The 115,343-nt window shown below is 41.9% G+C and carries 113 protein-coding genes, 3 tRNA genes and 4 pseudogenes (1 of these 120 running past the window's edge); 42 read left to right on the top strand and 78 right to left on the bottom strand.

The window, feature by feature from the left end:
- From rpoB to rbr, 3 genes are all read right to left on the bottom strand, one after another.
- On the bottom strand, nt 1-1,835 hold the 5' portion of the coding sequence (rpoB, locus tag KQI66_RS10855) for a DNA-directed RNA polymerase subunit beta (protein ID WP_216429405.1). Its footprint begins 2,026 nt before the window's first position; the window shows 1,835 of its 3,861 coding nt (coding positions 1-1,835); the start codon lies at nt 1,833-1,835; the stop codon falls past the left edge of the window.
- A 476-nt stretch (nt 1,836-2,311) separates the two neighbouring features.
- Entirely contained in the window at nt 2,312-3,181 is an 870-nt protein-coding gene (locus tag KQI66_RS10850; RefSeq protein ID WP_216429403.1) for a fumarylacetoacetate hydrolase family protein, read from the bottom strand.
- A gap of 59 nt (nt 3,182-3,240) precedes the next feature.
- Nucleotides 3,241-3,840: a rubrerythrin gene (gene rbr / locus KQI66_RS10845; protein WP_216429526.1), complete on the bottom strand. Its 600-nt coding sequence runs from the start codon at nt 3,838-3,840 to the stop codon at nt 3,241-3,243.
- A gap of 270 nt (nt 3,841-4,110) precedes the next feature.
- On the opposite strand from rbr, the gene KQI66_RS10840 reads away from it, so the two are divergent.
- Together KQI66_RS10840 and KQI66_RS10835 are read left to right on the top strand one after the other, a co-directional pair.
- The gene (locus tag KQI66_RS10840) at nt 4,111-4,329 is read left to right on the top strand and encodes a nucleotidyltransferase family protein (protein ID WP_334300590.1); all 219 of its coding nucleotides are present in this window, start codon (nt 4,111-4,113) and stop codon (nt 4,327-4,329) included.
- Complete coding sequence (locus KQI66_RS10835) at nt 4,316-4,720, top strand: HI0074 family nucleotidyltransferase substrate-binding subunit (protein WP_216429401.1); 405 nt, start codon at nt 4,316-4,318, stop codon at nt 4,718-4,720. The genes KQI66_RS10840 and KQI66_RS10835 overlap by 14 nt, the downstream gene beginning before the upstream one ends.
- Nucleotides 4,721-4,785: 65 nt before the next feature.
- Here the strand turns inward: KQI66_RS10835 and rpsR are convergent, their stop codons facing one another.
- The 7 genes from rpsR to KQI66_RS10800 all read right to left on the bottom strand — a co-directional run bounded on the left by rpsR (nt 4,786) and on the right by KQI66_RS10800 (nt 10,266).
- Entirely contained in the window at nt 4,786-5,016 is a 231-nt protein-coding gene (gene rpsR, locus KQI66_RS10830; protein ID WP_216429399.1) for a 30S ribosomal protein S18, read from the bottom strand.
- A 27-nt stretch (nt 5,017-5,043) separates the two neighbouring features.
- Entirely contained in the window at nt 5,044-5,490 is a 447-nt protein-coding gene (locus tag KQI66_RS10825) for a single-stranded DNA-binding protein (protein ID WP_216429397.1), read from the bottom strand.
- A gap of 32 nt (nt 5,491-5,522) precedes the next feature.
- Nucleotides 5,523-5,810 carry a 30S ribosomal protein S6 gene (rpsF, locus tag KQI66_RS10820; protein WP_216429395.1) on the bottom strand — a complete coding sequence of 96 codons (288 nt, stop codon included), beginning with the start codon at nt 5,808-5,810 and terminating at the stop codon, nt 5,523-5,525.
- 114 nt (nt 5,811-5,924) lie between these two features.
- Nucleotides 5,925-6,413: a dihydrofolate reductase gene (locus KQI66_RS10815; RefSeq protein ID WP_216429394.1), complete on the bottom strand. Its 489-nt coding sequence runs from the start codon at nt 6,411-6,413 to the stop codon at nt 5,925-5,927.
- Between the two features lie 6 nt (nt 6,414-6,419).
- On the bottom strand, nt 6,420-7,577 hold the full coding sequence (wecB, locus tag KQI66_RS10810) for a non-hydrolyzing UDP-N-acetylglucosamine 2-epimerase (RefSeq protein WP_216429392.1): 1,158 nt from the start codon (nt 7,575-7,577) through the stop codon (nt 6,420-6,422).
- Nucleotides 7,578-7,705: 128 nt separating this feature from the next.
- On the bottom strand, nt 7,706-8,872 hold the full coding sequence (locus KQI66_RS10805; protein ID WP_216429390.1) for an isocitrate/isopropylmalate family dehydrogenase: 1,167 nt from the start codon (nt 8,870-8,872) through the stop codon (nt 7,706-7,708).
- A 5-nt stretch (nt 8,873-8,877) separates the two neighbouring features.
- Entirely contained in the window at nt 8,878-10,266 is a 1,389-nt protein-coding gene (locus KQI66_RS10800) for a 2-isopropylmalate synthase (protein ID WP_216429388.1), read from the bottom strand.
- A gap of 268 nt (nt 10,267-10,534) precedes the next feature.
- Between KQI66_RS10800 and KQI66_RS10795 the strand changes: the two genes are divergently transcribed.
- Complete coding sequence (locus KQI66_RS10795; protein ID WP_216429386.1) at nt 10,535-10,750, top strand: hypothetical protein; 216 nt, start codon at nt 10,535-10,537, stop codon at nt 10,748-10,750.
- 409 nt (nt 10,751-11,159) lie between these two features.
- Here the strand turns inward: KQI66_RS10795 and KQI66_RS10790 are convergent, their stop codons facing one another.
- Complete coding sequence (locus KQI66_RS10790; protein ID WP_216429385.1) at nt 11,160-11,657, bottom strand: hypothetical protein; 498 nt, start codon at nt 11,655-11,657, stop codon at nt 11,160-11,162.
- Nucleotides 11,658-12,253: 596 nt separating this feature from the next.
- Nucleotides 12,254-12,451, bottom strand: coding sequence for a chorion class high-cysteine HCB protein 13 (locus KQI66_RS10785; RefSeq protein WP_216429383.1), 198 nt, complete (start codon nt 12,449-12,451; stop codon nt 12,254-12,256).
- Between the two features lie 158 nt (nt 12,452-12,609).
- Between KQI66_RS10785 and KQI66_RS10780 the strand changes: the two genes are divergently transcribed.
- Nucleotides 12,610-13,449 (top strand): S8 family peptidase, encoded by an 840-nt coding sequence (locus KQI66_RS10780; protein WP_216429380.1) that lies wholly within the window; start codon nt 12,610-12,612, stop codon nt 13,447-13,449.
- Between the two features lie 115 nt (nt 13,450-13,564).
- Entirely contained in the window at nt 13,565-15,115 is a 1,551-nt protein-coding gene (locus KQI66_RS10775; protein WP_216429378.1) for an ABC-F family ATP-binding cassette domain-containing protein, read from the top strand.
- Nucleotides 15,116-15,163: 48 nt separating this feature from the next.
- On the opposite strand, the gene dnaJ is transcribed toward KQI66_RS10775, so the two are convergent.
- The 10 genes from dnaJ to lepA form a co-directional block, all read right to left on the bottom strand.
- Nucleotides 15,164-16,306: a molecular chaperone DnaJ gene (gene dnaJ / locus KQI66_RS10770; RefSeq protein ID WP_216429376.1), complete on the bottom strand. Its 1,143-nt coding sequence runs from the start codon at nt 16,304-16,306 to the stop codon at nt 15,164-15,166.
- A 99-nt stretch (nt 16,307-16,405) separates the two neighbouring features.
- Nucleotides 16,406-18,250 (bottom strand): molecular chaperone DnaK, encoded by a 1,845-nt coding sequence (gene dnaK, locus KQI66_RS10765; RefSeq protein ID WP_216429374.1) that lies wholly within the window; start codon nt 18,248-18,250, stop codon nt 16,406-16,408.
- A 52-nt stretch (nt 18,251-18,302) separates the two neighbouring features.
- Nucleotides 18,303-18,929, bottom strand: a complete 627-nt coding sequence (grpE, locus tag KQI66_RS10760; RefSeq protein WP_216429371.1) for a nucleotide exchange factor GrpE — start codon at nt 18,927-18,929, stop codon at nt 18,303-18,305.
- Entirely contained in the window at nt 18,922-19,995 is a 1,074-nt protein-coding gene (gene hrcA / locus KQI66_RS10755; RefSeq protein ID WP_216429370.1) for a heat-inducible transcriptional repressor HrcA, read from the bottom strand. The genes grpE and hrcA overlap by 8 nt, the downstream gene beginning before the upstream one ends.
- A 123-nt stretch (nt 19,996-20,118) precedes the next feature.
- A complete protein-coding gene (gene hemW / locus KQI66_RS10750) occupies nt 20,119-21,261 on the bottom strand; it encodes a radical SAM family heme chaperone HemW (protein ID WP_216429368.1) in 1,143 nt (380 codons plus the stop codon).
- Nucleotides 21,262-21,264: 3 nt separating this feature from the next.
- A complete protein-coding gene (locus KQI66_RS10745; RefSeq protein WP_216429366.1) occupies nt 21,265-21,894 on the bottom strand; it encodes a hypothetical protein in 630 nt (209 codons plus the stop codon).
- Nucleotides 21,891-22,610: a permease prefix domain 1-containing protein gene (locus KQI66_RS10740; protein WP_216429364.1), complete on the bottom strand. Its 720-nt coding sequence runs from the start codon at nt 22,608-22,610 to the stop codon at nt 21,891-21,893. The genes KQI66_RS10745 and KQI66_RS10740 overlap by 4 nt, the downstream gene beginning before the upstream one ends.
- Nucleotides 22,597-22,941: a PadR family transcriptional regulator gene (locus KQI66_RS10735; protein ID WP_216429362.1), complete on the bottom strand. Its 345-nt coding sequence runs from the start codon at nt 22,939-22,941 to the stop codon at nt 22,597-22,599. The genes KQI66_RS10740 and KQI66_RS10735 overlap by 14 nt, the downstream gene beginning before the upstream one ends.
- Before the next feature lie 106 nt (nt 22,942-23,047).
- On the bottom strand, nt 23,048-23,809 hold the full coding sequence (locus KQI66_RS10730; RefSeq protein ID WP_216429360.1) for a Fic family protein: 762 nt from the start codon (nt 23,807-23,809) through the stop codon (nt 23,048-23,050).
- Nucleotides 23,810-24,093: 284 nt separating this feature from the next.
- The gene (gene lepA / locus KQI66_RS10725; RefSeq protein WP_216429358.1) at nt 24,094-25,908 is read right to left on the bottom strand and encodes a translation elongation factor 4; all 1,815 of its coding nucleotides are present in this window, start codon (nt 25,906-25,908) and stop codon (nt 24,094-24,096) included.
- 390 nt (nt 25,909-26,298) lie between these two features.
- Here lepA and KQI66_RS10720 point away from each other — a divergent pair, with 390 nt between their 5' ends.
- From KQI66_RS10720 to KQI66_RS10695, 6 genes are all read left to right on the top strand, one after another.
- The gene (locus KQI66_RS10720; protein ID WP_216429353.1) at nt 26,299-27,603 is read left to right on the top strand and encodes a thymidine phosphorylase; all 1,305 of its coding nucleotides are present in this window, start codon (nt 26,299-26,301) and stop codon (nt 27,601-27,603) included.
- 19 nt (nt 27,604-27,622) lie between these two features.
- Nucleotides 27,623-28,804 (top strand): phosphopentomutase, encoded by a 1,182-nt coding sequence (locus KQI66_RS10715; protein WP_216429352.1) that lies wholly within the window; start codon nt 27,623-27,625, stop codon nt 28,802-28,804.
- Nucleotides 28,801-29,505, top strand: a complete 705-nt coding sequence (locus KQI66_RS10710) for a 2-phosphosulfolactate phosphatase (RefSeq protein WP_216429351.1) — start codon at nt 28,801-28,803, stop codon at nt 29,503-29,505. Before KQI66_RS10715 ends, KQI66_RS10710 begins: the two co-directional genes overlap by 4 nt.
- Before the next feature lie 208 nt (nt 29,506-29,713).
- Complete coding sequence (locus KQI66_RS10705) at nt 29,714-31,039, top strand: sodium-dependent transporter (RefSeq protein ID WP_216429523.1); 1,326 nt, start codon at nt 29,714-29,716, stop codon at nt 31,037-31,039.
- Nucleotides 31,040-31,498: 459 nt separating this feature from the next.
- Entirely contained in the window at nt 31,499-31,969 is a 471-nt protein-coding gene (locus KQI66_RS10700; RefSeq protein WP_216429350.1) for a hypothetical protein, read from the top strand.
- A 412-nt stretch (nt 31,970-32,381) separates the two neighbouring features.
- Nucleotides 32,382-32,831, top strand: a complete 450-nt coding sequence (locus tag KQI66_RS10695; RefSeq protein ID WP_216429349.1) for a helix-turn-helix domain-containing protein — start codon at nt 32,382-32,384, stop codon at nt 32,829-32,831.
- Nucleotides 32,832-32,976: 145 nt separating this feature from the next.
- Here KQI66_RS10695 and KQI66_RS10690 read toward each other — a convergent pair whose 3' ends face one another.
- From KQI66_RS10690 to KQI66_RS10630, 13 genes are all read right to left on the bottom strand, one after another.
- Complete coding sequence (locus KQI66_RS10690) at nt 32,977-34,584, bottom strand: hypothetical protein (protein ID WP_253287753.1); 1,608 nt, start codon at nt 34,582-34,584, stop codon at nt 32,977-32,979.
- Nucleotides 34,585-34,606: 22 nt separating this feature from the next.
- Nucleotides 34,607-35,635, bottom strand: a complete 1,029-nt coding sequence (locus KQI66_RS10685) for a hypothetical protein (RefSeq protein ID WP_216429347.1) — start codon at nt 35,633-35,635, stop codon at nt 34,607-34,609.
- Nucleotides 35,636-35,673: 38 nt separating this feature from the next.
- Nucleotides 35,674-36,030, bottom strand: a complete 357-nt coding sequence (locus KQI66_RS10680) for an MmcQ/YjbR family DNA-binding protein (RefSeq protein ID WP_330655127.1) — start codon at nt 36,028-36,030, stop codon at nt 35,674-35,676.
- Between the two features lie 45 nt (nt 36,031-36,075).
- The gene (gene brxL, locus KQI66_RS10675) at nt 36,076-38,202 is read right to left on the bottom strand and encodes a protease Lon-related BREX system protein BrxL (RefSeq protein WP_216429345.1); all 2,127 of its coding nucleotides are present in this window, start codon (nt 38,200-38,202) and stop codon (nt 36,076-36,078) included.
- Between the two features lie 126 nt (nt 38,203-38,328).
- Nucleotides 38,329-40,926: a BREX-1 system phosphatase PglZ type A gene (pglZ, locus tag KQI66_RS10670; protein ID WP_216429343.1), complete on the bottom strand. Its 2,598-nt coding sequence runs from the start codon at nt 40,924-40,926 to the stop codon at nt 38,329-38,331.
- A 133-nt stretch (nt 40,927-41,059) separates the two neighbouring features.
- Nucleotides 41,060-42,061 (bottom strand): hypothetical protein, encoded by a 1,002-nt coding sequence (locus KQI66_RS10665; RefSeq protein ID WP_216429342.1) that lies wholly within the window; start codon nt 42,059-42,061, stop codon nt 41,060-41,062.
- A gap of 13 nt (nt 42,062-42,074) precedes the next feature.
- Nucleotides 42,075-42,401 (bottom strand): DUF4357 domain-containing protein, encoded by a 327-nt coding sequence (locus KQI66_RS10660; protein ID WP_216429340.1) that lies wholly within the window; start codon nt 42,399-42,401, stop codon nt 42,075-42,077.
- A 16-nt stretch (nt 42,402-42,417) separates the two neighbouring features.
- Nucleotides 42,418-45,906, bottom strand: coding sequence for a BREX-1 system adenine-specific DNA-methyltransferase PglX (pglX, locus tag KQI66_RS10655; RefSeq protein ID WP_216429337.1), 3,489 nt, complete (start codon nt 45,904-45,906; stop codon nt 42,418-42,420).
- Between the two features lie 11 nt (nt 45,907-45,917).
- Nucleotides 45,918-49,466, bottom strand: coding sequence for a BREX system P-loop protein BrxC (gene brxC, locus KQI66_RS10650; RefSeq protein WP_216429335.1), 3,549 nt, complete (start codon nt 49,464-49,466; stop codon nt 45,918-45,920).
- A gap of 13 nt (nt 49,467-49,479) precedes the next feature.
- On the bottom strand, nt 49,480-50,037 hold the full coding sequence (locus tag KQI66_RS10645) for a DUF1788 domain-containing protein (RefSeq protein ID WP_216429333.1): 558 nt from the start codon (nt 50,035-50,037) through the stop codon (nt 49,480-49,482).
- Nucleotides 50,038-50,047: 10 nt separating this feature from the next.
- Nucleotides 50,048-50,653, bottom strand: a complete 606-nt coding sequence (locus KQI66_RS10640; RefSeq protein ID WP_216429331.1) for a DUF1819 family protein — start codon at nt 50,651-50,653, stop codon at nt 50,048-50,050.
- A gap of 14 nt (nt 50,654-50,667) precedes the next feature.
- Nucleotides 50,668-50,886: a helix-turn-helix domain-containing protein gene (locus KQI66_RS10635; protein WP_008791971.1), complete on the bottom strand. Its 219-nt coding sequence runs from the start codon at nt 50,884-50,886 to the stop codon at nt 50,668-50,670.
- A 15-nt stretch (nt 50,887-50,901) separates the two neighbouring features.
- Complete coding sequence (locus tag KQI66_RS10630) at nt 50,902-51,057, bottom strand: hypothetical protein (RefSeq protein WP_216429329.1); 156 nt, start codon at nt 51,055-51,057, stop codon at nt 50,902-50,904.
- 31 nt (nt 51,058-51,088) lie between these two features.
- Here KQI66_RS10630 and KQI66_RS10625 point away from each other — a divergent pair, with 31 nt between their 5' ends.
- Entirely contained in the window at nt 51,089-51,295 is a 207-nt protein-coding gene (locus KQI66_RS10625) for a hypothetical protein (protein WP_216429328.1), read from the top strand.
- A 137-nt stretch (nt 51,296-51,432) separates the two neighbouring features.
- Here the strand turns inward: KQI66_RS10625 and KQI66_RS11650 are convergent, their stop codons facing one another.
- From KQI66_RS11650 to KQI66_RS10610, 4 genes are all read right to left on the bottom strand, one after another.
- Nucleotides 51,433-52,068: a hypothetical protein gene (locus KQI66_RS11650; protein WP_330655124.1), complete on the bottom strand. Its 636-nt coding sequence runs from the start codon at nt 52,066-52,068 to the stop codon at nt 51,433-51,435.
- The gene (locus KQI66_RS11645; protein ID WP_330655123.1) at nt 52,031-52,723 is read right to left on the bottom strand and encodes a relaxase/mobilization nuclease domain-containing protein; all 693 of its coding nucleotides are present in this window, start codon (nt 52,721-52,723) and stop codon (nt 52,031-52,033) included. Before KQI66_RS11645 ends, KQI66_RS11650 begins: the two co-directional genes overlap by 38 nt.
- Nucleotides 52,724-52,786: 63 nt before the next feature.
- Entirely contained in the window at nt 52,787-53,071 is a 285-nt protein-coding gene (locus tag KQI66_RS10615; protein ID WP_216429326.1) for a hypothetical protein, read from the bottom strand.
- Between the two features lie 149 nt (nt 53,072-53,220).
- Nucleotides 53,221-53,616, bottom strand: a complete 396-nt coding sequence (locus KQI66_RS10610) for a hypothetical protein (protein ID WP_216429324.1) — start codon at nt 53,614-53,616, stop codon at nt 53,221-53,223.
- Between the two features lie 307 nt (nt 53,617-53,923).
- Here KQI66_RS10610 and KQI66_RS10605 point away from each other — a divergent pair, with 307 nt between their 5' ends.
- Nucleotides 53,924-54,160 (top strand): DUF6061 family protein, encoded by a 237-nt coding sequence (locus tag KQI66_RS10605; RefSeq protein ID WP_002578301.1) that lies wholly within the window; start codon nt 53,924-53,926, stop codon nt 54,158-54,160.
- A gap of 133 nt (nt 54,161-54,293) precedes the next feature.
- Here the strand turns inward: KQI66_RS10605 and KQI66_RS10600 are convergent, their stop codons facing one another.
- The 6 genes from KQI66_RS10600 to KQI66_RS10575 all read right to left on the bottom strand — a co-directional run bounded on the left by KQI66_RS10600 (nt 54,294) and on the right by KQI66_RS10575 (nt 59,644).
- Nucleotides 54,294-55,613 (bottom strand): MATE family efflux transporter, encoded by a 1,320-nt coding sequence (locus KQI66_RS10600; RefSeq protein WP_117750694.1) that lies wholly within the window; start codon nt 55,611-55,613, stop codon nt 54,294-54,296.
- Nucleotides 55,603-56,061: a MarR family transcriptional regulator gene (locus tag KQI66_RS10595; protein ID WP_216429322.1), complete on the bottom strand. Its 459-nt coding sequence runs from the start codon at nt 56,059-56,061 to the stop codon at nt 55,603-55,605. Before KQI66_RS10595 ends, KQI66_RS10600 begins: the two co-directional genes overlap by 11 nt.
- A 155-nt stretch (nt 56,062-56,216) precedes the next feature.
- Complete coding sequence (locus KQI66_RS10590) at nt 56,217-56,921, bottom strand: DUF6040 family protein (protein ID WP_021369328.1); 705 nt, start codon at nt 56,919-56,921, stop codon at nt 56,217-56,219.
- On the bottom strand, nt 56,905-58,626 hold the full coding sequence (locus KQI66_RS10585; RefSeq protein WP_107029151.1) for a MobA/MobL family protein: 1,722 nt from the start codon (nt 58,624-58,626) through the stop codon (nt 56,905-56,907). The genes KQI66_RS10590 and KQI66_RS10585 overlap by 17 nt, the downstream gene beginning before the upstream one ends.
- Nucleotides 58,627-58,954: 328 nt before the next feature.
- A complete protein-coding gene (locus KQI66_RS10580) occupies nt 58,955-59,269 on the bottom strand; it encodes a DUF3847 domain-containing protein (protein WP_002578306.1) in 315 nt (104 codons plus the stop codon).
- A 144-nt stretch (nt 59,270-59,413) separates the two neighbouring features.
- Nucleotides 59,414-59,644, bottom strand: a complete 231-nt coding sequence (locus KQI66_RS10575; protein ID WP_002578307.1) for a helix-turn-helix domain-containing protein — start codon at nt 59,642-59,644, stop codon at nt 59,414-59,416.
- Nucleotides 59,645-59,819: 175 nt separating this feature from the next.
- Here KQI66_RS10575 and KQI66_RS10570 point away from each other — a divergent pair, with 175 nt between their 5' ends.
- Both KQI66_RS10570 and KQI66_RS10565 read left to right on the top strand, forming a co-directional pair.
- Nucleotides 59,820-60,449: a helix-turn-helix domain-containing protein gene (locus tag KQI66_RS10570; RefSeq protein WP_009243739.1), complete on the top strand. Its 630-nt coding sequence runs from the start codon at nt 59,820-59,822 to the stop codon at nt 60,447-60,449.
- A 160-nt stretch (nt 60,450-60,609) separates the two neighbouring features.
- Nucleotides 60,610-61,906 (top strand): annotated as a pseudogene (locus tag KQI66_RS10565) (tyrosine-type recombinase/integrase).
- 178 nt (nt 61,907-62,084) lie between these two features.
- Here the strand turns inward: KQI66_RS10565 and KQI66_RS10560 are convergent.
- The 11 genes and pseudogenes from KQI66_RS10560 to KQI66_RS10510 form a co-directional block, all read right to left on the bottom strand.
- The gene (locus KQI66_RS10560; protein ID WP_216429320.1) at nt 62,085-62,249 is read right to left on the bottom strand and encodes a hypothetical protein; all 165 of its coding nucleotides are present in this window, start codon (nt 62,247-62,249) and stop codon (nt 62,085-62,087) included.
- Between the two features lie 67 nt (nt 62,250-62,316).
- Nucleotides 62,317-62,919, bottom strand: coding sequence for a Type 1 glutamine amidotransferase-like domain-containing protein (locus KQI66_RS10555; RefSeq protein ID WP_055271744.1), 603 nt, complete (start codon nt 62,917-62,919; stop codon nt 62,317-62,319).
- Nucleotides 62,920-63,078: 159 nt separating this feature from the next.
- Nucleotides 63,079-63,411, bottom strand: a complete 333-nt coding sequence (locus KQI66_RS10550; protein ID WP_216429318.1) for a plasmid mobilization protein — start codon at nt 63,409-63,411, stop codon at nt 63,079-63,081.
- Complete coding sequence (locus KQI66_RS10545; protein WP_330655122.1) at nt 63,411-63,878, bottom strand: hypothetical protein; 468 nt, start codon at nt 63,876-63,878, stop codon at nt 63,411-63,413. Before KQI66_RS10545 ends, KQI66_RS10550 begins: the two co-directional genes overlap by 1 nt.
- A gap of 178 nt (nt 63,879-64,056) precedes the next feature.
- Nucleotides 64,057-65,097, bottom strand: a complete 1,041-nt coding sequence (locus KQI66_RS10540) for a Fic family protein (protein ID WP_216429316.1) — start codon at nt 65,095-65,097, stop codon at nt 64,057-64,059.
- A gap of 234 nt (nt 65,098-65,331) precedes the next feature.
- Nucleotides 65,332-65,961 carry a DUF4366 domain-containing protein gene (locus tag KQI66_RS10535; RefSeq protein ID WP_442859975.1) on the bottom strand — a complete coding sequence of 210 codons (630 nt, stop codon included), beginning with the start codon at nt 65,959-65,961 and terminating at the stop codon, nt 65,332-65,334.
- Nucleotides 65,962-66,004: 43 nt separating this feature from the next.
- Entirely contained in the window at nt 66,005-66,262 is a 258-nt protein-coding gene (locus tag KQI66_RS10530; RefSeq protein WP_216429310.1) for a DUF4315 family protein, read from the bottom strand.
- Nucleotides 66,263-66,276: 14 nt separating this feature from the next.
- A pseudogene (locus KQI66_RS10525) lies at nt 66,277-67,614 on the bottom strand (C40 family peptidase); the annotation flags it as partial.
- Nucleotides 67,599-67,820 (bottom strand): annotated as a pseudogene (locus KQI66_RS10520) (ParA family protein); the annotation flags it as partial. The pseudogenes KQI66_RS10525 and KQI66_RS10520, both read right to left, overlap by 16 nt.
- 6 nt (nt 67,821-67,826) lie before the next feature.
- Complete coding sequence (locus tag KQI66_RS10515; RefSeq protein WP_118413320.1) at nt 67,827-68,756, bottom strand: DUF6017 domain-containing protein; 930 nt, start codon at nt 68,754-68,756, stop codon at nt 67,827-67,829.
- The gene (locus KQI66_RS10510) at nt 68,753-68,956 is read right to left on the bottom strand and encodes a hypothetical protein (RefSeq protein ID WP_224209075.1); all 204 of its coding nucleotides are present in this window, start codon (nt 68,954-68,956) and stop codon (nt 68,753-68,755) included. Before KQI66_RS10510 ends, KQI66_RS10515 begins: the two co-directional genes overlap by 4 nt.
- A 1,061-nt stretch (nt 68,957-70,017) precedes the next feature.
- Between KQI66_RS10510 and KQI66_RS10505 the strand changes: the two genes are divergently transcribed.
- The 14 genes from KQI66_RS10505 (at nt 70,018) to KQI66_RS10440 (ending at nt 84,646) form a co-directional block, all read left to right on the top strand.
- Nucleotides 70,018-70,851: an ABC-three component system protein gene (locus KQI66_RS10505; protein ID WP_216429309.1), complete on the top strand. Its 834-nt coding sequence runs from the start codon at nt 70,018-70,020 to the stop codon at nt 70,849-70,851.
- Nucleotides 70,852-70,874: 23 nt separating this feature from the next.
- Entirely contained in the window at nt 70,875-71,123 is a 249-nt protein-coding gene (locus tag KQI66_RS10500) for an ABC-three component system middle component 6 (RefSeq protein ID WP_020994402.1), read from the top strand.
- Nucleotides 71,110-72,864: a DUF2326 domain-containing protein gene (locus tag KQI66_RS10495; RefSeq protein WP_216429307.1), complete on the top strand. Its 1,755-nt coding sequence runs from the start codon at nt 71,110-71,112 to the stop codon at nt 72,862-72,864. The genes KQI66_RS10500 and KQI66_RS10495 overlap by 14 nt, the downstream gene beginning before the upstream one ends.
- A gap of 185 nt (nt 72,865-73,049) precedes the next feature.
- Nucleotides 73,050-73,364: a YdcP family protein gene (locus KQI66_RS10490; RefSeq protein WP_002578441.1), complete on the top strand. Its 315-nt coding sequence runs from the start codon at nt 73,050-73,052 to the stop codon at nt 73,362-73,364.
- A 21-nt stretch (nt 73,365-73,385) separates the two neighbouring features.
- The gene (locus tag KQI66_RS10485) at nt 73,386-73,763 is read left to right on the top strand and encodes a YdcP family protein (protein WP_216429305.1); all 378 of its coding nucleotides are present in this window, start codon (nt 73,386-73,388) and stop codon (nt 73,761-73,763) included.
- Nucleotides 73,764-73,801: 38 nt separating this feature from the next.
- Nucleotides 73,802-75,199, top strand: a complete 1,398-nt coding sequence (locus KQI66_RS10480) for an FtsK/SpoIIIE domain-containing protein (RefSeq protein ID WP_216429304.1) — start codon at nt 73,802-73,804, stop codon at nt 75,197-75,199.
- A 164-nt stretch (nt 75,200-75,363) separates the two neighbouring features.
- Nucleotides 75,364-76,575, top strand: a complete 1,212-nt coding sequence (gene mobT / locus KQI66_RS10475; RefSeq protein ID WP_173879904.1) for a MobT family relaxase — start codon at nt 75,364-75,366, stop codon at nt 76,573-76,575.
- A 51-nt stretch (nt 76,576-76,626) separates the two neighbouring features.
- Nucleotides 76,627-76,848 (top strand): hypothetical protein, encoded by a 222-nt coding sequence (locus KQI66_RS10470; protein WP_002570387.1) that lies wholly within the window; start codon nt 76,627-76,629, stop codon nt 76,846-76,848.
- A gap of 127 nt (nt 76,849-76,975) precedes the next feature.
- On the top strand, nt 76,976-77,473 hold the full coding sequence (locus tag KQI66_RS10465; RefSeq protein ID WP_253287763.1) for an antirestriction protein ArdA: 498 nt from the start codon (nt 76,976-76,978) through the stop codon (nt 77,471-77,473).
- A gap of 90 nt (nt 77,474-77,563) precedes the next feature.
- A complete protein-coding gene (locus KQI66_RS10460; RefSeq protein ID WP_216429296.1) occupies nt 77,564-77,956 on the top strand; it encodes a conjugal transfer protein in 393 nt (130 codons plus the stop codon).
- Nucleotides 77,940-80,390 carry an ATP-binding protein gene (locus KQI66_RS10455; protein ID WP_118298621.1) on the top strand — a complete coding sequence of 817 codons (2,451 nt, stop codon included), beginning with the start codon at nt 77,940-77,942 and terminating at the stop codon, nt 80,388-80,390. Before KQI66_RS10460 ends, KQI66_RS10455 begins: the two co-directional genes overlap by 17 nt.
- The gene (locus KQI66_RS10450; protein WP_216429294.1) at nt 80,390-82,720 is read left to right on the top strand and encodes a CD3337/EF1877 family mobilome membrane protein; all 2,331 of its coding nucleotides are present in this window, start codon (nt 80,390-80,392) and stop codon (nt 82,718-82,720) included. The genes KQI66_RS10455 and KQI66_RS10450 overlap by 1 nt, the downstream gene beginning before the upstream one ends.
- Entirely contained in the window at nt 82,717-83,721 is a 1,005-nt protein-coding gene (locus tag KQI66_RS10445) for a bifunctional lytic transglycosylase/C40 family peptidase (RefSeq protein WP_011861916.1), read from the top strand. Before KQI66_RS10450 ends, KQI66_RS10445 begins: the two co-directional genes overlap by 4 nt.
- 16 nt (nt 83,722-83,737) lie before the next feature.
- Nucleotides 83,738-84,646, top strand: a complete 909-nt coding sequence (locus tag KQI66_RS10440) for a conjugal transfer protein (protein WP_216429292.1) — start codon at nt 83,738-83,740, stop codon at nt 84,644-84,646.
- 54 nt (nt 84,647-84,700) lie between these two features.
- Here the strand turns inward: KQI66_RS10440 and KQI66_RS10435 are convergent, their stop codons facing one another.
- A complete protein-coding gene (locus KQI66_RS10435) occupies nt 84,701-85,228 on the bottom strand; it encodes a PadR family transcriptional regulator (protein WP_216429290.1) in 528 nt (175 codons plus the stop codon).
- Between the two features lie 114 nt (nt 85,229-85,342).
- On the opposite strand from KQI66_RS10435, the gene KQI66_RS10430 reads away from it, so the two are divergent.
- The gene (locus tag KQI66_RS10430) at nt 85,343-85,693 is read left to right on the top strand and encodes a hypothetical protein (protein ID WP_253287750.1); all 351 of its coding nucleotides are present in this window, start codon (nt 85,343-85,345) and stop codon (nt 85,691-85,693) included.
- 118 nt (nt 85,694-85,811) lie between these two features.
- Nucleotides 85,812-86,003, top strand: a complete 192-nt coding sequence (locus KQI66_RS10425; protein ID WP_118544041.1) for a cysteine-rich KTR domain-containing protein — start codon at nt 85,812-85,814, stop codon at nt 86,001-86,003.
- Nucleotides 86,004-86,089: 86 nt separating this feature from the next.
- Here the strand turns inward: KQI66_RS10425 and KQI66_RS10420 are convergent, their stop codons facing one another.
- On the bottom strand, nt 86,090-86,446 hold the full coding sequence (locus KQI66_RS10420; RefSeq protein WP_103900081.1) for a helix-turn-helix domain-containing protein: 357 nt from the start codon (nt 86,444-86,446) through the stop codon (nt 86,090-86,092).
- Nucleotides 86,447-87,040: 594 nt separating this feature from the next.
- Here KQI66_RS10420 and KQI66_RS10415 point away from each other — a divergent pair.
- The gene (locus KQI66_RS10415) at nt 87,041-87,463 is read left to right on the top strand and encodes an RNA polymerase sigma factor (RefSeq protein ID WP_118399149.1); all 423 of its coding nucleotides are present in this window, start codon (nt 87,041-87,043) and stop codon (nt 87,461-87,463) included.
- A complete protein-coding gene (locus KQI66_RS10410; protein ID WP_117761128.1) occupies nt 87,460-87,699 on the top strand; it encodes a helix-turn-helix domain-containing protein in 240 nt (79 codons plus the stop codon). The genes KQI66_RS10415 and KQI66_RS10410 overlap by 4 nt, the downstream gene beginning before the upstream one ends.
- Nucleotides 87,700-87,962: 263 nt before the next feature.
- Here KQI66_RS10410 and KQI66_RS10405 read toward each other — a convergent pair whose 3' ends face one another.
- On the bottom strand, nt 87,963-88,133 hold the full coding sequence (locus KQI66_RS10405; protein ID WP_216429289.1) for a hypothetical protein: 171 nt from the start codon (nt 88,131-88,133) through the stop codon (nt 87,963-87,965).
- A 198-nt stretch (nt 88,134-88,331) separates the two neighbouring features.
- Here KQI66_RS10405 and KQI66_RS11590 point away from each other — a divergent pair, with 198 nt between their 5' ends.
- Entirely contained in the window at nt 88,332-88,439 is a 108-nt protein-coding gene (locus tag KQI66_RS11590) for a hypothetical protein (RefSeq protein ID WP_334300589.1), read from the top strand.
- A gap of 19 nt (nt 88,440-88,458) precedes the next feature.
- Nucleotides 88,459-89,919 carry a site-specific integrase gene (locus KQI66_RS10395; RefSeq protein ID WP_020994408.1) on the top strand — a complete coding sequence of 487 codons (1,461 nt, stop codon included), beginning with the start codon at nt 88,459-88,461 and terminating at the stop codon, nt 89,917-89,919.
- A gap of 232 nt (nt 89,920-90,151) precedes the next feature.
- Here the strand turns inward: KQI66_RS10395 and KQI66_RS10390 are convergent.
- A tRNA-Arg gene (locus tag KQI66_RS10390) sits at nt 90,152-90,228 on the bottom strand.
- Nucleotides 90,229-90,463: 235 nt separating this feature from the next.
- Here KQI66_RS10390 and asnB point away from each other — a divergent pair.
- A complete protein-coding gene (gene asnB / locus KQI66_RS10385) occupies nt 90,464-92,305 on the top strand; it encodes an asparagine synthase (glutamine-hydrolyzing) (protein WP_216429287.1) in 1,842 nt (613 codons plus the stop codon).
- Nucleotides 92,306-92,369: 64 nt separating this feature from the next.
- On the opposite strand, the gene KQI66_RS11640 is transcribed toward asnB, so the two are convergent.
- The 7 genes and pseudogenes from KQI66_RS11640 to KQI66_RS10355 all read right to left on the bottom strand — a co-directional run bounded on the left by KQI66_RS11640 (nt 92,370) and on the right by KQI66_RS10355 (nt 96,416).
- Nucleotides 92,370-92,492 (bottom strand): hypothetical protein, encoded by a 123-nt coding sequence (locus tag KQI66_RS11640; protein ID WP_442859974.1) that lies wholly within the window; start codon nt 92,490-92,492, stop codon nt 92,370-92,372.
- A 9-nt stretch (nt 92,493-92,501) separates the two neighbouring features.
- Nucleotides 92,502-92,555 (bottom strand): annotated as a pseudogene (locus tag KQI66_RS11635) (hypothetical protein); the annotation flags it as partial.
- Nucleotides 92,556-92,638: 83 nt separating this feature from the next.
- Nucleotides 92,639-93,397, bottom strand: a complete 759-nt coding sequence (locus KQI66_RS10375; RefSeq protein WP_216429286.1) for a DUF5684 domain-containing protein — start codon at nt 93,395-93,397, stop codon at nt 92,639-92,641.
- A 29-nt stretch (nt 93,398-93,426) separates the two neighbouring features.
- Nucleotides 93,427-94,236, bottom strand: a complete 810-nt coding sequence (locus KQI66_RS10370; RefSeq protein ID WP_253287749.1) for an N-acetylmuramoyl-L-alanine amidase family protein — start codon at nt 94,234-94,236, stop codon at nt 93,427-93,429.
- 53 nt (nt 94,237-94,289) lie between these two features.
- Nucleotides 94,290-95,366 carry a YARHG domain-containing protein gene (locus tag KQI66_RS10365; RefSeq protein WP_216429282.1) on the bottom strand — a complete coding sequence of 359 codons (1,077 nt, stop codon included), beginning with the start codon at nt 95,364-95,366 and terminating at the stop codon, nt 94,290-94,292.
- Between the two features lie 20 nt (nt 95,367-95,386).
- Nucleotides 95,387-95,713: a DUF2085 domain-containing protein gene (locus KQI66_RS10360; RefSeq protein ID WP_216429514.1), complete on the bottom strand. Its 327-nt coding sequence runs from the start codon at nt 95,711-95,713 to the stop codon at nt 95,387-95,389.
- A gap of 19 nt (nt 95,714-95,732) precedes the next feature.
- Nucleotides 95,733-96,416, bottom strand: coding sequence for a zinc-ribbon domain-containing protein (locus tag KQI66_RS10355; protein WP_216429280.1), 684 nt, complete (start codon nt 96,414-96,416; stop codon nt 95,733-95,735).
- Nucleotides 96,417-96,544: 128 nt separating this feature from the next.
- On the opposite strand from KQI66_RS10355, the gene KQI66_RS10350 reads away from it, so the two are divergent.
- Both KQI66_RS10350 and KQI66_RS10345 read left to right on the top strand, forming a co-directional pair.
- Nucleotides 96,545-96,871 (top strand): helix-turn-helix domain-containing protein, encoded by a 327-nt coding sequence (locus KQI66_RS10350; protein WP_216429278.1) that lies wholly within the window; start codon nt 96,545-96,547, stop codon nt 96,869-96,871.
- A 139-nt stretch (nt 96,872-97,010) separates the two neighbouring features.
- Entirely contained in the window at nt 97,011-97,430 is a 420-nt protein-coding gene (locus tag KQI66_RS10345) for a helix-turn-helix domain-containing protein (protein ID WP_216429277.1), read from the top strand.
- Nucleotides 97,431-97,482: 52 nt separating this feature from the next.
- Here KQI66_RS10345 and KQI66_RS10340 read toward each other — a convergent pair whose 3' ends face one another.
- Nucleotides 97,483-98,598: a serine/threonine protein kinase gene (locus tag KQI66_RS10340; RefSeq protein WP_216429275.1), complete on the bottom strand. Its 1,116-nt coding sequence runs from the start codon at nt 98,596-98,598 to the stop codon at nt 97,483-97,485.
- A 138-nt stretch (nt 98,599-98,736) separates the two neighbouring features.
- Here KQI66_RS10340 and KQI66_RS10335 point away from each other — a divergent pair, with 138 nt between their 5' ends.
- Together KQI66_RS10335 and KQI66_RS10330 are read left to right on the top strand one after the other, a co-directional pair.
- On the top strand, nt 98,737-98,877 hold the full coding sequence (locus KQI66_RS10335; protein ID WP_216429273.1) for a hypothetical protein: 141 nt from the start codon (nt 98,737-98,739) through the stop codon (nt 98,875-98,877).
- Complete coding sequence (locus KQI66_RS10330) at nt 98,874-100,433, top strand: recombinase family protein (protein WP_216429512.1); 1,560 nt, start codon at nt 98,874-98,876, stop codon at nt 100,431-100,433. The genes KQI66_RS10335 and KQI66_RS10330 overlap by 4 nt, the downstream gene beginning before the upstream one ends.
- Nucleotides 100,434-100,873: 440 nt before the next feature.
- On the opposite strand, the gene KQI66_RS10325 is transcribed toward KQI66_RS10330, so the two are convergent.
- Together KQI66_RS10325 and KQI66_RS11525 are read right to left on the bottom strand one after the other, a co-directional pair.
- On the bottom strand, nt 100,874-101,569 hold the full coding sequence (locus tag KQI66_RS10325; RefSeq protein ID WP_253287747.1) for a class I SAM-dependent DNA methyltransferase: 696 nt from the start codon (nt 101,567-101,569) through the stop codon (nt 100,874-100,876).
- Between the two features lie 286 nt (nt 101,570-101,855).
- Complete coding sequence (locus KQI66_RS11525) at nt 101,856-103,679, bottom strand: stalk domain-containing protein (protein WP_216429270.1); 1,824 nt, start codon at nt 103,677-103,679, stop codon at nt 101,856-101,858.
- A 538-nt stretch (nt 103,680-104,217) separates the two neighbouring features.
- Here KQI66_RS11525 and KQI66_RS10315 point away from each other — a divergent pair.
- Both KQI66_RS10315 and KQI66_RS10310 read left to right on the top strand, forming a co-directional pair.
- Nucleotides 104,218-105,546: an ABC transporter substrate-binding protein gene (locus KQI66_RS10315; protein ID WP_216429269.1), complete on the top strand. Its 1,329-nt coding sequence runs from the start codon at nt 104,218-104,220 to the stop codon at nt 105,544-105,546.
- A 12-nt stretch (nt 105,547-105,558) separates the two neighbouring features.
- The gene (locus tag KQI66_RS10310) at nt 105,559-107,178 is read left to right on the top strand and encodes a helix-turn-helix domain-containing protein (RefSeq protein ID WP_216429267.1); all 1,620 of its coding nucleotides are present in this window, start codon (nt 105,559-105,561) and stop codon (nt 107,176-107,178) included.
- A gap of 44 nt (nt 107,179-107,222) precedes the next feature.
- On the opposite strand, the gene KQI66_RS10305 is transcribed toward KQI66_RS10310, so the two are convergent.
- The 8 genes from KQI66_RS10305 to KQI66_RS10270 form a co-directional block, all read right to left on the bottom strand.
- Nucleotides 107,223-109,592: a stalk domain-containing protein gene (locus tag KQI66_RS10305; RefSeq protein WP_216429265.1), complete on the bottom strand. Its 2,370-nt coding sequence runs from the start codon at nt 109,590-109,592 to the stop codon at nt 107,223-107,225.
- Between the two features lie 151 nt (nt 109,593-109,743).
- A complete protein-coding gene (locus KQI66_RS10300) occupies nt 109,744-112,221 on the bottom strand; it encodes a helix-turn-helix transcriptional regulator (protein WP_216429263.1) in 2,478 nt (825 codons plus the stop codon).
- Nucleotides 112,222-112,496: 275 nt separating this feature from the next.
- Nucleotides 112,497-112,919, bottom strand: coding sequence for a manganese catalase family protein (locus tag KQI66_RS10295; RefSeq protein WP_216429261.1), 423 nt, complete (start codon nt 112,917-112,919; stop codon nt 112,497-112,499).
- Between the two features lies 1 nt (nt 112,920).
- Nucleotides 112,921-113,196, bottom strand: a complete 276-nt coding sequence (locus KQI66_RS10290) for a spore coat protein CotJB (RefSeq protein WP_216429260.1) — start codon at nt 113,194-113,196, stop codon at nt 112,921-112,923.
- The gene (locus tag KQI66_RS10285; protein WP_216429258.1) at nt 113,186-113,434 is read right to left on the bottom strand and encodes a spore coat associated protein CotJA; all 249 of its coding nucleotides are present in this window, start codon (nt 113,432-113,434) and stop codon (nt 113,186-113,188) included. Before KQI66_RS10285 ends, KQI66_RS10290 begins: the two co-directional genes overlap by 11 nt.
- A gap of 106 nt (nt 113,435-113,540) precedes the next feature.
- Entirely contained in the window at nt 113,541-114,899 is a 1,359-nt protein-coding gene (locus KQI66_RS10280; protein ID WP_216429510.1) for a citrate/2-methylcitrate synthase, read from the bottom strand.
- Nucleotides 114,900-115,107: 208 nt separating this feature from the next.
- Nucleotides 115,108-115,179: transfer RNA gene (locus KQI66_RS10275), tRNA-Cys, on the bottom strand.
- Nucleotides 115,180-115,233: 54 nt separating this feature from the next.
- Nucleotides 115,234-115,305 (bottom strand) — tRNA-Glu (locus KQI66_RS10270).
- Between the last annotated feature and the right edge of the window lie 38 nt (nt 115,306-115,343).

The following is a 115,343-nucleotide window of genomic DNA, read 5'->3' as shown; positions in this document are numbered from 1 at the left end:
AGAAGAGGCTCGTTGGCCTGAACTACGTTGTAGTTTTCCTCTTCATCGGCTGTAACATATCTTACTTCGTCTGTAACAACGGGCTCACCGTTTTCGTCCTTAACGATTACTCTGTAAGGAGCTTCGATAAAGCCGTATTCATTGATTCTTGCGAATGTTGCAAGTGAGTTGATAAGACCGATGTTAGGACCTTCGGGTGTCTCGATGGGGCACATTCTTCCGTAATGTGATGAATGTACGTCACGAACCTCGAATCCGGCTCTTTCTCTTGAAAGACCGCCCGGGCCGAGTGCCGAAAGACGACGCTTATGTGTAAGCTCGGAAAGCGGATTGTTCTGGTCCATGAACTGTGAAAGCTGTGAGCTTCCGAAGAACTCCTTAATTGCGGCAGTTACAGGTCTTACATTGATAAGTGCCTGAGGTGTTGCATTCTCCATATCCTGGATTGTCATACGCTCACGAACAACTCTTTCCATTCTTGAAAGACCTATTCTGAACTGGTTCTGGAGAAGCTCGCCTACCGAACGGATACGTCTGTTTCCGAGGTGGTCAATATCGTCCACATTGCCATAGCCATAGTCAAGGTGCATTACATAGTTGATAGAAGCCATAATGTCCTCAACTGTGATATGGATAGGAATAAGCTCATGGTGTTTAGCCTTAACGGCAGCCTTGATTTCGTCTGCGTTTTCGCAGCTTTCAAGTATTTCGCAAAGAACAGGATAGTAAACCTTTTCCTTAACGCCGAGCTCCTGAGCCGTAAGACCGTATTCAGCAACGAAAGGCTCGATGGAAACCGCTCTGTTTGAAAGGATTTTGATTTCTCTGCCTTCTTCGTTTCTGATAATGATTCCGGCAACACCTGTATCCTGGATTGTTTCAAGAATAGCCTGTGAAAGCACTGTGCCTTCCTCTGCAACGATTTCGCCTGTCATAGGATCAACAACAGCCTCTGCAAGCACAGCACCGCTTACTCTTGTCTTGAGAGCAAGCTTTTTATTGAATTTGTATCTACCAACCTTTGCAAGGTCATATCTCTTGGGATCGAAGAACATACCTCTGAGAAGGCTCTCTGAGCTTTCTACTGTGGGAGGCTCGCCGGGACGAAGCTTTTTATAAAGCTCAACAAGACCTTCTTCATAGCTCTTGCTTACGTCCTTTTCGATTGTAGCAAGGATTTTGGGTTCTTCACCGAAAAGTTCGATGATTTCCGCATCGGAGCTTACTCCGAGTGCTCTTATGAGAACAGTAACGGGAACCTTTCTTGTTCTGTCCACACGAACGCTGAATACATCGTTTGAATCTGTTTCATATTCAAGCCATGCGCCTCTGTTGGGGATAACCGTTGATGAAAGAAGCTTTTTACCAAGCTTATCAAATTCCGATGCGTAATAAATACCGGGTGATCTTACGAGCTGGCTGACGATAACTCGTTCAGCACCGTTGATTATGAATGTGCCGGTATCTGTCATAAGAGGGAAATCGCCCATGAATATTTCCTGATCCTTGATTTCCTCTGTTTCTTTATTAATAAGTCTTGCTCTTACCTTGAGTGCAGCAGCATATGTTGCATCTCTTTCCTTACACTCTTCAAGTGAATACTTGGGTGTTGAATCAAGTGTAAAGTCAGTGAACTCAAGCATAAGGTTTCCGTTGAAGTCTGTAATAGGAGAAACATCCTCAAACACTTCCTGAAGGCCTTCGTCAAGGAACCATTTGTAGCTGTTCTTCTGGACTTCAAGAAGATTCGGCATTTCAAGAACTTCTTTAATTCTTGAATAGCTTTTTCTTTTCATCTCGCCCATTTGAGCCGAGTGAATTCTGTTTTTTTCCATAAAGCCACCCCTTAAAAATGATAGACGCTAACAAGTAAAAATCTCATATAAAAAAAGTAAGAACTGCCCGAACAAAGTCAACACAATTACCTCCCAACCTTTGATCAGCCGGAGGTAAAAAGTTCACAAAATTCAGGAAATTCTATCCCAAAAATTACAAAACACAGATTTTAGGTCTATGTTTTTATATATAATTGACATAAATTCTTGATAATATATCAAAAATTTTGTTTGATACCGCAAAAATATTTTTTGTCAATCTTATTTTCATTACTTTTACTAATTAATTATCTTGAAATGGATAATCAGTTGTGCTATAATGATTATGTTCGTAAAGACAAACACACTTTATTGGCAAGTTTAATAATAATATCATAAAAACCTTTGTTTGTCAATGCTTACAGGAGAAACCTCCTGTTATTTTTTTGCTCAAAAACAAACGGCCTGTCCGAAAAACCGGATAAGCCGTTAAGGTGTTAATCTCCTATTGTGTTTGTCAATTTTCCTATTTTCTCTATTTCGCACTCCACAACGTCACCCTTTTTGAGGAATGTAGGCGGTGTCATTCCCATTCCTACTCCGGCAGGTGTTCCTGTCGCTATTATTGTTCCGGCTTTTAATGTTATTCCGGCACTCAATTCGCTTACTATGTGGTCAATGTCCGTTATCATCATATCGGTATTGCTATTCTGTCTTAATTCTCCGTTTACCTTTGATGTAATTTTGAGTGCAGGCGGATATTCCACCTCATCGGCGGTCAAAATGCAAGGTCCCATTGGAGTAAATCCGTCAAGACTCTTTCCGAAATACCACTGCTTATGTGCAGTTTGTACATTTCTCGCACTTACATCGTTTATAACCGTATATCCGAATATATATTTATGTACATCCTCCGGCGCTACGTTCTTCGCGTCCTTCGCAAGTATAACTCCCAGCTCGGATTCATAATCAAGGCTGTCTACTATATTAAAATGTCCGCTTATCACATCGCCATCTGCCGGAGCTTCGTTTACTCGTTTAGAAAAATATATGGGATAAGGTCTTTCTCCGCCGAAAGCCTCATTGTGGAATCTTGCTGACTCCTTTGCGTGCTCCGTATAATTTATTCCGAGGCAGATAACGTCCTGTCTTGGATTTGGTATAGGTGCTTTTTTGATTACATCTGCAAAGCAGATTGCCTCACTCTCGTTTATGCCTTCCGCAAGCTTATTGAATAAGCCTTCATCATAGCTGTCAATAAGCTCATTCATGGAAGAATATCCTTTTATAGGATATACCTTTGTTTCGTCCTTGCTCAGCACGCCGATCTGCTGAACTCCGTTATACTCAAATGTAATAAGCTTCATAATTTATCCCCCTTATTGTTTTCTTTCATAATACCATATTCTTTATTGCAGAACAATATTTATTTTAATTCACTATACGGCAACAGCTCCGCTCTTATAAAATATCCTCTGTCGTGCTTGCATACGGGACAAATCTCCGGCACCTCCGTACCTGTATATACATACCCACAATTAAGGCACACAAAGCCGGTACTTATATCGGAAACAAATAGCCTGTTTTCCTTAACAAGATCAGCAAAATATCGAAATCTGTCGCCATGTGTTTTCTCTATCGCCGCAATATTTTTGAAGGTCTGTGCCACACCGATAAAGCCTTCCTGCTCCGCAATATCCGCAAAGCTCTTATACACATCGTCATATTCCTGATATTCATTATGTGCCGCCGCATTGAGAAGGCTGTAAGCATCGTCATATATTTCAACAGGATAGCCGCCGTCAATATACATTGTCGAACCGTTGCTCTCCTTCAGAAAGTCATAAAATACCTTCGCATGGGCCAGCTCCTGCGATGCCGTAAACTGAAAAACCGCCTCAATGCAGTGCAGCTTGTTCTTGTGAGCAGATTTGGCCGCAAAGGTATATCGGTTTCTCGCCTGGCTTTCTCCGGCAAAGGCACGCATAAGGTTCTCCTCTGTCTGCGTTCCCTTAAGGCTTTGTATGCCGCTTGTTTCTTTGGATAATGTAATCATATGAAAGCTCCCTTCGATAATTTTATTTTAGTATTAATCGAAAAAGATGTAATTATTCATCTTAAACAGTATGTATAAGTATAAATATGTAATAACTATCGAATTGATTTTGAAACTGACTAATGATAAAATCATATTAAATAGGAGTGATATTTTGACTGACTCAGCGGTAAACACAGGTATAAAAAGCATTGTTATAAACGAACTTATTAACCTTGCAAAAAACATAATATAGAAAAATTGATACTTTTCGGTTCTCGGGCAAGAGGAACCTTTTATGAAAAAAGCGATATAGACATTGCCATTTCCGGCGGTGATAAAACCTCTTTTTCTTTTGATGTAAACGAAAATGTTTCAACATTACTCGAATTTGATATTATTGACCTTGATAAGAATATACAGAAAAAATTAAGAGCTTCCATAGAAAAGGATGGCATCGTTATTTATGAAAAAATTTGAAAACTATTGCTTAAATTTGAAAGTTCTTGCCAAAGCCAAAAATGAAGACTTAAATAACGAATTTATTGTCGGCGGTATAATATATAAATTCTTTGTTCAGTTCGAACTCGGTTGGAAAGTCCTAAAGGAATTGATAAAATACGAAGGCAAAAGCATTGCAAACTCCGGTTCTCCGAGAGCGATAATAAAAGCCGCATATTCCATATATTCATTTATAGATGAGGATACATGGCTTTCAATGCTTAAGGCAAGAACCAATATGTCGCATATTTACGACGGCAATGCCGCCAGAAATCTTGTAAACTTAATTTTGGACAACTATATACCGGAATTTATTAAGCTCAAAGATGAAATCCAAGCTTATTACGGAGATATATTGGATAACTTATAGAAAACGCAAAAAGACTGCAAAAACGGTTAATCATCTTTGCAGTCTTTTTAAATACGAACTTTATATTAGTCCTGTGTATAAGGCATAAGTGCAACGTGTCTTGCTCTCTTGATAGCTGTTGTTAAAGCTCTCTGATGCTTTGCACAGTTTCCTGTAATTCTTCTGGGAAGAATTTTGCCTCTTTCAGAAACATATCTTCTGAGTTTGCTGATATCTTTGTAATCGATAACAGTTACTTTATCTGCACATGAAGCACATACACGTTTTTTTCTACGTCCACGTTTTCTCTGAATCATAATACAACCTCCTTTTAAAATTGTTGATTAAAAGGGTAAATCATCGTCTTCTATACTTTCATCAATGGGATAGAAACCGTCGCCTACGCCGTTGTCTGCCTTTGCGGGAGCACCTGCCGCCTGCGGAGCAGCCTGACGCTGTGCCTGTGAAGAAGCTTTACTTTCGGCAAAGTACTGTTCTTCAACAACAACCTCTGTTGTTGTACGCTTTCTACCTTCGTTATCGTCCCAGTTACGGACCTGAAGTCTTCCGACTACGCTTACCATCTGACCTTTTCTGAAATACTTTTCCGCAAACTCACCCTGTTTGCCAAAGGCAACGCAAGGAATAAAGTCTGCGTCCGGTTCACCCTGACGCTTAAAGCGTTTGTTGACCGCAAGTGAATATCTGGCAATCGCCAAAGGTTCTGCACCCTGTGAATATCTTACCTCGGGATCTCTTGTGAGTCGTCCCATAAGTATGACCTTGTTCATATAAACACCTCCGTTAAAAAGATAGGCGTAAATTAAGCATCCTTACGGATGATAAGGTAACGTAATACGTTTTCCATGATACGAACACGGCTTTCGATTTCAGCGGGAGCTGTTGCTGCAGCATCAAATGTAATGAAGCTGAAGAAACCTTCGTTCACTTTTTTGATTTCATAAGCGAGTCTTCTCTTACCCCAGTCATCAATCTTTTCGATTGTACCACCGAATCTTGCGATAAGCTCCTGAACTTTTGTCATTTCAGCTGCTTTTGTTTCTTCGTCAAGTGTCGGATTTAAAACTAATGCTAACTCGTATTTGTTCATTCCTGATACACCTCCTTCTGGACATAAGGCCCTGTAATTAAACAGAGCAAGGATTAAATTAAACTTACATCGTTAGATTTTATCATAAATTCCAACCATATGCAAGAACATTTTTTACTTTTTTACATAAGTTCTGAAACAATAGGAAATGCCCTTTTCCTCATAGTCTTCGCTTTCATCTTTTAACTGCCACTTATCGGACATATCCAGATTTTCTATATGCACATCTGCCTCAAAGGTCTTGTCAAAAACCGTTATATATGCGGTATCGCAGTAATCCATGAACTGGCTGTAAACGCTTTCGCCGCCTATAACATATACATTATCCGTATTTTCATTTTTAACAAGCTCAAGCACCTCTTCAACCGAATGGGCAACTTCCGCACCGTTTCCGTCAAAATCGGCTTTATGTGTAAGCACTATGTTTCTTCTGTCCTTAAGCGGATTTCCTCCGGGAAATGTGGCAAGCGTTTTTCTTCCGAGAATAACGGTGTTTCCGGTTGTTTTTGCTCTGAAAAACTTCATATCTCCGGAAAGATGTGCAAGCAGCTCGCCCTTGTTGCCTATCGCCCAGTTTTTATCAACGGCAGCAATCATTTTCATATTGTCTTACTCCTTTGTAATATAGTCCGCCGGTCTTTCGTCGGAAAGCCCGAAGCTGTATAATATTGCACCGACTATTCTTTCGGAGGCATTTCCGTCGCCGAAGGGATTTTTTGCAACAGCCATTTTTCTGTATTCCTCTTTATCATCAAGGAGCTGTTTTGCCATGCCGTATACTGTGTTTTCGTCCGTTCCGGCAAGCTTAAGTGTTCCTGCCTCAACACCTTCCGGTCTTTCGGTAACATTTCTGAGCACAAGCACAGGCTTGCCCATTGACGGAACCTCCTCTTGAAGTCCGCCGGAATCGGTCATAACCAGATATGATCTGTTCATAAGATTGTGCATATCTCGCAAATCAAGCGGATCAAGAAGATGTATTCTTTCATGGCCGCCAAGAATTTCGTGTACAGTATTAGACACTGCCGGATTTTTATGAACTGCATAAACCATTTCAACGTCTTCATAATCGTCCGCAATTCTTCTGAAGGCTCTGCAAATATTCTTAAGCGGCTCTCCGAGATTTTCCCTTCTGTGCGCCGTTATCGTTATAATTCTTTTATTCTTGAAATCAATTTTGTTAAGCTCATCAACTGTGAACACATAGCTGTCGTCTATTGTTGTTTTAAGTGCGTCGATAGCCGTATTTCCCGTTATGAAAATGCCGTTTTCATCTATATTTTCCTTAAGCAGATTTTCCTTTGCCATTTTTGTCGGCGAAAAATGAAGGTCGGCAATAGCTCCCGTAAGTCTTCTGTTCATTTCCTCCGGGAACGGCTGATATTTGTCATAGGTGCGGAGGCCTGCCTCAACATGGCCAACCTTTGTCTGGTTATAATAAGACGCAAGCGAAGCCGCAAAGGTCGTTGATGTATCGCCGTGTACAAGAACTATGTCAGGCTTAACCTCTCTTATTACCTCGCCTATTCCCGTAAGTGCTCTTACCGTTATGTCCTCAAGCGTCTGTCCTGCCTTCATTATGTTCAGGTCATAATCCGGCACAATTTTAAAATCCTCAAGCACCTGGTCAAGCATTTCCCTGTGCTGTGCCGTAACACAGACTATACTCTCGGTCTTTGGCTCTTTATCCAACGCCTTGACGAGAGGTGCCATTTTTATAGCCTCCGGTCGTGTTCCGAAAACACTCATTACTTTTATTTTATCCATTAATTATCTCTCCGTATTTATTATTTTTGTTTCGCAAAAATTTACTTATACATAATCAGTATAACAAACACTAAATATTTTTACAACAAAAATGACTGTGCCAAAAGGCACAGCCATTAATAATCTTATTATAATTTTTCGATTGTTTCCATTATGTAGTTTGTAACCTCTTCGCCTGTCGCACCTGTATCACGGCCTGTTGTGTAAACCTTTCTTTCTGTCTGTGTGCAGATGTCAAGTGCTTTTTCAAGCTTAGCGGCCTGTTCGCTGTAACCGATGTGGTTAAGAAGAAGTACACATGCTCTTATTACGCTGCAAGGATCGGCATATTTATCTCTGCCTTCCGCAACCATACGGGGAGCTGAACCGTGGATAGCCTCAAACATAGCATATCTCTTACCGATATTTGAACTTCCGGCTGTACCAACGCCGCCCTGGAACTCAGCAGCCTCGTCTGTGATAATGTCGCCGTAAAGGTTAGGAAGAACAACAACCTGGAAGTCCTTACGTCTTTTTTCGTCCACAAGCTTAGCTGTCATAATGTCGATATACCAGTCGTCAGCCTCAATCTGGGGATATTCCTTAGCTATTGCATAGAACAGATCAAGGAATTTTCCGTCTGTTGCCTTGATTATGTTTGCCTTTGTAACTGCCGTTACTCTTGTTTTTCCGTTCTTAACCGCAAAATCAAATGCAGCTCTTATAACTCTTTCCGTTCCCTGTGATGTTGTTACCGTAAAGTCAACAGAAAGGTCTTCGTCAACAACTGCACCCTTGCTTCCTACCGCATATGCACCTTCTGTATTTTCTCTGTAGAATGTCCAGTCAATGCCCTGTTCGGGAATTCTTACGGGACGAACATTTGCAAAAAGGTCTAATTCCTTTCTCATTGCAACATTCGCACTTTCAATGTTGGGCCATGGATCGCCCTTTCTGGGTGTTGTTGTAGGTCCCTTAAGTATAACATGGCATTTCTTAAGCTCTGCCATAACGTCGTCGGGAATAGCCTTCATACACTCAACACGTTTTTCTATTGTAAGACCTTCAATGTTTCTTACCTCCACCTTGCCGGATGCAATATCGTCCTTAAGAAGGAATTCAAGTATTCTCTGTGCCTGTCCTGTTATTGCAGGGCCTATTCCGTCGCCGCCGGTAACACCGATGATAATTTTGTCAAGCTTTGAATAATCAATGAAATCAGGCTCATTTTTCATTCGCTCAACTCTTGCAAGCTGTTCCTCCAGAAGGATACCGAATTTTTCCTTTGCTGCTTCAATTTTCTCTTTGTTTGTCATAATCCTTATCTCCTTAAATATTTGTCCTGCTTAAGTCTTACTGCCGTTTCGTTTACGATTGACTCAAGCTCGCCGTCGGTTATCATTGTTACTCGTCCTTCATTATACTGCTCGTCAACCCATTCCTTTACTATTTCGACAAGCTCATCCTTTTTATCAACCATGTCTGCACCCTTAAAATTATAGAATACATTTATCCAGTGTGCAATGCCCGATGTTCCGGAAGTATTTGAAATAGCAATTTTAACAGGTCTGTTGAGGAATTTATCAGTATCGAATATATTGTAAATCTCCTCATCCTTAAGTAATCCGTCGGCATGAATTCCGGCTCTGGTTACGTTAAAGTTTTTTCCTACGAAAGGAGTCATAGGCGGTATATCATAACCGATTTCATTCTGATAATAATCGGCTATTTCCGTAATAACCGTTGTGTCTGCACCGTTTAATGTTCCCTTAAGCTGTGCATATTCAAAAATCATGGCCTCAAGAGGTGTATTTCCCGTTCTTTCGCCTATGCCGAGAAGTGAGCAGTTTACGCCGCTTGCGCCGTAAAGCCACGCATATGACGCATTGTTTACCGCACGATAAAAGTCATTGTGTCCATGCCATTCGATAAGCTCATGGGGAACTCCGGCATGGTTATGCAGACCGTAGATTATACCGGGAACGCTTCTTGGAAGAACCGCACCGGGATATGTAACGCCATAGCCCATTGTGTCGCAGGCACGTATTTTAACGGGAACTCCGGTATCCTCCATAAGATCCATAAGTGCTGATGCAAAGGGAACAACAAAGCCATAGAAATCGGCTCTTGTTATATCCTCAAAATGACATCTCGGCTTTACGCCTGTTTCGATACATTCACGGACAACCGCAAGATAATGGTCTACCGCCTGACGTCTTGTCATGTGCATTTTTTTGAATATGTGGTAATCGGAACAGCTTACAAGTATTCCCGTTTCCTTAAGGCCTATTTCCTTAACAAGCTCGAAATCCTTCTGTGATGCTCTTATCCAGCTTGTTATTTCGGGAAACTGATAGCCCTTTTCAAGACATTTATATACTGCCTCCTGGTCCTTCTTTGTATAAAGGAAGAATTCGCTCATCTTTATTACGCCGTTGGGACCGGAAAGTCTGTGTATCATATCGAAAAGCATTGTCATCTGCTCAACCGTATACGGTTCTCTGGACTGCTGTCCGTCACGGAAGGTTGTATCGGTAATCCAAATATCATCGGGTACGTCCATAGGCACCAAACGTCTGTTAAACGCTACCTTAGGTATATCCTCATAGCTGAAATAATCTCTGAAAAGATTGGGATCCTTTACCTCTTCAAGAGGATATTCCTGTGCTATGCTTTCAAGTAAATTTGTTTTCTTATTAAACTCAAGCATAATCGGCCTCCTCAAAACAACCCAAACGGATTTATGTAAATTAATTATTTATCTTTGATTTGAAATATTGAACAAAAAGTAATGTTATTGTATACCTTTAGTGTGTTAAAGTCAACCTGAACACATAAAATATAATAATAATTGTACATCAGCACAAAAAAATTGTTAAATACTATGTCTGATGCACCAATAATGTTTATTTATTCATACTCCGGCTTAATTCGGCATATAAATATAACGATATATAAATATCGTAAGGAGCAAAACAATGTCAAGCCGTTTCAATCGAAGCATTCCACAGCCATATAACTGTCAGTTTGAGCCCGGCAAGCCGGTTCAGCCCGAATATTTATGCAGTACAGCCGTTGAAGAATGTGCCTGTGTCGAAAGCAGACCAACGCCATGCAGTAATAATACGTCCGAAAACACGCAGAGCTTTCCGCTTATACTACTTATAATATTATTGTGTATTATATGTAAGTAACCAAAAAAGTCCTGCATATTCCATTCATGCAGGACTTAGATTTTAGACAAAATTATTTTTGTACAGCGGAAGGTATTAGGAAACAATAGTCATGACTTTCGTAAACGAAAGTGGCTTCGCAACTGTGCCGTCTTGCACAGTCAGTGGTTTCCTAAGTGAAATCCATACTGTCATGACTTTTGCTTTGAAAAAGCAAAAGCGGCTTTGCCGCCGCACTGTCTTGTGCGGTCAATAGACGGGATTCACTCCCGTCGAGGAGAATAGCTTAGTCATGACTTTCGCAAGCGAAAGTGGCTTCGCCACCATGCTATCTTGCATGGTCAATAGTTTCAAGGCTTTTTAGCCGATGGAATGAGCTATTCATGCCTCTGTTTAAACAAGTCGAAATCCTGATTTCGACTTATATTTTCTATTTTAATCTGTCGGCTATTCTTCTTGCCTCAAGCATTTTCAGTATAACATCAAGCTTTCTGCCGCTTTCACTGCCTAGCTGGCCTCTTACAGCCCTTAGCATAGCCTCTCTCTGTTCCTCTGACGTACCTTCCGTAATGCTCTGGCACTGAAGGCTCATTTCGCCGTCATCATATTCCTTGTTCATTTCCATAAGCTTTACGGCAAGGAACAAATGCTTCTGGTATTCCCTGTTCAGAAAAGGTATCGCCGCCTTAATCGCTCTTATGCCTTCGCCAAAGCTGCTGTTATCTTGCTCTGTGTTCTCCGATACTGTAATATCATGACTTTCCTCCTGCGGCATATTTATTATGCCGAGCTTTTTCGCCGTAGTTATGGCATTGATTATGTTCTCCATTTTACCGGCGTCCATGCTTCCGTCCTGTCCCAGCATTCCGGACAGCATTTTTATTTTATCTATGTTTTTGATTATATTTTCTGTGTTATTCTCCTCCAAATCAATCAGCTCCGTTTTTTATTATATCTTTATGTTCTTTTTCGAAAAATATACTTAATACATTGGGGCGTTGCCCCAAACCCTATGAACCTTTAAAAAGGTTCAATCTAAACTTTAATTAGCTACATTCTGCGAATGCAGCTTTATGAAAAATTGAATAATTAGCTACAAAGCTTCAGTTTTGTGCTTTCAAAATTGCGTTAAGACCGAGCAGCATTCCTGCGAAGACTTAATGGTCATGACTTTTGCTTCGCAAAAGTTGCTACGCAACCGCACCATGGTCAAAGCATTTTGCTACGCAAAACGGTCTACGACCGCCCCGTTTTCTTCGGGGTGCATACTTGTGCGGTCAATAATTTTCGTAACTTTAGCGTGTCCGGAAAAGAAGGAGTGCGAGGGAGGAAGTCGCTGGTCATGACTTTCGTAAACGAAAGCAACTGCGTTGCCGTGCCATCTTGCACGGTCAGTATTCGCAATTTAAGAGTTTCCTCCCTCGCAAAGACAGCCTTGCGACTTGTAAAGCCGCAAAATAATTTTCCACCGCCACCGACAGGTATTAAAATACGGAGAGCCTAAGCTCCCCGTAAATTTCCCTTTTATTTTGCCTCGCACATATTGAAGTTAGAGCCGCCGCAACCGCATAAAAGAAGAATAAGTATAATAATCCAAAGTGAGTCCGAATTACTTCCGAGAACTCCGTTGCCGTTATTTCCGCAGCCACATCCACAGCAGAGCAGAAGCAGAATTATAATCCAGCAAGATTCATTTCCTCCAAAACAACCGCAATTACCCATAAACAACACTCCTTAATTTTTTACACATCTAATCTTATGCGGTAATTTTGTGAAATAACACTTTTATTTATATTTTTATGAAGGACATGCTCTTTTTTGTCGCATAAGGCCTGTCTTTTTCATACTCTGTACTAAAATCTGTGACAGAAGGTATTTATATGGATAAAGCAAAACCTTCGGTTCATCTGGATACCGACAGCATTCCCTTCACCGGAAAGGGCGTCGGCATTGCCGTACTTGATACCGGTCTTTCGCCTTCGGCAGATTTCACCTCGCCTTATAACCGCATTGTCGTATTCCATGATTTTGTAAACGGCATTCCAAACTGCTATGACAACAACGGCCATGGCACACACGTATGCGGCATAGCCTGCGGAAACGGGAGATTATCGGACGGCAGATATTCCGGCATTGCACCGAATGCAAACCTTATTGTGCTCAAAATACTCGACCGCTACGGAAAAGGAAATGCCTCCACTGCCCTTAAGGCCATCAAGTGGCTTATATATAACCGAAAGCGTTACAATATACGCATTGCAAATATGTCAGTCGGCACAAGCGACCGCACAATAAACTCCCTTCTTGTACGGACCATGTATGAGGCATGGGACAATGGCATATGTATAGTTGCCGCAGACGGAAATATCGGCAGCGGAAACAGCTCCATTGTCTCTGCCGGCATAAACCGGAAAATAATAACCGTCGGCAACAGTGCCTCTCCGTCCTTCTCCTGTGATGTTACCGCACCCGGAAACAATATCGTTTCCTGTATGTCGGAAAACTACTCCTTCGGCTTTCATGGCAGAAGTCATAAAAAAATCGTTTCTCCGCATTATATAATGATGAGCGGAACATCAATGTCCACACCTATCGTTTCCGGTGCAGCCGCTCTGCTTATCGAAAAATATCCTTCCATAACTCCCTCGGAAATAAAACAGCGTATTATTATGACCGCCGATTATAACCGCCAGATAAATATTGAACGTCTGCTGGAATAACATTAAACATTTAGTGAAAATTCTGATTAGCAAAACCATAATTTATCTATGTTGAATTTATTCCTTTGTTGTTATATACTTTTAAACAGCCAAATACCTATAAGGAGAATAACTGATGAGTATTTTAACAGTAGAGAATTTAAGCCACGGCTTTGGTGACCGTGCGATATTCAACAACGTGTCCTTCCGCCTTCTTAAGGGCGAGCACGTCGGCTTTGTCGGTGCCAACGGCGAAGGCAAGTCAACCTTCATGAGCATTATAACAGGCTCGCTCCAGCCGGACGAAGGCAAAATAGAATGGTCAAAAAATGTCCATGTCGGCTATCTCGACCAGCATACCGTTCTCGAAAAGGGAATGACCATAAGAGATGTCCTCAAATCCGCATACGGCGAATTATTTGCACTGGAAGAAAAGATGAACTCCATATGTGACAAAATGTGCGCTGCCTCCGAGGAGGAAATGACAGCAATGATGGAGGAGCTCGGAGAAATACAGGATACGCTTACGGCTCACGATTTCTATGTACTCGATTCCAAAATCGACGAAATCGGCAGAGCCTTTGACTTGGACGAGCTTGGCTTTGACAAGGACGTTACCGAATTAAGCGGCGGTCAGCGTACAAAGGTGCTTCTTGCAAAGCTTTTGCTTGAAAAGCCCGATATTCTGCTTTTGGACGAACCTACCAACTATCTTGATGCAGAGCATATCGCATGGCTCAAGCGTTATCTTATCAATTACGAAAACGCATTCATACTTATTTCGCACGATATTCCGTTTCTGAATGATGTAGTAAATCTTATATATCATGTCGAAAATGCGGAAATAACCCGTTATGTAGGCAATTATGAGAAATTTCAGGAGGTCTATGCCGTTAAAAAAGCACAGCTTGAGGCGGCATACCGCAGACAACAGCAGGAGATTGACGAGCTTAAGGACTTTGTTGCAAGAAACAAAGCGAGAGTTTCAACAAGAAACATGGCTATGTCAAGACAAAAAAAGCTTGATAAAATGGACGTAATAGAGCTTTCCAAGGAAAAGCCGAAGCCGGAGTTTGTTTTCAAGGAGGCAAGAGCCGCAGGACGATATATTTTCGAAACGCACGACCTTGTTATCGGCTATAATGAACCGCTTTCTCTTCCGATGAATCTTGTTATGGAACGTGGCCAGAAGATAGTTATTGTCGGCGCAAACGGAATAGGCAAAACAACGCTTCTCAAGAGCATACTCGGTCTTATACCGCCTCTCAGCGGTTCAACGGAGCTTGGAGATTATCTTTACACAGGATATTTCGAGCAGGAGCATAAATATGAGGACAACACCACCTGTATAGACGAAATTTGGAAGGAGTTTCCTTCAATGACGCAGTACGAGGTGCGTTCCGCCCTTGCAAAATGCGGTCTTACAACAAAGCATATCGAAAGCATGGTTAAGGTATTAAGCGGCGGTGAACAGGCAAAGGTGCGTTTATGCAAGCTCATAAACAGGGAGAGCAACGTACTTCTTCTGGACGAGCCTACCAACCATCTTGACGCCGATGCAAAGGACGAATTAAAGAGAGCTTTAAAGGAATACAAGGGAAGTATTCTTCTTATCTGCCATGAGCCGGAATTTTATGACGGTCTTGCCACAGATGTATGGAATTTAAAAGAATTTTTAAGAAAATAAGCACGAAAAAGCGGCACTTAGCTTTCAAAACTAAGTGCCGCATTATTTTTATTCAAACATTTCTTTTACTTTTTCTTTGAAGTTTTTCTTAGGCTTTTCATCATTACCGGGAAGCTCGACAATTATGTCCGGATTACTCCAGTTGTGGAGCATCATCTTCTGCTTCTCTGTAAGTCCCGTAGGAATGTTTACCTTGAGTGTTACTATCTGATTGCCTTTATATTTTTCGTTTCTCAGACTGGGAACACCGCAGTTTTTGAGCGTTATAACCGTATTGGGCTGTGTACCCGGTTTAACGGTATATTTCTGCTCGCCGTATATTGTGTTTATCGTAATCTCTCCGCCGAGAATTGCCTCTGTGAAGGAAATAGTCTTTTCGCTGTAAATATCCATTCCCTTTCGTATGAAATAGCTGTGAGGTTTAACATATACGGTTACAAGAAGGTCGCCGTATCCGCCGCCCTTTGTTCCGGCCTCGCCTTTGCCCGAAAGACGTATTGTCTGGCCATGGTCAATTCCCTTAGGAATATTGATTTCGTATTTCTTTGTTTTCTTTACGAAGCCCGTTCCTCTGCATGATGTGCAAGGATCTTTGATTTTTTTACCGGTACCACGACAAGCCGAACAGGTTCTTGTTGTCTGCATACTTCCGAATATGGACTGCTGGACAACTCTTTCCTGTCCTGTACCATGACATACCGGACAAGTTTCCGCATGTGTTCCGGGCTTTGCACCTGTACCGCCGCAGGTATCGCAGGTATCCGTTACGTTTACCTGTATATCCTTTTTACAGCCGAATACAGCCTCTTCAAAGCTTATCTGTATAGTGATATTTACATCACGGCCTCTCTGAGGACCGTTACGTCTTGCGGCAGAACCGCCGCCAAAACCGAACATGCTGAAAATATCACCCATATCGAAGTCGCCGGCATTATAAAATCCGCCTGCGCCTGCTCCGCCCTGCTCAAAAGCCGCATGACCGAACTGGTCATACTGGGCACGTTTCTGTGAATCGCTGAGTACCTCGTAGGCTTCATTTACCTCTTTGAATTTATCCTCAGCCGTTTTGTCACCCGGATTTGCATCAGGATGATATTTTTTAGCTAACTTTCTATATGCTTTTTTAATCTCATCCTCGCCGGCACTTCTACTAACGCCAAGGACATCATAATAATCTCTTTTTTCTGCCAACTTCTCCACCTGCCGTCAATATATTCGCAAACGGAAAGCGGCCTTCGTATGAAAGCCTCTTTCCATTAAATTATGTTGTACTGTTATACACCGTATATATTACATTTCTTTGTAGTCGCCGTCAACAACATTCGGATCTCCGTTGGCACCGTCAGCTCCGGGAGCACCCTGTCCGTTTGCCTGAGCCTGTTTGTATAATTCTTCTGAAATCTTGTAGAATTCGTTCTGGAGTGACTCTGTTGCTGCCTTGATTTCAGAAATATCCGAATCTGTCATTGTTTCTACGTTCTTGTTTTCAACTGTTGCTTTGAGTTTTGAAAGCTCTTCCTGAACCTTAGCCTTGTCAGCGTCTGAAATCTTGCCTTCAAGCTCGTTGAGTGTCTTTTCTGTCTGGAAGATAAGTGAGTCAGCCTCGTTCTTTACGTCGATAGCTTCCTTACGTTTCTTATCTGCCTCTGCATACTGTTCAGCCTCTTTTACAGCCTTATCGATTTCTTCATCGCTGAGGTTTGTTGATGCTGTAATTGTGATTGACTGTTCCTTGCCTGTGCCGAGGTCCTTAGCTGATACATGAACGATACCGTTTGCGTCGATGTCGAATGCAACCTCAATCTGAGGAACACCTCTTCTTGCGGGAGCGATACCTTCAAGTCTGAACGTACCGAGTGTCTTGTTGTCCTTTGCAAGAGGTCTTTCGCCCTGTACAACGTGAATATCAACTGCTGTCTGGTTATCCTCTGCTGTTGAGAAGATCTGTTTCTTGTTTGTAGGAATTGTTGTGTTTCTTTCGATAAGCTTTGTAGCTACGCCGCCGAGAGTTTCGATACCGAGTGAAAGAGGTGTTACATCAAGAAGAAGGATGCTTGATGCACCTGCATCTCCGGCAATCTTACCACCCTGGATAGAAGCACCGATAGCAACACATTCATCAGGGTTGATACCTTTGAAAGGATCTTTTCCTGTAATTTTCTTAACTGCTTCCTGAACTGCGGGAATACGAGTTGAACCGCCGACAAGAAGGACTTTATCAAGCTCGCCTGCTGTAAGACCTGCGTCTGAAAGTGCGTTTCTTACGGGACCCATTGTTTTGTCAACAAGGTCTGCTGTGAGTTCATCAAATTTAGCTCTTGTAAGTGTTACATCAAGATGCTTAGGGCCGTCCTGGTTCATTGTAATGAAAGGAAGGTTGATGTTTGAAGATGTAACTGTTGAAAGCTCTTTCTTAGCTTTTTCAGCAGCCTCTTTTAATCTCTGCATTGCCATCTTGTCTGTTGAAAGATCAATGCCTTCTGCCTTCTTGAATTCGCTTACAAGGTAATCAATTACTCTGTTATCGAAGTCATCGCCGCCGAGTCTTGTATCACCGTTTGTTGCAAGAACTTCAACAACGCCGTCGCCGATTTCAATGATGGAAACATCGAATGTACCACCGCCGAGGTCGTATACCATAATCTTCTGTTCCTTTTCGTTATCAAGGCCGTAAGCAAGAGCTGCTGCTGTGGGCTCGTTGATGATACGTTTTACATCAAGACCTGCGATTTTACCTGCATCCTTTGTTGCCTGACGCTGTGCATCTGAAAAGTAAGCGGGAACTGTGATAACTGCTTCTGAAACTGTTTCACCGAGGTAGCTTTCTGCATCAGCTTTAAGCTTCTGAAGAACCATAGCTGAAATTTCCTGAGGTGAGTAGTTCTTTTCATCAATTTTTACTTTATAGTTTTCGCCCATGTGACGTTTGATTGAACTGATTGTTCTGTCGGGATTTGTAATTGCCTGACGTTTAGCAGAGTCGCCGATAAGACGCTCGCCGTTCTTTGCAAAGCCTACAACTGAAGGTGTTGTTCTTGCACCGTCAGAGTTTACGATAACTACAGGCTGTCCGCCTTCCATAACTGCTACACATGAGTTTGTTGTACCAAGGTCAATACCGATTATTTTTCCCATAATAAGATTCCTCCTGAATATTCAAAATTATTTCTGTTTACTGAATTAAAACTTAGTTTGCTACCTTAACCATACTGTGTCTGATTACTTTTTCCTTATATTTATAACCCTTCATCATATCAAGGACAACCTCGTTTTCTCCGAAGTTTTCGTCCTCAACATGGGCAACTGCCGCATGAAGGTTAGGATCGAATTTTTCACCGAGCGCTTTAATTTCTTCAACGCCCATTGCAGCAAGTATTTCTTTCAGCTGCTTATCTGTCATTTTAACACCCTTTAAAAGCGGATCGTTTTCATCAACCTTTCCGTCAACCGAAGCGATTGCTCTTTCAAGGTTATCGAAGATGGGAAGGAGCTTTTCTATTGTATCTCTTACTCCGTCGTCATACATGCTTGCCTTTTCCTTTGAAGTACGCTTTCTGAAGTTATCGAACTCCGCAAGCGTTCTCTGGAACTTATCCTGCATATCTGCGAGCTTCTGGCCAAGCTCCTCAACCTCTTTATTTTTATTTTTGAAGAAGCCTTTCTTTTCGGATTTTTCGGCTTTTTCGTTTTTATCTGTCTTTTCTGTTTCTTTTTCTTCCTTAACAGCGTCCTCAACCTGTTCGGCGTTTACCTCAACTTTTTCGGCTTCTTCCGCTGCGGCGTTTTCATTTACCTTTTTTTCTTCACTACTCATTTAATTTATCCTTCCCTTCAATAGCTTTATTTTTTCCTTTGGCTACTGAGTTCATTACATTCTCAATATTCTTTGCCATTCCGTTAAGAACTGATATTACCTGTTCATAATTCATTCTTGTAGGGCCTATAATACCGATTGTTCCGTAAATATTATCTCCTACTTTATAGCTTGTTTTGATAACACTGCAATTTTTCATTTCTTCAAGCTCGTTTTCCTCACCGATTGAAATATCGGTTGTTCCTGCCGGACTGTCGCCAATGATGTTAAGCAGTGATTTCTTTTCTTCAAGCGTTTTAAAAAGTGTTCTTGCCGTATCAATATCACTGAATTCAGGGAAAGAAAGCATATTTTTTTCTCCGCTCAGATGAACCTGAACGCTTTCTGCCGATGAAATCGTCTTTTTGATGCCCTTAAGCATAGGCTTAAGTATTTCCTGATGATCTCTTATTGCCGTAAGAACATTTCTTATGACCTCGTCTGTTATATCGTCCCTTGTTTTTCCTTTAAGGACGTCATTAAGATTGCAGCTTATTTCATAAAGCTTATCCTCGTCTATGGGCTCGTTTACGGGAACAACATAATGCTTTATATGATTTTCTCCCGTTGCAACGATAAGCATTACGGAAGATTCGTCCAGCGGAAGAAGTCTTACCTGCTTAAGTGCCGTTTTAACAACAACCGGCTCGGATATGAACGTTGTGTAATTTGTTATTGCCGAAAGTGCCTTTGCGGTTTCGTCCATAAGATAATCAATCTGGTTTATGTTTTTAACCACAAGGTTCTGTATATATTTCTGCTCCTCCTGGTCAACAGCTCCTTTGTCCATTATACTGTCAACATAGTATCTGTATCCCTTATCCGAAGGAATTCTTCCGGCTGAGGCATGAGGCTGGACAATAAGTCCCATTTCCTCAAGATCGCTCATTTCGTTTCGTATTGTTGCCGAGCTTACGCCGAGATTATACTTTTTTGCGATAGTTCTTGAGCCGACAGGTTCTGCAGTATCAATATAATCCTTTATTATTGCCTGAAGAATTTTTATTTTTCTTTCATTCAACTGCATTATTATCGACTCCTTTCTGTTTGTTTCTTTTTTGTTAGCACTCGTTTATTGTGAGTGCTAATCTTTAATACATAAAATAGCACCTTCCAAATAATATGTCAAGTGCTTTTTTAAAATATTTTGTTAATATTTAATAAATTTTTCGAAAACCTGGTTTGAAACGTCTATTCCTCTGTCCGAAAGAAAAAGTCTGCCCTTATCCGACAGCAGAAGTCCTTCCGACTTAAGCTCGTTTATCTCGTTTCCGTAAACATCATATATGCTTTTTGAAAACCTTCTTTTAAATATATCCTCCGAAACACCTTCCGACATACGCAGCCCCATGAACATAAATTCCTCCTGCTTTTCGTCCTCGGTAAGTATTTCGATGTCCTTAACAAGCCTTTTTATTTCGCCCTTCGAGGTTATATATTCTCCGAAATCTGTCGTATTGTGGTATCTTTCGCCATCCGTATAGGAATGCGAACCAAGTCCGAAGCCTTTGTATTCCTCTGTACGCCAGTAAACCTCATTGTGTCTGCTTTCAAAGCCTTCCTTCGCAAAATTGCTTATCTCGTATCTGTTATATCCAAAGCCGGAAAGTATATCTCTTGCCGAATAATACATATCCCTGTCTGTATCCTCGTCCGTTTCCTTTATAGCTCCACTTTCACGCATATCATAGAATGGAGTGTTCTCCTCAACAATAAGACTGTAAGCGGAAATGTGCTCCGGATTTAAAAATATTACATTATTAAGTGTTTCCTTCCAGTCTGCAACGGTCTGATCCGGCAGAGAAAACATAAGGTCTACATTTATATTCTTAAAGCCAACCTCTCTCGCCTCAATATAGTTTCTTCTGAAATCCTCACAGCTGTGAATTCTGCCGAGTCTTTTCAAAAGCCTGTCCTGCCATGCCTGTAAGCCTATGCTCAGCCGGTTTATATACATCTGCTTCAGTTCGTTCAGCTTTGCCCTGTCCATTGTTCCGGGATTGGATTCAATGGTTATTTCCGCATTGTCGGCAACGTCATATTTCGACATGACGGCGTCCATAATTTTTCCGATTTCCTTCGGCTTTAATATAGTCGGCGTACCTCCGCCTATAAATATGGTAGAAACCGTTCTGTCGGAATAATCCGAGGCGTTCTGTTTTATCTCCTCGCAAAGAACATTCACATAGTCCTCAAAATATTTATCCATGCTTCCGAAGGACAAAAAATCGCAGTAAAGGCATTTACGCACGCAGAACGGTATGTGAATATATAACGAAACTGGCTTTTTCATTCTTTAACTCTCCCAATAGACTTCTGTTTTATACACAGATGTACTATAAACCGAATTTCCGTTTTCGTCAAATCCTTCAAAGCCTACCACATGAATATCAAACACGCTGTCGTCGGTTGTGTCACGTTCGGGAATATTTTCTATTATAAAAAATCCGTCCTGTGCAACATCGGCTTTGTATTTTTCCACTTCTTTTACACCGTTGTCCGATTTTTCGTCATATACACCAAGAACAACCTCAACACTTTTTATTTCGTCATAGGTGCATACTCCGACAATTATGTTGTCACCAAAGTCATATTCGGCATTGTTTTCAACCTGTACATAGCCCGGAATACCGCCTCCGGCAAGTATCCAGCGTCCGTACCATTTTCTTTCGGACGGAATTATTGATAAACCGCCCTTTACCCTTCCTATGGCAACAGCTTTGTTTCCGTTTTTCCTGACATATTCTATCTTTTCCGAAGGGCCGTAACGCAGTCCCTTTTCACAGGCATAAAGCACCGCCTCCGGAGAGCTGTATTCACGATTATACGGGCTTGTTTTCCAGCCGATGGCCGCCGCAATTATAATTAAAAATATAGCCGTCTGTTTTTTTCTGTTCATTCTGTTCAGCTTAGAAAATAATTTCATTTGTTATTCACCTCCGGAACAGGTATTTCGCAGTGTATATTCTGTCCGTTTACTTCGGTATCAATTATTATCGTCTTAACATCCTGCGGAAAGTCCTCGAAAAACAACTGGCTGTGGCATACCTTGTTGCCGTTGCTGTTACCTGTGGAAAAATAATATTTATTGCCCTTTTCATCGGTAAGAAATTCTCCGTTCAGATTAAACGTCCAGTCGATGCTGTCCGAAAACAGGCTTTTCCATGTTTTGTATCTCAGCTCAAGAGTGCCGTCGTCATAATATCGAACTCCGTCTATTTTCAAATGCATATCATAAATAAGCGTTTCATAACCGCTGTCTGCGGAATACACAAGCTCGCCGTTCTTATAATCCTCATAGCCGTTACCGAAATATGCCTTCATATAACTAAAGCCTCTGACTCCGGCAGTTGTTATCAGAAACGCCGCCGCAATTATGGCCGCTAGCCTCGATATGTACCATATCCAACCAAGTATAGGATTGTGTGCCTTGTTCAGCTCTCTGCCTATCTCGTCCGCATCGCCCATATACTGAACCGACAGCCTTTCTGCCTCTTCCCTGCCATAGCCTTCCTCCGTAAGGTCGTCGCATATGTCCTCCATATGCTCCTCAAGCTCCTGTCTTACGGCATTTCTGTCATAGGGAAATTTGATGTGCTTTAAAACCTTGTCTGTAAATTCCTTGCCTTCAGGAGAAAACATAGCTTCCAACTCCGATCACTTTATTTACTGATGTTGAAAATTTGTTCCATTGTGCCTTTTCCTTTTCGAGCTGTTCAAGTCCCTTTGGGAGGATCGCATAATATTTTCTCGTTTTTCCGTTTTCCGCCTCTCTGCGGTAGGATTTAACAAGCTCTGCTCCTTCCATTCGGTGAAGAACAGGATAAAGCGTTCCTTCCTTAAATTCAAATATGTTTTCGCTTCTGTCCTTAAGCTCCTTTATTATTTCGTAACCGTACATATCACGCTCCTTCAAAAGCGATAACAAAAGCATTACTGTACTTCCGCCAATTAATCCCTTATCAATTTCCATAGTTCCTGCCTCCTTACTTAGATTATCTATGTATAATATACCTTGATATTCTATGTATGTCAAGTAAAAAAATCATGCCGATAACTCGACATGATTTCGTTACCAATTATTCAGTTTTTCCCAAATCCCTTTCAATTAAGCCTCTCAACTTAAGCAGCTCTTCATATTCATATTTTGTAATGAGATTAAACATCTCCTGTATGCCCTTTTCCTTGGAAATGTCAAACTGTCTGAAACAGCGGTAATATTTTCCGGATTCGTTTTTCTTAATATTAATCGGCAGCCAACCTTCCCTCAAAAGCTGTAAATTAAGCAGCATTCGTCCGGTTCTTCCGTTTCCGTCTATAAACGGGTGAATGTTTTCAAACATCAAGTGTATCTTTGCCGCATTTTCAAACAAATTTTCTTCATTTTTTATTATGTCCGTAAGCTTTTCCATTGCTCCGGCGATTTTTTCCGGCGGAGGCATCTGCTTTCCGCCTATATGAACGGGAATACTGCGGTAAACTCCGGCATGCTCAACATCGAAAAAGAGTATGTTTTTGTGTATAAATTTTATTGTTTCCTCAGAAATTTCGGCTTTTCGGAGTATATAATCCCATGCCTTTCCGCTGCCTATTACCTCCATGTTATCCTTTGCGGAATATTCCTCAAGAAATGTATTCGATTTCAAAATATATGCCGTATCGTATTCCGTAATCGGATTGCCTTCTATGGCATTTGTGTTGTATATATATGTATCTCTGAATTCGTCGAAATATTTTTTTATAAGAACCGATTCGGAATGTTCGGAAATATATTTTTCAATAAATTTCTTTTCATTTTCAAGCTTTTGTACCGTTATCTCTTTATTCCATGTGTTTTCCATTAAATCGCCTCCGTTCATATAAATATTATTTCCTATATTTTATACGAAACAGACACTTAAAGCAAAACTTTTAAAAAAAATCATGCCGGTATGTTCGACATGATTTCGTTAATTGTATTTATAGAACAAAAATAGCCGCCCAAGTCTGGTAAACGAAGCGGCAATTTTTGCTTAACTTTTATATCGGACTAACCGTCTATCGGTAGCACTCTTTTCTATTACTATATTAGCATGTGATAATAAAAATGTCAATTATCCTAATGGTTTTATCCTAAAGCTTTTTATTATTCCTCTTCCAGCTTAAGCACACTCATAAACGCCGCCTGCGGAACAACTACATTTCCAATCTGGCGCATACGCTTTTTGCCTTCCTTCTGTTTTTCAAGAAGCTTTCTCTTTCGTGAAATATCGCCGCCGTAGCATTTTGCAAGAACGTCCTTACGCATGGCGCTGACCGTTTCTCTCGCAACGATTTTTGCTCCGATTGCCGCCTGTATGGGTATCTCAAAGAGCTGTCTGGGAATTTCCTTTTTAAGCTTTTCGCATATTTTTCTGCCTCGCTCAACGGCACTTGAGGAATGCACGATAAAGCTCAGTGCATCGACAACCTCTTTATTTACGAGAATATCAAGCTTTGTAAGTGATGCCTCCTGATAGCCGAGAAGGCTGTAATCAAACGAAGCATAGCCACGGCTTCTCGACTTAAGCACATCAAAGAAATCGTATATTATTTCATTCAGCGGCATATGGTATACAAGCATTACTCGGTTTTCGTCCATATATTCCATGCTTATATATTCGCCTCTTCGCTGCTGGCAAAGCTCCATTATAGGGCCTACATAATCCTTCGGAAGTATTATTTCCGCCTTTACAATAGGCTCCTCCATTTTCTCTATTCTTGCCGGATCGGGCATATTGCTGGGGTTTGAAAGCTCCATAACCGTTCCGTCGGTAAGATATATTTTATAAATAACGCTCGGTGCGGTTGTTACAAGGTCAAGATTGAACTCTCTTTCAAGCCTTTCCTGTATTATCTCAAGATGAAGAAGTCCGAGGAAACCACATCTGAAACCGAAACCAAGAGCAACCGATGTTTCCGGCTCAAAGAACAGTGATGCATCATTAAGCTGAAGCTTTTCAAGTGCATCTCTAAGATCCGTATACTTTGCACTGTCTGCCGGGAAAACACCGCAGTAAACCATGGGATTTACCTTTTTATATCCGGGAAGCTCCTCTGCCGTAGGATTTTCCGCATCTGTTACAGTATCACCGACTCTTGTGTCCGCAACATTCTTGATGCTTGCAGTAATATATCCTACATCGCCTGCTTTAAGCTCATCACAGGGCATAAAGCGGCCTGCACCGAATACGCCGACCTCGACAACATCAAAATCCTTTTGTGTTGCCATAAATCTTATCTTTGTACCTTTTTTGACCGAACCGTCAAACACTCTTATTATTACAATAACTCCCTTATACTGGTCATAAATAGAGTCAAATATAAGAGCCTTAAGAGGTGCGTCCTCATCACCGTTCGGTGCCGGAATATCGGTAACTATTTTCTCAAGAACCGCATGTATATTTATTCCGTTCTTTGCCGAAATAAGCGGTGCATCCTCAGCCGGTATTCCTATTACGTCCTCAATGTCCTTTATAACAAGCTGTGGATTTGCACTGGGCAGGTCAATCTTGTTTATAACCGGCATAATCTCAAGATTGTTGTCAATGGCAAGATACACATTGGCAAGCGTCTGTGCCTCAATTCCCTGCGCCGCATCAACAACAAGAACCGCTCCTTCGCAGGCCGCAAGGCTTCTTGAAACCTCATAATTGAAATCGACATGGCCGGGAGTATCAATAAGATTAAATATATATTCGTTTCCGTCATCAGCTTTATATACAAGACGAACAGCCTGTGCCTTTATTGTTATTCCACGTTCTCTTTCCAGATCCATGTTGTCAAGCACCTGCTCCTGCATTTCTCTTTCGGTGAGCAGTCCGGTTTCCTGTATAAGTCTGTCCGCAAGCGTGCTTTTGCCATGGTCAATATGAGCAACTATACAAAAATTTCTTATTTTGCTTTGTCTTTCCGAAGACATATATATCCTCCTCAAAAAAATACTTTATTATTAATAATTAAGTATAACACAGACATAATTTTTCTACAACAAATTTACTCAACAGTATTTCAACAGCAAAAAGCATCCGCCTTCCGGCGAATGCTTTTTTGCAAACAGTTTTAAATTAAAGGGGGTATTATACAGAAATGGGGCAATTTCTGTATGTATCAAAGCTTTATCTTTAATACACTTATAATATACTATTACTATGTGTATAAATTATGAACAAAGAATGAAATTTTTCCAAACAAATAATTAATTTCGGATTAAAGAAAAATAATGTTTTTAATAACGTACTTCACTTTTTTATGGTATAATTAATTTATATCATTGTTTATATAGTCTTGTTATCTAAAAGGAGGCTTCTTTATGAATATCGTTGATCTTATCATCAAAAAGCGTGACGGCGGAAAGCTGACAAAAGAAGAAATCGAATTTTTTATAAAAGGCGTTACCGATTCGTCCATACCCGATTATCAGGTATCCGCCATGCTTATGGCTATATATTTCCAGGACCTTGATAACGAGGAAACTTCCGAGCTTACCATGGCAATGGCACATTCCGGCGGAACATTCGACCTTTCCTCCGTTGAGGGCATAAAGGTTGACAAGCACTCAACCGGCGGCGTTGCCGACACAACAACTCTCATACTTGCACCTCTTGTTGCAAGCTGCGGAGTTCCCGTAATAAAAATGAGTGGCAGAGGCCTTGGATTTTCCGGCGGAACGCTTGACAAGCTGGAGTCTATTCCCGGCTTTAAAATCGACGTTACCGAGGAGCAGGCGCTTGAATATGCAAAAACAAGCGGTATAGTGCTTATGAGCCAGACCGACAACCTCACTCCTGCCGATAAAAAGCTTTATGCACTCCGCGATGTAACCGGAACTGTTGATAACCTTGCGCTTATTTCCGGAAGCATTATGTCCAAAAAGATTGCTGCCGGTGCAGATGCAATCGTGCTTGACGTAAAATGCGGCAGCGGTGCTTTCATGAAGGATTATCCTTCGGCAGTAAAGCTTGCAAAAACAATGGCTGAAATAGGCAAATCCGTCGGAAGAAACGTAACAGCAGTAATAAGCAGTATGGATCAGCCTTTAGGCATGAATATAGGAAACTCTCTTGAGGTTATCGAGGCAATCGAGGTTCTCAAGGGCAATGTTAAGGGTGATCTTCTTGATGTTGCACTTACTCTCGGTGCATATATGCTCATCGGTGCAAAAAAGGTTAATTCCGTTGAAGAAGGCATTTCTATGCTCACCGAAAACATAAACAACGGCAAAGGCCTTGCCAAATTCAGAGAGCTTCTTATACAACAGCATGGCAATCCCGACATAATCGAGGATTATTCACTTCTGCCTCTTTCCAAAGCAAAGCTTGAGGTCAGAGCAGACAGCGACGGCTATATTTATTCAATGAATACTGCGGAAATAGGTCGTTCATCTCTCGAAACCGGTGCCGGACGCGCATCCAAAACCGACAGCATAGATTTCGGTTCAGGCATAATAATGAAGGTTCGTATCGGTGATACTGTATCCAAGGGCGATGTAATCGCAGAAATATACTCGGCAACCGAGGAAAAATGTATATCTGCCGGAAAATACCTTAAGGACGCTATCGAAATTAAGGCTGAAAAACCTGAACAGCCGAAATTAATTCTTGATATAATATCTTAAAAACCAAGGAGGACAAATAATGAAAAGAGCAGCTATAATTGTACTTGACAGCGTTGGAATCGGAGAACTTCCCGATGCCGCAAAATACGGTGACGAAGGCTCCAACACACTTGTAAATATCAAAAGAAACTATCCCGCACTCGATCTTAAAAATATGTGTGCTTTAGGTCTTGGCAACATCGAGGCAGACGGAGCAGAGCTTTTAGGCAAGGTTGACGCTCCTAAGGGTGCCTACGGCAGAATGTTCGAGGCTTCCAACGGAAAGGATACAACAACGGGCCATTGGGAAATTTCAGGTATTGTAACGGAAAATCCCTTCCCTACCTTCACAGAAACAGGCTTCCCCAAAGAGCTTATGGATAAGTTTGAAGCCGCAATCGGAAGAAAAACTCTCGGAAACTATTCCGCATCGGGCACAGTTATCATCAACGAGCTTGGCGATGAGCACGTTAAGACAGGCTATCCCATCGTTTACACATCAGCCGACTCCGTATTCCAGATTGCCTGCCACGAGGACGTTATTCCCGTTGACGAGCTTTACAAAATCTGCGAAACAGCAAGAGAACTTCTTGTCGGAGATTATGCCGTTGCCAGAGTAATCGCAAGACCTTTCATCGGCAAGGGCAACGGAAACTACACAAGAACAGAAAGAAGAAAGGACTTCTCTCTTGCTCCCACATCAACAACAGTGCTTGACCTTATCAAGGAAAAAGGCATGGACGTTGCCGCAATCGGTAAAATCGAGGATATTTTCGAGCACCGCGGAATGACAATGACAAACCACACAACAAACAACAACGACGGTATAGACAAAACAATCGAATTCCTCAAGAAGGATTTTGAAGGTCTTCTTTTCACAAACCTTGTTGATACAGACATGATTTACGGCCACAGAAACGATGTTAAGGGCTATGCGGAGGCTCTTATGTATTTCGACAGCAAGCTTCCCGAAATACAGGCAGCCATGAAGGACGAGGATATTCTTATAATAACAGCAGACCATGGCTGCGACCCTACAACACCGAGCACAGACCATTCAAGAGAATATGTACCTCTTCTTGTATGCGGAAAGCATGTAAAGGAAAACGTAAATCTCGGCACAAGAAAGACCTTTGCCGATGTCGGAGCTACTGTTGCTGAATATCTCGGAATTGACGAGCGTTTCGGTGCTACAAGCTTCTTAAAGGATATATTAAAATGAAAATACAAATTTTACAGCTTACGGAAGGTGCAAAGCAGGCAACAGGCATAGCCGTTGTCATTGATGTTTTCAGAGCCTTCACGACTGCCTGCTTTATTATGAATAACGGTGCTGAATGTATATATCCCGTCGGTGCGGTGGAAACAGCCTTCAGGCTTAAGGAAGAAAATCCCGACATAATACTTGTCGGTGAACGGAATGAAATTATCGTTCCCGGCTTTGATTACGGAAATTCTCCGGCTAATATCGAACATACTGATTTCACCGGCAAAACAATCGTCCACACAACAAGTGCCGGAACACAGGGCATTGTAAATGCAGTCAATGCAGACGAAATAATAACGGCATCCTTTGTAAATGCTCCGGCCGTTGCAAAGTATTTAAAGAAAAAAAATCCCGAAACGGTTTCCTTCGTATGTATGGGCAAATGTGCTGTTGAACCTGCTGAAGAGGATACCTGGTGTGCCGAATACATTTCCTCTTTGATTACAGGCACTCCCTATAACGTAGAGGAAAGGCTCAAGGAACTGAGAAACCTTGAAGGCAGAAGATTTTTCAGACCGGATAACCAGCTTCAATGCCCGGAACGTGATTTTTACCTTGCAACACAAATCGGATTGTTCGACTTTGTTCTTAAAGCCGAATGTATAGATAAAGCAGTTCCGCTTTATAGGCTTAATTTTGCGGATAAAACCAGATAAAGCATATTTTTAAAAGCATTTCATTAACTTGGAATGCTTTTATTTCGTTTATTCATATAAACATTACGGTTTATATGGTTTTTATTGACATTGGTACTGCCTTTTAAAAAACTCCTTTATATGATATAATAAATTATTATAAAAAATCGGTTTAATGGCAGTGAACCGATTTTACGGCGCAGTGTTATATTAATTTAGGAGGAATTAAATTATGGGAGAAAAACAATGGGGCAGCAGAATAGGCTTTCTGCTTGCAACTGCGGGTGCAGCCATAGGTCTGGGCAACCTTTGGAAATTCCCGTATCTGATGGGCGAAAACGGTGGATTTACATTTCTTGTTGTATACCTCATTTTCGTACTCATTCTTGGTCTGCCCTGTATGATGCTTGAAATGAGCCTTGGACGATACACAGGGCGGGATCCTATACAGAGCTACAAAATAGTCAATCCAAAAGCGAAAATCGTAGGTATCTTCGGCGTACTTGCTCCGTTCATCATTCTCAGCTATTACAGCGTAATAGGCGGTTGGCTTATCAAATACGTTGTGAGCTATGTAACAACCTTTAATGCACCGGCTGATTTCGGCGCATTCATAGCAAGCCCGACAACCGTTATATGGCATTTCATATTCATGGCAATGGTTATCTATGTATGCTACAAAGGCATAGGCGGAATTGAAAAAGCAAGCAAAATCATGCTTCCGGCTCTTTTTGTGCTTCTTATTATAATCATTTTCCGTTCGGTTTCACTCAAAGGCTCTATGGAAGGAATAAAGTTTATATTTGCTCCGAAGAAGGGCTTTTCCCTTGCGAGCGTTAATGCCGCTCTCGGGCAGGTATTCTACTCACTCAGCCTTTGCATGGGTATAACAATAACCTACGGCAGTTATTTATCAAAAAAAGAAAATATACCCAAAAGCTGTGCAGTTGTTGCCGGAATGGACACACTTCTTGCCATTCTTGCCGGAATAGCAATATTCCCTGCCGTATTCGTATTCGGTCTTGAACCCGGACAGGGCCCCGGACTTGTATTCGTTACACTTCCGAAGGTTTTCGGTGCAATGAGCGGCGGTTCGATATTCGCCATAGCGTTCTTTATACTTATGTTCTTTGCGGCTCTCACCAGTGCAATCGCCCTTCTTGAGGTTGTTGTTTCCTTTGCCATAGATTCATGGGGCTGGAGCAGAAACAAATCCGTTGCGGTTATGGGTATTGCCGTTGCGGTACTCGGCATACCGAGTGCTCTTTCGTCCGGTCTTCTGGCTGATGTAACAATACTCAATTATTCGGTATTCGACTTTATCGGAATGATATCCGACAACATTCTTCTTCCTATCGGCGGAATACTTATGTGCTATTTCATCGGTTGGAAATTCGACATCACAAAGCTCACAGACGAAATGGAGCAGGGCTGTCCAAACTTCAAAATCAAAAAGCTCTGGATAGCAAGCATTAAATATGTAGCTCCAATACTTCTTATAATCGTAACCGTATCGGGCTTTGTCGGCGTCTACCACAGCATAACGGGTATGTAAAAACTTAAATTGAAATCTCGGCAACCCTGTATTTCCATTGTGAAATGCAGGGTTGTTTGCATTTTTATACAAAAATTCGCCAAAAAAAATAAATTTATTGATAAAATATTCAAAAATATATTGCAATTTCGGAAAATACCGATATAATATTTCGTGTTTATTTTAATTAATTTATTAGTTTAATATTAGTAAACAAAAGCCATAAGTTTTAAATCTTTGATAATTTGTTTAGTAATTGTAAACAAGCCAATGTATTTTTTATTTTAAGTAGGCAAAGAAAGTAATCGAAAAGAAAAATTATCTCTGTAATTTTTTAAGCGGTGCCATTATAGCATCAACACTCTCGAAAAAGCAAAGGAAGCTGCCGAAAAGCTTGATACAAAAACAGCACAGTACAACAAAGACGGCATTGAAAACAGTGCCGAATACAACAAAAAGCTCTATGAAATATTCAAAGAAATGCGTCAGAACCTTGTGTCATTCACATGGGAAACGGAAATAATATTCCCTACCGAACAGAGCCAGAACAATATAGCCGCTCTTGAGGACGCAATATCGGCACTTAAAGACGGCAACGGTGACTACGCATATGACGAATGCCTTTCGGGTGTAAACTATAACTGGTACGCATATGAATTTGAAAAAGAGGCTTTTGATTTCCAGACAAAAAGAATGCGTGACAATGCAGTCGGTACATGGGGCGAAGGACTTATATTAAATCCCGGTGAAAACCTTTATGATGTAATAGCCTTCCTCAAGGAAAATTACGGAAACGAAAACACAGATTATACAGAGGTTATATCCACACTTGAAAAAGCACTGGAAAATCAGAAAAACTACCTTAACACGGCAGTAGAAAAGGAAAATACATTCCTCAAAAGCATAACAGAAAAAATGAACGAAATACATCATTTGCACGATCAATGGTAGACCAGCACACCTCTCGATATATGGATAAAATCAGCTTTGCTCTTTCATACAGAACCTTCTCGTCAATGTTCTGCATCCGGCAAAGCATTCGAATATTGCTTAATACCTGTGTATTATATCTGCTCATTCAGAATCTCCTTTCAGCCTAATCCATAAAATAAGAATTCCTTTCTAACTCCTGTCACTTGGCTAAAGGGAAACAAATACCATGGGACAAGAATGACTATAACTTCCGATGTATGATAAAAAACAGAAGCAAGAATCGGAAGTTCTTGACTTTATAAAAGTTCCGATATATAATTAAGCAGAACTAAAACTTCTGTTCTGATTCTCATTATAACATCTTCCAGAAGTTTGTCAACAAATAATCGGAAGTTACGTATAAATATTTTTTGAAAGGAAGGACAGTACCATGACATTTGGAGAAAAAATTAAAGAAGCTCGTTTGGCTATGAATCTATCTCAAACGGAGCTTGCCCAGATGATCGGCATCTCCGAAAGATCCCTTTACACCTATGAGCAGCTCGGAACACTCCCCAGAAAAAGCAACATCAAAAAACTTGCTGAAGCGCTGCATATCTCTGTGTCCTATCTTTTGGACGAATCTGAAACGGACAGCCAGAGCCATATAGATCAGGATATGTTTATTTTAGAGGCAAAGGAAAACTTCGGTTCAAAGGGAGCAAAAGAAGCTCAGGAAGTGCTGGGGCGTGTAAATTCTCTGTTTGCCGGTGGAGAATTGGACGAGGACGCAAAAGATGTATTCTTCCAGGCGATTATGTCAGTTTATATGGACTCTAAGAAAACAGCACGGGAAAAGTACACTCCGAAGAAATACAGAAAGCATAAAGATAAAGAGTAAAATCCTCAAGCACAGAATATGTTTTCTGTGTGCGATTCGGAGGTGAAGCAAATGAAAACGGCAGAGCATATCATTGAAACTGTCGATAAGCTTGTGCGAAAATATCAAACCAGAGACCCTTACGAGTTGTGTCAGCTGTTAGGTATCAAAATCCATTATTACGATTTACAGAAGAAATTGAAGGGCTTCTTTTATTACCAGGAAGCCAAATAGATTCATCGTCTGGAAGTTCAAAATCATCTTCCGTACATTTTCTGATAATATGTTTTGTTTTCTCCATCGGCAAAGGCACCTTTTCCTCTGCAAAGTATTCTTTCTTTACGACTTCAACTACTGCTTCGTGATTATCTTTGCCAGCAGGAACGATCACGAAATCTCCCACCTGAATAGAATCGTCATCCGAAATATAATAGTAGCTCTTACACCCATCTTCAAACTCTACGCTGCAATAGATAATATCATTGTCACAGAGCCGCACCTTTCCATACACAGACGGGTTCATAATTTCACCCCACCCGTAGAAAGACATAAATTCAAAGACGGATTCCATAAACTCCGTCCAATCGTCCGGAAGCCCCTTTTTATCGTAGGTTCCTTGAATGAGCTTTTCATTGCCCTTTTGAGAAATAACCTTAATGGTGTAGTCTATGGTTTCAAGCGGGTCAACCACTACATTCTCCGGGTTTCCTTCTATATGGTCAAAGATGCTTTCTGCATCCATATCTTCAAGAAGGCTTTCAACCCCGTTCTCAACTTTATATTTTCTGCTTACAGAGCACCCAGAACCGATATTCTGAATGTGTTCAATGCTTTCACTCTCTCTGTCCACAATTAAAGACTCTGTATAATCCCAGACAGCGTATTCTGCGTGTTCTGAAATAGGAACTTTTGGCTTGATCTTTGTGATTCGATGATAGTTTACTTCGATTCGATTCACCATATCAGGCTTATTATTTCCATCAAAGGCGTACAAATCAGGCATTTTCAAACTGTCACGCAGCAGATCTGACAGGTCAATTCCGTCCACTTCAAAAGACGAGCATAACGAACCGCTGAACTTATAGACCTTTCCTGCGGTATTGGTCAGCTCCATATTCCAGTTTCCAATATCAGTTGCAAAAACTTCATCGTACCCATTGCTGAAATACTCTGTAAACGCAGAAATGATTCTGGCGGCAACCGCTTTATCAATCCGCAGATTCTGACTGTGGGCTTTTTCGTATCGACCATCTCTGCGCTGTCCGAAAACATACGAAGAAAACCATACTTGTCCTTCTGCATTGAGGGTTATGTGCTGTTCAACTTCTTCATCCGGTTCCGGGCAAGGCCCATAGCCAAGCCGATTGGAAACAAGCCGAATCTTTCTAAGCTCACCTTTGAACAGGAAGGGATTCTCACCGGAAAGTAGGGCAAGGCGGCTCAATGCCAGAATAAACCACGAACGATTTTCGGTGTTCAAGATGGCTGCTGCATCGTATGCCCAATGATTAAAATATCGCCATTGGGAATAGATTGCCGATCCAAGCAGTTTAATGTCCGTAACCTCGTCAATGATACGATTTAGCGCATCACAACTGCTTGCTGCATCGCCATATTTTTCTGAAAAGGCATGGCCGCAATCCATCTGGAATCCCAATGCCTGACAATCATCAGCCAGGTAATGGTCAACCAGCTCTATGTAGCTGATTTTCTGATCTCTGAATTTCTCAATCCACTTTGTGGCGAATAAGTGTACTTGCTCTAAATACTCCATTGCGACCTCCTTCCGAATCGGATTAAAACTCCTCCCAAGTCCGACCGTTCAGATCATTTGCGATTACATCGGTGTTAGGCATTGTTTTATATCCGAACATATCAGCAAGATTGAAGAACTTGCTTTTTTGAATTGGGTTCTTACTGCTTTTTCTAAAGTCCATCGGATAGAACTTTTCAACGATAAAATATCTATGGCTAATCGTCCGAAGGTTATAGCCATAATGATCTGCACGACGGATCGCTTCGTTGATGCGTTCAATCTCATCTGCGGTAGGTTCGGCTCCGCTTTCGGCACGATAAGTCATGCTGCCGTTATTTTCCACTGCGATGATGGTCTTTTTCAGCTTACCAATGGCACGGATACTCTTGTCCTTATACAAGCCGATATATCCATGTTCTAAGAAGTTGCGGGACTCCTGGTCATAGAACAAATCCAAATCCATGTTATCCTGAAAAGTTGTACCGGCTACGATTGCTCGCATCCATTTATAGCCATCCGGTATCAGCTTCTCATCAAAGCAATACTTCTTGAAATCGTCTAAAACGGCGATGATTTCCGTATCTCTGTCGTCAACAATATCTTCCATAGCATCCACAAGCTGCTCGAATGTCAAGTTGACGTGCTTGATCGGATGGATAAGCCGGGTTGCATTTTCACTGTTATACTTTTTTAGTTCAACCGCCAGTTCATCAAACAGTTGCGGTTTCATCGGCTTGGGGTCAAGGGTGAGCAAAACCTTTATATCCTCAGCGCCAAACTGCTCCAGATGATTTACAAGCTGTTGCTTATAAAACTGATTGTAGAGCTTTGTTTCTACCACTATTTTGAAACTCTTTTGGCTGATAACCGCATCCGGAACGCTATCGTCACCAACGACCTGCAAATCAAATGTGATTTCCGGGCTTTCGTCCTCTCCAAGAATAAGGCTGTTCAGCATGGAAAAGAACTTATCAGCGTTATAGTTATACAAACGAGAGAGCATCAGCATGGTGTTTGAGGTATCCACATTTTCTTTGGAGTGGTATCTCTGAAAATAATGTATCTGCATATCGCACCTCCTAAAACCCATCTGCCGTTTCGTTTGCGTTACCGGGTCAGTTGATAACTCAATTCCAGCAAGGGCTTGATTTCATCTGCTGAGACTGTACCATCGAGAAGAATGCTGATCCAATTCTCTTTGTTCATGTGATAGGCGGGAAAGAATCCTTTTTTCATGCGCAGTGAGCCTATCATCATCGGATCGCACTTGATGTTCAGAACATCAACCGTTTTATCTTCTGCCAATCCCAGCTTTCTTGCATTGACTTCAACCACCAACGCAAACCACTTTTTATTGTTCTTATGGCGCAAAACGCAATTCCAGTCATTCCACGGGTAATCTGGTTCTGCTCCATAGATTTCTTTTGCCCATTCAAATAGTTCTTTTCGTTCCATCGTTTCCATTCCCATATGATAAGGCGGTACAACATTATGTTGACATTTTTTGCTTTATTCCACTCCCAATGCCTTAAACACAGCATCCTCGGCGCTCTGATACGGAATCAGCTGGAAAGCCGACATCAAGTCTGCGGGTACTGTTACAAAATCAATCATTGATACAGCCGGTAACAGCACTTTCTTTGCACCGCAATCCACGCAAGCCTGCAAGGTATTCGCCAACTCGTCTACCTTAATCAAAGTGCCGCCGATAGAAATATCGCCAAGTACCGCAAGGCTGCTTAATGTCGGGCGACCAATGGCAATCGAACACAGCGAGATCACTGTGGGAAGCGCCAGTTTGTCGGTCATTCCGATGCCCTGGAGGTCTTGATAGTTGATGATATAATCCTTATCTGTGGTACTGATGCTGCCGCTGATACGCCGTGCATTTGCTTTCAGGAAATTGAATGCAATGTTGACCGCATCCTTGGCTTTGGTATCGCTGCCCAAACCGGTTTTATCGAATTTGCCGTTACCGGGCAGCATTTGGCTTTCCAAGCGGAATGCACCAATCATACCAGACTTGCCGTGAGAAACCGTATATACTTGCCCCGGTGTACCCAATCCTTCGGGAATCAGCGTATCACCGCCTTGCTCCGGAACAGAAACATACTTTTCTTCAAAGGTTTCGTTGTCGATGTAGGAGAAGTTCACATCGTAGAACTCTATGCCACCCAGCTTTTTCAGCTGTTCCTTTACACGCCGACGCATTTCCAAGGAAAGCCGCAGCACTTCTTCCAGTTCATCCTTAGTAAATTCCCCGTTAGGGTACATCAGCTTCAGATAACCGTCTACCATGCGGCGCACAGCAATCGTATCACGCTGGTTCAGATTTTTACCCAATCTGAAATACTTATCCAGCGCATCGCCATACTGTACCTTGCGCAGCTCACGAATAAACTCTGCCAGATAGTCGCTGATAAATCCATAGCTGTTGGTAAAATGCTCCGGACGGAATTTTGGGATTTCCCAACCGGGCAGGTAGCAATGAATACGATCCAGGAACGCTGTGTCAGTGCCCATCTCAGGCGGGAAGGGGTCAAACAAGCTGCTGGTTTTTAACAGCACATCTACGCTCTGATTGATATTGCCTACAAAGACCATAGATGCCGAAGCTGCTTTTTCCTCTTTGCCACGGGCAAAGGAGCCTGACGCCATGTAGTCCTTCATGATCTGTACGCCATCTTTATCCTTAAAGCGGATACCGGCTACTTCATCAAATGCCACACAGTCCCAAAGGCCAACCAAACCCACGGTTTTGCGCCCCATATTATAAAACAGGTTGGCTACCGTAGTTTGACCACCGGATACGAGAATACTGTTCGGGGAAATTTCTTTATACAGGTGAGATTTACCCGTGCTGCGAGGCCCCAACTCACATAAGTTGAAGTTGTTCTCCACCAGCGGAATCATACGAGTCAGCAACAGCCACTGTTCACGCACAGTCAGGGACTCCGGCTCATAACCGGCAGAGCGCAGCATCAACTCCATCCATTCTTCTTTGGTAAACGCTTTGCGCCCTTTCTGCAATTCGGGCAAATCAATATGCGGCATCTGAATGGGCGTCAGCTTATCAATGCGAATAGGCGCAGCGTTCTTTTCTTCCTCAATAAATTCATAGCTCAGCTGAACGATGCACCAAATACCGCCGTACAAAAGGCGGTCGTACTTTTCCGGGTATCCATCGGCAATCGGAATATCCTTAATGCCCAGGTTAGAAAACTCCGCAAGATATGTATTCTTGCGCATATCCAAATGCACGGTGATCATGTCGATTACCGTATGGCTGCCACGAGAACGCAGGCGTGAAAGGATTTTTTGTGCTTCATCAGGGCGCACAAAGTTATCGCTTAAAATATGTTTTACCGTTTCAACGCCGCTTTCGATGATTTCGGGGTCGTCGCTGCTGCAATACTGTCCCAGCAGAAATTCCAGGACATACACAGGAACATTTGCGCCTTCCTTGATCTTTTTAGTCAGGTCTTTGCGCACGATTTTTCCCTGAAAAACATCCTTCAATCGTTCGTCATAGCTGCGCTCGTCACACACATTTTCTTCGGTCGGCTCTGTTTCAGGCGACACGCTTTGATTCAGCTCTCGGCTAAATTTGTTATATTTTTCATCCAGATCCGGCATAGTTCCATCCTCCTGTCATTGTCAATCCTGGGCTGAGATTAGCTGATCGAGGTATCTTTGCACATCGTCGCCGTCATATCCCGCTTCCAAATATTTTCCCATCATTTCAGTAACAAGTCTGTGGACTCAGCTAAAGAAATCAAACTCATCCACAGCGAAAGCAATGTCAATCTGGAACGGTTCACGCTGTGGCATCTGTAATCCCTGCTCATCCGCAATTACCAGATAATAAGTAGCCGTGTTGCTATATTTCAGCGATTTCAGATTGAACTGGCAGCGGAATGTCCGCTCTGCACCGTTGTCGCTTGTCTTATCTGCAATGATTTTCTGAACATCACTAATTTGCTTGCCGTTTTCATCCGTAAAGTAAACCTGATAGGTTGCCGCTTCACGGTTTGCACCAACTGCATCCTTCTGATAGAAATTCAGAGAGAATATCATATTGCTGATTTTGCGGCTTGCAGACAGCAGATTGACCGTTACCGGTTTGGTATCATACTTCTGCTTGTTGCGCTTATATTCCATAGAATCGTTACGGAGATAGTGGTATTCAATCACCGGAACAACCATTTCCTGCAAGCTGATACCGCCATGCACGAAGTTCAAGCCGCCGCCGTTCATTTTGATACGGATGCTTTCTCTCGGTGCAAAGCCATTATATTCCGTATTGCCGCCCAGGAACTTTACCGGCAACAGATAGTTTGGCTGAGCGCCTTTCTGCATGATTGCATAGCGTCTGCCATATTCCACATCCATGCCGTTAAAGCTGGACTTGTCCACTTTGTCGTCCTCGGTAAGAGGGCTGTATGTGTAAAGGAATCCATGGTCGGCGGTAATCAAGATATTCGTTCCACCAAATTCATTCACGATAATACGAACAAGGTTCTTCAATTCCGAAATTGCCTTATCGCAGGCAGCGAATACGGCAGTATCAGAAGTATGGCTGGCTTCATCAATCGTATCGTGATAGATATAAACCACATCCATGCCTTTTACCAAAGCGCTTCGCTCGGCTCGTTTCATTGCAATAATATCGTTATATTTCAGCGCCACACTCGCAGAATCTTCCGATTTCAGAATCTTGTCCCGATAGCCGCTGGCGGTAGGCTGTCCATCTGCCAATACGGTCAGAACATCGTTACGAAGCTCAGCAGTCAGCTTCTTATGCGGCAGCAATGCCGCCATACCAAACTTGGTGATAGACGGGAAGATGCTCTGCATACTGCTGATAGCAACTTTGCTCTGCGTTTCTCTTTGAAGCTGGTCTGCCATAGCTGCTGCCACTTCATAGCGCATGGCATCCGAAACAATCACAAACACCTTGTTCTCGGAAGTCCTGATTCGGGAACTGTAAAAATTCTCCTGCTGCGGCACTTCCAGAACCTTGCCGTAGGTTGCCAGTTCTTCCGCACATACATCCGACCAGTTGTTGCCAAGTTCACCCAAGAACCAGTGGGTATAGAGTCCTTCCACTTTATCGACAACGTGCTTGAACAGGTCATCCAGCAGAATATTGGAGGTTTCCAAACTCTTTTGGAAGCTCAGGTGGAACAGGCGATAATAGGTGTCCATCCGATAATAGCTTTCCGTGTATTCTTTCCAGATGCCCTTTGCTTCTGCGGTATGGAACCCGGCAGAATGCTCCTTGAAGAAGCTCTGCATATTGGCTACCTGCAAAATGCCGTTATAGAAGTTCTCAAACGACTCGTACCATGCACAGGTTCTCCGTTTTTCGACTGTGGAAACAATCGTATCCACATCAATGATATGGTCGCTGATTTCTGTCATAAGCTTAGTCAGAATCACTTCGTTGATGCAAGGGAAGCACTCTGTCGCTGCCAAATCGTCCACTGTCAGCTTTTCAAATCTCTGATGAAGGCGGGCTTCCTCCTCAACATATCGAGCCACATCATAAAGCTGCTGAACATCCTCAACATGAAGCCATTCAGAGATAAAATCATAGCAATATGCCTGATGCGGCACGGAAATGAACTTATCCAGTCCGGCAAGATATTCCTGCCGCATGGTGCGGGTAGCGGCGGTCAACAGCAAATGAATTGCCAGCTGTCCGAGATCCGGTTCTTCCTCAGCAAATCCGCATCCCTGACGCACCATTGCCCAAAACGCAATATCTGCATGGTATTTTACGAAGTCTTGATAAATCGCATTGTGGTTCAAATCCAGTCCTGCCCGGAACACGCTGCGAAGAATCTTATTCGGCTGTGCTTCTTTCAAGCCGCAGATTGCCGCCATCACAGCCATGTGCAGCTGTGCCGGAGTAGCAGGAATTTTATTCTGGCTGCTTATCTTCTGACGGCGTTCCTTCGCATTGAAATAAATACGATAATTCTTGACCTGTTTTCTCATAGCCGGATTTGAAGTAAGCCCCATCTCATCCATCCAGATAGAAATCAAGTCTGCCCGGAACTCCTCACTGTAAAGCTCCACATCCAGAAGCCAGTTATCATCCGGTTGGTCATATACCAGTGGATCGTAAACCAGATAGTTTGTCGTCAGATCGTCCACTGAAAGCAGCTTCTTGATGGAAAACGTATTGCTGCCCGTAAGGGCAACCACCTTGGCGTTTTCCAGAACCACTTCGTCCAGCTTGTCCTCAAACTCTTTATCCTCATCGTACCAGAAGATGATACGGCGCTGATAAAACTCCGGCAGGGGGGCAGCAAATCTGCGATTCAGGTCTTGTATTACTTTGTCAGTATCCATGCTGCAATTCCTTCCTTCCGTAATATTTTACATAAATTATGTTTTATAAAGCACATCCTCTTTAGCCAGTTATAAACTTCCAGGTATTCACTTAATATGACCCTAAGAATAGTTCCTGTGGCGATCAGCTTTTTTATAATATCCCTGCTGATTTCTTATTTTGAACATCAGTAACCAGTTCGTCCATCAATTTACTTTTTATATCATTCCAGGACTTTCCACTGTCAACATCAAGCTGGTCCTTGCACTTCTTCATCACACTAACAATGATCTTCCGAACATAGTTTTCCATTTCGACAAGTTCCTGTTTGGAAATATTGCTTGTATCTCCCTCATGTAGTGACTCTGAACGATAACGATAGAAGTTCAACATTTTATCACGAATGTATCTGATTTCATCATCATTCGTTCCGAGCAATACAGCAACACGATTAGATAACATTTGCTTTTTTCCTGGCTGATTTATCGGAAGTAACACCATTTCTAATGCCGTAGTATATTGTTCAAATCCTGTCGGCTGGTCAGACTGTTCGAGGCCCCAAGCAAATTCATCAATAATAGGTTTCATTGTATCATAGGTCAGCGTTTCATAATTTCTTAGAAAGTGATTACAGCCTTCAACCTCTTCCGGATTAAGCTTAAATTTGCGTTCGTCATAAATGTTTCTGGTGCTGTTTTGACTCGTATGATTCAGTGTGCTGTTTATAAAACCATACAACCGAAATTTATAGCTAAAAAAGGTTTGGTATGTGCCAATATTGCCATTTGAAAACAAATGCAACAACGAAAATATTTTGTGCAGATATTTCGTTTCTTGTTCTTGATATGCGCTAATCTCATCCTCGCACAGAAATGTTTTATCGGTAAATACAGCGCCTGAAGATATTTGTGGACCTTCTATTTGAAAAATCTGCTCTTTCTTTAGGCAAATAAAATAAACGCCATTTTCATCGTGCAAACGTGAACCCATATACTCGATGTTTAGCTGCTTTTTTCCATTCTCAACCTCTGATTTGAACGGGAAATTCTCCAGATAACATTTCTCGATAGTATAGCCGTTTCCCAATTCAAGATTAAGTATACTTTCATCACAGTACATTATAATGGCTGCAATTTTTACAGCTACATCAATCAAAATATCACCTCCATCACCGCAGTCCTTTATCTTTCAAGTATTTACCGAGGCTGAGTTTCTTTTCAACTTTCCAGGCTTCATAGCCATTTGTGCTACGCCCAGTCACAAACTGGGCTGCTGTCGAAGGACTCGTAAATTCACAGTTTTTAATGATGTTACCGTCTTTATCCACATATTCGGGATTTTCACGATATGCTTTTGCAAGCTTTCCACCTCTGATGTGCTCTGCAAAATCCAAGTTGATTTTTCCTCCTGCAAGAACGGTCATTACCTTTCCGTCATATTCTGCCGTAGCAGATGCAATTCCTGTACGTTGTGTAATGTTAACTATGATTTTCATAATCATCATCTTCTAATTATAATTTCTTTAATACTGTATCAAAAATCGCATAATTCTTCTTCACGCCATCGTCCAGGTCAATAGAGATCATCTGGTCGGCAAGGTGATGAATCTTTTCCTCGTAGGCTCTGATTTCGGTATCCTGTGCCTGCAAGGTGGTCAGTTTTTTGTTCAGCTTCACACGCTCACCAGTGGAAGCATTGGCAATGCGCTGTTCCAGATCAGCAATAGCAGTGCGGTAACGAGCCTGCTGTTCATGCACATAATCGGTACGAATACGGGCAATGGTGTCCGGCTGATAGCGGTGCATATAGATCAGCGCCTTAAAGCCGTTCTTCTTGCCGCTGTCAAACAGCCAGTAAATCGGGCGTTTCTGATAAATCTTGCAATGGTCGGAGTAGAAGTCGCTCAGGAAGTAATTGCGAATCACATCCTTCGGCTGACCCTTGCCGCCGAGGGCATCCGCAATAAATTTCAGGTTTTCGTCCAGCGTGTCCTCGCTGTAGACCGTTTTCACGAACTTCACGAACAGACCGACAATATCATCCTCGAAATATTCATCGTCACAGATGGGAATAATATTATCCTTATCCGCAGCGAAAGAAGTATACTTGCTGTTGTCCCATTCGCCACCTGCATAGGCAAGTCCGTCCACATCCAGAGAGTAACGACCGAACATACAACCAACTGCATAAGAAATGAAAGAGCGAATATCTCTGCCAATGTCAGCTTTGCGGACAGTGACATCCTTATCCTCAACCTCCGGTGTCAGTTCATTCTGCAAGCCATAAATATCAATGAAAATACGGTTCAATTCTTGCTCATTGGCTTTCAGCTGATTGAAATGGTCATCACATTCAGTTTGCCACTGGGTAAAGGCTTTGGCAATGGTCGAAACTTTGCGGAGCAATGGATGGTGTTGAAAGTCCCATGAGGTTTCAAAAGAATTCCAGTCATCTTTTGCAAAATCTACACACTCCATTGCCAAAGCAATAGTTCTTTCTTTGGCAGATTGAAGCGGTATTCGCAAAGAATCAACATATCCACTTAACATATTAGTAGTTGGGTTAATTAACTGCATTTCACTTCGTGCGACGACAGAATTTGCAAATGCAAGTGCATACATTAAATTATCTTTATTCGCCGCATATGCGACTAAACTGGCACTTTCAAACAAATATCCTTGCTCACAAAATCTGAATGCCATCCTTGTAGAAATACGATTCCATGTTATATATGGCAAAAAATATATTTCTCTGGATGGAAGTTTATTTCCACAATTTGAGAGTTTTTTGTATCCTGCTTTATCGTAAGTAATTACAAACCAGTTATTTCCGTACCACTTTCTATACAATCCACCTTTGATCAACGGAGCAAATTTTTTCCCTGATGTCCAAAATGTTTCAGAATCTTTACAGGCAAATTTAATGTGCGTATATGGGACTTCCCAAAATTGTTTGATGAACAACTCATTATTTCCCGTAGTAAGACCATCTCTTGATGATACATATTGAGTAATCTGTTCACCATTTTCAAATATTTTTTTAAATCCTGTTGAAATCCAATATGCTATCGGAGCGCCAGGAATTATTGTAAAGTTTTTTTGTGAAGCTATATACCTATTATCTCCACTCATAAAGGCAGCTTCTTTTTCGTCTTGCGATGAAAAATCAACAAGTCTATTATACTGTCCTTTATAACTCAAATAACCATTTTTAGATACCCATGCTACTGTTTGAACTATTTCTCCACCAATTTCTTCAAATGCTCGTGCCCCTAAATGGCACATATTTATTATAATTTTATTATTTACTAGATATTCTCTTAACGATTCAAAGCTGGACAAGAACATCCAATTTTGCATGGTTATCATTGCCTGATAACCATAACTTTTTAACATTTGTCCACAGTGTTCAATAAAAACAGCAAACATATCCGCCTTGCAACGTGAATATTTTTTCTTCACGTAACTCGACAACATAATTCCCATTGCATCAGAACCCAGATAAGGCGGATTTGTCACAACTACATCATATTTCTGTGCCAATGCTTCTGCCACCTGCACTAATGGCAACAACTCTCTCAGTGCTGCTTCACGAGAGATATGAATATCTTCCTTGATTTCTGCAAAGCGGGCATACAGCGCAGCCCAATCCTGCGGTGTTACAGTCAGAATAGAGCCGTATTCCTTAGCATCATGCAGTTCGCTGATAATGGTGTCCATAGTCTTTTTCAGCTTGGCATCGCCATTGCAGAAATACTCCAACGCAAACGAATCCACATGGTTGCTCTCCACAATAGCATATACATGGGGCTGAATACCACGACTGAAGAAGCGGCGGTCATACTGACGAGCTTTCATCATCACCGCAAAATAAGCCAACTGCGCCACACGATCATCAATATCCAGACCGTAAAGATTGTTCTCCACAATGCTTGCCACTGCTTCACGGGTAGTATAGCCGTAGGATTCATAAATCTTCATCAGCACATCGAACATATACGCAAGGATATGACCGGAACCGGAACAAGGGTCAATGACTTTCAGTTGATCCGGTGTCAGAGCGGCGTATTCCTTGCGGATCTCTGCAAGCTGTGCCTGCACTTCCGGCTCCTGCTCGGCTTCTTCCAGATAGTAATGCCATTTGGTATCTTCCGGGTCACGGTTTCCTGCAGCATAAGCAGACTGTTCTTCCTCTGTCGGTAAAAGCTGCTCTTTGACATCCGGGTGTCCCTCCAGCCATAAACGACCAAGACTGTTCTCTACCATATAGCGAACAATCCAGTCCGGTGTGAAAAGCTGAGTTGCTGCAGGGATTTCATCTTTATTTAACTTGCCTTTTTTTGAGAGTGCCGCAGCTTTGGGGTCAATATTATAAAATTGATATAACCAGCCGATGATCTGTACAGCATCCTTCCAATCGTCCTCCGGTATCAGCTCAATCATCTGCTGAATGATACTGCCTTCACGGAGCAGGTTGTCCGGCAGAAGAAGCTCGGTATAATCCGCAATCTTCTGGAACATTCCCGGCAGAATCTTATTCAGAGCGTTGCACTGCACAATCAGCAGATATTTATACAGTTCTTCGGTCTTTTCGGCATCTTTCAGCTCATAGACCTTTTCCATATCCAATCCATCCAAATCCAGATGAATGGCTTCGGTTATAATCTGCGGCTTAAAGTTGTTTTCCTCGTCCGTGAATACACGCACATGGGAAGGGAGGTAGCCGTTGACCTCCATGAAACGCAGGGCAGAGAAGCGGTTGAACCAAGTGTAGGCAACCTCCTCCATAACCTGCTTATAGCCTTTGTCGTTTATCTCGGCAATCAGAGCCTTGCGCTGCGCCTTTTTATCGGCAGTCAGCACCTTGCCGCCAACGCTGTCCGCATTGGCATCCACCATGTTGTCCTCAGTAATACCGTATTCCACGCCTTTCAGGGAAACACGGGCGATCAGCTCGGTTCTTGCCCAGACAGCAAATTTTTTAATCGCATTCTTATCCATCATTCGACTCCTTAATTCAGCTTAATCTCATCGCAATTTTTCAGCAACTGCTTCAGCTGAGAACGAATCTTCTCTACATAATCATCAATATCCGCATCCGTCTGTAAGGTCTTTGCCTGGAACACAACCTGACGGTTATAGGCACGAACGACCTTCTTTTTTGCCGGGGCTGCTTCTTTACCTGCCTGATTCGGCTGAGGCTGCGGCTTCGGTGCAGGCGGGGCGAGAACGGCTTCGATTTTGCTGACCGTATCATCCTTGTACTGACACATCGGCAGGAACATAGCATCCAAAAGAGCAAGGCTCTTTAATTCTGCAATTTTTTCCTTACACTGGCTGAAATAGCGATCCGACTTTTCAATCAAATTGGATGCTTTGGAATCACCGTTTGCGGCAGTGTGGGTCGCTTCCATACACTGACGAACCGTTTCCAGAACCTCGGCACGTTTTTCTTCCAGCATCTTATCATGGGCGGTGCGAACCGTATCCATCAACGGGTTCAGCTCACGAATCCGGTCATATCTAAACTTCGTACCCATCTGAATCGTGATAATCAAACGAATGGTGTTCAGCGCCTTGTGTGCTTCCTCATTTTCCGCAATGCGGTCAAGGTCGTCATGCAGCGATTTTTCAAACTGCACTGCCTGATCGAACACCGTAACCTGCGTTTTGAAGAAGTTTTCGATGCCGTTGCTCATCGTTTCCTTGTTGTCGAACAGGTCATCTTCTTTTTTCAGCACTCGCTCAATCAGGGCAATGTTGTCCTTCTTCTGGGAAAGAACATCGTCCATCAGATGAATGGCTTCCTGCACCAATCCGTGATCCGGGTATTTGTGCCCTTCATAACGGGCATCCAGAGAAGCATAGTATTCACGCTGTTCTGTAAATTTCTCAGTTACGAAGCGGATCAGACCATCCTCATCGTCCGGCACATCCATAATGTCGAAATACTCTCGGAGCATTTCCTTGACATCACGCATCATTGTAGCGGAGATGGTTTTACGCTTGCTGATAGAGGTTTTACCAATCTCGCTCTTTTTGCGCAGCATATCCGGCAGCTTCGGGTCACCGGGTTGAATGGTGTTGCCCGCATACTTGATGGTTACTTTCTGGGCATAGATCAGCTGTGCCGCAACCGCAGCAATGTCGATTTCCTTCCAGCCATAAGGAATTGCACTGTACTTGCTCTGAATATCTGCCATAGAGGTAGGCAGCTTCTTCGCATCCTGCATTTCCAGATATTCTTCCATGGCAGAAGCTGCTTCACGGTTCGGTTCCGTTCCGGGAATCATCGTTTCGGTTCCGTTCAGAATGGCGATAATGTCGGCATCGCTGTCAGCATTCTTGGTAATCAAATCCAGCTTGCTATATACATGGGCAACCAAATATTCCAGGGACTGGTCAATTCTGCTTTTGGCATTTCCAGATTTGATCTCCAGATGTTCACCATCCACATAGAACTGCGCTCCCTCAATAGCCTTCTGCAATTCAGTCATGGCACTCAGCTCATATTTTCCGGCTTCGTCCTGCTGATCGCTGATGATTTTCTGCACACTCTTAGGCAGCTGGCTTACATTTCGCTGTTTTACATATTTGCGAATCTTCATGGCAGATTCCAGAGATTCGTAGTAAGGGGTATCCGCCAGAACAACGATCGCTTCGTTGCCTTTAGACTCTGCCATCAAACGGAACTCTGTCTTTTCCGTAGCATCCGTTGCAACCGTCAAAAAGCGCAGGCGCATACCGCCAGTCGTTACACCAACGGTGATTCCGTCCACCATCTGGTCGAAGGCGAAGTCATATTTTTCGTAGCGGAACTTCTTGGTTGTGAAAATATCGCCGTAGATCATCTGGGCAATACGCTCCACAATAGAAGCGGTATCCACATTGGTATCTCGGATTTCACGCTGAATATCCTGTTCTTCATCAGTCAGGAAGTTATAGGTATCACCGGTTCTGCCGATATAATTCTGACTCATCAAGCGGTCAAGACAACCACGAACCGATTCACGCATGATGATTTTATCTACACGAATATCGTCTGCCATCAGGATTACGATATTGTCCAGATTAGAAGGAATATCATCAATGTAGCGAATCAGATACAGGAGCTTCAATACATCAACATCCTGCTGCTCAATGCCATCACCGTTGTCAGCTGCTTTCTGGCAGCGCTCAATCACTCGACGGATAGAACCGTCCAGGAAAGTATGTACGGTATCATAAAAACGGAAGAACGGAACGAGGGCATACTCGTCCCTCTCCTGAATTTTCTGTGCAGCTTCCTGGAATCCGGACAGCATGGAACGCTCACCACCGGACAGGTGCTTACCGGAATTTCCGTGCTTACGGATTTCAGCAAACACCTTCTGCATGATGATGAACTGGTACGGCACGAACGGGAAATTGTCCGAAAACTCCATCGAAGTTGAGTAGCCCTTAATATCCAGAATCGAGCCACTGAAACTGAACAGGTTACGCAGAACAGAATTATTCTGCTCATAAACTGTCTCCAGCTCTTTGGCTGCGTCCGGTTTCTTTTTCAGAATACGCTTCTGAATCACTTCGTCCACAGAGGAAGAAGATAAGCTCAGTCTCGTTTTGAAACGAGCCTGAATACGGGAGAACTCATCAGCACGAACCTTGATGATTTCATCAATGGCTTCTTGTCCGGTGCAGATCACCCAGATCTTGCCTTCGCACTCACTGCCGATTTTCTCGGTCAACGACTGGAGGTTCAACAGCATATCGGTATCAGTACCGACATACTGACCAACTTCGTCGATCATAAACAGCAGACGGAAGTTTGCGGGCTTGGTATCCACATAGGCTTTCATATCTTCCACAAGCTGTGCAATCGAAATCTCTGTGGAGGTTTTATCATTAAACCATGCTTTGGCATCGTCCTCACTCATATCCAGAACTTCCATCAGGGTAGGGATGATGAACTTGCCGTTAAATGCAAATGCACGGCGCATCTCCAGCCAGGATTTGCCCTTCTTTTCTTCAAAAACTCTGCGAAACTCAGCAGTCTTGCCCTGCTGGTCAATATAACGCTCCATCATGGCAACCTTTAAGTTTTCGCCGTAAAATCCCAGATGGTTATAGAACATCTTTGTGAAAACACGAAGAACAGCAGTCTTGTCTTTGTTGCTAAAGCCTTCAATATCAATGTTGAAAAGAATGGTTTCCGTCTGACCCTTTGTAGCACGGTCAATCAGCATAAAGGTTGCCGGATCATCTTCAAACTTTTTCCGGAAACGCTCTACACTGCGAATGCCCTTAACTGCTTTGTTCTCCAGAAGATAAGAGAGCATTTTCAGGAAGTGAGATTTACCACTTCCAAAGAAACCAGAAATCCAAACGCCCATATCGGCGGTCGGCTGCTCAAAGGCATCGCCATAATAATTGAAAAAGGTAATGAAATGCTTCTTCAATTCCTTGGTGATAACATACTCATTTAATTCCTGCTCGATCACATCGTCAGCAGCCTGATCTACTTTAATAACACCATTGATTTTGCGGTTGATGTCATCCGCAAACATATCTCGAATTATCATGGCTTTATCCCCCTTAAATCACATTGAACGCTCGATAATAGTCGTTTGGCTTAAGGCGATTGAACAGCTTTACATGGTGACCATCGAACTCGCCCGGATACATAACCAAAATCGGAACATCAGAAAAATACGGCTGCAAGGCTTCCAGTAATGTATGGATTCTCATAAACGGGAATACCTCACCAACACCGGTCAGCATGAGTACATCGCCAAGTTCATGCGGCTCATACTGAATTTTGTCAATGAACTCTCCATTGCCGATTGCCGAACTCAGCTGCTCCAGAAGGAAGATGCTTCCGTCAGTTTCTTCCATATCTGGAATGGCATCCGTAATATCCATGTCGTCGCAAATAGAGAGAAATGTTTTATATAAATTACAAACCTTCAAATGGCAGGTCAGGGACTGATCGGTTTCCAACTGATTTACAAAATGGCGTACAACCATTTCGTCCTCTGGCTTATAGCAGAAGATTCTGATGTTTACCTCATTGCTGAGTCCCTTGCCCTCCAGAAACTCCGGTTCCTGAATCAATGCCCGAATTTTATCCAGGCGCTCTTTTATGTCACTCATCGGCTACCTCCTACGAAAAGCAATTAAATGCCGGCAGTACAGCCGCATCGCCGTTGCTTCTGATGGCATTCTCCAAAATAGGATGCAGCCATACCGGGTTCAAATGATCTGCCTTGATGCTGTCGAGATATTCCGTTTCAACAAGCACTCTGGCAATAATCTGTTTTAACTTTGTTATTGTGGCGTCGCTCCAGGAAGCTACCGCATCGTTCTGTTCCTGCAAACGCATAAAAAATGTATTCAAGTCTATCTTACCAAATGAGGTGTCCCTTAATCTGTACTTCTCGCCAATCACTGTCAGCATGAATTCCCAGACCAGTCGGCTCTGCTTCATCATCGCATACAGGCAAATCTGCTTTGCCACTTCTGTTGGCTGAGATGCGATTGCAGAAATCAGGGATTCATCTTCCATGGCACGAAGCCGTTTGATACAGGCTTTTGCCATGCGTGTGATGGATTTTTCAGTCGGATACTGAAAAAGATTTTGCTCTACAATTTCTTTCACAATCGCTTCATCAGAAAGTCCTTCATTCATCAGCTTGGCAGTGGAGCGCATTTCATAGAAAAGAAACGGCTCTCTTGTCAACGATGCAATATAGGGATACGAATGATCCATAGCGGTACACCTCCTTACTGTTCCTCTTTTTTATCCGGAACAAATTCCATAATGTCTCCAACATCACAGCCTAAAGCAGAGCATATTTTAGAAAGAATCTCAGTGCTAACATTTTCGTCCTTCGACAATCGAGACATTGTTGTTGTGCTAACGCCTGTCAATTCACGGAGATCCTTTTTTATCATGTCCTTATCAATCAGCAATTTCCAAAGTTTCTTATAACTCACTGCCATATTCTCACCTCTGCCTTACCGTATCTCAAAAAATTTCGGTGCTTCTTTCAGTACATTTATCATCATACCATAGAATTGCGTTCTAAGCAATCCGGCATTGTGAATTCCGCAGTAAAAATCCGAAATATCGCATCTGGAGTTTACAGGGTAAAACTTATTCGAAAAATCCATAAAAATTCCGGTATTGATTGGGCGTTACAAATTGGCAAGCAGTGTAAACCTGTACAGGTTCACTCATTTTCTCGCTTTTCCCTTCGGTGCAATCTTCGCAAATTTGCTTGTTGGGGAAGCATCCCCAATCCCCTTTGAACATCATCTGCCGATGATGACTACACGATTTTCAATCGTTTCTAAAAGAACAGAAGAATATAATTTGCCCATGGCTGAAAGCGCTGAGGTCGAAAAATAAAAAAGTAGACACGATCCGCACCCTTTGGGGAGTGCAGACCGTGGCTTTTTGCTTTAACGGAAGTTTTCCTTTTCTTCTTTCTCTTGTTCTTTTTCCTGCTCTTTCTTTTTGTCAATATTTAGAATTGTCTCAACCGTCTACTTGGCGATCAGCAATTCCTCTTTTTCTTTTCTTATCTTGCGGTACTCAGCATAGTCCTGTTTCTTCTGGACAGTCAGACGGTGAAACTCCTCATACAGTGATTGCGTGGACGGGAGCTTCATGATCTGCGCTTCATCAAAGGCTTGCTTAGCCGCTTTATGAATTGTGATTTCCTGACGGTGTTCCTCAAAGAACTTTCTGCTATATCCAGACTTGCGGTACTCGATATAAATTTGCCTTGTGTTGCGATAATTTTTGATGTGCTGCTGCAACACCTGAACCTCAACCATACGTTTCTCTGCGGCCTTGATAGAATCAGAAAGCGCATCGAACCGGGCAGACAGTTTTTCGATGCGAGCAGTCAAGTCATCATAGTTGCCCAGACCTTTTTCTTTCAAAAGAATCACGGTACGGGCAGCTTCTTTTCGATTGAACTTCTTGGCCCACTTCTCATATCCGACCGTCTTGCCTTCAGCCATTTTAGCCTGAATATCAATCAGCATCTGGAACTGCTTCGGGGAAGGAGCCTTGGCAGAGCTGCCTTTTGATTTGTGCAGGTTCTTGCCGGAGATAACCGCTTGAATTTCCTCTTTGCTATATCCTTCGCCCAGGGAACGCAGGCTGCTTTCCATCCTTGAACTCAAATTCCATGTCAGCCAGAGCCTGAACAAAGCCATCAAAGCTCTTTGGTTTCTGCTTCAGCACCGCATCAATCGCATCACATAATTCGTCACGCTGGGTACGCTTCTTGGGATAAACAGTTCTTTTCTGACGCTCCCGATATGGCTTCGGTGTAATAATGGACAGACCGTGTTCCAGGCAAACCATGTCGCTGAGTCTTTGCACCGCCAGACCGGAAAGAAAGAAGTTTTTGAAATTCCGTGTGGCATCCAGCGAGGTCGAATTATAAATGATATGGTTGTGAATATGGGATTTGTCGATGTGGGGCGCAACGATGAAAGCGTGTTTTCCCTTTGTCCATCGCATCGCTGTTTCATAGCCGACCTGGTTCGCTTCTTCCGGAGCGATTTCTCCCGGCTTAAAGGACTGGCGTATCTGGTATGCGATAATATTATTCTTCTGTTGTCTGCCGGTAATATGCTGATATTGCCGTTTGGAAAGCAGAAATTCCTCATCTGCTGTCTTTGGATCACACTCATAGGAGCTGATAAATTCGCCATCATTGGTTTTTGCGGCGTTTTGTGAGTAGTCGGTTCTGTCTGCCAAACATTGAGCGACCGTCTTTCCCTTATTCACATGGAGTGCAATCAATCTTGTTGCTGCCATTCCCATCACTTCCTTTCCCAAGAAGAAAAAGCCACCGGTCGGTGACTTTTCTCTGATATTATCTTATGACCTGATAAATGCTCCCAGACTTTCTCCGATATTCTCGGCTTTCATAACAGCCCAGACGAGCAGGAAAACCGTTGCTATTGTCGCAATTCCAAGAACCACAAGGATAAGCAGGGACTGCCACAAAGCCTTTACAATGCAGTAAATCGCAGAGCCGCCAATAACCAAAAGTAGTATGCCAATCACATAGGACACAACATTTGTAAGCAGATTTCCAAGAACGCAAATCAATTTTACAACGAACAGCATCGGCAATGCCAATATCTTCAATACCAGCTTCATAGGCTCAACTCCTTTCTTCTTAACTACATTGTACAAGAGTATCTGCAATCACACAACGATGTCAACCCTTGTATAAAAAGGAAGGACGCAAAGGATTTTATCTCCTCTGCGCCCTAATGTTTTTCGGATTCAGTTCAACAAACTGGAAATTATTTAATTCTCTGTGTACCTAATTGTAATTGTTCAACTGCTATTTTTGCTTTATTGTCATCTTCCTTTTGAAGATTTTCTATTTCCGAGTTCCGAATAGTCAAAATGATTTCGTCCCCCACCTGTAAATCATCAAGTGTTATATCTACAACATCTTGTGTATCATAATTACAATAGATCATAGGAATTTGGGAACAATCAATAAGACAATCATCTCCTAAAACACCTTCTTCTCCGCTATCTTTTGTGGTTATGATTTTATTTTCTTTATCAATTTCTGTTATTATCGCATTGACACCTAAAGTAAGTGGTTCGTTTGTTTGTTGTCCAGAACACGCAACTAAAGTAAACACACAAATAAATATACATAATGCCATTATCATTTTTTTCATCATAAGTTCCTCCAAATCCCGATTGAGATTTCACCTGTTTTAAGAAATTTAATAACTGTTATATTTTATTATTAAATTCTTCGCAACCCCTTGAAAACACTGGATTTGTCGCAGGTGAGCTTTCCCTTATTATTTCCCTTGTGTTATATCGTCCCATCAGTGTTTATGCACTCTGATAAGGGCAAATACAAGGGCAAGAAAAATCTATAAGACAGTATAACACAAAATAAAAGTGACATGGTGAACTGATTGAAATGCTTCTTAATTTTTGCTACTACTGATTGATTAAATGATAAGGAGATGGGATACGATGAGAACAATATTTGCAGAATACAATCCACAGTGCAACAGCATTGATGTATATACTAATACGGGCTATATACTCCGTATTGATTGTTGGGAAGCAGAAAAAAATTTAAGAACCACACCTGGATCTGATTGTGCTTTGACATCGCTTGCAATCGATGAGCCATTAGAATATGCAAGGTTATATCTTGATGGGAATTTACAGATGTGGGTAGATGCTGAAGATTCATTAGAGTTATGATTATTCCAATCAAAATCTACTAGAATTTATTAAAAATTAGCTTCATAATTTTAAAAGGACAGCCCTATTGCTATGAGGCTGTCCTTAAAAATACAATAGATAAACCTAGATTATTCTTGCTACTATCTGATTGTTAAATTTTCTGTATTCCATATTGCAAATCTCCCTTTTCGCAATATTTTATTAGTATGAATGCCAGAATCGCTGAAAAAACACGTGCCAATACCGTACTCCACCATATCATAATCTGTCCACCAAATAAAGGTGGTAAAACAAGCATAAATATCAGCATCAATACTGGTTCAATGAATGTAAGAATGTATGACAATCCACTTTTTTCAGTAGCATAAAATCCAGCTGTCGCTATTCTGGTAATCGCAACAAATGGTAATGACACTAAAAATATAGGTACAATTTTAGAAATCTCAATACTTACTTCATAAGAAGCTCCGAAAACCCCTCCAATATTTGCTCTGTTTACATACATGATAATTCCACCACAAACAGCAAGAATTATTGCAAAAATGTATGCCATTCTCTGAACTCCTCTCAGGCTTTCTTGATCCTTCTCACCATAAAAACGGCTCATTAAAGGTTGACTTCCATCACCTACGCCCTGCAATATGAGATATATGATACAGATAATATAGGATACACATGCATAAGTTGCAATAGCTTTTTCTCCCCCATAAGAAGCGGAGAATCGGTTTATAAACACCAATGAAATATTAGGAGTCAATGCTAGCCCAAATGGTGCAAGACCTACTCTGAATATAGCGCCACACATTTCTTTTACATTTTTTAAGGATACATACACATAAAACTTTTTAATATATAATGCGTATATGATTGCAATTGCTGCAGTCACACCCTGTCCGGCTATTGTAGCTGTGGCTGCACCTTTCATGCCCATTTCATATATCCATACAAAGATAAAATCCAGAACAATATTGGTTATGAATCCACCAACCATCGCAAACATTGACCAGAAAGAGTTTCCATAATTTCTAATGAATGGCATCATTCCAGTTCCAAGAATCTGCAATATTGCTCCAAGTGCTATAATTTTGATATAATCTGTCGCATTTGTTAATATAATTCCATCTGCTCCAAGCAATCCTAAAATTTTAGACGAAAAGGAGTAAATAATTATGGTACTGATAACACTTACTATTACAAGAAGCCACCAGCTTGTAGCAATAAATTCTTCTGCCCGTTTTCCTTTCTTTTCTGCTGCATTAATTGAGTAATAAACAGCTCCTCCCATACCAATTCCTGTTCCAAGAGCCTGAATCAAAGCCTCAATCGGATATGCAATATTAATAGCCGAAAGTCCAGCATCTCCTATGGTATTGCCTACAAAATATCCATCCACTATCGCATATATTCCTGATAATGCAAATGCTATAATAGATGGAATAACATATTTAAAAAATAATGATTTATGATTCATTTTTCTTACAATCTCCTTCCTTGAAAAGTCTGATAAACAGCTCTGTATTATCATTAAGACTTTCTATATTCTCTAATCCCATTTTTTCGATTACATATATTTCTTTTGAGTGCAGTTTTTCTATGATATCTTTCGTATATTCCATTCCTGATTCTGTGAGGCATATCAGCTTATTTCTCTTGTCTGAATCATCAGATACCATATTGATGTATCCTTTTTTCTGAAAATCTTTTAGTATCGTATTTACCGTTTGCTTAGGTATATTCCATTTTTCACTTAACATTTTCTGCGTGCATCTTCCATTACTTTCATAAAATGAATGCAAAGCAAAAACTCCATTTGAAGACAGTCCCTGATCCTTTGACCATTCCTCATACATTGCTGTACATTCTTTCCATAAAGCATAATATCGTTGCAACTGTATTATCATATTATTATCTTTTCTCATCTTTTTCCTCCTTAAATTAGTACGAATCCGGACTTTTGTATTATAGTCCGAGTTCGTACTAATTGTCAAGATTTATTTATATACTTTTTCTTTATATAAACAATCAATAGTCCCTTACTAAGGACAGGAAGATTATGAAATTTCCCTGTCCTCTTTTAATAATATCCTCGTTCTTCCATCCAGTCTTTCACATAACATCTGATTCCAATATAAATAATATGCGACAGTAATAGCAATACAATAAGATTTATCGGATTAGCGTTTTTAATCCATTCTCCAAAGTAAATTACAACAGCTGTACTCGTTATCGCTACCACGATACTGATGATATCCCAACAATATTTCCGGTAGATTTTTCCTACCTGATAACCAATCCCGATTATCAGCCACCCGGTTATTACGAATAAAATTGCCATGACAGTACCGGCAATCAGCCAGTACACAATCCCGGAAAGAATACTGTTAGGTATTCCACTGCTTAACTGTCCGAAAGAGTCTGCACCTGTCACAAACTCCCGAAATAAACTTCCCATTCCTTTTCCTAACGCACCGAAAAAGACGATACAGTCGTTAAGGAAAACCGGCGAAAGAATCGCAGTAAACAGTGTTGTTGTTATGCTGTACCATGCCAGTAGAAACAAGATACTTTCATAACCAATCGTCATATTTTTATATTTCTTTTCTAACTGGCTTTTACGGCTATCGCATTTTTCTTTTGCTTTCCGGTAAGCAGTACGGTCACATTTTTCACATTTCTCATAAGGCACTTTTTTCTCAACAGCTACCTCTACCGTCTTTTGGTGTGTCTGTGCATAAAGTTTTTCCTGCTCTGCTTTTTCATACTTAAATTTCCATGCCACGGCTTCTGCGTCGGCTCTTTTCCTGCTGTCTGTCTCGCTGGTCAATCGTTCCTCTGTTTGCCTTAATCTTGTCCGCAATGCTTCGATATTCTCGGCTCTGTTTTCGCTGTTCAATTTCTCGTTCAAGGTCAGCGATTCGCTTAGCTGCCTGTTTAGTTCCTGGATTGTCTGGTCTTTCTGATCCAGTTCGTCCTGCATCTGTTCGGTCATCAGCAGAAGTTCTTCCACCTGCCCGACGTTCTCTAAGTTTCTGCATTCGCTCATCGATCTCCCTCGCTTTCTCTATCTGCTGTTTAAGGTCAGCAATTCGCTGTTCTGTTTCTGCAATAAGCTGTTCTCGTTGTTCAGCTTCTGCGTTAATTCCTGCCATTGCTGATTCTCGTTTTCCAACTGTTCGATTCTGGTTTTCTGTTGCTCGATCTGTGAGAGCAGTTCTTCTGTATCTGGCAAAAGATTTAGCAGCCTGGATAATTCGCTGTTTAAGCTTTTTAAACTCTGGTTCTGCTCCTGAAAAGACAGGAGCTGCCTGTCCCGTTCCTGCAATTCCTGTACCATCTCTGCCATAAGATTCTGCTGTTCCTCGATCTGGTTTATCATTGTCTCCATCATGGAAATGACTTCCCGGCTTTCTTCTAATGTCACGCAATCGCTCCTTCCATTGTGTTAATGCACTGGATACTTTTCCAAAAGAAATCTGTATTTTATCCAGCAGTGCATTTTGTCTTTTTATGATCTGGTTTTCCTCTACTTTCCATGAAGTAGAGGATGTCTGTCCGTTTTGAAATTTCTCGTCAATTTTTCTGGCATCTGCGCCCTCATGGATCGTCGGTATCTCTAATTTTCCCTGCCTTGCATAAGAACGATGGTCAATGTGATTTTCCGTTTTCAAATGTGCATTACAGACGTTTGCCCATTCGCTCCGCCATAGCTCACAATTTTTCGGATTGTTCCACCCGGTAGCATCGGTTAATACACGTTTCCACTGTTTGCGGTTCCTTGTCCCGACTTTCTGGACTCCATTTTCATCAAGTACGGGGATTCGGATTCCATGACGGTCAGGGTTCTTTTTATCCTGCCACCAGTCCGGATGGGATTCATCCACCACAATATTTCCATTTTCATCTCTGACAAACTCCCAATCCTTGATTTCTTTGTTACCCCATGAGTGGTCTGAATTGAATGGTCGCATCGTCACCAGTAAATGCACATGGGGATTACCATCTCCTTTATCGTGGATACTCCAATCCGCACACATTCCCTTATCTACAAAGGTCTTTTGAATATATTCAGTTGTATAATCAATCTGTTCCTGTCGGCTCCATTCTTTCGGAAGTGAGAACTCAAATGACCTGCCGAGTTGTGCATCTGAACTTTTTTCTATCCTCAAGACTTCATTCCATAAACGCTGCTTCTGAAAAGTAAGTTTGAATTTTTCCAGTGCAGCATTTTGGTTATCTGCCCTTTTATATCGGACAGATTTCTGGAACCGTCTGATATTTTCAGCAGGTACATTCTGCCATTCCTGTGGTGCATTTTCACACATCAGCAGGCTGGTATAAACGACTTCTTTTTTTGAAGTATAGTAGCTGATCCTGCCTGTTTCTTCATTTTTCATCACATCGCCATTGAGATAAGCAGACGCCGATATGATGGATTTTCCTTTGCTGCGTCCAACAATCTTTACTGTATAATGAAAAATCGCCATGCTCCGTTTCCCCCATTCTGCCGTATCCGGCTTTGATTTCCGGCAGGTAACGTTTTTCCTAAAAGAAAATGGTATCTGCCGGAGCACCCTCTGCGTAAGAGTGCCCTGTGCATAACAGCCTGCATGGAATGTGCCCCTCTGGCGAAGAGTGCCTCCTGCGGCATGAGCAGGTCTGGCTGAAAGCCCCGCCGACGGAACGAGCCCGGCAAGCGTAAGCGCAGACCGGTTGCCACCTGTGGCAAACTTATACGGACGACCTCTGGTTGTCCATAAGTGCGCCCTTCATAAAAAAGCAATGAAGGGAATGGAAACTCCACTCCCTCCGGCATTACACTTCCTCCGTATTTGCAACTGGCTCTTTCTGCATTGCCTTTGAGAAGAATTTCCCATTTGCTTCCTGCCTTTTTAAGAAGCCGATCAGCTTTGGGATATCATCTTCCTCAATCGCAGAACCCAGTACCGATTCCACTGCACCGCCAATCTGGCAGAGCCTGTGTGTCCGTTTTTTGGTTTCCACATCTTTCTGACGTTTCTTCAGTTCCCGTTTCTGTGCTGCATACTGTTTTGCTTTCTCAAGGCTTTCCTGTTCTTTCTTTTCCAACTGGAGCATACGCTCCTCATAACTCTTTGTTGATCTTGCCATAAATATCATCGTCCTTTCTTTTTTTCCAAACATAAGTTTCCTGTTGTCTGTCAGACGAAGTACATGGTATAATCTGCTTGCGTGTAGGTATATCATGACTCCGGTCTGATAGAACCTTTGGCGGTTTCTTCGGGAACCGCTTTTTTAAGTTGAACCGTTTCTTGTGACTGCTTTCACATTTCCCTTATCCCTCAAGTCCCTGCCCTCGTTGGCTTCCATAAAAAGTTCCAGCATATCCGTTTTGATCAGGACTTTTCTCCCAACCTTCAATACCGGAAGTTTCTTCCACTCTACCAACTTTCGCAGGGTGTTCCTGCCAATTCCCGTATAATCAGCAGCTTCCTCAATAGATAAGGCAATCTTTCTTTGCGTCATATGACCACCTCCTTTCGAATTGCATTATGCAATTTCATTTGTGCTGTCAGTATAGCGTGTTTATATTGCTTTGTCAAGCATTATAAAATTTTGCTGCTTTTCTTAAAATTGCATATTGCAATATATTTTGTTGCGTGGTATAGTAATGACATACCGAAAAAGGAGGCACATCAGCATGAAAGATAAAGAACTACGCAAGCTGATCGGCAGCAGGGCAAAACAGCGCCGTCTGGAATTAAATCTGACACAGCCTTATGTCGCAGAGAAGATGGGAGTTACCGCTTCCACAATCCTGCGTTATGAGAATGGTTCGATTGACAATACCAAAAAGATGGTACTGGAAGGTCTTTCGGAAGCACTTCATGTATCGATTGAATGGCTCAAAGGGGAAACCGATGAATATGAAACTGATATTACGGATAAGAAAGAATTGCAGATTCGTGATGCGATGGGCGACATTCTCAAACAGTTTCCTCTTGACCTCAATAAAACAGAAGACGCTTTTTCTAAAGACTTACTGCTGTTAATGTTAAAGCAATATGAACTGTTTCTGGATTCGTTTCAGTTCGCCTGTAAAAATTACAAAGGCAGTACCAAAGATGCGGACATTGCCAAAGTAATGGGATTTGAATCGAAAGATGAATATAATGAGATTATGTTTCTCAGGGAGATCACACATACTGTCAACGCATTTAATGATATGGCAGATGTTGTAAGGCTCTATTCAAAGAAACCGGAAGCGGCAGAACAAAGGCTTGCAAATCTTTTATCCGAAGTTATGTATGACGATTCTGAATCGGTATAGTAAGATAATCGGAGTTATGATACAATGAGCGCAAGCGAGTCAAGCTGTTTACAGATTTGACGAGCGGCGAATTGGCTTATGGACTTGTCCATAAGATGCCTACACGCAAGAAGCATTTCAGCAGTTCCGATTGTCTGATATCGAAAGGAGACATACGATTATGGCAAAAGGATCTGTTAGAAAAAAAAGGAAAAAAATGGTACTATCGTTTCTATGTAGAAGATGCAAGCGGTAAAATGGTTCAGAAAGAATACGCCGGAACCGAAAGTAAAAGTGAGACGGAAAAGCTTCTCCGCAAGGCACTGGAAGACTACGAAGATAAGAAGTTTGTTGCAAAGGCAGATAATCTTACCGTAGGGGAACTTCTGGATATGTGGGCAGAAGAAGAACTGAAAACTGGGACACTCAGCAACGGTACAGTGGAAAATTATCTTGGTGCAATCCGATGTATCAAAAAACACCCGATTGCAGACCGCAAACTGAAAACAGTTACTGCCGAACATTTACAGGCATTTCTTGATCTGCTTACATTCGGTGGTGAGTTTCCAGACGGGAAAGTAAAAAAGGGATACAGCAAAGATTATATCCATTCTTTTTCCGCAGTGTTACAGCAGTCATTCCGTTTTGCAGTATTTCCAAAACAGTTAATCAGTTTCAATCCGATGCAGTATATTAAGCTGAAAAAGCAGGCAGAGGAAGTTGACCTCTTTTCCGATGATGAAGTGGAAGAAGGTACACAGCCGATTTCACATGAGGATTATGAACGGCTTATCCAATATCTGGAAAAGAAAAATCCACCTGCTATTCTTCCGATTCAAATTGCGTATTATGCCGGGCTCCGTATCGGGGAAACCTGTGGTCTTACATGGCAGGACATTAACCTTGAGGAACAATGCCTGACCATAAAACGCAGTATCCGCTACGACGGCATGAAACACAAAAATATTATCGGACCAACGAAACGGAAAAAAGTAAGGATTGTTGATTTTGGAGATACGCTGACTGAAATACTGAAAGCTGCCAGAAAAGAACAGCTCAAAAACCGGATGCAGTATGGCGAATTATATCACCGCAATTACTACAAAGAAGTGCATGTGAAAAACAGGGTATATTATGAATACTATCATCTTGACGGAACACAGGAAGTCCCGACAGATTACAAAGAAATCTCCTTTGTCTGCCTGCGACCAGATGGCTCTTTGGAACTGCCGAGTACACTCAGCATTGTATGCAGATCAGTGGCAAAGAAGCTGGAAGGATTTGAAGATTTCCATTTTCACCAGTTGCGTCACACTTATACCAGCAATCTGCTTTCCAATGGAGCTGCACCGAAAGATGTACAGGAACTGTTAGGACACTCTGATGTCAGTACCACAATGAATATTTACGCTCACTCAACAAGAAAAGCAAAACGGGATTCCGCAAGACTTCTTGATAAAGTAGCGAGCAATGCTTAACTAAAAATTTCCCTTATTTCCCTTGCGGATTCCGCATAAGGGCAAAAATAAGGGAAAATACATATCATTTCACTATTTAATGGGCTGAAAAGCCTGTAAAATAAGGAAAGTTCAGGAAATCTCTCCACAAATTCCGATTTTTGTTCTATTTGCTCCCCGATAAATATGAAGTTGACTATCAACTGATAATCAAAAATATCATTCCTAAAATTGCAAATCCTTCACAGATCGCAACTATCTTAAAATTTTTTGAACTCATTTTCCCATTTTTATACTCATCATGGCACAAATAAATCGTAAGTGCTGCAGACACAATCGTCATTATCCCAATAGTTGGCATCATTTTTGTCACCTCCATAAAATCCGATTTTTCATTCACTGTGACTTCTCGATAAACTTGAATTTTCAAATTAGTCTTTGCAAATAACCTTTGAACCTTCACCGTCAATTACAATTCCCTGACGGTTGTTAATTGGGCATAGATTCAAATCCGAAAACTCAGTCATTATTTTCTCGGTAACTTTCTTAAATGGTGCTGTAAGATAATGCGGAAGAACATAGAAATCAATCAAATCAAGCCCTGCATCATCTTCTTGTGAGTAGTCCTCCGGCTTTTCATCCATTTGCTCGATATATTGGATGCTTGGAGCGCATATAATTGCGCCTGCCGACTCGCCGATCATCAATTTTCCATTTGCCAATTCCTTTTTCAGCAGTCCATCAGTTCCCGTTTTACGGAGCTGATCCATAAGAAAGAAAGAATTTCCGCCGGTAAAATATATCACATCTGCTTCTTCAAAAACAGACTGTATCGTTGAATAAGCCTCCGTTGAAATATCAATTTCAGTTACGATTGCTCCCAACTTTTTGAATAATTTTCGAGCCGAGCCGACATAACCGGTGTAGCCTTCACGCAGTGAAGCTGTTGGAATAAATGCGACTTTCTTATTTTCAATTTCTTCCTTTATCAGACTTCCTACACTTGAAAAGTGCGAACATAAAAACAGTTTCATCAATATTCTCCTTTATAAATTGGAATTTGTCGAACTCTCAAGTTCTCCATTTGCAATAATTATAGCAAATGAATATGAATAATTCTACCAGCTAAACAAGGTTATATGTCCCTATGTAAAGCCGCAACCGCAGCTGCGACTTCCCGACAAATTGTCGTATTACTGGATTGAGGACAGGCGAACAAGGACTTCTTTCATATCCGTCCAGATCTCCTCCAGTCGTTTTTGCAAATCCTCAATGTCGGCATGGTAGATGCTGCCCGTTTCGTTCGCTCGTTTTGCGTACTGATTCAGGTTGTTGGAGCAGATTCGCAGGAGCGAAACCAGGGCTTTCACATCCTGCAAATCCAGTCTGATGCAGTACCCGTCCAGAGCCATTTTCCGCAGATAGGCTCCCATGCTGCGGATGCCAAGCTCGTCCATCTTCTCATGGATTCGCTCGACCTCCTCCTTGGATGCAAGGAAATGAACATCCCGGTATCGCTTTGCCATTACAACACCTCCTCACGGGTTTCAGAGTATTTTGCAGGAGGGATATGCTCCGCTTTGGATTTCAGATCAGCCAACACAGAAGGACGCTCTGACTCGCTTCTTTCGTCACATTTTTCCGCAGAGTCCTCCATATTCAGGGCTGCATCCAGTTCTGCCAGTCGCTGACTTTTTGCTGTCAGCTCTGCTTCCTGCGGAAACGGTTTTCCAACCTCCGCCTTGGCTGCTTCCTGCTGATTGTAGAGATTATTCAGCTGTTCATTGGCTCGTTCTAAGCGCTCAGGAATGCCTGCAAGGGCATTGTCCAGTCGGGTGATATTTCCTCGTGCATCCGTACCAAGGGCTACTCTGTGGCTCACAGCGCCCTTCATGGTCACATCGAACTCGTTCCGGAAGCTGTCAAAAGAAAGTTCCATCTGAAAGCCACGGTAACTGCCAACCGAGGGCTTTTCAGCCAAAACTAATTTCATTTGCATCTGCTCCTTTCGCAAAAAATAAGCAGCCACACACCGTAGTGCATGACTGCTATGTAAATAGTTCGGAAAGAATTTTTGCAACCTGACACAATTTTCTGTTTTATAATCTCCGTCATCGTAAAAATATCTACCTCATCTGTATATGAAATGAGGTAGATAAATAATTTATGACTTAGATTTTTACATATCCTGTAGCCGGACCTGAACCGACCTTCGCAATGTACTCACTCTTAACTAAATCTGCCAGAGTGCGTTCCACTGTGGTTTTGCTTATATCAGGGTGAGCATCCATAATTTCTTTCTTTGTGATTTTACCAACTTTCTGATCAATCATCGCTTTAATTCTTTCGGGCTTAGAAAGAGTGCGGTTCTTTAAATGTTCTACACGGCTTTCAAATTCATTATATGCTTTCAACATGATACCCAGATAATACTTAACAAAAGGCTCATAGCTGTTCTCATTTTCATGCCATCCTGTCGAACTTGCCTGCAATGCTTCATAGTAAGTTTCCTTTGTTTTTTCAATCAACATTTCCATGCTGACATATTTTCCTACAATATATCCTGCCTTATAGTACAAAAGAAGCGACAGTAAACGGCTCATGCGTCCATTTCCGTCATTGAAAGGGTGAATACAGAGGAAATCCAGAATAAACATAGGTATCAAAAGTAATCTATCAATTTTATCAGTATTCCATGCTTCTAAAAACTGTCTGCACAATTCATCCATAGCTTCCGCAGTCTGAAAGGCAGGAACCGGAATAAACCTTGCTTTCTGGTGACCTTCTGCATCTGTTTCTGCAATTACATTATCAGCATTTTTATATTCTCCACCGGAACCGGCGTAGGAATACAAATCACGATGAAGCTGCAAAATAATATTAGGTCCGGGCACAATATACTCATAGCTTTCGTGGATTGTAGAAAGCACCTCTCGGTAACCTGAGATTTCCTGCTCAGATCGGTTTCTTGGTTCTGCCTTTTGGCTGACCAATTCTTCCAATCTCTTATCTGTTGTATAAATACCCTCAATACGGTTAGAAGCACCTGTACTTTGAATCAAAGCGACTTCAAGAAGGGTTTTCAATTCATCAATATTAGCTTCCAAAAATAGCTCTTGCTTACCTTTGTGCTCATGAATTTTTCCGATCATCTGCACAATTTCAGGAGTAAGCAACTTTTCTGGCTCTTTTATATAATCAAAAGCTCTCATGTTATCTACCTCATTTCAGGATTATCTGCCTCATTTTACTCTAAAATGACGGAGATTTCAATGGGATGAGGCAGATAAATTTTCCAGTCACTATGACTGAAATAATAGTATGCACACCTACCACACAGAATATTCAAGAGGTCGCTTTCAAAAACACAAAATATTTTATTTCTTGAAAGCAGATGCTATGTAAAGGCAATCCGAAGATTGCCCTAGGCATCAAACCTATCCTGTTTACACAGGTTCATTATCATCTTCATCGACGGAGCTATCTGCATCATCGTCCTCAAACTCCGGATCGTACCCATAATCCTCGTCATCGTCCACATAATCAGCATCCGGATCAGGCTTTGCCGCTTCCTGTTCCTTCTTCTTTTCCTGGACTTTCTTGAATACGAAGAAACCGCCGCCACAGGCAAGCACAATCAGAGTAAGAATCGCTGGGAGCATATTCGTGGATTTCGGTTTTTCCTCCGGAGCAGGTTCTGTAATTTCAGGAACTGTTTCAACTACTTCCGGCTTTGTTTCCTCAACCGGCTTGGTGAACTCTGCAACTTCCTCCTCGTCCATCAGCTTGAGCAGGTCGGCTTCATCCACCTGATTCAGAAAATGCACGGTTTCCTCGCCCTTATCATCACGGTCAATGATGATATAGAAGTAGTTTCCGTTTTTGGTTACAGCGGTAATGAACTGCTTTCCACTTTTCGTAGGTGAACCGGCATCATCAACCAGAGTCAGGTTGCCGTCCGGGGTAAGCGGCAGCATCGGTTCCTCCGGCTCTTTTTCGGGAACTTTTTCTTCGACCGTAGGTTCTTCGGTCGCTGCGCTTTCATCTACATAGGCGAATGCCGTTGTAGAAAACACGCCAAAACACATTGCACACGCCAGCAATGCGGCTCCAATTTTCTTAAATCTCATTCTGCGGTTCCTCCTTATTCATAGTATTGATCGTATCAGGCTTCGGAGCCATATCCGCAGCAAACATACGGAGCAGCTCGGAAAGCTGGTCAGGGGTCAGGTTCGCAGCGTGAACCATCTCATGGATTTCGGAGTTTTCCTCCTCACGATATCTGCGTTCCAGATCTTTTACTCTGGCATCCCATTCAGCCCGTTTCTTACGGGCTTTTTCAAGGTCTGCACCAATTCTGTCTAATTTGGCACTCAATCGACATCCCTCCTTTAGTTTCTGATTCTGCCGAAGCAGTAAAAATGCTGTTGCCAGTAATTCGATTCGATAGAAGCGTAGGAAATCGGGTTTCCGCAGTGGATCATCATACCATTGCCGACATAAATACCAACGTGCGATGCACCGGAGGTATCATAAGTGCCTTGGAAGAAAATCAAATCTCCCGGCTTGGCAGAGCTTTTGGGAATAATATCGCATACGCCCATCAAACCGTTTGCGGTCAATCGTCCAACACTCCAACCGTTGCCGCAGTGATTGATTACATAGGAAACAAACCCGGAGCAGTCAAAGGAGGTGGAGGGGCTGCTGCCGCCCCACACATACGGGTATCCCAGATATTTCTCTGCTTCCCGAATCATGTTGGCAAATCTTGTGTCCGTCAGAGCTTCGCCCGGAATGTCATAGTCGGTGTACTCACCGGTCACAGCATAGATGTCATCCCCGAAAATGTCAGGTCTGTTGCCGTTGGTCTGGAGCAGAACTGCGTAACGCTCCATTTCATCCTCTGTCAGACCGGAGCTGCCGATCACTCGGTTCAAGCCCTTGTTTACCAGCTTCACATTCAGGATATAATACTCATACTCGACCTCAACTTCGTACTCATATTCCTCTGTCGTGGTCTCGCCGGTCACCGGATCTGTGGATGTCGATGTGCCGGTACAGGTCTCTGTGCGGGTTCGGATTTCCACTTCCTCTGTCAAAATCAGCTCATACTGCTGATCGAACAGCCATTGCAGAGTAGCCTGCACCTCATCTCTGGTGTAGTCCTCGAATTTTACCGTCAAATACGCCGCAAGCTCATAAGGATTGTGGTTGATTTCATCAAGGTCATACCGGTACTCGTCATATCCGCTATGAGTACGCTCGATATTATTGATTTCATTGCGGAGCGCAGCTTCCAAAGCCTTGTAATCATTGTCCGCACCGATAATATCTTCCTCTTTTGCGGTAAAAGAAGTTCCCAGAACGATCTGTGTGCCGCCTTGGAACATAGCCGAACAAGACGAGAACATCCCAGAGAGAATTATAAAAAGCAGTCCAGCAATCAAAACAAACAGAATCGTTTTAGAGTGTGTGGTGTAAAACTCCATCGCTTTCTCTGTAATCGTTTTGGTGCTTTGGACTGCTTTCTTTGTTGCTTTAGCGGCAGTTTCTTTCGCTGTTCCTTTGCCTGCCTTCGCCGCTGCATACTCCTTTTTGATTGCCCTTTTCTGTTGCCAACGGGAAAGGGGATTGGAAGCGGCATCGGGGTTGTCCTTTTTGAACTTCTCATACAGGGCATTTACATTTGCCTTATCTGATTTTTCTACCAGCTTTCCATCATAATCTTTCCCATCAAATCGGAAAGTGTCGGAGACAGATCATCCGGGCAGGGATTGCCCAAACTGACTGTCAGGGACGCCTGGGGATCGGTGTCTACCAGAAGCACATTTTTTCCTTCAAGCGCCAAGCCAACGCCCAGGTTCTCGGTGGTGGTGGTCTTGCCGGTTCCTCCTTTCTGATTGACCACCGCAATGATGGTTGCTTTTTTCGACATTTTTCGTCACTCTCCTTCCTCTCGCTTCATTTTCAATTTCTTAAATCCTCCTTCCAAATATCCGTGTGACATATCGTGCCGAACAAGAGCATCGTAGTAGGTGTCTATTGTCGTCGGCGCATTGTATATCGTAGTCAGCATATACTGACGGATATTTCTAATCTTTGTGGTGTTTTCCTTGAAGCAGTCCATAACATATCGAATGTGTTCGACATTCAGTTTCATAAACCGACTGCGGACAATTTCTGCCGGACGCTCCTCTGCACCAATGCGAATCAACGGTCGCTTCGTGCAAACTGTTTCAACGATCAACTCCAGAATGTTATCCAGCATTTCAGAATCGTAAGGGTAATCCTTCTTCAACAAATCCATACTGAGCTGATCCGAGAAATAATCAAAGTATTCTTGATACCGGTCATTCTCGTCCATCATTCCACCATTTCCGGAAGGAAAGATAGAATCAGTATCACTAAATTCAGTATTTTTAATATCAGTATTATTACATTGTGATTTCGGAAGTTCTTGAGTTGTGATTTCCATTGTTCCAGAATTGTGATTTTCACAATTCAAGAGTTGTGAATCCACAGCAGAGATAAAGTTCTTCACATAGATCAGGTTGGGCTTTCCCAGACCCTGACGCTTGCGTTCAATCAATCCTGCTTTCTTCTCAAGTTCACTGAGCAGCTTGATAGCCTTTTGTTCAGCACAGTTCAGAGCCATCTTCGCTTCGTCGATTGTAAAAATGATATACACTCGACCGTTTTTATCTATCCAACCATTCTTGGCAGACAGGCTCATGCGGTCAAGCAAAATGCCATACAGCATCTTGGCATCGGCAGAAATATTCCAGAACCTCTCGTTCGTGAACAACACCTTCGGAACTCGATAGAATGTGAATAGATCGGATTGCTGACCGTAAAAATAATCAAAACTCACACGGCTTCACCACCTTCTTTCTGCGGAAAACTTTCTGTTGTCAGCGGAATGCTGCGGAAAGTCGTATCCGTCTTTTCATAAGGACATCGGGCAAAAAAGCAGAAGCGGTATTCCTGTTCATACACATCCATATCAACGAAGCCCCACTTCACGCATAACCTTCTTCGTACACCAGCCAATGCACGGGTGATCTCGCCCATAGGGACAGCCATCACATTCCGACTTGGGTTTCGGTGGCAAAGAGATTAAGTAGTAGCAATTATTTCTACCCAGACGGCAACCCTTTCTGACATTCGTCCAGAAGTAGCAGTAATGACAGTCGCTCGGCTTGTCTGCGGTATAAACAGGCTTGCTCAAATAAAACACCTCCAATCTCTTGTATTTGCCCATGGTTTTGGGCATAAAAAAAGAGCGCCTATCCATCCCCGATGCGGGGCAAATAGACGCTCTATGTATATAACGATATTCAATTTTATCTGCTATAACTGCATGGTACTCAAAACATCCGCCTTTTTTGATTAGCTGGATTTTTGGAACGATTTTGGGGCTGATTAGCAGGAAGGGCATTTTCATTAGCAAGAACAGCCCATTTTCTGCTAAAAATTAGCTGGCGATTTTGTCTTATAACAACCGTTCGATTCTGGAGGGGTTGTCAAAAATCAAATTTTGGAGTAGAATTTTATCTCATACAGTGAAAGAGCTTTTTCGCAGCTTTTTATATAAGAAAAGCCGAAAACCCTTGAAAACAAAGGCTTTCGGCGTTGTTCACTGGCGTCCATAAGAGGATTTGAACCTCCGACCCCACGCTTAGGAGTTCTAAATGTCCTTTCGCAGCAAGTAGTTTCTAACCTCCTGTAATACCCTCTAACACCTTATAATACAGGAAAAGCGTGAGGTCTGCGCGGAAGATAGATTCACGAAATATCCTGTACTGGTAACAAAAGTGTTAGCAACGTGTTAGCTGGTTCAGTTCCAGCTAGGAAACCATTTATCAAGATTATACGATACTCTTTTTCCTAATGCAAGGAGTAGACGTTTTGTGTGAAAACATGAAACGTCTATTTTTATGAAATTTTTTTCTCATAAAATCAAAAAAATAACGCACGCAACTCATATTGTGGTATACTATTAGTATCTATACCCAATAGAAAGTGAGGTGTTCCCCATAGGTAACGCTGAACATTACATAGCAAAAATAATTTTTAGTAATCATATACTACAATATACAGGGCAACAATATGAGGATTTCTTTGTTTCTGTGATGACAAAAGCAAATCCCAATTTTCAACCAGTAAAAGCCTATGGTAATATAGGGGACATGAAAAATGATGGTTTTGACCATACTACAGGAACCTATTATCAAATTTTCTCTCCTGAAGATATTACCAAAGATACGACCATTCATGAAGCTGTAAAGAAATTAAAAACAGATTTTTCTGGCTTATATAATCATTGGAATAGTTTGTGCCCTATAAAGAAATTCTTTTTTGTTGTCAATGACAAATATAAAGGATTACCTGCACCAATAATTCAAATGGCATTGGAATTGAACAACGCCCCTGAATATGCACAGAGTGACATAGGTACTTTTACCGCAAAAGATTTAGAAAAGGTATTTATGTCTTTAGATGATTTAGACAAGCAAGATATTATAGGCTATATACCAGATGAGATAATACCTGTTGTTGAGTATGAAGCACTTCATGAAACCGTTACTTATTTGATAAATGCAGAACTTCCAATGAACTCAATGGATAATTTGACAGTTCCTGATTTTGATGAAAAAATCGCATTTAATGGGTTAAGTGAAGTAGTAAAATCTCGACTTATTGTTGGTAGCTATCAAGAAGGAACCTTAATGCTTTATTTTAATGATAACCCTGGTGTCAAAGAAATATTGCAGAAAAAATTTAACGCTTTATATGAACAATCTAAAGAAAATATTCCTGATACACAAGAAAATTGTTCTGATTGTCGTTTTTATTATATTTTAGAAAAAGCAAGCAGTAAAAACACCTCACCCATTCAAACAAGCGTACTAGTTTTAATGGCTTATTATTTTTCAAGTTGTGATATTTTTGAAGAACCGCAATAATCATTAAGGAAAGGAGGAAAATTATGATATTACCCAAAAAACAATTATCTATTAACGAATCATATTTTGGTTTTGGGGCTTTTTTACTGGAAAAATTAACCGAACCTATTTCTGTTGAAGATTTATGGGAATATTACAAGGATTCATATACAAATAAAAAATATCCTGTTAAATTTTCCTTCGACCAATTTGTTATTGCCTTAGATTATCTTTATATTATCGGAGCTATCAAAATTAACGAAAGGGGGCTATTATGTTATGAAGCTGCTTAGTTTAAGAGCTAATAAACCATCTTTTCATCCTATAATTTTTAAAGATGGTATCAACATTATTGTTGGAAAACAGGTTGCTCCTCTTGACGAAAATGATGGAAATACCTATAACGGAGTAGGAAAATCTCTAACATTGCACCTTATTCATTTTTGTTTAGGTGCAAATAAAATTACCTCATTTGCTCAGAAATTGCCTGATTGGGAGTTTACTCTTAATTTTGAAATTGATGGTGTAAAATATTATTCTACCCGTAGTACAAATGAACAAAATAAAATAAACTTTTGTGGTGAAACCTTAACCGTTACTGTTTTACGTCAAAAATTGCTCAATCTGTGCTTTGGAATTTCATCAAATCCCAAAAATATGACTTGGAATACCTTGTTTTCAAGATTTGTACGTCGTTACCGGTCTTGTTATTCAACTTTTGATTCCTTTGTTCCTAAAGAAACAGATTATAGTAAAATTTTGAATAACTGTTATCTGCTTGGCATAGATACTGATTTAATTATCAGTAAAAAGGAACTTCGTGAAAAGCAATTAGCTGCAAGTGCAACTGAAAAAGCAATAAAAAAAGACCCTATATTTAAGCAATATCATTTAGGAAAAAATGACGCAGAATTAGATGTTGCAGATTTGGAATACAGAATTTCTGAGCTTGAAAAAGAAATTTCTGCTTTTAAAGTTTCTAATAATTATCATGAGCTTGAAAAAGAAGCAGATGAAAAAAGTTATCAAAAAAAAGCCCTCGAAAATAGACGTGTTTTAATCAGTAATTACATCAAGAATATAGAAGAATCTTTTAAAGAAACTGCTCAGGTTAAAGAAGAAAAACTATTAAAAATTTACGAAGCTGCCAATGTAGAAATACCTGCTATGGTTAAGAAGAATATTGATGAAGTTTTACAATTTCACTCCAATTTATTAACCACCAGAAATGCCCGTTTAAGAAAAGAATTAAATAAGCAAAAAGCAGAATTACAAGAAATTGATGATAAGATAAATGTCTTAGGACAACGGATGGATGAATTGTTAGATTTCTTAAATTCTCATGGTGCATTAGAAGAATATGTTGCATTAACTAAACAATTAGCTGCTTTACAAAATGAGCTAAATAGAATACATGAGTATCAACGGATTTTGAAAACGTACAAAGACACTGTACTAGATATTAAGGCAAATTTAATCATACAAGATAAAGAAACACAAACGTATCTTGACGATGAAGCAGAATATTTATCAGAATTAAAAAATAAATATTGGACATTTGCTAAACGCTTCTATCCCAAAAAGCGTAGTGGCTTAGTGATTAAAAATAATTCTGGTGAAAATACTTTAAGATATACTCTTGAAGCTCGAATTGAAGATGATTCATCCGATGGCGTGAACGAAGTTCGTATGTTTTGTTTTGACTTTCTGCTCTTAATATGTAGAAAAAGCAAAATAAAGTTTATTGCCCATGATAGTAGACTATTTGCTAATATGGATCCCCGCCAACGTGAAACTCTTTTCCGTATTGTTTCTGAAACATGCCCAAAAGAGAATTTTCAATATATATGTTCTATCAATGAAGATGCCCTTTTATCATTTCAATCATTGATGTCCAACACAGAATACGAAGAAATCGTTACTAATAATATCATCTTAGAGTTAAATGACGATTCTCCCGAAAGCAAGTTGTTGGGTATTCAAATTGATATTGATTTGGAAGATAAAAGCAAATCCTCTGATGATATAAACTAACCAAAAACTGCATAGTAACTTTTTATAGACGTTCAAAACTGAGCGTCTATTTTTTTTACCCTAAAACCAGAAAGGATGTGATACTACGAAGAAATCACCACCGCCGGAGCATTCCCCTCCGCTTCCAGACCAGAACCCGAAACCAACCATCAAACACAACATTCAGAAAGGACAGGTACATCTATATGGAATTAAAATTCGTTATCCCCAACATGGAAAAGACATTCGGCAACTTGGAGTTTGCCGGAGAAGACAAAACAGAGCAGCGAAGAATCAACGGACGCATGGCGGTACTCTCTCGCAGCTTTAACCTTTATTCAGACGTACAGAGGGCGGATGATATTGTAGTTATCCTCCCTGCCGAAGCCGGAGAGAAGCATTTTGACTTTGAGGAACGTGTAAAGCTCGTCAATCCCCGTATCACCGCAGAGGGCTATAAAATCGGCACAAGGGGCTTTACCAACTACATTTTGCACGCTGACGATATGGTAAAAGCATAAGGAAAAGGAGGACATCAAACTATGAGATTAGCAAACGGAATCGTGATTGACAAGGAAGCAACATTCGGGGCATTGAAATTTTCTGCCCTCCGCCGTGAGGTTCACCTCCAGAATGAAGACGGCTCGGTATCAGAAGAAATCAAGGAGCGTACCTATGACTTAAAATCCAGAGGACAGGGGCGTATGATTCAGGTTTCTATCCCTGCCAGCGTGCCGTTAAAGGAGTTCGATTACAACGCAGAGGTGGAACTTATCAATCCAGTGGCAGATACCGTGGCAACGGCTACCTTTCAGGGAACAGAGGTGGACTGGTACATCAAAGCAGAGGATATTGTCCTGAAAAAAGGGGCTGCCATGAATCCGCAGACACCGAAGAAAGACGCTCCCCCTGTAAAATAGCAGCTAAATAAGAGAAAAGCGAAAGGAGGATTGTTCCCATGAAGCAGCTTTTTCCCCGTGGAAAACGTATCCGCCCCACGGATAAAGACCTTGTGTTCCATACTGCCCTTGCCGCCCTGTTCCCTGTCTTCCTGCTGGTTGTCCTGCTGTTTCATACAGGGCAAATAGCCGGAACCAACTGGCAGGAAGTGTCCCTCTCCCAGATAGTACAGGATGTAAACATCCCTTACCTGTTATTTAGTATGGGCGTGGCAGTGCTGGTGTGTCTTACAGCCGTTCTTCTGTTCTGGCGATACCGCAGGGACGAAGTAAAGCAGCTCATCCACCGCCAAAAGCTGGCAAGGATGGTATTGGAAAACAAGTGGTATGAATCGGAACAGAGAAAGGAAGACGCTTTTTTCAAGGACTTGTCTTCCAGCCGTTCCAAAGAAACCATCACTTACTTTCCCAAAATCTACTACCGGATGAAACAGGGCTTGCTCCATATCCGTGTGGAAATCACCTTGGGGAAATATCAGGAACAGCTCTTAAACTTGGAGAGAAAGCTGGAAAGCGGCTTGTACTGTGAGCTGACGGATAAGGAATTAAAGGATTCCTATGTGGAGTACACCCTGATCTATGATACCATTGCCAACCGTATTTCCATTGAGGACGTACAGGCAAAGGACGGCAGGCTCCGTCTTATGGAAAATGTCTGGTGGGAGTATGACAAGCTCCCCCATATGCTCATTGCCGGAGGAACCGGCGGCGGAAAGACCTATTTCATCCTGACCCTCATTGAAGCCCTGCTCCGCACTAACGCCGTCCTGTTCGTGTTAGACCCAAAGAACGCCGACCTTGCGGATTTACAGGCGGTTATGCCGGATGTGTACTACAAAAAGGAAGATATGCTCGCCTGCATTGACCGTTTCTATGAGGAAATGATGAAACGCAGCGAAGACATGAAGCTCATGGAGAATTACCGGACAGGGGAAAACTACGCTTACTTGGGACTTCCGGCAAATTTCCTTATCTTTGATGAATATGTGGCATTTATGGAAATGCTCGGCACAAAAGAAAATGCCGCTGTTCTCAACAAATTAAAGCAAATCGTTATGCTTGGGCGGCAGGCTGGTTTCTTCCTGATTCTCGCCTGCCAGCGTCCAGACGCAAAGTATCTGGGGGACGGAATCCGTGACCAGTTCAATTTCCGTGTGGCTCTGGGGCGGATGTCGGAAATGGGCTATGGGATGATGTTCGGGGAAACCACAAAGGACTTCTTCCTCAAGCAGATAAAAGGGCGTGGCTATGTGGATGTGGGAACCAGCGTTATCTCGGAGTTTTACACGCCCCTTGTCCCAAAAGGGCATGATTTCCTCAAGGAAATTAAAAAGCTCATAGACAGCAGGCAGGGAGTGCAGGCGGCGTGCGAAGCGAAAGCCGCAGAAACGGACTGACCTGCTGTGGCTGGTGTGCCGCAAGGCACGCCAGCATAAACCCCTCGTATCTAACAGAGGGGTACAAATCGACAGGCAACAACTAAACAACAGGGCAGAATCCCACGGTACACAAGGGATTTTTCCCATATCCGGCGTATGTCAACAAGGCTCCAAAAGTTGACATACGCTTTTTTAGACAGGAGGGATTTTCACTGAATGAAGAAACATGGGTACGGGACATTAAAGAGAAACGGGAAAGTTACGGTATCTCACAACAGAAACTTGCATTAGCTGCCGGAATCACACGTCCGTACCTGAGCGACATTGAAACGGGCAAGGCTCACCCATCCGAAGCATTACAGGAAGCCATCACGGAAGCTCTGGAACGCTTCAATCCAGACGCTCCCCTTGAAATGCTCTTTGATTATGTGCGGATTCGTTTTCCCACTACGGATGTGAAGCATATCGTGGAAGACGTGCTGCGGCTAAAGCTGCCTTACTTTATCCATGAAGACTACGGCTTCTATTCTTACACAGAGCATTACTACCTGGGTGATATTTTCGTTCTGGTATCGCCGGAACTGGAAAAAGGGGTGCTGCTGGAACTGAAAGGGCGTGGCTGCCGCCAGTTTGAAAGCTATCTGCTGGCACAGGAACGGAGCTGGTATGAGTTTTTCATGGATGTTCTCATGGAGGACGGCGTGATGAAACGGCTTGACCTCGCCATCAATGACAAAACGGGAATCCTGAACATTCCCCATCTGACAGAGAAGTGCCGGAATGAAGAATGTATCTCGGTCTTTCGCAGCTTTAAAAGCTACCGCAGCGGCGAACTGGTACGGTGTGAGGAAAAAGAATGTATGGGGAACACCCTGTATATCGGCTCCCTCCAAAGTGAGGTGTACTTCTGCATTTATGAAAAAGACTATGAGCAGTACAAAAAGCATGATATTCCCATTGCGGACGCAGAGGTAAAGAACCGCTTTGAAATCCGGCTGAAAAATGAGCGTGCCTTTTACGCCATCCGTGACCTGTTAGAACATGACAATCCAGAACGGACAGCCTTTCAAATCATCAACCGCTATGTCCGGTTCGTGGACAGGGACGATACGAAGCCCCGTTCTGACTGGCGTATCAGTGAGGAATGGGCGTGGTTTATCGGGGAACACAGAGGAATCCTGAAACTGACAACCAAACCGGAACCCTATTCCTTTGAACGCACCCTGCACTGGCTCTCCCATCAGGTAGCACCCACGTTAAAGCTGGCTCTCCGTCTGGATAAGATGAACCACACCCAGATTGTCCATGACATCATCACCCATGCAAAGCTGACGGAGAAGCACGAAAAAATCCTGAAGCAGCAAGCCGCCGCTGCAAAGGAGGTGGTGCTTTAACGGCGGCAATCTTGGAACCTAAGAACTCTTACAGGAAAGAAAGGAGCTTTTATGAATTTCGGACAGAATCTTTACAACTGGTTTTTATCCAATGCCCAGTCCCTTGTGCTGCTGGCAATCGTGGTGATTGGACTGTACCTCGGATTTAAGAGGGAATTTTCCAAACTTATCGGTTTTCTGGTGGTGTCCCTTGTAGCGGTCGGTCTGGTCTTCAATGCGGACGGTGTAAAGGACATCTTACTGGAACTGTTCAATAAGATTATCGGTGCATAGGAAACCCTTGTTACACTTCCGTTATGGAGCAAGCTCTGATTGCTTCATGGCGGAAGTCCACTAGGAGCTTGGGGAGCGTAACTCCCCAAAAACCTGACAGAGAAAGGACGTGATACAGATTGAGGAAATGAAAATCTACATCCTGAACACCACACGGTTTTACCATGAGGATTTTGAGGAATACCCTGGGGCATGGTTTTCCTGTCCTGTGGATTTTGAGGAAGTCAAGGAGCGTATCGGTTTGAATGATGAATATGAGGAATACGCCATCCATGACTATGAGCTGCCCTTTGAGATTGACGAATATACCCCCATTGAGGAAGTCAACCGCCTGTGTGAAATGGTGGAGGACTTACCGGAGTACATTCAGGAGGAACTATCAGAGCTACAATCCTACTTTGGCAGTATCGAAGAACTCTGTGAGCATGAAGACGATATTATCTGCCATTCCGGCTGTGACGATATGGCGGATGTGGCTCGCTACTATCTGGAAGAAAGCGGACAGCTTGGAGAACTTCCGGCACACTTACAAAACTATATCGACTACGCCGCCTATGGGCGTGACATGGAATTGGAGGGAACCTTTGTTGTCACGAACTACGGCATATATGAAATCTTACGGTAGACCCGTCTGTATCTCCTTTGGGAAGTGCAGGCGGCTTTTTTATTTAGGGGCGGCTTTTGCTGCCCCCATCTTTTAGAAAGGACGGACAACATGAAGAAAATACGAAGCTATACCAGTATCTGGTCGGTGGAAAAGGTACTCTATTCCATCAATAATTTTAAGCTGCCATTCCCCATCACGTTCACACAGATGGCGTGGTTCGTGGTATCGGTGTTTGCAGTGATACTCTTGGGGAACCTCCCTCCCCTTTCGTTCATTAACGGGGCATTTTTGAAATATTTCGGCGTACCCTTTGCCCTCACTTGGTTCATGTGCCAGAAGACCTTTGACGGGAAGAAGCCTTACGGCTTCCTGAAATCCGTACTGGCATATCTGGTACGCCCGAAACTGACCTATGCAGGAAAGCCCGTGAAGCTGGAAAAGGAATATCCGGCACAGCCCATCACGGCAGTAAGGAGTGATATTTATGGCATATCCGATTAAGTATATCGAAAATAACCTTGTGTTCAACCATGACGGGGAGTGCTTTGCCTACTATGAGCTGCTTCCCTACAACTATTCCTTTTTAAGCCCCGAACAGAAATATCAGGTACACGATTCCTTCCGGCAGCTTATCGCCCAGAACAGGGACGGGAAGATTCACGCCCTGCAAATCAGCACCGAATCCAGCATACGGGCAGCACAGGAACGCTCCAAACAGGAAGTAACAGGCAAGTTAAAAGATATTGCCTGTGCAAAGATTGACGCACAGACCGAAGCCCTGATTTCCATGATAGGGGAAAATCAGGTGGACTACCGCTTTTTTATCGGCTTCAAGCTGCTTGTCAATGAGCAGGAAGTCACCATGAAGCAGTTCCGCAGGGAAGCAAAGACCGCCGTTTCCGATTTTCTCCATGAAGTCAACCACAAACTCATGGGGGATTTTGTTTCCATGAGCAATGAGGAAATCTGGCGGTTTCAGAAGATGGAAAAACTGTTAGAGAATAAAATCTCACGCCGCTTTAAAGTCCGGCGGCTTGATAAGGACGATTTTGGCTATCTGATTGAGCATTTATACGGGCAGACCGGAACCGCCTACGAAGATTATGAGTATTATCTTCCGAAAAAACGGTTTCAGGAGGAAACGCTGGTGAAATACTATGACCTCATCAAACCCACCCGTTGTCTGATAGAGGAAAACCAGCGGTATCTGAAAATCGAACAGGAAGACGGGACGGTCTATGCCGCCTACTTCACCATCAACAGCATTGTGGGGGAACTGGACTTCCCATCCTCGGAAATCTTTTACTATCAGCAGCAGCAATTCACCTTTCCCATTGATACCTCTATGAATGTGGAGATTGTGACAAACCGGAAAGCCCTCTCCACGGTGCGGAACAAGAAAAAAGAGCTGAAAGATTTGGACAACCACGCATGGCAGAATGACAGTGAAACCAGTACAAACGTGGTGGACGCTTTAGACAGCGTAAATGAGCTGGAATCCACCTTAGACCAGAGCAAGGAATCCATGTATAAGCTGTCCTATGTGGTGCGTGTGACAGCTCCCGACTTGGAAGAACTGAAACGCCGCTGCAATGAGGTGAAAGATTTTTATGACGATTTGAACGTGAAGCTGGTTCGCCCCTTTGGGGATATGCTGGGGCTGCATGGGGAATTTCTCCCTGCCAGCAAACGGTATCTGAACGATTACATCCAGTATGTCACCAGTGACTTCCTCGCTGGTCTTGGTTTCGGAGCAACCCAGATGTTGGGGGAACCAGAGGGTATTTATATCGGGTACAGCCTTGATACAGGAAGAAATGTGTACTTAAAACCTGCCCTTGCCAGTCAAGGGGTAAAAGGCTCTGTTACCAACGCCCTTGCTGCCGCTTTTGTCGGCTCCCTCGGCGGTGGAAAATCATTCAGCAACAACATGATTGTCTATTATTCCGTACTATTTGGGGCACAGGCTCTCATTGTTGACCCGAAAGCGGAACGGGGACGCTGGAAAGAAACCCTGCCGGAAATCGCCCATGAAATCAATATCGTAAACCTGACCTCAGAGGAACAGAACAGGGGCTTACTTGACCCCTATGTGATTATGGAGAACCCAAAGGATTCCGAATCACTGGCAATCGACATCCTGACCTTTTTAACCGGCATTTCCAGCCGTGACGGGGAAAAGTTCCCTGTTCTTCGGAAAGCCATCCGTGCAGTGACAAACAGTGAGGAACGGGGACTTTTCAAAGTGATTGAGGAACTTCGGGCGGAGGGAACCACCATCAGCACCAGCATAGCCGACCATATCGAATCCTTTACGGACTATGACTTTGCACACCTGCTCTTTTCGGATGGGGATGTCACACAGTCCATCAGCCTTGAAAAGCAGCTCAATATCATTCAGGTGGCGGATTTGGTGCTGCCGGATAAAGAAACCTCGTTTGAAGAATACACCACAATGGAGCTGCTTTCCGTGGCAATGCTCATTGTAATCAGCACCTTTGCCCTCGACTTTATCCACACCGACCGCAGCGTGTTTAAGATTGTGGATTTGGATGAAGCATGGAGCTTCTTACAGGTGGCACAGGGCAAGACCCTCTCTATGAAGCTGGTTCGTGCCGGACGTGCCATGAACGCAGGCGTTTACTTTGTCACCCAGAACACGGACGATTTGCTGGATGAAAAGCTGAAAAACAATCTGGGCTTGAAGTTTGCGTTCCGTTCCACAGACATCAACGAAATCAAGAAGACCCTCGCCTTTTTTGGGGTGGATTCCGAAGATGAAAACAACCAGAAGCGGCTCCGTGACTTGGAAAACGGGCAGTGCCTTATCAGTGATTTGTACGGGCGTGTGGGAGTGATACAGTTCCATCCTATCTTTGAAGACCTGTTCCATGCCTTTGATACCAGACCGCCCATGAGAAAAGAGGTGGATTGATGGTGATACATAGAACTTCCAACGGGCAGCAACTCCCTGTTCCCTATTCAGCAAAAAAGGGCTTGTCTTGGAAAATAGCAGGAAAATTGATTGGCAGGGTGCTTCTGGCACTCCTGCTCATCCTCCTGTTGCTTGCAGTCTTCGGCACAGCCGCCCACGCTGCCGGACTGGTGGATGATACGGTGGACGCTGCCAACGAATACAGCAAATACCCTCTGGACAACTACCAGCTTGATTTTTATGTGGACAGCGGATGGGACTGGCTCCCGTGGAACTGGCTGGACGGTATCGGAAAACAGGTGATGTACGGGCTGTATGCCATCACAAATTTTATCTGGACAATCAGCCTGTACCTTTCCAACGCCACAGGGTATCTGATTCAGGAAGCCTACTCGTTGGACTTCATTTCCTCTACGGCGGATTCCATTGGGAAAAATATGCAGACCTTGGCAGGCGTTACCACAGGCGGCTTGTCCTCGGAGGGATTTTATATCGGGTTCCTGCTGATTCTCATTCTGGTGGTGGGGATTTACGTTGCCTACACAGGGCTTATCAAACGGGAAACCACAAAAGCCATCCATGCCGTTGTGAATTTCGTGGTGGTGTTCGCGCTGTCCGCTGCCTTTATCGCCTATGCTCCTGATTATATCGGGAAAATCAATGAATTTTCCGCAGACATCAGCAATGCCAGCCTGACCCTTGGCACAAAGATTGTGCTGCCAAACTCGGAAAGCCAGGGAAAAGACAGTGTGGATTTGATACGGGACAGCCTGTTTTCCATTCAGGTCAAACAGCCGTGGCTCCTGCTGCAATACGGCAACTCGGATGTGGAAAGTATTGGGGCTGACCGTGTGGAACACCTGCTCTCAACCAGTCCAGACGAAAACAACGGGCAGGGCAGGGAAGAAATCGTGGTGGAGGAAATCGAAGACAGGGAAAATACCAACCTTACCATCACAAAGACCATCAACCGCTTGGGAACCGTCTTCTTCCTGTTCATGTTCAATATCGGTATCTCCGTTTTTGTATTCCTGCTCACGGGGATAATGATTTTTTCACAGGTGCTTTTTATCATCTACGCCATGTTCCTGCCTGTGAGCTTCCTCCTTAGCATGGTTCCCTCTTTTGAGGGGATGTCCAAACGTGCCATTACAAAACTGTTCAATACCATCCTTACCAGAGCCGGAATCACCCTGATTATCACGGTAGCGTTCAGCATTTCCACCATGCTCTACAACCTGTCTGGGGAATATCCGTTCTTCCTGACGGCGTTCTTGCAGATAGTGACCTTTGCCGGAATTTATTTTAAGCTGGGGGATTTGATGGGGATGTTCTCCTTACAGAGCGGCGATTCCCAAAGTATGGGGAGCCGTATCATGCGAAGACCCCGTATGCTCATGCACGCCCATATGCACCGTTTACAGCATAAGTTAGGGCGTTCTGTGGCAGCTCTTGGGGCTGGAACGGCTGCATACCACGCAGGGAAACAAGCTAGCCCAGACCAGAGAAATGCTTCCAACTCCGGTACTTCCAAAAATACACAGGCAGACCACACCCGACCAAACGGACGGGCAGCACCAGAAAAGGAATCTGCATGGAAACGGGCTAGCTCTGCTGTGGGTGCGGTGGCAGATACCAAAGATAAGATAGCCGATACTGCCGGACAGCTTCGGGAGCAGGCAAAGGATTTGCCTGTCAATGCAAAGTACGCCCTTTACCACGGGAAAACACAGGTATCAGAGGGAGTACGGGATTTTACTTCCAGCGTGACCCAGACCCGAACTGCCAGAGCCGAACAGCGGAACGCACAGGCAGAAAGCCGCAGACAGACCATTGCAGAACGCAGGGCGGAACTGGAACAGGCAAAACAGCCGCAACAGACAGCTTCCGAATCCCCCAAAGGGGCGGCTCCCGTCCATGAACGCCCTGTTACTGCAAAGCAGCCGGAAGATTTCCGACATCATGCAGATACCACTCATACAGGAAAACCAGCCATGCAGCCGGTTTCCCCATCCATCAGGGAACGGGGACAGGTTCCTTATGGGGGAACTGTGGCAGAACGGGCTTCGGTTCCGGTAGTAAAGGCAGCTTCCATCCACCATGAACAGATACCGTCTGCAAGGACAGAACGCCAGATACTCCCTCCGGCTTCCCCAGACAAACCAGAGGAAAGACAAAAGGCAAATACGGCTCCTGTGATACCGGAAAGAAAACGGGCTGCCCCTGCGGTAAAAGAATCGAACTTTACCATCCGGCGTACCACCGCCAGAAAGGAGTGGACAAAAACGGTAACAGCGGCTGCCAAACAAAAGAAAGGGGAGAAACCATGAAGTTAAGACACCTTTTCTTTGCCTGTTCCGGCGTGTTCGTGATGATGTTCTCCCTGCTCCTTTTGGTGGTGATTGTCTTCTCGGATGAGGAAGACGGCGGAAGCGGCGGAAACCTTATCTATGGGGGCGTGAGCGTATCACAGGAAGTCCTCGCCCATAAGCCTATGCTGGAAAAGTATGCAAGGGAATATGGCATAGAGGAATACTTAAATGTGCTGCTCGCCATCATTCAGGTGGAATCCGGCGGCACGCTGGAAGACGTTATGCAGTCCTCGGAATCTCTGGGGCTTCCCCCGAACTCCCTTAGTACAGAGGAATCCATCAAACAGGGCTGCAAGTATTTCTCGGAACTGCTCGCAGCGGCAGAAACAAAGGGCTGTGACTTAAACAGCGTGATTCAATCCTATAATTACGGCGGCGGTTTCCTAGACTATGTGGCAGGACACGGAAAAAAATACACCTTTGAACTGGCAGAAAGCTTCGCAAGGGACAAATCCGGCGGAAAGAAAGTCACCTACACCAACCCTGTTGCGGTAGAGAAAAACGGGGGCTGGCGGTATTCCTATGGAAATATGTTCTATGTCCTCTTGGTATCGCAATACCTGACCGTGGCACAGTTTGATGATGAAACGGTACAGGCTATCATGGAGGAAGCCTTAAAGTATGAGGGCTGGACGTATGTGTATGGGGGCGATTCCCCCTCCACTTCCTTTGACTGTTCGGGACTGGTGCAGTGGTGCTATGGCAAGGCAGGAATCGCCCTGCCACGGACAGCACAGGAACAGTACAATGTGACGCAGCACATCCCCCTGTCCGAAGCAAAAGCAGGGGATTTAGTCTTTTTCCACTCCACCTACAACGCCGGAACCTACATCACCCATGTGGGGCTGTATGTGGGAAATAACCGGATGTACCATGCCGGAAATCCCATTGGTTATGCAGACCTGACAGGCTCCTACTGGCAACAGCACCTTGCCGGAGCCGGACGAATCAAACAATAAGAAAGGATGAACCGATATGATTCAGATTAGAAAAGAGGATAACCAGAAAAAGCAGAAAGAAAAGAAACTGAAAATCTACAAAGTCAATACCCATAAAAAAACCGTGATTGCCCTGTGGGTGCTGCTGGCAGTGAGCTTCCTGTTTGCCGTCTATAAGAATTTCACGGCGATAGACATTCATACTGTCCATGAAACCAAAGTGATTGAGGAAACCATCCTCGACACCCACAAGATAGAGAATTTTGTGGAGAATTTCGCAGAAGTCTACTATTCATGGGAACAGTCCGCTGCTTCCATTGATAACCGGACAAATGCTTTAAAAGGCTATCTCACCGGAGAACTGCAAGCCCTGAATGTAGATACTGTCCGAAAAGACATCCCTGTATCGTCTGCCCTGACCGATTTTCAGATATGGGAAATCACAGAAGAAAAGGAGCAGCATTATCAAGTGACCTATACGGTGGAACAGCGTATCACAGAGGGAGAATCCAGTAAAACCGTCCGTTCCGCTTATCAGGTGACGGTCTATGTAGACAGCTCTGGAAACCTGACGATTATCCAGAACCCTACCATCACCAGTGTTCCCGTAAAGTCCGGCTATACACCAAAAGCGGTACAAAGTGACGGTACGGTGGATTCCATCACCACGGAGGAAATCAACGAATTTCTCACTACCTTTTTCAAGCTGTACCCTACGGCAACCGCAAAGGAGCTGACCTATTATGTAAATGAGGGTGCGCTGAAACCTGTGGGAAAAGAGTATATTTTCTCAGAACTGGTAAATCCGGTCTACAACCGAAACGGAAATCAGGTGACCGCTTCCCTTGCAGTGAAATATCTGGATAACCAGACCATGACAACTCAGGTATCACAGTTTCACCTTGTACTGGAAAAGGACAGAGAAAACTGGAAGATTGTGAAATAGCTTTGTGTACAATAGGCAGGTGACTTTTTGCCATCTGCCTATTGCAATTTTTATTTACTTTTCCATCAATATTGCAGACAATAAATTTTTAGTACCCAAAATTTCCGCTTCAACAATCAATTTTGAACGTTCAATGTTAGCAAGCGTAACTAAAGAGGTATTATCCTCTAAGACTTTTAATTGCTTTTCTATTCCAACCTTATAATTGTTGAGCAAAACTAATCTTTTATTAAGCAACTCTTCTCTATTTTCTAGAATATCAATGAAAAATGCAGCAATAGAAAAAACATTAGTATCATAATCAAATGAAAGAATAGATTGTTCAAGAGTTTCTAACAATTTTTCTTTTCCCTTATCTGTGAGTGAATAAATAGTTTTATCTGGCATATTTCCATCTTTTTCTATAATTCCGTAAATATACTCTTTTTTTTCTAATGTTTTTAATGTGGCATATACAGTAGAATTTGCAATATTATACCAACTTGATACATTCATCATCTGTAACTGTTTAGTTATTTCATAAGCATTACGTGGCATTTTACATACTAATCCTAAAAGCATAGTGGCTGATTTTGATAACATAGGTTTACCTCTTGACAATAATTTATTTTTGTACTACTCTATATATAGAGTAGTGTTGGTTTACACTATAATCCTAACATAGAAAATTAAAGTAAACAAGAGGAGGTTTTTCTTATGCCCCAACTCAATAAAGGTGGTAAATATGTATTTGGACTTTCAATCATTAGTCCTGAAAACAAGATTAAAATACCTGATGATACCTTAAAAACATATCTTCAAGATAATGAAAATAAAATTATCATTTTTACAGGCAGCAAAGTTACAGGAGGATTTTGTGTTACTACAAAAAAACTTCTTCTTGACTCAAAACTAGAGCATATATTAAAGGATTGTATAACTCTTTCAAATTATGAATTAAAAGAGGGAGATTTTATTAAATACAAAGGACGTTTTTATTCATGGTATCAATCTCTTCGGATGGAATTATTCAACTACCCAACAGTACTATGCAATTCCTCAATTTAACTGTTGGCGATATTCTTATGAGTATTAAAAGTAGTGATATAGCTTTTACGATGGGAGCAAAGGGTCCGTTAATGGATAAAGTATATGCTTATAAAGGTGACATCAAAACATTTGCAGTATGATTGAAATAAATAATAGTTCTCATACAACATGGCTTATTTGTCCTATATGTAAAAGTAAAACTCGTACTAAACTTAGAAAAGATACCGTTTTAAAAAATTATCCTCTTTACTGTCCTAAATGCAAAAATGAATGTTTAATTGAAGTGAAAAATTTGTATATTAAAATTATCAAAGAGCCAGACGCCTAGACGCAGAGCCGATAATTTATAAGCTATATAGCTTATAGACTATCGGCTCATTTTAATTTCAATCTTATTCTTGCAGGCAATAGAAGTTATTTATCTTCCATTTCCTTGTATTTGACAATACCATCTGCAACGCTTTCCATGATAACAAGGTCTGCGTCTGTAAAATTGTCAATTTTGCTTTCAAGCTGTCTTCGTCTGCTACTTTTTGCCAGACTATCAGAGGATAAAAAGAACTCATCCACTGATACATTCAGCAGAGATACAAGGTCGTACAGCACCTGTAAACTTGGGTGCTGCCCTTTATTCTCAATATTGGTTAAATAGCGTGGGTCAATTTCAATCATTGCTCCCACCTGTTCACGGGTCAAACCCTGTTTTTTGCGGGCTTCTTTTATGGCAAGCCCAAACGCCCTGAAATCATATTTATCTTCTTTTTTACGCATAATACACCACCTCTGTACATTTTACTGTTCCTGTTGTAATAGCGACAGGTATAGAAAAACGTATTACATAGTTGTACAGTTCCTATTATGCGTATCAAAGATAAAACTATGCTGCCGAAACGGAAATAAAAAAAAACCGTTATTTGGCAGCATACTTTCCCTGCGTCAAAATCACATCATCTTTTCCAGACGACGGTTTAACAAAAGCCGCCGTCTTTTTTTGCATGAAATATAGATGATTTTTAAAGTCTACTACTTTATACAGACAGCGGCTTACAGGAGGAAGCCGCTATGCAAAATATTTTCTTAAATATATCTACATTCGGTAAACCGTTAAAAAAAGCCATCCACCTACACTAGAAAAGTCTGACCCTCAATGTGGTTTTTCAGAATACATAGAAAGAACTATCGAAGCACACAAGCAGAAATATCGTCTGTTTGCGTGCTTTTTTAGTTGGAAGAAAAAGGTTTTAAATTTTTCTTCTCAAAACGCAACTGCATCCCCTGTTCTGTCGGGACTAAGAGCGAAAAGGGGGAAAGAAGCAGAAATTCCTATCAACTCGCTCCCTTTCAAGGCTGGAAAGGGGGTGAGCAATGATGAAGCCATCTGAATTTCAGACAACCATAGAGAACCAGTTTGATTACATCTGTAAAGTCGCTATGGAGGATGAACGTAAAGACTATCTCAAAGCGTTATCCAGACAGTGTAAACGGGAAACCCTGTTCTGTGATATGGACGATTACACCGTCAACTTGTTTTCTTCCGAAGACACCTATCCATCCCACTTCCATACTTTTGAAATGGACGGATTTACTGTCCGTGTTGAAAACAGCCTGTTAGCAGAAGCGTTGGAAAATCTGGACGGAAAGAAACGTGATGTTATCCTGAGATATTATTTCCTCGGATTTGACGATACAGAAATTTCAAAAATTCTGGAAGTCAACCGTTCTACCATCCAGAGAAGAAGACACGCCGGACTGGAATTTATCAAAAAATTTATGGAGGAAGAAGCATGACAGCAAAGCACCCTATGATTCCGTTTCCTGTGATTGTAAGGGCTGCGGATGGTGACATTGAAGCAGTCAACCAGATTGTACGCCATTACAGCGGTTTTATTGCCAGCCGTTCCATGCGTCCCATGAAAGACGAATACGGGAATACCCACATGGTTGTAGATGAAACCCTACGCCGCCGGATGGAAACACGTCTGATTGCAAAGATTTTATCTTTTGAAATCAGGGAACCCAACTAGAAATAACGCTCTCCTGTGGAAGCATGGACAAGCCCATGCTTCCCAGACAGAGCTTGCCAGTCTATTAAAGTGCATTATCACCAGTGCATTTTAACAGGCTGACAAAGCCGGATTGTTCCTTGAAAAAGAAAGCGTCTAATCAACGCAGCATAAAGCAGCCGAATACGTTTCGATAGAAAGAGAGCCGTTGGGCTGGCACGCCGTAACCCACAAAAGGAGGGATGAAACCGGATAGCGATTCCTGCCAGCGTTCCATAAGCAGCTTACCGCAAAAGCTGCCGCCATGACCTTTCTATCGTGATAATGATACTTCCGTACAGCCTTAGTCTGTGTGATGATGTAGCACCGCTGACAAAGGGTACGGCTGGATGAGAACCATGCAGGGGTGAGATTCCCATGAGCTTTAGCGAAAGCTGTTCGGCTGACTTGCTCACAGTAAAATGCACTGAACCTCTACAAAACTTTAATTTCCTGTGTTATACTCAAAGTGTTAGAGAGGTGTATTTTACTGTTACCATCATAGAAAGGAGCCTTAATCTTATGTTAGATGGTAAAGAGAATACACACGGTATTACAACGTCTGAAAAAAAGACATATACGGTAGATGAATAGCAGCTCTTTTAAACATCAGTATGAAGTCGGCATATGCTTTAGTCAAAAGCGGTCAATTTCACTATATCAGAGCTGGCAGGATGATTAGAGTATCTAAAATATCTTTCGATAAATGGTTACACGAATAATCATTTAAGGAGAGATAATATGGCTTCAATCAAACAAAGAAAATCAAAATTTTCAGTTATTTACTGGTATATGGATGATACAGGCGAAAGAAAGCAGAAATGGGACACCCTAGAAACAAAAAAAGAAGCAAAGGCACGAAAAGCGTTTATTGAATTTTATCAACAAACCTATGGATATGTTCTCGTCCCTTTAGAAGAACAATTCGCCCATCAGCGTGAGGAAGCAGAACAGGCAATAGATACCCCAGATGATGAAATCACTTTAAAGGAATTTCTTGTTACTTTTGTCAATCTATATGGCGTATCGAAGTGGTCTGCCAACACTTACAGCAGTAAATTGAGTTCCATTAACAACTATATCAACCCTATTATTGGAGATTGGAAGTTAAATGAAATCACCACGAAAAAACTTTCTCAATATTACAATGACCTGTTAAGTGTTCCAGAAGTTCCTCGTGCTAACCGCAAAGCGACTGGTCGCTGTGTGCAGCCTGCCAACATTAAGAAAATCCATGATATTATCCGCTGTGCCTTAAATCAGGCTATCCGTTGGGAATATCTGGACAGCAAAATGCGGAATCCGGCTTCCTTAGCCACCTTACCCAAAGTACCAAAGGTAAAACGTAAGGTCTGGAATGTACAGACATTTAAGGAAGCAATCAAACTTGTGGATGATGATTTACTCCTGCTTTGTATGCACTTGGCGTTTGCCTGCTCATTAAGAGTAGGTGAAATTACAGGACTTACTTGGGATGATGTGATTGTTGATGAAGAAGCTATTGCAAATAATAATGCAAGAGTTATCGTCAATAAGGAGTTGGCAAGAATTTCTCAATCAGCTATGCAAAAGCTGAAAGAAAAAGATATTATTAAAATTTTCCCAACCCAGAAGCCCCACTGTACTACAAGGCTGGTGTTAAAAACACCCAAAACAGAAACAAGTAATCGTACCGTATGGCTGCCGACAACGCTTGCTCAATTACTGGTTCAATACAAAAAAGACCAGCAGGAATTGAAAGAGTTTTTAGGAACTGCCTATAACGATTATAACCTCGTTATTGCTCTTGAAAATGGGAATCCCGTAGAAAGCCGCATTGTTCGGGACAGATTTACAACGCTGTGTGAGGAACACAATTTTGAAGTTGTTGTTTTTCATAGCCTACGCCATTTAAGCACAAAATATAAGCTTAAAATGACACATGGCGATATTAAGTCTGTTCAGGGAGATACAGGTCACGCCGAAGCAGAAATGGTAACAGATGTTTACTCTGAAATCGTGGATGAAGACAGACGGCTTAATGCAAAGAAGCTGGATGAAGAATTTTATGACACCCTTGATACAGAGGAACCCGAACACAATCTCCATTCAGAAGCACAGGAACCTATCAGTGACAATGACAAACTTCTGCTTGAATTGCTAAAATCCATGACACCGGAAATGAAAGAAAAGCTCTTAAAAGAAACCCTTTCTAACTGTTAGCAAAGGGCTTTGTTCCAAACAGAAAAAACCTGCTAACCAAAAAGTGTTAGCAAAAACCGTAAAAATCCCTAAAATCATCATCTACCTTAAATGAGTGTTAGCAAGCTATCTTGCAAAATAAATGACTTTTAGAAATTCCCACGGACATAAGCAGCTATACATTCGCTTCCCTGTCCGTGATAACAAAAAAAGCTGTAAACCCTTGAAAACAAAGGCTTACAGCGTTGTTTACTGGCGTCCATGACAGGAATCGAACCTGCGGCGTTTCGCTTAGGAGGCGAACCCTCTATCCTGCTGAGGTACATGGACGTATATAAAATTTTTAGTGTTGGGCGATTGCTCCAACAAGCCCTTAGGAGGCGATCGCTCTATCCTACTGAGCTACGAGAACATACATATTAATAAACCTAAATTAAACATAAATATATTATTGTTTTTTTAGTATTTAGTCAAGATGTTTGAACAAAATAGTTGTGTAACTTGATTTAAAAGTCGAATTGTGATAGAGTGTAATATATTTATTGACAGCACGGGAGGTTGTGTTATGTGTGGTTTTGTCGGATTTACAGGTCACCTTGTAGGCGGCGATGAAATCCTTAAAAATATGATGGATACCATTATCCACAGAGGTCCGGACAGTGCCGGAACTCATATTGATTCAGATGTTTCTCTCGGTTTCAGAAGGCTCAGTATAATCGACCTTGATTCGGGTACTCAGCCCATGTACAACGAAACAAACGATATAGTTATTGTATTTAACGGCGAAATATATAATTACCAGGAATTGAAGAAGGACCTTATCGAAAAGGGCCATGTATTCAGAAACAATTCCGATACGGAAACACTTATCCACAGCTACGAAGAGTACGGCGAAGCAATGCTTGACCGCTTAAGAGGAATGTTCGCCTTTGTAATATGGGACGGAAAGAAGAAAAAGCTCTTTGCGGCAAGAGATTTCTTCGGAATCAAGCCCTTTTATTATGCCATTGTTGACGGACAGCTTGTTTTTGCATCGGAAATCAAAAGTATTCTCGAATATACACCCTATAAAAAGGAAATAAATCCTCTTGCACTTGAAAACTATCTTACATTCCAGTATTCGGTACTTCCGGAAACCTTCTTTAAGGGTATTTACAAACTTATGCCTTCGCACTGTCTTACATTCGAAAACGGCGAGCTTACAATAAGACGTTACTGGGAGCCGGTATTTGAGCCGGACGAAAACGTAACTCTCGAGGAGCTTACGGACAAAATCGACGATGCAATGCAGGCATCAATCAAACGCCACAAAATAAGCGATGTTGAAGTCGGCTCATTTCTTTCAAGCGGCGTTGACTCAAGCTATGTTGCCGCATGCTTTAATGGCGACAAGACCTTCACAGTCGGCTTTGACTATGCCAAGTACAACGAAATTGACTATGCCAAGTCATTATCGGAAAAAATAAAGATTGACAATTACAGCAAGCTTATTTCGACAGATGAATACTGGGACATCATTCCTACCGTTCAGTATCACATGGACGAGCCCCTTGCCGATCCTTCCGCAATAGCACTTTATTTTGTAAGCCAGACTGCGGCAAAGCACGTTAAGGTTTCTCTTTCGGGAGAAGGTGCGGACGAATTCTTCGGCGGCTACAACATATACAGAGAGCCGTTTTCATTAAGACCGATTACAAGACTTCCGAAGGGCTTAAGAAAGGCTTTAGGTGCCTGTGCGGCTGCTATCCCCTTCAAAATCAAGGGCAAAAACTACCTTATAAGAGGCAGCAAGGACATAGAGGAAAGATTTATCGGAAACGCCTTTCTTTTCAACGAGAAGGAAAGAGAAAAGCTGCTTAAAAATCCTACGGGTAAATACAATCACACAGAGCTTACAAAGCCATACTATGACAAGGTTAAGAATCTTGACGATACAACAAAAATGCAGTACATCGACATTCATTTCTGGCTTATAGGCGATATTCTTCTCAAGGCAGACAAGATGAGCATGGCTCATTCGCTTGAGGTTCGAGTTCCTTTTCTTGACAGAGATGTATTTGAGGTCGCAAGAAAAGTGCCTCTCAAATATAAGGTTACAAAGGAAAACACCAAGTTTGCAATGCGTCAGGCTGCACACAGATACCTTCCGGACATGGTTGCCGAAAAGAAAAAGCTCGGCTTCCCTGTTCCCATCAGAATATGGTTAAAAGAGGACAAGTATTACAACACCGTAAAGGACGCCTTTACATCACCGGCGGCGGCGGAATTCTTCAATGTAGACGAAATCGTCAAGCTGCTTGACGACCACAGAAACGGCAAAAACGACAACAGTCGTAAAATCTGGGCAATATACATGTTCCTTGTATGGTACAAGAGATATTTTGAAACAGAAAAAGCGGCAGCTTAATTTAATATTAAACAAAGAAAGGCCCTGTACCGAATATTCGGCACAGAGCCTTTTTAGCTATTAGCTATCTGTTGCAGTTGCAGTTATTTTTATTCATAAAGCCCGGCTTTTTAACCTCAAATGTCCTTGTTTCGTTCATATAGTCGGTAACTATTCCAAGGCATTCGCCGAATCTCTGGAAATGCACGATTTCCCTTTCCCGTAAAAATCTGAGCGGATCGAGGACGTCTGGATCTTCGCATAAATCAATCAGATATTCATATGTTGAACGTGCTTTTTGCTCTGCTGCGATGGTGTAAGGACAGCATTGTTTTTATTTAAAATAAACTATTCTTATCTGTTTATCGGTGCTCCGCAATTAGGGCAGAACTTTCCGCCTTCAAGCCTTTTGCCACATTGTGAGCAGAATTTTATTTTGCTTTTTTGTTCTTCCTTCGGGTTCTCTTTCGCTTTCTCTGTTGGCTGAACCTGCTGAACAGGAACCATTATACCGGCATCCTTTTGTACAGGCTTTTCTATATCGGTAGTTTCCTGTACATACTGCTCTTCACTTATGTTGTTTTGTACAGGTATATTCATTTCTTTACTTGCATTCTCCTGCTCAGCGGCTTCTTCGGTATGCTGTACCTCATTTTCCAGCTTAACCTCACTTATCCTATTTACCGGATTATTGTTTGTATGTACTTCATTAATATATGTATCATCAGTCTGATATGCTAAGCCTTCCACACCGATATATTCAGCCTTTCCAAAACCGAGTATTAACAGAAATATGGGTGAAAGGAAAATCAAGCCAACACCAAAGCCTGTGCTCTTTCCAAACTCTTTTGCCAGTCTGAGCATCGTTTTAACAGACAAAATTATATTGTAAATAGGAATTAAAAGCATTAAAAACTTAATACCTTTTCCCCATACAATGTCAAATAGTACATACATATTATAAAATGGAATCAACGCTGCCCAGCCATGTCTGCCGGCTTTCTTAAAAATCTTCCATAGAGCTATGCACAATACCGCAAAAATTACAATGTATTGAGCCATTGAAGCTATTAACGCACCATATCCATATCCGTAATCGTAATAATCATACATATAAACCTCTTCCTTTCGTGTCCAACCTTTTACATTTTATTTTCAAAATATTTATCTAATCCGTTTGCAATGCCGCAAACAATTTTTTCCTGATATGCTTCGTCAGCCATCAGTATATCCTCCTCAGGATTTGTCATATATCCCATCTCGACTATCGTTGTCGGAACCCTGCACCAGTTAATGCCGCTCATTGTGTCCGTTTCCCATACATATTGTTTTTTTGCTCCAGTTTCATCGGTTAGACTGTCCAATATATCTTCCGAAAGTGCCTTACTTTCTTCATATAAATCTCCATTATATGGGTTATCAGCTGTCTGACATATTGTCATTGAACCGTTTACAGATGAATTTTCGGAGCCATTAGCATGTATTCTCACAAAAGCATCCGCATCTGCGTTATTGGCTATATCGGCTCTTTCCGCATTACTTATGTCAACGTCATTTTCTGTTCTTGTCATAATAACATCATAGCCTCTTGACTTAAGCTCCCTTTGCAGTTTAACCGCAATAATAAGGTCAAGTTCATATTCATGCAGACCGCTTTTTACGCCGCTTGTGCCTCCGGTAACCTTTGCCTTTGTTTCTGTCGCACCCGGACCGACAGCTTCCTGCTCTGAATTGCCCTTGGACTGATGTCCCGGATCAATTACCACAAGATAACCGTTCTTTTTTTCCGTTTTGTCCGTAGCATTCAATTCATCCTTTTCTACCTTCGCTTTTATAATTTTTCTTTTTTCTTTTTTCTTTTTGCAAACCACACCTTCCGTCACTTTTTCTGCTGCTTCTCCAATATATTCTTCAGCGTCGGCCTTTTGTTTTTTATTACACCCGGAAAGCATAAAAACACAAATTGATAAAAACACTAAAGCATATTTTCCTACGGTTTTCATACTTATCTGTACCCCATACTCTTTTCATACTCAACAATCAAGTCCCTGTTAGCAATTTCTACGGAATTTAACATACTGTCCTTGAAATCCTCCGGAGCGATCGACGGTATATACCAGCTGCATGCATCAAAGTATGCCTGAAGCTGTTCATCTTTAAACATTCTTCCGTGACGGGCATATATTTCATTTCTGGCTATTTTTAACTCATTCTGTGATAAGCCATATAAATCAGATTCTTCCAGATACACAGTGCCACTGAACGGAAGTACATATTCAGAATAATCACTGTAATAGTCCATATCATCGTAAGAGTCAGCATCGGTAAACCAAAATGTTTCAGCGACATAAACTTCACCATTAAGATCAAACCATGGAGTTGCTTCAACCTCAATATCACTTACGGTATCATCAAGATAAAACGCTTCTTCAATCACAACCGAAACGCCTGGCTTAATATCACGGGAACGCAAATCATCATCTTCATCATAAAAAATCGGCTTTTCCAATTCTATACCATTCTGATACGCAGATACGCTGACATTATAAAGTGCACTCTGGTTGGTATTCTCGGTATTTGTCCATCTATAAGAAACAACAAAAATAGGTCTATCCATATATTCCGCTGTCCATGCGTTTAAAATCTCAACAGGCGAATTCTCACTGTATTCCAGGTATGTTTCCGGTTCGGAATAGCTGTTATTGCTTTCCTGTCTGTATTCCTCTGCCAGCCTTTCCAATTCCTCCTCATATTTCTTCCGTCGTACCGCCCTGACTGCAAAAGAAATAACCAATATTGAAACAATCGCTAAAATTACTATTGCCGCAACGGGAAATTTATTTTTCTTTTTCGGTTGTTCATAGCCCGAAGTATTGTAATTCGGTATATACTTATTTTCCGCAGTGGTTTTTACGGCTTTTGGCAACATCAAATCCGCACCACAGTAGACACAGAATTTACTTCCTTCTTCAAGTTCATTTCCGCACTCGGGACAACACAGCGGCGAATTTATTTTTTCACCGCATTCGGTACAAAAAACCGCATTGTCCTCCAATTTTGCTCCGCATTTTTTACAAACCATATCTATTCACCCCTTAAAAGTTAAATATATAAATACCATAAAATCCACAATAATATTTTCAGATACAGCTGCCCCAGTGCATATCCGCAAAGCAGTCCCGTTATAAAACGGCGGATATTATTTGACTCATAAATTTTCATATATTGCAAAAACCAGTCAAAAAACATAACAAACAGAAAAAAATTTGACCATGCTCTCGGAAGGTGATATGCAAAAAAGGTTATCATTCCAGAAAGCTGTCCAACCGTAACTCCTGTACAACGGGCACAAACAGGGAATTGGTATCCATGATAAAAAAAGCTTCGTTCGGGCTTTTGATGGCAGCCTGCACAATGTCCGATTTTCATAAGCTTTGAATAAATTCTTTTATCCAATGGTATTTATCCCCCAAAGCAAACCTAATGTTATGCTGCCAGCACAGATAGCCGAGTATTTCAGCCAAAACAAATGGCTTTCATCATATGTCAGCAAATCATTCAGTTTTCTGCCCGTTCTATCCTCAAATGATTTCACAATAGAAATCCATAGTCCGACAATAATCAAAACCAAAATAGCATCAAACCAAAAATCTCCCGGCTCTTCAATTCCATGTCCAATACATGATCCTATTAAAAGAGTATAAAGTGCCGCCATCCACATAGAAACATTGGCTCTTTCTAATGCTGATTGCTTTGACATAAACTCTTTTCCACACCTTTGGCATATCCACCATGTTTCATTACGTGTTTTTGTTTTTACGGAACTTCCACAGGCTCCGCATAACAATCCGACAGGTCCCAACAAAATATAACCGCAGCAGCCGTCGCAAATGTCATAGAATTTTCCTGTAACCTTTACATTTGTTTTTACAACTGGGTGACAAAATTCACTTCCGGCAGAACATTGTGGACACGAAACACCAAATATCGTTGATGTATTGGATATTTCCGTTTTCTGTACTTTGTTATTTTCGACATCGCTTAAAGCGATTTCATCTTTAATTTTTTTGCCACATTTCTTACAAAACACAGCTTCATCCGGATTTTTCTCTCCGCAAAATTTGCAAAACATATTTTCCCTCTTCATCCGCATTTATGTAATGTTATAAGATAATATTTTCCGTTATCTTATAACATATTTTATCGTTAATTCATATATTTTACAATATTAATACTTAACAAAAACTGGGGAGGTGCGCCATGGAAAAACAGCAATTAATCGAAATCGGACAACGCTTACGTCAACGCCGTCAGGAGCTTGGGCTTACAAGGGAAAAAATGTCCGAGCTTGCAGACATAGGCTCCGGCTATTACGGCCAGCTTGAAATTGGCACATCACAGATGTCCATTGATACGCTTATTAAGCTTTCCCATTCAATGCACCTTCCGATGGAATACATCATTTTCGGCACAGGATATGAACTCGGTGATTCATCAGCAATCATAGACCTGCTTCAGCATTGTTCTCCAAGAGAACTTGCATTGGCAGAAGATGTCTTAAAGCTGTTTTTAATGAAAAATAATTGACATATTGTAAATCTTATTGGTATCATTTTCTTAACCTATTACCGTTATTATAAAAAATTTTTTGTCTGAAAGAGTACACTCTCAGTACACCACTATATACCGCAGCTGTGCTATACTTATTTGCGGAGGTGGAATATTTATGAAAAATACAGATGAGCTGTTAAATGAAATAAAAAACACAAAAAATATTTTGGATTACATAGAACGAAATAAACAGGATATGCAGTTAAACACTCTTACGGAGTGCCTAAACAATTTACTTATTAAAAAGAACGTCAGCATTGCAAATGTAGTAAAAAAGTCAAATCTTAACAAATCTTATGTTTATCAGATTTTCCGAGGAAAGAAATATCCTTCCCGTGACAAGGTTATTGCTCTGGCCTTCGGGCTTGAGTTAAATGCCGACGAAACCCAGAGCCTTTTAAAACAGGCTGGCTTTCGTGAGCTATATCCCCGTGATGTGCGTGATGCACTTCTGCTTTTTGCCATAAACCAGAAAATGTCTATCATCGATGCAAACGAAATACTTTATGATCATGAAATTGAAGTATTGGAATAAATAAAGGTACCGGTCATTCTTAAACCGGTACCTTTTTAGTTAAAGCCAAATATTAAAAAATCGGTGTATCAAAAATATCAAGCTCATACAAATATAAAACCGCAGGTGCATAGGGCTGACATTTATCCGGAGTAATCAGTTCGACCGTTCCGCTCTCATCAATATAGCAAAGGCCCTCAAAGGAGCGATAATGTAACTCGCCTGTTGCAACTGTATATTCCGTCGAAAATGCACCAAAAAGCGGGCTTCCATCCCTGCTATATCCTGTGGAAATAAAGCTATCCAGTGGATATTTTTCCTTTAAATCCGTATATACCTCAACGGCATTTCCGTTAAATACCGGCAGTCTAACGTCCGAGTTTTTGATTGCATCCATATCAGCAGTATCAAAAATCAAATCTCGCCGGGAGCTTAAAACTATGTTCATCGCTTCCTTCATATCCGTATCAGTTGTATATCCCCAAAGCATAAATGCCGAAAATGCCGAAAAACAGACAATAACTGCCGGATACAGCACCCTTCGGCGAAGCTGTCCGAGCCGGATTGCCCATTCTATCTGCAATACATGCCGGTATCGTTTTTTCGGCTCTATTTCCGTACATTTTTTCAATATACGCTTCCATCTCGGCTTTTTTGCTTTTTCTCCGAGCAGCTTACGGAAGGTTATGCCAAGGGCATATATATCCGCACGCTCGTCTGTCTGTGCAAAGCCATATTGCTCAGGCGGTGCATAGCCTCTTGTGCCAAGCAGCCGTGTATCGCTTTCCGCCTCTGCTTTTTCCTCTCTTGCCGCATCGAAGTCTATAAGACGTATATGTCCATCACTGCCGAGAAGTATATTTGACGGCTTAATATCCCTATGGATAATATTATTTTTATGCAAAAACTTCAAAACATCGCAAAGCTCAAAAAGCCATTTTTTTATCTGCTTTTCGGTTGCGGAAACCGTACCTATTGACGAGCCGTTGATATATTCCTCAAATACTATGGTTTCATCCTCCGTATACTTAACCTCATAAAGCTTTGGCAGATACGGATGCGACAAAGCCTTCAACCTCTCATAAATCGCACATCTTCCCTGCAAGTGTTTTTCCACTGCCATACGATGCTTTTCGGAATCATACACAAGGTATACCTTTCCTGTTTTCAGTTCTTCCAGTCGTTCCATCGCCATGCTCCCTGCCCTTCGGTTACATCAAACATTATCAGTATAGCAATTAATGTCAACAAATACAAGCAAACACATTTAAGGGAAATATTTTATACCATAAATGAATACATTTATATTACGAAGGGAGCAATGCCTATGAACAACGCCCAATGCCGAAGCATATTTAAGGATGGAACAGAGCACACCGACAGCAAAGCGGTAACGGAAATATGGATAAAGCTAATCAGCCGTCTTGAAAAATCAAGCCTGCAAACAAATAAAATTCGGGAGGAATAGTAACGGAAAAGGCCGCAATTTACTGCCGATTGTCCGAGGAGGACAAAAACAAGCTGTCTGCCGATGACAACAGCAACAGCATTCAGAACCAGCGTGAGCTTTTGACGCAATACGCCCTTTCCCATGGCTGGGAAATTTACGACATATACATTGACGATGATTACAGCGGTGCAGACCGCAACCGTCCTGCCTTCAGCCGTATGCTTAAGGATGCCGAAAAGCACAAATTCGACATTATTCTCTGTAAAACACAGTCCCGTTTCAGCCGAGAGCTTGAGGTTGTGGAGCGGTATATCAACAATCTGTTTCCGCAATGGGGAATTCGGTTTTTAAGCCTGATTGACAACGCCGACTCCGCAAACGAGGACAATCTTCTTGTAAGGCAGATAAACGGCATTATGGACGAACGGTATCTTGCCGATATGTCGAAAAATATACGCAGTGTTCTTACTCACCGACGGAAAAGCGGATTTCATATAGGCTCTTTTGCATTATACGGCTACAAAAAGGATCCGGAAAACAAAGGTCATCTGATAATTGACGAGGAAGCGGCGGCGGTTGTCCGGGAGGTATTCACGTTATTTTCACAGGGCTGCGGAAAAACGGCCATTGCCCGTACGCTAAACGAAAGAGGTATTCCCAATCCTACGGAATACAAACGTCTGCATGGAATACATTACCGACAGCCAAGGCCTAAGAACAGCACCTTATGGAAATATTTCGCCATTTCAAATATGCTGACAAACGAAATTTACATAGGAAACATGGTACAGGGAAAATACGGAAGTGTATCCTACAAAACGAAGAAAAACAAGCCACGGCCAAAGGCACAATGGTATCGTGTCGAGAACACCCATGAACCGATAATCGACAGAGAGCTATGGGACACCGTTCAGTGTATGCTATCGGAAAAAGCCAAGCCGTTCAGTGCCGGCACTATCGGTTTATTCGCCGGAAAGGCACGATGTGCCGAATGCGGATATACTCTGCGTTCCTTGAAGTCGCATGGAAAATACTATCTGCAATGTCCGAACCACCACATTTCCAAGGAATACTGTGTCGGAGCATTTATCTCCGTTGAGCTTCTGGAAAAAACGGTATTATCGGAACTGCACGAAATTTCCGAGGCATATCTTGACCAAGCCGAGCTTGAACAGCGGTTGAATTTCTGTACTGACCTAAAGGAGCAGAAAATCCGCCTTGAGAAAAGCATACCGGCCTACCAAAATCAAATTGAAAATTATAACAAGGCATTGCGTGAGCTATACATGGATAAGGCTCTCAGCAACATTTCTCAAGAGGAATATTTCGATTTATATAAGCATTTTTCGGACAAAAAGACGCAGTGCGAGCTTTTGATTGACGATACGGAGCAGAAAATACATTCTTTAGACGAGCGTATTGCTTTTAGCGATAACCGCCCGATAATCGAAAAATACATAAATTTCGAACATCTTACAAGGGAAATGGTAGAAATACTGATTGATTATGTTTCCGTCGGCAGACGTATCGAAGGAACAAGAACGATACCGGTTAAAATTCATTGGAAGTTTTGAAAATACTCCTTTTAAAACCATGGGACTCTGTCCCATACCCTGAAACCCTTTAAAAAGGGTTTACCTAAACTTTATTGAAAATCATTTTAACAAATGATTTTCGGGATTGATTATTAGTATTTTTTCCAAAACTATATTTTTTTCCGTTTACCGATTTATAAGTATTAATTGTCAAAAATTTCCTGTATATAATAAAAATAAACAGCAGTCAGCCTTGTATGCTAACTGCTGTTTGATATATCTCTGTTATTATGTTACAGAATATCAGCCCTATACATATAAAACAATAACTGTTTTAATTATATGAAAACAATTCAAATTTTCAACATAAAATAGGTAAAATCGTTTTAAATCCAAAAATATAGTAATATTTTTTCAGCTAAATACATAAAATCTGTTTAACAACAAAACAATTAATGGTTTTATATGCTTTTAATTACTTATTTATGGGCAATAATTGCAACATAGCCTCCGCTTTGGTATCCCGGAACAACATCCTCCGCAACCTCATTTGTATACATCGGGTTTCTTAAAAGTGTCTGATAAAATTCAAAATCATGGAATCCGAGTGTTTTCAAAGCGTCTATTTTCTCCTCAGTTGAATGCCAGACGCCTGCACAGCATAATTCAAGCGGATACGGAAGCTTAGGCATAACGCCTTTAAGATAAGGATGATCAAATGTACCGACATTCTTTGCAAGAAGATACATAAAACCAAATGCACTTTCCTTAGGAACATCGAGAGAAATAAACTTGCCGTTCGGTTTGAGTGCCTTTTTGCAGACATCAAATGCACGCACAAGATCCTCCATGTAGCTTGAACTTCCGTTCAGATAGATAACATCATATGCGTTTTCCTCTAATTCTACGTCTTCAATCGCACCGAACGCAATAACATTAATACCGCGTTTTTTAGCAATTCCGCCCATATCCTGTGAAGGCTCGATTCCTTCGATATTTTTACAGTCTATCATGCTCTCAAACAAGCCGCTTCCACAGCCAACGGAAAGTACACGCTTACCGTCAATATCTCCAAGCACTTTTTGAAACAGGGCAAGCTCACTTTGGAACAGTTTATCGTTTTCCATAAACCAGGCATCATATTTTGCTGCATAACCATCAAATTTAGGTTTCATTTTCATATCTTCCTTTCCGATTATCAAAATTTCAAAGATTAATTTTACACCGTTTAAAATTCAGTTTTTTCATATCCTGTTCTAACCGCAAAATCGACACTAATTACGTTTTTATACCTATTAGCGGAAATTTTCACTAATAATAGCATAAATAAAATATAAATGCAACACTGCTTTTTCAGTATATATTTACCCTTACTTATTACATATTTTTCAGCAAATCAATATAAGCTCAACTAAAAAAACAGTCCGCATTAATAAAATACGGACTGAAAATTATATTAAATTACTTGTTAGCTGTATAAATTGTAACTGTCTTTGTCGCTTCGTCCCAGCTTGTTTCTGCTCCAAGCTCATCAGCCACAAAGCGGATCGGTACATAGGTTCTGTCATTTATTATTACAGGTGCAACGCCATACTTTTCGAGAACAACGCCGACCGTCATCTTTATTTCTTTTCCGTCGATTGTGAGTGTAACCTCTTTTGTTGCCTCATTCCAGTCTGCCGTTCCGCCTAATAATTCGGTTATGACTCTGATGGGAACCATAGTCCTGTTATCTACGATTACAGGGGCAACGTCGTTATAGAATACTCTGTCATTAGCGGACATTTCTATATCGCCTATTGTCATTTTTATTACGTTGCCTTTTTCAATTTCTTTGAATGATGCGTTTACATATACTTTGGATGCGGGCATTGTGAATGTATATGTTCCGTCACCCTTATCCTTCAGCTTGATCTCGTTGCCGTTATTGTCAACAACCTTTACTCCCCTGATTTCGTAATATTTATCAGGTTTAACCGTAATCGTTACTATTGAGTTCTTTGAAGCGGTTTCCTTATCGGACTCAACAATACCGTTATCTGTATCTTCAATAATTACTCTGTAGTTTGTTGCGGAACTGCTTAAGCTTGATGAGCCCCTGCCGGATCTGCTCCAACGTGCGTAAAGAGTAATGTCCTCATTTACAGGCTGTGAGAAATCATATTTTGTCCTTAATTCCTCATCAGAATACCAGCCCTTGAAGCTATATCCGCTTCTCTTGGGATTTTTAGGCTGAATAACAGCTGTACCCTTTTCAATTCTACGGCTGTCCACTTTTGAACCACCGTTTGAATCAAATGTTACCGTTACTCTTTCAACGCCTTCATTTACAACAACCACAGCGGCTGCTCCGGCACCATAGTTTCCTTCCGGATCGGCTTTAACACGAACATAGTATGTTCCGGCTGTAAGGCCTGTTGTTTCACCATTGCCACAATCGGTTACAGTTGCAAATGTCGGGTCTGTTGAATATTCCATATTGACTGTTGTGCCTGTTATCTTACCGTCATTTCCGCCCTTTTCAAAAGGCTCAACACCGACTAATCCGGTAGGTGCGGCGGGAATGATTGCAGCTGCATCTAATTTCATTAATTTACTGCTGATATATGCTCCGCCCGTACTTTCGGCCAGAGATGTTACATAATTAGCAGGAGTTCCGTTTATTGTAACCTTATCTTTTGCATTTGTAAGAAAAAGCTTATATCCCTCTGCGGGCATTACATTGAACGCTAATCTGTAGGATATGCCTGCTTCAAATGTTCCTGTTGCTTCCGGATTGTCTTTTCCGTTTTCAATAATAAATTTAACATCGGAAATTGTTACATTGGGATTTGTTGTTGTAACCTCTGCATCGGCAACATTTTTCCCCACTTCAAAGCCTGTCAGTGTTACGGCTAACTCCGTAATATTATTTTCGGACTCAGATGGAATAGGATCCATAAAGAACATCAATGTATAATATCCTTCTGCATCAGTCCATTTTCCGTCTACATATCCATAGTTTTCCCAGCCGTCTACAATCTGGTCACAATTTCCGTCTCCGTTTACGCTTGTATTATATTTAATAGTTAAAAAGTCATCGAGCACATATCCGTCTTTTGCTTTTATGGAAACATAATTGTAATATTTCTTTTCAGCTTCAAATTTAGCTGTATCTGATATTTTGCCATTGTTATCAGACCAATATCCGGATGGTGAACATAATTCAATGCCCTGTGTGTCGGTAGAAATAACTGCATCTCCGACAGTTTTTCCCACTTCATAGCCTGTTACAACTATATTCACTTTACTTACTTCTATATTTTCAACAGATGTTTCCGTCTCTTTTGTTCATACATTCTCGTCCGCCCATGCCGTTACCGGAGCAAATGAAAGCAACATAACAAATGCCAGAAAAAGGCTCATTATTCCGCCTTTCTTCTTTTTCATAAAATCTCTCCCTTCAAATAAATAAGTTGTATAAACTATATAATTATTTTAAAAACATGCCTCCCTCCATGGCATCAGTGCCTATCCTCGCCCTTGCCATTAAATTTATAATAATATATAATTAGGTTATATTATTGGGTTGGGGCGAATTCTGTTTTCGCTGGCACGTTGCAGAATTTATTGTGCTTTAAAAAAGCGCAAAGGGGTACCCCTATCTCTTTTTGGGAAAGACAAGATTTATACCCTTCTTTTTACTCTTGTAAGCATTATTATACAGATTTATCTGTTTTTGTCCCCGTCAAAAACACTCAAATTGATAGGTGACGGCCAAAAAAATATACTTTTTACATAGGCCCTAAACAATATCCGTGCTTTAAAACTCAGGAGGAATATTATGAAAAAAACACTGCTGTTAATCCTTTCGGTATTAATATTGTTGCTCGGTTTATCCGGCTGCTCAGAGAAAACATCTCTCAGCCCCGATGACCCCGTCACGCTTACGATGTGGCATGTATACGGTGAACAGGTCGATTCCCCTATGAACCGCCTTGTTGATGAATTTAACGAAACCGTAGGTCATGAGAAAGGAATTATCATCGACGTAACACTTATGTCAAACGCATCCCAGATAGGCGAAAAGCTTACTGAGGCTCAGAGCAACACTCCCGGTCTGCCCGATATGCCGGACTTGTTCTTTTGCCATGCGGCAAACGCAGCCTCGTTAGGTGTTGACAATCTTGTTGACTGGAACGATTATTTTACGGAAGATGAAATTGATAACTATATTCCCGAATTTTTGGCCGACGGCATTGTCGACGATAAGCTTGTTATATTCCCCGTCGCAAAGTCCACACTGCTGCTCTTCGTTTCGGGTTCGCAATTCGATCGTTTTTCCGCCGAAACCGGTGTAACCTACGGCAGTCTTGATACATGGGACGGTTTCTTTTCCGCTTCCGAAAAATATTACGAATGGTCGGGCGGAAAGCCGTTCTGCGCCGTTGACTACCCTATTGTCGGCGTAGAGCTTAACGCACTTTCAAAAGGTGCGGGAGAGTTATATACCGAGGACGGCTGGTATGATTTTAACAACGAAATATTCAGGCAGTCCTGGTATGATTTTGCCGACGCACTTGTAAAAGGGCATATAATTGTATCCGATTTATATTCAAACACACAGATTATGACCGGTGAGGTAATTTCCGGCATAGGCTCCTGCGCTTCCATACTTTATTATAATGATACGATTACATATCCCGACAATTCTTCCGAACCGATGGATTTGCAGGTCCTTCCGTTTCCGCAGGCAAAAGGCGGAAATCCGCTTATATCACAGTCAGGCGTCGGTTTATGTGCATACAAAACCGATGAACGCAGGGCCGAGGCAGAGTCTGTATTTGCCCACTGGCTTACGGAAGGCGACAGAAATCTTGATTTTGCGGCACAGACCGGGTATGTGCCTGTAAATAAAGCCTCCTTTGAAAGCCTTGACAATTACGAATTTTCGTCCGATGCGTATAAACAGCTTTACACCGTATTAGGCGAGGAAAGCAAAACAGCAACGGCTTTAAGAATGACGTCACAGCCGGAATACTACAGAAAACTAAACCTGCTGTATAGTGAATTACGGGCAAACCAGACAAGCTATGCCGAAAGGTACAAAAGCGGCGAATCTGCCGATGCTCTTGTAAGCGAAACATGGGAACTTTTCAAAGCTATCAGGTAAGGCGGTGATTTTATGAAGATATTTCACAGCCTTGCAAACAAAAAGCAATCCATGAAACACAAGCTTTTCGGATATATGCTTATATTGGCCATATTTCTTATTGTATTTTTTCTTGCGGGATTGTTCCTTCTCGGAAAGGTAACAAGCCTGAAGAAGGAAACTTACAATACGCTGGATTTTCAAGGAAAGGTCTTTGAACAGCAGCTTAATTCCTACTGCAACGACCTTGCGGTAATGGGGATACAGCTTTCCGAAAATACAACTCATATAATTGAGGATTATATAAATAAAAACGGTATAAGCTTTAAAGACTTCAACGGCTCTAAAAAAAATATAGAAGGCATACAGCCGAAAATGTTTGATATGCTCAATCATAAGCTGTTAGAAACCGACTGTTCCGGTGCATTCATAATCCTTGACGCAACAATAAATCCCGGCTTGGATAATGCCGACAGGTCAAAAACCGGCATATATTTGCAGCAGAGCAACCTGGATTTTTCCGACAACTGTATATTGCTCTACCGCGGCTCTGCCGAATACAGCAAATCTCTCGGCATTATGCCGCATAGGAAATGGCGGCTTGAGTTCAATGCAAACACTTTTCCCAATTATGACGAGCTTATGCTGAACGCATCTCTGCCGCTGTCTACATCATGCCGTATTACAGACATAATTACTTTGCCGGGTACATCTGAGCGGGTAATGCTGTTTACTGTTCCGATAATCGGTTCTGACGGAACGGTTTACGGTCTGTGCGGCTTTGAGATAAGCGAAAGCTATTTCAAAAATATATTTGCACAGCCGTCTAATATAAAGCGGGCCGTATTCTGTCTTAACAAGGACAGCGATAGTCTGGTCGATGCCGAAAACAGCTTCAGCTGCGGCATAACAAGCGGATATTATTTGGCGCCTAAGGGTAAATTCAGTTCAAAAGCAATCGGCAAGGGCTTGCAGGAATATAAAAGCGATGATTATTCATATATCGGCATATCATCCGATATGGATTTGCATTGCGGAAATCAGAAGTTTTCCGTTACCATATTAATGCCGAAGCAGGATTATATTCATTCGGCACGATATAATGCACTCCGGATTGCTTTGCTCATACTTTTGCTTGCTATTGCAGTTATCAGCTGTTGTAATTTTTTCAGCCGGCATTACCTTCTGCCGATAAAGGAAGGCTTAAAACAAATACACAGCAAAGAATACGAAGGTGCAAATTCCAACATATCCGAAATCGAAGACCTGTTTGAATTTCTTGCTGAACAAGACCATAAAAACGAAATTGCTTTAGTTGAAATGGAAACTGCCCTTTCGCAGATAAAGGACGAATATAACGAGGCACAGCAAAAGATTTCAAGGCTTGCCTATTCGAGAAAGAATGAGGTTGATCCGGACAATTATAAACAGTTCTGTAACGGTATAAAAAATCTGTCGCCAACCGAAAGCCTTATTTTCAACTATTATCTTGAAGGTAAAAAAGTAAAGGAAATAATGGAACTTACCGGTACAAAGGAATCAACAATAAGATTTCATAATCGGAATATTTATTCAAAGCTCGGTGTAAATTCATTAAAGCAGTTACTTTTGTATGCAACCATACTCAAGCAAAAAAAGGATAACGAGCAATAAATGCGAAATACGGTATCGCAAAGTCTGCGATACCGTATTTTTGTTTATTTCTTTATAATTGTAACTGTGTTTGTCGCTTCGTCCCAGTCTGTTTCCGCTCCAAGCTCATCAGCCACAAAGCGGATCGGTACATAGGTTCTGTCATTTATTATTACAGGTGCAACGCCGTATTTTTCGAGCACAACGCCGACCGTCATCTTTATTTCTTTTCCGTCGATTGTGAGCATAACCTCTTTTGTTGCCTCATTCCAGTCTGCCGTTCCACCCAACAATTCGGTTATAACCCTTATAGGCACCATTGTTCTGTTGTCAACAATTATCGGAGCAACATCATTATAGAACGCTCTGCCATTTTCAGACATTTCTATACTGCCTATGGTCATTTTTATTACGTTGTCACTTTCTATCTTCTTGAAGGATACATCTATATTTACCTTTGATTCAGGCATTGTGAACGTGTATGTTCCGTCACCGTTATCTGTCAGCTTGATTTCGTTGCCTTTTCTGTCCGTTACCTTTATTGAGCCAAGCTCATAGCCTTCGTCAGCCTTTGGCATAATTGTAACGTCGGAACCTTTTGCCGCATTTGCTTTATCAATAATAACTTCTCCGTTTTCGACAGAAGGACTTGTTACAGCATACTTTGTTGAGCTTACACTGCTTAATGATGAGCCGCCGCCTGAGCTGCTGTTTCTCTTCCAGTTTACCGTAACCGTCACATTGTTGTCCGGCATATCAAATACAATACCTCTCTCCTTAGATTCGCTGTCCTTTAAATACCAGCTTATATCGCTTTCGCTTATTCCTTCGAGCGTAATTCCTTTTAATTTATAACCGCTGCGTTTGCCTATCTGGAGTGCTACTCTTTCTCCGACAGCATAATCCATTGTATATTTCTCTCCGGGAGTTATTCCCATTGTTTCTCCGTAAAGTCCGTAGGCAGTAACAGTATGCTCAACGGCAGGCTGTTTTTCAACCCATGTTATTGTAAATTTTCTGCTCTGATAAAAGCCGTCGCCAATATATGCTCTTATTACATATGTGCCTGTATATGAGCCTTCAAATTCCTCAGTATTACTTACGGGAATCGAAAGCTCTGTGTCTGCCGGCGCAGCTTTCATGCTGTATTTTTCCTGAATAACATTGCCGATTACCTTAAAAAGCTTTACTTCTTCAGCCGGTTTATTTATCTCAAACTTAACATATGCCGTTGCTCCCTTTGCAATATCCGACAAATCGGACGGCTGTTTTGTGAATTCAAACTTTTCTTCCGGAATATCCGGATCTGCGTCTGTTATCTCAAAATATTTTATCGCACCGTCCGGCTTGCTGTATCCTCCCTTTGTCCAATCTCCGTTTTCCGATGTACGCCACCAGTAATCGTTGGCTGTATTTATGCTGAAAAGCTCCAACTCTAACTGTGCGCTTATGTCTTTACTGCCGATATACCTTAAGCTTCCGCTTTTGAAAACAATGCCGCCCTGAATAACAGGCTGAATTGTATTAATCTCGGCATTGCCTCCGTCTACGGTAAGACTTCCCGGCATGCTTACGGATTCTTTTTCTGTTGAATTTATTTTTAATTTGCCCGATTCCAAAATATAGCTGGCATATATAAGAGTATATTTGCTGTTTGTAAGCGTTCCGTTTCCTTCCAATGTAATATTGGCAAATTTTCCACCTGCACCTGTGTTTCCGATAACTCCGTTAAGCTCGTTTGTGCCCTTAAGTCTTACGGTTAAATCACCTACCGAGTATAACGCCGGCTTTTCATAGCTTGTTATTTCTGCATTATCAAGATAAAGCGTATTTTTATTTAAGTCGTAGCTTACGCTTTTATCGCCCAGAACATCATCTGCGTTGTTTTTATTTATTGTTATGCCGCTGACTGCTATTCCGTAGCTTTCCGCATCTTCACTGCTTTCCAGAACTGTTAATTTAAAATGCTTGGTAAAAAGCTCCTTGTTGTCTTTTGAAACGGTTACCGCAAGGTCATATTCACCGACTTCCGCCTTATTGTTTACATAAATATTCATCTGGTTATTATAAAAATAGGTATTTATCTTTCCGGAAGCATTCTCGTCATTAAATTTAGCTCCGGCGAAATAATTATAAGCTCCGTCGCTGTTGTCTATTTCCTTGCCGTTGTCATATATTTTTAAATCATAGATATATTTTAATGAATCTATTGCGGTTTTAGCCGCTCTTTCTATTGAAATTCCGTCTGACACATCCTTGCCCTTTTCGTCAAAAAGCTTAATATTATCGACATTATTCGACTCAGACTCTGTATCGCCTTCCTGCTCCGCTGTAACGTCGTCTGCCGCCATTGCCGCAACGGGAAAAGCGGAAATGCACATAATTGCTGAAATACCGACGCCCAGCAATTTTTTAAAGCTGAAATTTTTCTTCATATTCCCCACCCTTTTAATATTATTTTCTGTTATATATTTTTGTATATATAAAAAGTGCCGCACACGCTGTGTACGGCATTCCTAAAAATAATGCTTCTACCGCACATATACAGTATACGGCGGCAAAATGAAAATATATATTAACTAAAGGTTAGTTTTTGTAATCGAAAAGCTCATACAGCTTTTTTCTTTTTGTTTTTGTATCTCCTTCTATGCCCAGCTTGGCATATATACGGTTTATGTACTGCTTTATTGTGCCTTCGGACAAAAAGCATTTTTCGGCTATCTCCCTGCCCGTAAGTCTTTGTGCCATAAGTGCGGCAATCTGTGCCTCCTTCGGCGTAAGCCCTTCAAGCCTTGACATTCCCAGATTTTTTTCTTTTATGCTCTCCGTTATGCTTTGGCTGTTTAGTGCTATTTCCTTCACTCTGTTTTCAAACTCGCTGTCCATGAGCAGAGCCTTTATATAAATGTAGTTTTCCGCAAAGGGCATATAAAGCTTATCCGGCTTTGAAAGCTCTGTTGCCTTTTCCAGATATTCCTCTGCCTCTTTTCGACAGCCGAGCATTTCGTATGCGGCGGCAGTCTGTATAAGTATATGTATCTCGCAAAGACCGTAAGGAACGGCTCTGCATTGTGCTATGAGCGATTCACTTCTGCCTATAACCTTTGCAAACTCGCCCTGTGCAAGATATACCCGGTTTTCTATCAGATACATCATAGGCTTGCAGGGAGCAAGATAGTTAATGCCGTCCAGCTTATGCTCCTTAAATTCATCGGGTATTTTGTCCGTTTCGCCGATAAGTGCAAAATAATATGCCAATGCACTACGGTATATATTCACAAAAAGCGTATTATGGGTGTCAACGACGTCCTGCTTTCTTTTCTCGAAATCAAACAATGCTATATCCTTTGTGTGCAGGCTTAGCCGCAGTTCGAGAAAATCACAGCATAAATCCATATTTATCTGGCCTTTTTCCTTAACACGCTGTCGTGCCTTTTCAAGCTCAATATGTGCCTTAAGAATATCACCTTGCATAAACGCCGCCTCTGCCTGCATAAGCAACTCCGCACCCTGTCCATGGCCGTCCGTTATACGGTAATAATACGGCATAGATTCGTTCATTGCCGCAAGCTCCTCCGGCAGCTTTCCCGGCTCTCTGTGGAACATCATAAGAACGGACGGCGAACCGAATGTCCATGAGCCGTAGGTGCGTATTGACATAGCCGGACCGGACATCTGCCTGCTTGCACTTCGGTGGAGAGCACTCATTGCCAGAATATCGTTGTAGCACAAAAAGCTCATAATAAGATCACATTCGCCGAGTATATCGCCCTTTTCGGTGTCGCTTAATTCCGTACTTTTCTTAACATATCCTATAAGCATATTTTTAAGCTCAAGCATTTTGGGAATCTGCCGCCATGTGAACAGCCTTCTCATAAGCACAAGCACCGCCCACGGATTTTTGCACATTATGTCTTTGGGACATTTTTCCATAACGTCAAGTACCTCTTTCGGCTCCATAACCGCAAGTGCAACGCCGACGTCCTTTTGTACAGCTCTCAGCCAGCCTTCGTAATCCTCTGCCTTTGCAAAGAACATAAGTGCCTTAAGATATTCCTCATTGGCCTCGTGATACCTTCCGTAAAGTATATAGCAGTTTCTTTTTTCCTCATCCGGCAGAGTATTAAAGCCTTCGTTTGCACAATGCTTGAGCATATGGTGGAAACGGTAATTTTTGTTCGGCAGTCTTGTGATAAAGGCATTTTTCTCTGTCATAGTTTTAAGCAGTATTTCGCTGTCTTTATTTTCGGAAATAAATTCCGCCATTCCGACAGGAAATTCATCGGCAATGCTCATTTTGAACAAAAACTGTTTTTCCTCGTCCGTTGCCGGCTCAATAAGTGCGGATGTTATCGACTCATAAATATCCTCGTTGGCCTCAAGCATTTCACCATGCTGAACATAGGACCGCAAATTGAGATATATCGCCGAAAACCAGCCTTCGCTCAACTGCATAAGCCTTTCGAGCTGTTCCCTTTCAATGGCTATTCCGCATTTTTCGGCATATATTCCTGCCTCCGTAAGGTCAAGCCTTAAGTGCTCAATGCCTATTCTGTGGAGATTTTTTCCAAGCCTGACTATTTCCTCTGCCGGCAGAAATCTGTCCCTCCCGGCAACAATGATATGTACGTTTTCGGGCAATGAATGTGCCAGAGCGGTTATAAATGCCACCGCAGAAGCGTCCTTCATAAGGTGAAAATCGTCAATGAAAATATATATATTCTTTTTAATGCCGGCAAAAAGTCTTTTCATATATTCCGTCAGTATTCCACGGCCTTCCGCATCATATGGATACTGAAATTTTTCTATTTCACCGTCAACAGCCTTAAAGGCCTCCCGGAAGCTGCTCCAGAAAAGCGGTATGCTTTCGGAATATACATTTATTCTTATTACTTTATTATTTCTTTTGTCCAGATTGTTGAGATATCGGTTTATGGCCGTACTCTTTCCGTAGCCCATGGGTGCAACGACCGCAGTAAAAGGCTTTTCGGAAATCAGTCGGAGCTGCTCCTGCATTTTTTCCGATATATATATTGTATTCAGATTTTGCTTTGTTTTAGCCATAGCCGCACCTCACCGTAACAATTTATGGCTATATTATAGCATAGGTTTTGTTTATCGGTATACATTTTAAAATTCCCGATTACGCAAATAAAAAAGAAGTTCAAAAACTTCTTATGTCAGCCTTGCAATATTTCTGCATATAAATTATAATAAGGGCAAGGAAAGCAACCGTTTAAAGCGGTTGGTCTGAAACAGTTTTACCGCTTATCAGCGGTCTTTTTTTATGGTTATAGAGAACTTATGTAACTTAAAGTTATAACACCCATTTACTGTCCTTACGCAATCGCACCGTCTGCTGCCATATCCTCATACAAATCCGTAATCGGATCGCCCTTGCTCTGTATATATGCCGCAGTAAACGGCACTCCCGATGCGGCTGACGGATATACTCCGAGGCCATGAGCTACATAATACGGATCTAAACCTGCCGCCTTAATCTGTTCCTCTGTAAGTCCTCTTGTAAGCTGATGAACCATAGTACCAACCATCTCTAAATGGGCCATTTCTTCCGTAGCGATGTCGTTTAATGTCGCCTTAGCCTGCGGAGTTACCATGGAAAATTTCTGACTGAGATACCGCAGTGTAGCTCCCAATTCTCCGTCTCCGCCGCCATACTGCTCAATAATGATCTTTGCCATGCGTGCGTCAGGCTTTGTTATTTTAATCGGATATTCAAGCTTTTTTTCATAAATCCACATATCAGCAGGCTCCTTTCTCGATATTCACATTAAAACACGCATTCCAAGGCCATGGATTATCAATCCAGCTCCAGCCGTCCCTTGCATATGAACGGAATGAACACAAAGGTCCATATTCTTCCTCATATTTCATTCTGACCTTGTCAGCAGCCTTAATTATACGGTTATATTCGTCCACAGCCTCGCAATCGTCCGGGTGCGTATTCAGATAAAGTCCCAAATCAACTGCCATAAAATCCAACGAAGAAAGACTCTTTAATAACTCATCACGATTCATGGTTACAGACCTCCCGTTTATTTCTTTCAAGTGACGAACCTTTAACATAAGGCATTACAAACTCGCCGAACACTGTGCCACAGGCAAGCGATGTCATTGCCTCCATCGGCTCTGTCCACATCTGCATTGGTACATATGCCTGTGCAAGATTGCCTTTTCGGCAGCGGCTTTTCTTTTCGGGTTCACTTTTTCCGGAACAGCAGTCCGCTGCGGATAAATTATTTAAAAGCATTTCCATTTCAGTTCTCCTTCAAATCACTTTTAACCTATATTATGAAGTAAATTTTCATATGGTTACAAAAAATCCCGTTTCGGTTTTAGTCCAAAACGGGATATATAATCTATCAATCTCTATTATCAAAGGGAACGTATTCTCTCTCGCTCATTACGCTGTTATATGCAGGTCTGATTATTTTATCTACATTAATAAGTTCCTCAATTCTATGAGCACTCCAGCCGACAATTCTGGCAATCGCAAATATCGGTGTATACAGCTCAAGCGGAATATCAAGCATACTGTAAACAAAGCCGCTGTAAAAATCCACATTCATGCTTACGCCCTTATATATTCTGCGTTTATCGGCGATAACCTGAGGTGCAAGCTTTTCTATCATTGAATACAGTGCAAAATCATCATCTCTGTGCTTTTCAAGTGCAAGCTTTTTAACATAGCTTTTGAACACCTCTGCTCTCGGATCGGAAAGCGAATAAACCGCATGTCCCATACCATAAATAAGGCCTTTCTTATCAAATGCGTTCTTATCCACAATTTTTCCGAGATAATTTCTCATTTCGTCCTCATCCTTAAGGTCGGCCACATTCCTCTTTATATCGTTTATCATTTCAACAACCTTGATATTCGCTCCACCATGCTTAGGGCCTTTAAGCGATGACAACGCTGCGGCGATTACCGAGTATGTATCGCTTCCGGCTGATGTTACGACACGAGTTGTAAATGTTGAGTTATTACCGCCGCCATGCTCCATATGAAGCACAAGCGCAACATCAAGAACTCTTGCCTCAAGCTCCGTATAGCTTCTGTCCGGTCTGAGCATCATCAATATATTTTCAGCTGTTGAAAGCTTTTCATCAGGTCTGTGGATATACATACTTCCGTCCAAATCGTAATGGCTGTATGCCTGATAGCCGTAAACCGCAAGCATAGGGAATGTACTTATCAGATTAAGGCTCTGTCTGAGCACATTTTCGATGGACTGGTCTGCCACATTGTCATCATAAGCAGCAAGCGTAAGCACGCTTTTTGTAAGCGAATTCATAATATCGTGGCTCGGAGCCTTCATAATAACATCTCTTGTGAAGTTTGTCGGAAGAGTTCTGCTTTCACCCAAAACTTTTTTAAACTTTTCAAGCTGAGTATTATTAGGCAGTTCGCCAAACAAAAGCAAATAAGCTGTTTCTTCATAACCGAATCTTTTTGCCGAAAAGTCCCTTACAAGGTCAAGCACGTTATATCCTCTGTACCAGAGCTTTCCTTCGCAGGGTACTTTTTCTCCGTTAATCTTCTGGAAGGCTTCTATTCGAGATATATTAGTAAGGCCGGTAAGGACTCCGTTTCCGTTTTTATCTCTAAGACCTCTTTGAACACCATATTCATCAAAAAGTGTCTGCGGAATATAGTCATTATGCTTACATATATCTCCATAGTTTTCGGTAAAATCTAATATACTTTTATTGATTGACATTTTATCGCCTTCCTTCTTAAAATTTATGTCAGCATTACATTTATTCATAGTTTTTATTGCTATTATATAATTACGATAAAATCAAGTCAATGAATATTTTGTGAACATTTATTAAATTAACACTTTAAAACTTCATTTTGTTACAATTAACGACTTTTGATAACAAAAAACAGCAGAAAAAAACCTCCGACATAATCGGAGGTTTTCAAGGCGCTGATCGGATTTGAACCGATGCATAGAGGTGTTGCAGACCTTTGCCTTACCACTTGGCTACAGCGCCATACTTATTATATTATATCACATGAAACAAATAAAATCAAGTAAAATTTTATAATGACCCGACCGGGAATCGAACCCGGGTTACAGCCGTGAAAGGGCCGTGTCTTAACCGCTTGACCATCGGGCCATATTATTTTTTAAGAAGCTCCCCAAGTAGGGTTCGAA

Source organism: Anaerotignum sp. MSJ-24, from assembly GCF_018918145.1.
In the GTDB taxonomy this organism is placed as follows: Bacteria; Bacillota; Clostridia; order Lachnospirales; family Anaerotignaceae; genus Metalachnospira.
Note: the sequence above shows the minus strand (reverse complement) of the source record. Positions and strands in the feature narration are given on the sequence as shown.

Excerpts from the sequence above, each read along its gene's own strand:
- KQI66_RS10410 (WP_117761128.1), top strand. The coding sequence starts at position 87,460 with ATGACAGCAAAGCACCCTATGATTCCGTTTCCTGTGATTGTAAGGGCT.
- KQI66_RS10550 (WP_216429318.1), bottom strand. The coding sequence starts at position 63,411 with ATGGCAAAGCGATACCGGGATGTTCATTTCCTTGCATCCAAGGAGGAG.
- KQI66_RS10580 (WP_002578306.1), bottom strand. The coding sequence starts at position 59,269 with ATGGCAAGATCAACAAAGAGTTATGAGGAGCGTATGCTCCAGTTGGAA.
- KQI66_RS10460 (WP_216429296.1), top strand. The coding sequence starts at position 77,564 with ATGAAGAAAATACGAAGCTATACCAGTATCTGGTCGGTGGAAAAGGTA.
- KQI66_RS10630 (WP_216429329.1), bottom strand. The coding sequence starts at position 51,057 with ATGGATTTTTCGAATAAGTTTTACCCTGTAAACTCCAGATGCGATATT.
- KQI66_RS10340 (WP_216429275.1), bottom strand. The coding sequence starts at position 98,598 with ATGGAACGACTGGAAGAACTGAAAACAGGAAAGGTATACCTTGTGTAT.
- lepA (WP_216429358.1), bottom strand. The coding sequence starts at position 25,908 with ATGTCTTCGGAAAGACAAAGCAAAATAAGAAATTTTTGTATAGTTGCT.
- KQI66_RS10395 (WP_020994408.1), top strand. The coding sequence starts at position 88,459 with ATGGCTTCAATCAAACAAAGAAAATCAAAATTTTCAGTTATTTACTGG.
- KQI66_RS10490 (WP_002578441.1), top strand. The coding sequence starts at position 73,050 with ATGGAATTAAAATTCGTTATCCCCAACATGGAAAAGACATTCGGCAAC.
- brxC (WP_216429335.1), bottom strand. The coding sequence starts at position 49,466 with ATGATAATTCGAGATATGTTTGCGGATGACATCAACCGCAAAATCAAT.
- hrcA (WP_216429370.1), bottom strand. The coding sequence starts at position 19,995 with ATGCAGTTGAATGAAAGAAAAATAAAAATTCTTCAGGCAATAATAAAG.
- KQI66_RS11645 (WP_330655123.1), bottom strand. The coding sequence starts at position 52,723 with ATGGCAGCAACAAGATTGATTGCACTCCATGTGAATAAGGGAAAGACG.
- KQI66_RS10350 (WP_216429278.1), top strand. The coding sequence starts at position 96,545 with ATGGAAAAACAGCAATTAATCGAAATCGGACAACGCTTACGTCAACGC.
- KQI66_RS10310 (WP_216429267.1), top strand. The coding sequence starts at position 105,559 with ATGAAGATATTTCACAGCCTTGCAAACAAAAAGCAATCCATGAAACAC.
- KQI66_RS10685 (WP_216429347.1), bottom strand. The coding sequence starts at position 35,635 with ATGCAGATACATTATTTTCAGAGATACCACTCCAAAGAAAATGTGGAT.
- KQI66_RS10425 (WP_118544041.1), top strand. The coding sequence starts at position 85,812 with ATGATTGAAATAAATAATAGTTCTCATACAACATGGCTTATTTGTCCT.
- KQI66_RS10605 (WP_002578301.1), top strand. The coding sequence starts at position 53,924 with ATGAGAACAATATTTGCAGAATACAATCCACAGTGCAACAGCATTGAT.
- KQI66_RS10720 (WP_216429353.1), top strand. The coding sequence starts at position 26,299 with ATGAATATCGTTGATCTTATCATCAAAAAGCGTGACGGCGGAAAGCTG.
- dnaK (WP_216429374.1), bottom strand. The coding sequence starts at position 18,250 with ATGGGAAAAATAATCGGTATTGACCTTGGTACAACAAACTCATGTGTA.
- KQI66_RS10815 (WP_216429394.1), bottom strand. The coding sequence starts at position 6,413 with ATGAAAATGATTGCTGCCGTTGATAAAAACTGGGCGATAGGCAACAAG.
- KQI66_RS10375 (WP_216429286.1), bottom strand. The coding sequence starts at position 93,397 with ATGTATGATTATTACGATTACGGATATGGATATGGTGCGTTAATAGCT.
- KQI66_RS10805 (WP_216429390.1), bottom strand. The coding sequence starts at position 8,872 with ATGACAAACAAAGAGAAAATTGAAGCAGCAAAGGAAAAATTCGGTATC.
- asnB (WP_216429287.1), top strand. The coding sequence starts at position 90,464 with ATGTGTGGTTTTGTCGGATTTACAGGTCACCTTGTAGGCGGCGATGAA.
- KQI66_RS10450 (WP_216429294.1), top strand. The coding sequence starts at position 80,390 with ATGGTGATACATAGAACTTCCAACGGGCAGCAACTCCCTGTTCCCTAT.
- KQI66_RS10440 (WP_216429292.1), top strand. The coding sequence starts at position 83,738 with ATGATTCAGATTAGAAAAGAGGATAACCAGAAAAAGCAGAAAGAAAAG.
- rpsF (WP_216429395.1), bottom strand. The coding sequence starts at position 5,810 with ATGAACAAATACGAGTTAGCATTAGTTTTAAATCCGACACTTGACGAA.
- KQI66_RS10730 (WP_216429360.1), bottom strand. The coding sequence starts at position 23,809 with ATGGAAAACACATGGAATAAAGAGATAACGGTACAAAAGCTTGAAAAT.
- KQI66_RS10465 (WP_253287763.1), top strand. The coding sequence starts at position 76,976 with ATGAAAATCTACATCCTGAACACCACACGGTTTTACCATGAGGATTTT.
- KQI66_RS10745 (WP_216429366.1), bottom strand. The coding sequence starts at position 21,894 with ATGAAATTATTTTCTAAGCTGAACAGAATGAACAGAAAAAAACAGACG.
- KQI66_RS10635 (WP_008791971.1), bottom strand. The coding sequence starts at position 50,886 with ATGGCAGTGAGTTATAAGAAACTTTGGAAATTGCTGATTGATAAGGAC.
- KQI66_RS10485 (WP_216429305.1), top strand. The coding sequence starts at position 73,386 with ATGAGATTAGCAAACGGAATCGTGATTGACAAGGAAGCAACATTCGGG.
- KQI66_RS10335 (WP_216429273.1), top strand. The coding sequence starts at position 98,737 with ATGAACAACGCCCAATGCCGAAGCATATTTAAGGATGGAACAGAGCAC.
- KQI66_RS11650 (WP_330655124.1), bottom strand. The coding sequence starts at position 52,068 with ATGGAAAGCAGCCTGCGTTCCCTGGGCGAAGGATATAGCAAAGAGGAA.
- KQI66_RS10560 (WP_216429320.1), bottom strand. The coding sequence starts at position 62,249 with ATGATGCCAACTATTGGGATAATGACGATTGTGTCTGCAGCACTTACG.
- KQI66_RS10615 (WP_216429326.1), bottom strand. The coding sequence starts at position 53,071 with ATGAAGCTGGTATTGAAGATATTGGCATTGCCGATGCTGTTCGTTGTA.
- KQI66_RS10415 (WP_118399149.1), top strand. The coding sequence starts at position 87,041 with ATGATGAAGCCATCTGAATTTCAGACAACCATAGAGAACCAGTTTGAT.
- KQI66_RS10690 (WP_253287753.1), bottom strand. The coding sequence starts at position 34,584 with ATGGAGTATTTAGAGCAAGTACACTTATTCGCCACAAAGTGGATTGAG.
- KQI66_RS10800 (WP_216429388.1), bottom strand. The coding sequence starts at position 10,266 with ATGCTTGAGTTTAATAAGAAAACAAATTTACTTGAAAGCATAGCACAG.
- KQI66_RS10570 (WP_009243739.1), top strand. The coding sequence starts at position 59,820 with ATGAAAGATAAAGAACTACGCAAGCTGATCGGCAGCAGGGCAAAACAG.
- KQI66_RS10660 (WP_216429340.1), bottom strand. The coding sequence starts at position 42,401 with ATGAAAATCATAGTTAACATTACACAACGTACAGGAATTGCATCTGCT.
- KQI66_RS10575 (WP_002578307.1), bottom strand. The coding sequence starts at position 59,644 with ATGACGCAAAGAAAGATTGCCTTATCTATTGAGGAAGCTGCTGATTAT.
- KQI66_RS10785 (WP_216429383.1), bottom strand. The coding sequence starts at position 12,451 with ATGGGTAATTGCGGTTGTTTTGGAGGAAATGAATCTTGCTGGATTATA.
- KQI66_RS10370 (WP_253287749.1), bottom strand. The coding sequence starts at position 94,236 with ATGCTTTCCGGGTGTAATAAAAAACAAAAGGCCGACGCTGAAGAATAT.
- pglZ (WP_216429343.1), bottom strand. The coding sequence starts at position 40,926 with ATGGATACTGACAAAGTAATACAAGACCTGAATCGCAGATTTGCTGCC.
- KQI66_RS10540 (WP_216429316.1), bottom strand. The coding sequence starts at position 65,097 with ATGAGAGCTTTTGATTATATAAAAGAGCCAGAAAAGTTGCTTACTCCT.
- KQI66_RS10360 (WP_216429514.1), bottom strand. The coding sequence starts at position 95,713 with ATGAAAATCGGACATTGTGCAGGCTGCCATCAAAAGCCCGAACGAAGC.
- KQI66_RS10445 (WP_011861916.1), top strand. The coding sequence starts at position 82,717 with ATGAAGTTAAGACACCTTTTCTTTGCCTGTTCCGGCGTGTTCGTGATG.
- KQI66_RS10480 (WP_216429304.1), top strand. The coding sequence starts at position 73,802 with ATGAAGCAGCTTTTTCCCCGTGGAAAACGTATCCGCCCCACGGATAAA.
- KQI66_RS10420 (WP_103900081.1), bottom strand. The coding sequence starts at position 86,446 with ATGCGTAAAAAAGAAGATAAATATGATTTCAGGGCGTTTGGGCTTGCC.
- rpsR (WP_216429399.1), bottom strand. The coding sequence starts at position 5,016 with ATGATTCAGAGAAAACGTGGACGTAGAAAAAAACGTGTATGTGCTTCA.
- KQI66_RS10825 (WP_216429397.1), bottom strand. The coding sequence starts at position 5,490 with ATGAACAAGGTCATACTTATGGGACGACTCACAAGAGATCCCGAGGTA.
- KQI66_RS10850 (WP_216429403.1), bottom strand. The coding sequence starts at position 3,181 with ATGAAGCTTATTACATTTGAGTATAACGGAGTTCAGCAGATCGGCGTG.
- KQI66_RS10595 (WP_216429322.1), bottom strand. The coding sequence starts at position 56,061 with ATGAGAAAAGATAATAATATGATAATACAGTTGCAACGATATTATGCT.
- KQI66_RS10710 (WP_216429351.1), top strand. The coding sequence starts at position 28,801 with ATGAAAATACAAATTTTACAGCTTACGGAAGGTGCAAAGCAGGCAACA.
- brxL (WP_216429345.1), bottom strand. The coding sequence starts at position 38,202 with ATGCCGGATCTGGATGAAAAATATAACAAATTTAGCCGAGAGCTGAAT.
- KQI66_RS10495 (WP_216429307.1), top strand. The coding sequence starts at position 71,110 with ATGAAGCTGCTTAGTTTAAGAGCTAATAAACCATCTTTTCATCCTATA.
- KQI66_RS10430 (WP_253287750.1), top strand. The coding sequence starts at position 85,343 with ATGCCCCAACTCAATAAAGGTGGTAAATATGTATTTGGACTTTCAATC.
- grpE (WP_216429371.1), bottom strand. The coding sequence starts at position 18,929 with ATGAGTAGTGAAGAAAAAAAGGTAAATGAAAACGCCGCAGCGGAAGAA.
- KQI66_RS10735 (WP_216429362.1), bottom strand. The coding sequence starts at position 22,941 with ATGGAAATTGATAAGGGATTAATTGGCGGAAGTACAGTAATGCTTTTG.
- KQI66_RS10700 (WP_216429350.1), top strand. The coding sequence starts at position 31,499 with ATGCGTCAGAACCTTGTGTCATTCACATGGGAAACGGAAATAATATTC.
- pglX (WP_216429337.1), bottom strand. The coding sequence starts at position 45,906 with ATGGATAAGAATGCGATTAAAAAATTTGCTGTCTGGGCAAGAACCGAG.
- KQI66_RS10280 (WP_216429510.1), bottom strand. The coding sequence starts at position 114,899 with ATGTCAATCAATAAAAGTATATTAGATTTTACCGAAAACTATGGAGAT.
- KQI66_RS10645 (WP_216429333.1), bottom strand. The coding sequence starts at position 50,037 with ATGAGTGACATAAAAGAGCGCCTGGATAAAATTCGGGCATTGATTCAG.
- KQI66_RS10585 (WP_107029151.1), bottom strand. The coding sequence starts at position 58,626 with ATGGCGATTTTTCATTATACAGTAAAGATTGTTGGACGCAGCAAAGGA.
- KQI66_RS10295 (WP_216429261.1), bottom strand. The coding sequence starts at position 112,919 with ATGTGGATTTATGAAAAAAAGCTTGAATATCCGATTAAAATAACAAAG.
- KQI66_RS10300 (WP_216429263.1), bottom strand. The coding sequence starts at position 112,221 with ATGGCTAAAACAAAGCAAAATCTGAATACAATATATATATCGGAAAAA.
- KQI66_RS10715 (WP_216429352.1), top strand. The coding sequence starts at position 27,623 with ATGAAAAGAGCAGCTATAATTGTACTTGACAGCGTTGGAATCGGAGAA.
- KQI66_RS10600 (WP_117750694.1), bottom strand. The coding sequence starts at position 55,613 with ATGAATCATAAATCATTATTTTTTAAATATGTTATTCCATCTATTATA.
- KQI66_RS10680 (WP_330655127.1), bottom strand. The coding sequence starts at position 36,030 with ATGGAAACGATGGAACGAAAAGAACTATTTGAATGGGCAAAAGAAATC.
- KQI66_RS10510 (WP_224209075.1), bottom strand. The coding sequence starts at position 68,956 with ATGGGCGAGATCACCCGTGCATTGGCTGGTGTACGAAGAAGGTTATGC.
- KQI66_RS10780 (WP_216429380.1), top strand. The coding sequence starts at position 12,610 with ATGGATAAAGCAAAACCTTCGGTTCATCTGGATACCGACAGCATTCCC.
- KQI66_RS10285 (WP_216429258.1), bottom strand. The coding sequence starts at position 113,434 with ATGGAAATGCTTTTAAATAATTTATCCGCAGCGGACTGCTGTTCCGGA.
- KQI66_RS10435 (WP_216429290.1), bottom strand. The coding sequence starts at position 85,228 with ATGTTATCAAAATCAGCCACTATGCTTTTAGGATTAGTATGTAAAATG.
- KQI66_RS11590 (WP_334300589.1), top strand. The coding sequence starts at position 88,332 with ATGAAGTCGGCATATGCTTTAGTCAAAAGCGGTCAATTTCACTATATC.
- KQI66_RS10470 (WP_002570387.1), top strand. The coding sequence starts at position 76,627 with ATGAATTTCGGACAGAATCTTTACAACTGGTTTTTATCCAATGCCCAG.
- KQI66_RS10545 (WP_330655122.1), bottom strand. The coding sequence starts at position 63,878 with ATGAAATTAGTTTTGGCTGAAAAGCCCTCGGTTGGCAGTTACCGTGGC.
- KQI66_RS10555 (WP_055271744.1), bottom strand. The coding sequence starts at position 62,919 with ATGAAACTGTTTTTATGTTCGCACTTTTCAAGTGTAGGAAGTCTGATA.
- KQI66_RS10505 (WP_216429309.1), top strand. The coding sequence starts at position 70,018 with ATGACAAAAGCAAATCCCAATTTTCAACCAGTAAAAGCCTATGGTAAT.
- KQI66_RS10500 (WP_020994402.1), top strand. The coding sequence starts at position 70,875 with ATGATATTACCCAAAAAACAATTATCTATTAACGAATCATATTTTGGT.
- KQI66_RS10835 (WP_216429401.1), top strand. The coding sequence starts at position 4,316 with ATGAAAAAATTTGAAAACTATTGCTTAAATTTGAAAGTTCTTGCCAAA.
- KQI66_RS10775 (WP_216429378.1), top strand. The coding sequence starts at position 13,565 with ATGAGTATTTTAACAGTAGAGAATTTAAGCCACGGCTTTGGTGACCGT.
- wecB (WP_216429392.1), bottom strand. The coding sequence starts at position 7,577 with ATGGATAAAATAAAAGTAATGAGTGTTTTCGGAACACGACCGGAGGCT.
- KQI66_RS10610 (WP_216429324.1), bottom strand. The coding sequence starts at position 53,616 with ATGATGAAAAAAATGATAATGGCATTATGTATATTTATTTGTGTGTTT.
- KQI66_RS10740 (WP_216429364.1), bottom strand. The coding sequence starts at position 22,610 with ATGTTTTCTCCTGAAGGCAAGGAATTTACAGACAAGGTTTTAAAGCAC.
- KQI66_RS10455 (WP_118298621.1), top strand. The coding sequence starts at position 77,940 with ATGGCATATCCGATTAAGTATATCGAAAATAACCTTGTGTTCAACCAT.
- KQI66_RS10305 (WP_216429265.1), bottom strand. The coding sequence starts at position 109,592 with ATGAAGAAAAATTTCAGCTTTAAAAAATTGCTGGGCGTCGGTATTTCA.
- KQI66_RS10290 (WP_216429260.1), bottom strand. The coding sequence starts at position 113,196 with ATGAATCGTGATGAGTTATTAAAGAGTCTTTCTTCGTTGGATTTTATG.
- KQI66_RS10795 (WP_216429386.1), top strand. The coding sequence starts at position 10,535 with ATGTCAAGCCGTTTCAATCGAAGCATTCCACAGCCATATAACTGTCAG.
- KQI66_RS10325 (WP_253287747.1), bottom strand. The coding sequence starts at position 101,569 with ATGAAACCTAAATTTGATGGTTATGCAGCAAAATATGATGCCTGGTTT.
- KQI66_RS10345 (WP_216429277.1), top strand. The coding sequence starts at position 97,011 with ATGAAAAATACAGATGAGCTGTTAAATGAAATAAAAAACACAAAAAAT.
- KQI66_RS10365 (WP_216429282.1), bottom strand. The coding sequence starts at position 95,366 with ATGGTTTGTAAAAAATGCGGAGCAAAATTGGAGGACAATGCGGTTTTT.
- KQI66_RS10315 (WP_216429269.1), top strand. The coding sequence starts at position 104,218 with ATGAAAAAAACACTGCTGTTAATCCTTTCGGTATTAATATTGTTGCTC.
- KQI66_RS10640 (WP_216429331.1), bottom strand. The coding sequence starts at position 50,653 with ATGGATCATTCGTATCCCTATATTGCATCGTTGACAAGAGAGCCGTTT.
- hemW (WP_216429368.1), bottom strand. The coding sequence starts at position 21,261 with ATGAAAAAGCCAGTTTCGTTATATATTCACATACCGTTCTGCGTGCGT.
- KQI66_RS10695 (WP_216429349.1), top strand. The coding sequence starts at position 32,382 with ATGACATTTGGAGAAAAAATTAAAGAAGCTCGTTTGGCTATGAATCTA.
- KQI66_RS10355 (WP_216429280.1), bottom strand. The coding sequence starts at position 96,416 with ATGTTTTGCAAATTTTGCGGAGAGAAAAATCCGGATGAAGCTGTGTTT.